This window comes from Paenibacillus litoralis (genome assembly GCF_046244365.1).
In the GTDB taxonomy this organism is placed as follows: domain Bacteria; phylum Bacillota; class Bacilli; order Paenibacillales; family NBRC-103111; genus Paenibacillus_V.
On the sequence record NZ_CP176395.1, the window covers coordinates 115,344 to 230,686 of the forward strand.

The window sequence follows — 115,343 nt, forward strand, 5'->3', positions numbered from 1 at the left end:
ACATACTTCTTTGTGTTAGTCATCATGGATACGTCAGGAAGGTGGGTCGAAAGTTACAGGAACTCCGCCAAGCATTGCGGCATATACTATCCGTAAGGGAGGGAACCGCGATGATCGTAGGGTTGCTGTTGATTTTCGGCTTGTACGGCCTGGGCGCCGCACTCGTGCACGTTTGTTACGCTTTGGAGCAAAACAAGAAGAGGAAACGCACCATCCGGTTTATTCTGGTTACCCGCAACAACGAACAGCATGTGGAGTGGTATCTGCGTTCGCTTCGTTTTTTTTCGAGATGGCGCGGTTGCCATGTGGCCATTGCGGTTTTTGATGACGGGTCGACCGACGATACGCTGCATATCGCTCGGCAGTATGGACGAACCAGGAATTATGTGGACATCTATGATCGTACAGACGATTTGGACCGATATATGGACGAGCGGCATGGCGAACGATTGATCGTTCTGCAGCTGCATTTGCTAACCCCGTTCAAGAGATTAGCCGTTTTGCAGTGGTAACCGCTTACAAGTGGTGTTCCGGCTTCAAGCAAACATGCGAATAAGCTGGCGAAGTTGCAAAATGGAGGCCGAATTTGGCGATGAGCAGGAACAACACGGCGAGACTTGGAATGACGGAAGAGGAGCCGATGAATGAAGGCAACTTTATACGCTATCAAGAGCGGTGGCGAGTGGAGCTGGCGGGCGACGCCGGATTTTCGCATCGATCTTGCGTACTGGCTTCGGCAATATGATGGACGGACGGACATCGTATCGCTAGAGCCTGCCTTATCGTGGGGACAAGCTGTATGGATACGGGATGATTTCAATAAGCGAAGTCTTCAGCTTCACCAGCATATGCATGTCAGGAGGGAATTGACGAAGAGGTTGCAGGAATCGGGTATCGATTCGAATAGGATTCATAACGTGACGTTTAAAGAGTGGTCGCGTTCCGTAGATAAGGGTAAGGGGACTCAGGCCGTTCTTGGAGACATTGCAGAGATCGATCGTATGCTGTTGTCAAAAGTGGTGAAGCTGCTGCAGGGACGTTCTCTGCTTCCGGAGGAGCTAGTTAGTTTACTGTCAGCGCATGGCCTTGGCCATATCGAGGAGCGCTGGCTTTCCTATGTCCAGTTAGCCTCCTTGGAAGGGCGCCTCACCTTGACGAACGGTATTTGCCGGAAGGAGAGCGGCTGGCTATGGCGCCGTGTCCGAACGTTCGCATGCCGTCGCTGCGGCAGCGGCGAGAAACGGATGTTTTGGAGCAAATGTTTGTTCTGCGGGACGGACTGCCCGTATTGCGAGGAATGTTTGACGATGGGACGATCGCGGTATTGCTCGCTTGTGATTAATGGGGAGGCGGGCTGCGGCGATGGGAAGCGTGCGAATATCGAGCGGGTGGAAATGGAGCATGCATCGGGGGCCGGCGAAGGCGGACTTGAGAAGCATTTGCAGCCATGGGGATTAAGCCCGGCACAGACTGAGGCGTCAGCGAAGGCGCTGCTCTTTTTGAGGGAAACTACCGCTGGTGCAGGCGGGGGGAGTAGGCCGGCGTTGGCAAATACGACAGCCGGAGAGGCTGCCGATAATCGGCCAAGCTTCCTGATCTGGGCGGTAACAGGCGCGGGGAAGACGGAGATGATCTATCCGCTGGTCTCGCACGAACTTGCGGCAGGCCGCAGCGTGCTGATTGCGACACCGAGACGGGACGTCGTGCTGGAGCTGATGCCGCGTATTGCCAAGGCGTTTCCGGGCGAGAAAATCGTAACGTTGTACGGCGGGAGCACCCAGCGCTGGGAGCAGGGGGGCATAACGCTTTCCACGACGCATCAGCTTTTGCGGTTTTGGCGTCGTTTCGACCTGGTCGTGATTGACGAGCTGGACGCTTTTCCGTTCCATGGCAATCCTGTTCTCGAATATGCGGCGATCAAAGCCTGCAAGACGGAGGGGCGCTATATTTTGCTTTCCGCTACGCCGCCTCTGCCTCTGCAGAATGCCGCGGCCAGCGGGAAGTTGCCGCATGTGAAGGTGCCTGTGCGTTACCACCGCCATCCGCTTCCCGTACCGGTTTTTATTATGTCTAAGCCGATCAAAAGCTGGATTAAGCTGAACGCGATTCCCAGGCGCGCGTTAATAGCGATGAGGGCGTCGGTTGCGCGAGGGGCTCAGCTGTTTATTTTCGTGCCAGCCATCGTACTAGTCGAGCCGCTTGTCGGACTGCTTCGCCGATCGTTTCCCGGACTGGAAGTACAGGGGACGTCGTCTAAAGACGAGAACAGAGCGGATAAAGTAACCGGCTTTCGCGAGAAGCAGACCGATATGCTTGTGACGACGACCATACTTGAGCGCGGCGTGACCGTGCCGAAGACGGACGTGTTGATATTGGATGCGGACTCTTCGCTGTTCAACGAGGCGGCCCTTGTCCAAATGGCCGGACGCGCCGGACGGTCGAAAGACGACCCGAAGGGTCGCGTGTATTTTATCGCGTACGAACGGACGCAGGCGCAGCGGGCGGCCATTCGGCAAATCAACCGGATGAACCGGCTGGCAAAGGCCAAAGGATATTTGCTGGCTAGCCAGGAGGTGCGACTTCATGATCGGTGAGCCTCGAAAGCCACTGTCGGGACTATGGAAGGGAATGAGTCAAAAAGTCGGCGGGCTGCTGGCGGGCTTTCACCGGGAGTGTCCGGTTTGCCGATCTTCCTCGAGCGGTGCTTCGAATCCGTTAGGCCTCTGTGCGTCCTGCTTCGGGAAAATACCCTGGATTACGGAGATTCACTGCGACACATGCGGCCGGTATGAGACGTGTCCGGACTGCCGGCGCCGACGCGACACTGCCTTTACCCGCAACCGAAGCGCCGTTCGCTACGATCCGGTCATGAAGCAGTGGCTGGCGCTATTCAAATATCGCGGCGACGAAAGGCTGCTACAGCTCTTTGCGGACATGTTGGTTTTGGCGTATCGGAAGCATGGCGAGCATGCCGAGCTGCAGGGCGGCGGCTTTGATCTGCTTACTTATGTTCCGCTTAGCGAGCAGCGCTTGCTGGAGCGGGGCTTTAATCAGGCGGAGCAGTTGGCGCTTCGGCTCGGACATAAAACGGGCGTCCGTGTCTTGCCCCTGCTGACCAGAACCCGCCACACGCCTAAGCAGAGCTTTCAGAAGCGCGCGGAGCGGCTGAGCAACCTGGAGGGGGCTTTTGACGTCGACTCCTCATTGCTGGAGAAGCTGACTTCTGCAGCCGGCAGCGGAAACCGCCTGCGAATTGCAATCGTCGATGACGTATACACGACAGGCACCACTTTGCAGCACTGCTCCTCGCTTCTTGCGCGGCATGTGCAGGCATCCTTTTACGGAATAACATGGGCCAGGTAGCGGGGATGTACAATGTTAGCGGATTATCTATACAAAAACGTCTCCCGTAATGTAAACTGTTTGGTATAAGAATGACCGTTTGATATAATCGGGGGGCTTTAATATATGGGTATGAACGTCGACAACTGTCCTCGCTGCGGCAAAATATATGTGAAGAACATTCGTGAGGCATGCCCGTCCTGCATAAAGGACTTGGAGCAGCAATACGAGAAATGCGTCAAATATTTACGGGACTCCCGTAAAGCGACCATTACGGAGCTAAGCGAAGCGACTGAGGTTTCCATTAAGCAAATTACGAAGTTCATTCGGGAAGGGCGCATTTCCATTGCAAGCATGCCGAATATGGGCTATCCTTGCGAAGTGTGCGGAACGTTGATCCGCGAAAATTCTCTGTGCTCTAGCTGCCGTCAGCGGCTGGTCAAAGACGTTTCGAACGCCAGGGAAGACGAGCTTCGGGCAGAGGAGCTGCGCAAGCAAGATGGGCATTTGACCTTCAATATTCAAGATCGATTGAAAAACAAAAGATGAAAATATAAAGTTTTAACGCCATTAGGCCGATAATAGGTATAACGATTATCGGTTTTTTTGTTTAATGTTTTGGGGCACCCCGCAAAGTAATCGGAATAAGCCTCGAAGGCCATACGTCACTTTGTGGGGATATTTGTTTAATGCAGCACAAAAGAGGTGAGTACATGAAGATCAACGAAACACAACGGATCAACGGGATTAACCCTTATAAGAACAACAACAATGCCAGCCACAACGTGTTGAACAAGAAGGGGAAGCGCAAGGACGAGGTACAGATATCTCCGGAGGCGAAGGAATTGCTCGGTACGCAGCGGGGCAATACGCAGGATCAGGAAGTGCGCAACAAGAAGATCAATGAGTTGAAGCAATCGATCGAGACGGGGACTTATCATCGGGATGCCCGCCAAATCGCCGAAAAAATGCTGCCTTATATCAAGTGACAGACTCTTATGAAGTGAAGGATGAGGTGATTTTGCGTGGTGATTGAGCCGATTCTGACGATCCTGTCTCAATTAACTGCCGTCCATGAGCAATTGCTTGAATTGGGCGAGCAGAAAACGGGCGTGATCGTTCGCAATGACGTGGTGGAACTGAATAGAATCGTTGGGAAAGAATCCAGGCTGACCGCGCAAATCACCGCACTCGATCAGCAGCGGGTATCTGCAGTAGGGCAATATTTATCCGCCAAAGGGTATCGCCCCCATCCGTATATTACGGTAAGCGATATTGTAAAGCTTGTCGTGAAGATGGAAGAGAAGCAGGCGATCTACGAAGCACAGCGGAAGCTGTTGGCGACGATCGAGCAATTGAAGGAAGTAAACAAACAAAATCAGCAGCTAATTGAGCAATCGCTTTCCTATATCGATTATTCTCTGGATCTACTAGTAGGCCCGCCCGACGATGAAGCTACCTATCAGCATCCTTCCAATCAGTATGCAGGGATGAAGAGAAGCGGCCTGTTCGATACGAGAGCTTAAGGAGGAACAAGCATGAGATCGACTTTTACCAATATCGAAATGTCCAAGCGAAGCCTCTTTACGCAGCAGGCCGCTCTGCAAACGACAGGACACAATATAGCGAATGCCAATACCCGCGGCTTTTCCCGTCAGGTGGTCAATATGGTGGCTGCCCGCCCTATTGAAGCGCCGGGTTTGATGAACAGCAATATCCCCGGACAAATGGGACAAAGCGTCGAATTCGACAAAATCGAACGGGTGCGCGAACAGTTTTTGGACAAGCAGTTTTACAACGAACAAAAAGGCTTTGGCGAATGGTCCGTTCGAAGAGATACGCTCGAGAAGCTGGAAGCGATCATCAACGAGCCGTCGGAAACCGGCATCCGGAAAGTCATGGACGGCTTCTGGAACGCGTGGCAGGAGCTTAGCAAGCAGCCTGACAATCTGGAAGCGCGCGCCGTTGTCAAAGAAAGCGCGTTGGCGCTTACGGATGCTTTCAACCATGCCGCCAGGCAGCTTAAGGATTTGTCCGCCGACCTTACGGACAACATCGATGTGAAAACCAGCGAGGTCAACTCGCTGCTGGGTCAAATCAAGAGCATGAATCATGAAATATTCCGGATCGAGACCTTGGGCAACAATGCGAATGATCTTCGCGACCAGCGGGACGTCTTGCTGGACGATTTGTCCAAAATCATCAACATTACGTCGACCGAAGAAGAACAAGGTTACACGATTAAAATGGGCAACGTAGAGTTGGTCAAAGGCGATACGGTAGTACCATTCAACCTCAACACGGTGAATACGAACTATGTAACGGACGGAACCGGCAATTTGAACAGCGGCGAGCTGTTTGGATTGATGTATTCCAAAAACAAGCTTGTTACGGAATATCAAAATCAATTGGATTCCCTCGTTTCTACTATGGCCGATGGCATTAACGGCGTCCATAAACAAGGCTACACACTCAAGGAGCCTACGGAGCTCGGACAGGACTTCTTCGTATTCCTGCCGCAAACGACACCGGCAACCAGTCTCTCCGAGAGAATGCGGGTCAATAGCGTCATTTCCAATAATGTGGAGAACATTGCCGCTTCCAAAGCGACCTATACCGATGCGAACGGTGTGTTGAAAGTCGTGAAGGGCAACAACGAACTGGCCTTGCAAATCGCAAATATTCGCAACCAGAAATTTAACTTCAATACGTCCGGTATCGAAAAAATCATTTTGAACGGCGGGACGTTCGACGAGTTCCTACGCGCAGTCGTAGGCGAGATCGGGGTTCAAACGCAAGAAGCGGAACGTCAGGCAAGCAACCAGCAGATCCTTGTAGAGCAGATTGACTCCAGAAGACAAGCGGTCAGCGGGGTATCGCTCGATGAAGAGATGGCCAACATGATCAAATTCCAGCATGCCTATAACGCAGCGGCGAGAGCTTTGACGGCGGCGGACGAGGTACTGGACAAGATCATCAACGGAATGGGCGTTGTAGGCAGATAAACGAGTATCGGGGTGAATAATAGATGGGCACACGCGTTACCCAAAGCATGTTAAACTCGCAGATGCTACGAAATATTAACTCCAACATGAATCGTATGCAGACGCTGCAGGATCAGCTCTCTACAGGACGAAAAATCAACAAGCCGTCCGATGATCCCGTGGGTATTAGCTTCTCGATGCGTTACCGCAGCGATCTTAATGTGAATGAACAATATGAGAGCAATGTAGCGGCTTCCCAGTCGTGGATGGATTATACCGACACGATGATGGATCAGGCGGGAAAAGTACTGCATCGCGTTCGTGAATTAGCTGTGTCAGGAGCCAATGGGACCAACTCCAAAGAGTCCCTGGAGGCCATGCGGATTGAAGTGGAACAAATGTACGGACAAATGGTTAATATCGGGAATAGCCAGTTTAACGGCAAATACGTATTCAATGGCCAACTGACCGACATCAAACCGTTTCCCGACGAGAACGACGCTATGAATGCGGTAACCGATACGAAAGAGATTCAGTTCGAGATCGGATTGGGTGTTCGTATGGCGGTTAATAAAACCGCGGAGCAAGTGTTTGGAGTGTCCGGTACGGAGAATAATGTATATAAAGTATTTAAAGATCTCTCAAAAGCGTTGGGCGATCAAGATTCTGCCGGCGTTTCTACAGCTTTAAGTAAACTTGACGAGCGGTTGGATGCTTTTCTAGGTGTACGAGCGGATGTTGGGGCGAAGTCGAATCGTATTCAGCTTGCCGCGGATCGATTGCAAGATATCGACGTTAACGTGACAAGTCTGCTTTCCAAGACGGAAGATGCCGACATTGCCAAAGTCATTACAAACTTGAAAATGGATGAAAATGTTTACCAAGCCTCGCTTTCGGCAGGATCCAGACTCATTCAGCCAAGTTTGCTCGACTTTTTAAGGTAAACTTTGAGTTTCTATTTATATGTAGTTAAGGAGGGTTGACCGTGGTCATCACGCCTCAAATTCAAATTAGACAACAGCCAGCTTTATTGGGGATTGACGCCGATTTGGGCAAGCAGGATATCGTCCAGCCTAGGGCGACATTTGAAATGACCACGGAACGGCCTCAGCAGGATATTCGTCAGCCTCGCGGCGATTTGGATATCGATCAGTCGCGGTCTTGGGATGCTCTTGGGGTAGGTGGTGTGCTGCAGACGATGAGCCGCATATACTCCAAAGCGCCGGAAATTGCGCTTCAAGCCATTGCCCGTATCGCCCAGGATGGAGATCGGATGGCTAAAATCCATATCAAATCGGATGCTTTTAAGGAGCTGGCTCAGAATATCCGTCTCGAATTCGGGAATTTTGATGTCGTGCCCCCTACGGAATATGATAATGTAGACATCACCTATACCGCCAATAAAGCGGATATCAATGTTACGGACGGAAGGGTTAACTTGAATACCCAGCCGAATCGTCCCGAAATCAGCTACAACCGGGGGAAACTGGATATTTACATGATGCAGTATCCCAAAGTGGAGATTACTCCGCCGAGTATTGACTATACCGTTTAGTGAGAGAGAGTGCTGCTGCTTCCAGAGCCTCTCTTTTGTTTTTGGAGGACTTGTATCTCATGACGGCGAATTAAGTAGTGAAGTCTTGTAAGAATGGAGCGTAATCGATGAACATAATAACAACCCTCTTTGGCAATATTGAAGTAGAAGAAGATCAACTGTACCAATTTTCAAGCGGACTGCCGGGATTCGAGGATATGGTAAGATTCGCGCTGATTCAACCCAATGCGGATGAACCTTTCGTTTATCTTCAATCTGTAGCAGAGGCGGGTTTGAATTTTATTCTAACCAACCCATTCTTTTACGTTCAGGAATATGATTTTGAAGTTCGAGAGCACATTACGGAAGAACTGCAAATTGCGGATACCTCCGACATCGCCGTTTGGTCGATCGTCACGGTGAATAGTTCCCTAACGGAGGCTAGCATCAACTTACTGGCTCCTATTCTTTTAAATGTTAAAACCAAGCTGGGCAAACAGATTATTCTCCATGACACCTCTTACCCAGTCAGATACCCGATATTGAACGATAACACGTCAAGCGGAGAGGAGGACTCCCATGCTAGTACTGTCGAGGAAAAAGGGTGAGTCCATCATCGTCGGGGGGAATATCGAGCTCGTAGTACTCGGTACGGAAGGCGAAAATGTGCGGATCGGGATCAAAGCGCCTAAAGATGTAGAGGTTTATCGGAAGGAACTGTTTCAATCCATCCAGGAGGAGAACCTGCAGGCAGCGAAAAATAAAATCGACCCGATACAGATCAGCAAACTTTTTCAAAAAAAATGAAAAGTTTTCGATTTTGCTCTAAACTAATTTTCGCTAAAATTCGATATACTTAGTAGCGGCAATTTATAGGGCGGCCGACCTATAAATCTGCTACATATGAATTCCACATGGATGTGGAATAAGAACCTTCAGGGAGGAAGAATACAATGAGAATTAATCACAACATCGCAGCTTTGAACACGCACCGTCAATTGACGGGCAACACGAATGGCGCAAGCAAATCTTTGGAAAAACTGTCCTCGGGTCTTCGCATTAACCGTGCGGGCGATGACGCTGCAGGTCTTGCTATTTCCGAAAAAATGCGCGCACAAATCCGCGGTCTGGATATGGCTGCTAAGAACTCGCAAGACGGCATTTCCTTGATTCAAACTACAGAGGGTGCGCTTAACGAAACGCATTCGATCTTGCAACGTATGCGCGAACTGGCTGCTCAATCTGCCAATGATACGAACGTAAATGTTGACCGTTCTGAAATTCAAAAGGAGATTAACCAACTGTCTTCCGAGATTAACAGAATCGGTAACACTACCGAGTTCAATACCCAAAAATTGCTGAACGGTAGCGGAGAAGAAATTAAATCTACGCTTTCGACGATCAACCGTGGTGGAGCAATTGGTGATACGGCACAATTTGCCCAAGTTACCGGTTCCATATCAGAGCAGAAAGGTGTCAATACAATCCAAGTAGCTGCTGCTATTACTGCAGGGTCTACAGTATTGGTTGGTGATCAAACCTTCACTGCGGTATCGGGTCCAGCTGACGCTTCATTGGGCCAATTTAGTATTGATACAGATGTGAACGCAACTGCTGCTAGTTTGGCAGCTGCGATCAATGCAAATGCTTCACTCAATAGCAGATTTGCAAATGCTGCGGTTGCTACGGATACAATAACGCTTACTGAAAGAGCTGGGCAGGCTACAGGGGCTGCTCTTACCGCTTCGGTGGTAGCTGGCGGTACAGGAACTCTTACTGCGAATGAAACCACAGCAAGTAGAAAAGAAGTTCAAGGTAAATATACCTTTAACTTGGACAAAGCATTTGAAGTCGCTGGTCAAACACTGACTATCAATAGTGTTGCATTAACTGCTGTTGCCTCAAATGCAGCTGCTGGCCAATTTAACATTAACGCTGATCGGGAGCAACAGGTAAAAGACATTGCAAAAGCGATCAACGCGGATACTAACGCAGGCTTGGGTGCTCGCTTTGAAGCAACAGTAAAAGGAACAACGATTACTCTGACTGAACGTGTAGGTAAGGCAGCCGGAGCAGCAGCAAACCTTACTGCAGCTGGTGCCACTGGTATCGTTGACTCTACTCCTGCAGCAAGCGCAGGTATCTACAACTCCGAATTCAAAACGCTGGTTGGAAACGGCGGGAAATTCACGATCGATGGCGTAGACATCAAAGTAACGAATGATGTTAACGATAAAGGATTGGCTGATGGAACAGCGATGTTGGCAGGCAACTCGCTTAAACAACAAGCTGACAATCTCGCTGGTGCTATCAATGCTAATGCTAAACTGAATGGAAGCTATACAGCCTCCACTACAGGCGATAAATTGACATTGACGCAAAAAGCAGGTAAAGAAGCATTGGTTGCTCCTGTGGTAACAGCTAACACAAGTGCAGAATCCAAATTCGAAGCCAATTTCCAAATCGGCGCTAACTCTGGTCAGTCCATGACAGTAGTTATCGAAGACATGCGTGCTAACGCACTCGCGATCACTGGCGATAAAACAGGTACAGTTACGGCTAAAAACGGCCAAGTGGCTTCTTATGCTAAAACTTCGACTGTTACCAACGGTTCTAACAACGAGAACGTTGAGTTTGCACTTGATGTAACGGATCACAAGAAAGCATCCGCTGCATTGAGCGTAATCAACGACGCAATCGAGAACGTTTCTAGCCAACGCGCTCAATTGGGTGCTGTTCAAAACCGTCTGGAGCACACGATCAACAACTTGCAAACCGCTTCCGAGAACTTGACTGCTGCTGAATCCCGTATCCGCGATGTGGACATGGCGAAAGAAATGATGGACTTCACGAAAAACAACATCCTTTCCCAAGCAGCTCAAGCCATGCTGGCTCAAGCCAACCAACAGCCGCAAGGCGTTCTTCAGCTCTTGCGTTAATCGATTTACAATCAGTACGAAGAGGATTGGGAGTTTCCCAATCCTCTTTTTTTATTTCTCTATTCGTGCGCTCTAACAAATTGCCAATAAATTGCCGATAAAAGAGTTAAATCTATATCGTGAATAGTGAGGGAAAAGTATGAGTTCAAATGACATGTCGATAGGCCAATCGGTAGCTCCAGTGTCAATTGAACGGATAGCAGCAGATAGTTCAGTCAAGTCAGATAACCAGGCACCGGCAACTGTGTTGCAAAACGTTCAGACTAGCAGGGATTTAAAGAAGGCCGAATTAAAAGGGGAGCACGTCTCGATAAGCGATGAGCAGTTGATAAAAGCTATTGAGCGTGCTGTCAAAGCTATGCAAGGAGCAAGCACGCAGCTGGAGTTTTCCATACACGAGAAGACGAAGCAGATTATGGTCAAGGTGATGGACAAGGATACGGGGCAAGTATTAAGAGAAATACCTCCGGAGAAAAATCTGGATTTTGTAGCAAAGCTATGGGAGATGGCTGGAATTCTCGTCGACGAGAAAAGGTGATTTCAAAGATTCGTAAGGACGGTGAATGAATGTGAGTGGCATGCGTATCAGCGGGTTGGCATCAGGTATGGACATTGATGAAATGGTAAGTAAATTGATGAAGGCTAATCGAGTGCCTTTGGATAAGTTGAGCCAAAAAAAGAAATATATGGAATGGCAACGCGATGATTACAGGACTTTGAATATGAAAGCTCTGGACATGAAGAACGCGGCGTTTAACTTAAAGCTTCAGTCCGCGTATAGCGCGCGTAAGGCATCCGTTTCCGACGAAAATACCGTATCTGTCACTCCGACACAAGGTACAAATGAAGGCCTTTATACGATTAAAGTCAATCAGTTAGCCAAGTCGGCTTCCATAGCAACAGGTCCATTGACCGGGGTTGCGAACGGTAAGGATCCGCTAAGCAAGCTTGGATTGACAGCAGAAACTTCCCTAACAGTAAGCGGGGAGAAGGGGACTGCTACGATTATGCTCAAACCGACGGATACGGTGTCGGGACTCGTTTCGGAAATAAATGCAAGGGCGAATGTAACCGGTGTGAAAGCTTCGTATGACGAAGCGATGAACCGTCTATTCTTCGTGTCCTCAAATACCGGATCAACCTCTAAAGTACAGTTAAGCATGAGAAGTACGACGGAAGGAACAGGTCAAAACCTGCTAAATACCGTTTTGAAACTGCCTGCCTCTGGAGCCCCAACAGATCCGGTGGCTACACCGATGGCCGACAAAGGACAGCTATTGACAGGTTCCGTCTCTTTCTCTCCAGACAAAGACTCTGCTTTAATTGACAGTAAATTAACTGCAGAGCAGATTTTAAAAATCAGCGTTAGCGATGTCGCTGCTCCATACGAATTTAAGGTCTCGAGTACGACAACTGTCGGCAAGCTAATTAATGATATCAACAGTTCGGAGCTCGGCAAAACCGGGGTATCCGCTTATTTGAATAGTGACGGAAAGATAGCATTTTTTAATCCCGATGACTCCAAGACGATAAGTTTTGCAAATGCGTCTACAGATGGCAGCGATTTGCTGGGGAAGCTGGGATTGGACGGGGTAGTATCGTCGACGAATGACATCGACTATTCCCAGTACACAGCAGGCGGCAAAGATGCCATTATTGAGTTTAACGGTATTACTGCCCAATATAAGTCAAACACGTTTACAGTCAACGGGATGTCGGTTACCGCCAAAAAGGAAGGCGGACCGGAGGTTAACGTATCCATAACCCAAGACATCGATAGCACTTTCAACACGATTAAAGCTTTTGTGGATAAATACAATGAGTTTATTGGAGCGGTTAATACCAAACTAACGGAGAAGAAGAACCGTGAATATACTCCGCTGACAGACGAGCAGAAGAAAGATATGAAAGAAGACGATATCAAACGCTGGGAAGAAAAGGCTAGAAGCGGCTCTCTACGAAATGACTCTTTATTCACAAATGGATTGCTTACCATTAGAAATGCTATCAATCAACAAGTTGATGGACTACCAACCGGCGATTTAAAGCAATTATCGGAGATTGGAATCGGGACTACTTTAGTTTCGGGCTCTGCTATCTCAGGCAACTATTTTGAGAATGGTAAGCTTTATATTGACGAGAAAAAGCTTCGTAAAGCACTTTCGGACAATCCCGATCAAGTCATGAATATTTTCACTAAAGACGATGGCAATAAAACAACCGATGGCGGGGATGGCATCGCTACGCGGCTTTATGAGAAGTTCGACGCCATGTTTAAGCAAATTTCCAATAAGGCAGGAACTTCCGATAGTATCGAAACGAACTTTACTATGGGAAAAGAAATGTTAGATATTAATAAGAAGATTAATGAGCTATCAACCAAAATGGAAACTCTTGAAACGCGGTACTACAAGCAATTTACGGCCATGGAGAAATACTTGAGTCAAATGAATACGCAGAGCAGCTGGCTTTCTCAGCAATTTGCTGCTAAGTAGTCAATTGACAATATAGGAACTGCCGACTAAGATTGTTTGCGAAGGCATCAGTACGGGGGAGGCACACAAACGATGATTTCAGCACAACGTAACAAGTATTTGGAGACGACGATCCAGACGGCAACGCCTGCTCAGCTGCTTATTATGCTGTACGATGGAGCCATTCGTAATTGCAGAGCGGGAATCGAAGCCTTGCGCAGCGGACGCGTAGGTGATGCGAACACCCATTTGATCAAGGCTCAGGACATCATTAGCGAGTTGGTCATCACGTTGGATCGCAGTGCCCCTGTTTCGGAAAACTTGTTGAAGCTTTATGAATATTTCGGCTATCTGCTCGTTCAGGCTAACGTTAAGAAGTCGGAAGTACCCGCAGAAGAAGTGCTGCAATATTTAATAGAGCTTAAAGAAACCTGGATACAAGCGGCTAAAGCATCCAATGCCACAGCAGCGAACTCCGGAGTCCAGCATGCATGATGCATTTCAACAGCTAGACGAGCTTACAGCAAGGCTTGTAAGACATTTGGATAAAGCTACATTTGACGATATCGAGCGGTTCATGCAGGAGCGCAGTGATCTGATCGATCATATCTCCAAGCTAGATCTCACAGGGGATCTGCATCGGGCAGCCGGACAAATGGTTCAAAACGTACTTGTCCATGATAAGGCGATTATGAACAGGATGATGCAGCTCCGTAACGAAGCTTCAGAGGGATTAAGTAAGCTATCTACTGCCCGTGTGCAGCGATCTGCTTATGATGGCGGAGATGCTTATAATGAGGGCCTCTTCTTTGACCGTAAAAAATAATAGGTTTTTGTCACGAACCCTTTCTGTGCACTAGCGCAGGAGGGTTTTTTTGATGCAGAAATTCCATCTTGTGCACAAACATCTATCCCCACCTGTGGATAATGTGCATAACTCTGTTGATAACCAATGAAAACAAGCTTTCATCGTTCTGCTAAGATGTTTAGATTTTGTTAATAGCGAAATTTTCAGAATAATGGATATTGATTGAATAAGGCGCTTTCATTTCAATTGACATCGCTTCCAACGGGTGTTATAGTCAAAATGTGGGCAAAGGCGCCCTCAGCTATCCAGCTATTTGAAGACGAAGGGAATGTGTCGCATGCAAGGTAAAGTGAAATGGTTTAACGCAGAAAAAGGCTACGGTTTCATCGAGCGTGAAGACGGTGGGGATGTATTCGTTCACTTCTCCGCAATTCAAACCGAAGGATTCAAAACGCTTGAAGAAGGCCAAGCTGTAGAATTCGACATCGTAGAAGGCGGACGTGGGCCGCAAGCGGCTAACGTTGTAAAACTGTAATTATCCGGCCAATCGGCCGATCGGAATAGTGCGCGTTCATGGGGCTTAGGCCTATTTGAGCAAACTCTATATAGATGGCTATTATCCGATATGCTAGCGTTACACCTCGGCAGATGCCGAGGTGTTTTTTCGCATTTGTGGCGGTTTTGGGAAGACGCAATGGATACTTGACGTTCTGTTATATTTTTCGTGTTAAGTTTTTTTGAAGCGGGCGGGCGAATATAGTATAATACAGATAGAAGGGAGGAGTTATACCATGAAATTCAACATCCGTGGCGAGAACATTGAAGTGACAGCGGCTTTGAGGGATTACGTTGAACGTAAGCTTAGCAGGCTGGAAAGGTATTTTGAAGCTCCCCTTACCTCTGAAGTAAACGTAACATTAAGCGTGGTTCGTGAAATGCAGAACATCGAGGTGACGATTCCCCTCACGGGTGTGCTGCTGCGTGCGGAAGAGCGCGCCGGCGACATGTATGCCTCCATCGATCTAGTGGTGGATAAGCTCGAACGACAAATTCGCAAACATAAAACAAAAGCCAATCGTAAGATTCGGCAGGAATCCGGACATAAGGCATTCTTTAAGGTAGAAGGCATTCCGGCGCATTTGCTGGATGACGAGGACGATCTCGAGCTGGTTCGTACGAAGCGCTTCACATTGAAACCGATGGATGTGGAAGAAGCGATTCTGCAAATGAACATGGTCGGGCATAACTTCTTCGTTTTTGCCAATTCGGATACCGAGCAGGTGAATGTCGTTTATAAACGCAATGACGGCAAGTACGGCCTGATCGAACCGTCTCATTAAGGCGGACGAGATGTTGACCTTGACAACCTAAACCAAGAAGCTGCATAAGCCTGATCCGATGGGATCGGGCTTTTCTATTTGAAACTTGACGTTTGGCGGGCCGTACTAATGGTATGCCCAGGGTGGACTGGCGGCATTAGCGCTTTGGGAGAACTGACGGATATTACCTGTGCGAAAGGCCGTCGTTTTCTTGCTACGGCTCTGTTAAACTGTTACAATTTAGGCAAACCGTCTTTGAAAGGGGCAAGCCCATGCTGGGACTCGTAAAGAAAATATTTGGCGATGCCAATGAACGGGAAATTAAACGAATCACGAAAGCCGTAGAATACATCAACTCGCTCGAGCCTTCGATGGAGACGCTGACGGACGAGCAGCTGGCTGCCAAAACGGTAGAGTTCAGAGAGCGCCTGGAGAAGGGCGAAACGCTCGACGACTTGCTGCCGGAAGCCTTCGCGACGGTGCGCGAAGCTTCGAAGCGTACGCTGGGCAAGCGTCATTTTGACGTCCAGATGGTCGGCGGTATCGTCCTGCATGAAGGCAAGATCGCTGAGATGAAAACGGGCGAAGGTAAAACGCTCACCGGTACGCTTTCGGTTTATTTGAACGCACTCGCGGGCAAAGGCGTCCATCTTGTAACCGTCAATGATTATTTGGCGACGGTCGGCCGGGATGAGATGGGCAGAATCTACAATTTCCTCGGGATGTCCGTAGGACTGAACTTGAACTCGCTTGATCATGGGGAGAAACAAGCCGCCTATGCCTGCGATATCACATACGGAACGAATAATGAATACGGCTTCGACTATTTGCGCGATAACATGGTGCTTTATAAGGAACAAATGGTTCAGCGCCCGCTGTATTACGCGATTGTGGATGAGGTTGACTCCATTCTGGTCGACGAAGCGCGGACACCGCTTATCATTTCCGGACAAGCTGCTAAATCGACGGAGCTCTACACGGTGGCGGATCGTTTTGTCAGCCGTTTGAAGCTGGAAGAGGATTATACGGTCGACGTGAAGCTGCGCTCGGTAACGATGACCGAAGCCGGTGTGGCGAAAGCGGAGCGGGCGTTCGGCATCGAAAATCTTTTTGATCATCAGAACGTTACGCTTAACCATCATATTACCCAAGCGCTGAAAGCGCATGTCATTATGAAGCGGGATGTCGACTACGTCGTGCAAGAGGACGAGGTCGTCATTGTCGATGAATTTACGGGCCGTCTGATGACCGGCCGCCGCTACAGCGACGGGCTGCACCAAGCGATCGAGGCGAAGGAAAACCTGCGCGTACAGAACGAGAGCATGACGCTCGCGACGATTACGTTCCAGAATTATTTCCGGATGTATAAGAAGCTGGCGGGTATGACGGGTACAGCCAAAACCGAGGAAGAAGAATTTAAGAAAATTTACGGTCTCGACGTTGTGGTCGTTCCGACCAACCGCCCGATGATCCGTAAAGATACGCCGGACGTCGTATATAAATCGGTCGGCAGCAAATTCCGCGCCGTTGTCGACGAGATCGTAACCCGCCATCAAAACAACCAGCCGGTGCTGGTCGGTACGGTGTCGATCGAGAACTCCGAGCGGCTTTCTGAAATGCTGAAAAAGAAAGGCATCAAGCATCAGGTATTGAACGCGAAATACCATGCCGAAGAAGCGGCTATCGTTTCGCGCGCCGGACAGTCGGGGGCCGTCACAATCGCAACGAACATGGCGGGCCGCGGTACCGACATTTTGCTTGGAGAAGGCGTCGCCGAGCTCGGCGGTTTGCATATTATAGGTACGGAACGGCACGAAAGCCGCCGGATCGATAATCAGCTGCGCGGCCGTGCCGGACGTCAAGGCGATCCGGGTTCCTCGCAATTCTACTTGTCGCTGGAAGACGAGCTGATGCGCCGGTTCGGTGCGGAGAATATCATGGGCATGATGGACCGCCTCGGGTTTGAAGAAGATCAGCCGATCGAAAGCCGGTTGATCACGAGAGCGATCGAATCCGCTCAGAAGCGCGTAGAAGGCAATAACTTCGACGTTCGGAAAGTCGTTCTTCAATATGACGACGTCATGAACCAACAGCGGAACATCATCTACAAGCAGCGGAAAGAAGTGCTCGAATCCGCAAATATTAAGGAAATCGTCCACGGCATGATCACGCCGGCGATCGAACGCATCGTGGCCGCTCACTGTCCGGATGAGCAGGTGCCGGAAGAATGGGATCTGCAGGCGGTAGTCGATTATGTTCACGGGAACTTGCTTCCCGATGAGACGCTCGAGAAGAATGACTTGTGGGGCAAAGAGAAGGAAGAGATCGTTGACTTCCTTAAAGACCGCATCTACAAGCTTTACGACGAGCGCGAGGAGCAGATCGGCGAAGAGAGCATGCGCGAGTTCGAGAAAGTTGTCGTGCTCCGTGCGGTAGACAGCAAATGGATGGACCATATCGACGCGATGGATCAGCTTCGCCAAGGTATTCACCTTCGTGCCTACGGCGGTACCGATCCGCTTCGCGAGTATCAATTCGAAGGCTTCGAAATGTTCCAGGAAATGATCGAGAACATCCAAGAGGAAGTCGCCATGTACGTCATGAAGGCGCATGTGGAGACGAACCTGGAGCGTCAGGCGGTAGCTCAAGGCCAGGCGGTCGATCCGAGCGGCGAGTCGGCGCCCAAGAAGCCGGTAACCCGTGACGAAGACCGAATCGGACGGAACGATCTATGTCCGTGCGGCAGCGGCAAAAAGTATAAGCAATGCCACGGCGCGTAAGCTTCGCTTCCCATATTAGCTAAGAGGTGTAAAAACGATGATCGATGCGCAAGTTAAACATGGTATGAAGGAAATGGCAGAACGACTCCAACAACTTAGGGGGTCACTTTGACTTCGATCTGAAGCAAGAACAGATTGCGGATTACGAAGAGAAGATGGCCGCTCCCGATTTTTGGGACGATAACGAACGTGCGCAAAAGATGATAGCCGAAATGAACGGCGTCAAATCCGTGATCGACCAGTATTTGGCGCTTGCCAACGAGTACGACGACCTGGAAGTGCTGATGCAACTGGCGGATGAAGAGCAGGATGAGGATATGACGGCCGAGCTGACGAAAGGCGTAGCCGATCTGAACCGGAAGTTCGAGGACTATGAACTGCAGCTGCTGCTCAACCAGCCTTACGACCGGCTCAATGCCATTCTCGAGCTGCATCCCGGGGCCGGCGGCACCGAGTCCCAGGACTGGGCGGAAATGCTGCTTCGCATGTACCGGCGTTGGGCGGAGAAGCGCGACTTCAAGGTTGAGGTTCTCGATTATTTGCCTGGCGACGAAGCGGGGGTTAAGAGCGTTACGCTGCTCATTAAGGGCTTTAACGCTTACGGCTACCTGAAAGCGGAGAAGGGTGTTCACCGGCTCGTCCGGATTTCGCCGTTCGACGCTTCGGGACGCCGGCATACCTCATTCGTTTCGTGCGACGTTGTGCCGGAGATCGACGATGATGTGGAGATCGATATTCGGACGGAGGATTTGAAGATCGATACGTACCGGGCGAGTGGGGCGGGCGGTCAGCATATCAATACAACCGATTCGGCGGTACGCATTACCCATATTCCGACCGGCGTTGTCGTAACGTGTCAGACGGAGAGATCGCAGATCAAGAACCGCGAGCGCGCGATGAAGGTTCTTCGCTCCAAGCTCTATGAGAAGAAGATCGAAGAACAGCAGAAGCAGCTGGCGGAAATTCGCGGCGAACAGTCGGACATTGCTTGGGGCAGCCAAATTCGCTCCTATGTGTTCCATCCGTACAGCATGGTGAAGGATCACCGGACGCAGGCGGAAACCGGCAATATCGGCGCGGTTATGGACGGCGACCTCGATTTCCTGATCGATGCGTATTTGCGGAAGCAAATCAATCAGCCGAAGGATGACGAGCGGTAAGCGAAGCGTGCATCCTGTTTAGCTCTAAACGAAACGGATAAGACAAACCTACGAAGTCATTCCTACCTGGTGGGGTGCGGTAGCCATTCAGGCTTACTCATCCGAACGGGTAGGTTTTTAATGTTTTTGGGGTCCGCAGCCAGACACATCGTACTGGAGTCTCGAGGCGAGGCTTGTCAAAACATGCGGCTTTCTGCAAGTATGAGGCAATAAAGATTTCTCTCAAGTCGAGTTAGTTTTCAAGAGGAGGCCCTATGCGCAGAAAAGAACCTCTCATCCGGCCGGGAACGCCGCTTCATCATACGATCGAGTATGCGATGCTGCTGGTCGGTTCCCTCATCATCGCGCTGAGCTTTAACCTTTTCTTGAATCCGAATCAGGTTGCATCCGGCGGCGTGTCGGGGATTTCCACCATTCTGGAGCATGCGTTTGGGCTGGAGCCGGCGGTCGGACAATGGCTGTTGAACATTCCGCTCTTTATAGCGGGCGTGCTGCTGCTCGGTAAATCGTACGGCTTGAAAACGGCGGTAGGATCGGTAGTGCTGCCGCTTTTTGTGCTGTTTACCCAGCACCTGCCGTCGCCGACCGATAATGTGCTGCTTGCCGCTATCTACGGCGGGATGGGCGTAGGGCTCGGTATCGGCATCGTGTTTCGCGGCCGCGGCTCCACCGGAGGCTTGTCGGTCGCAGCGCAGCTCATACATAAATATACGGGCTTGAGTCTGGCTCTGGCGATTGCGTCGATGGACGCACTGGTCATTTTGTCGGCGGGCTTCGTCTTCTCGGCGGAAAAAGCGCTGTATGCGCTGATCGGCCTATATGTGACGACCAAAACGATCGATATCGTGCAGATGGGGTTCGGCTATTCGAAGGTTGCCTTCATTATTAGCAACAAAACGGACGAGCTGTCGGACGCGATTCTTCATGTGCTGGACCGCGGCTTGACGAAGCTGAACGGTGCAGGCGGCTATACCGGCGACGAAAGGGTCGTGCTGATGGTGGTGGTCGGACAGACGGAAATCAGCAAGCTGAAAACGATCGTGCAGTCGGTCGACAGGTCGGCGTTCGTCATCATAAGCGATACGACGGAAGTTTTGGGCGAAGGCTTTAAACTGCAAGCATAAAAAGGTAAAATGAAAAAGGATTTGGACACGCGTTTCCGCAGACGTTGCAGTCGGGCGGAAAGCCTATAGCCCTTGGGCTGCGACGATTGGCGGACAGGATCGGCTATAGAAATTTTGGCATGCGGAATGTGCAAGAAACCGTTGAATTATTATGCATTGGAATGTATAATGATTCATATCGTTTGGGGACGGCTACGTATAGGGCGAGGAGGAATTGGCATGACACAAAAAACAATAAGAGCGGCGGTTGTCGGATCGACGGGCTATGGCGGGGTGGAATTGATCCGCTTTTTGCTCGGGCATCCGAACGTGCAGGTAACTTCGGTCATTTCGTCTTCGCATGCAGGGACGCTGCTGTCGGACGGATTTCCGCATTTGACGGAAATTATCGTGGATGAGCTGGATGCGGTCGATGTGGACCTGATTAAAAGCAAGGCGGATGTCGTATTTACCGCGACGCCGCATGGCGTCAGCTCGGCGCTGTGTCCGAAGCTGCTTGACGCGGGGCTTAAGGTAGTCGATTTGTCCGGGGATTTCCGGCTGCAGTCGGGAGAGCTTTACGAGAAATGGTATAAGCATAAACCGGCGGATCCTGCTTATTTGCAGAAGGCGGTTTACGGCATGGCGGAAGTGTTCGGCGACGAGAGCAAGGGCGCGGATTTTATATCGAACCCGGGCTGCTATCCGACGTGCACGGTGTTGGGGCTTGCTCCGGCGGTAGCGGCAGGATGGATCGATCCGTCTACGATTATCGTGGATGCCAAATCGGGCGTATCCGGCGCGGGCCGCGGGCTCAGCCAGCTCGTCCATTACTCCGAAATCAATGAAAATTTCCTTGCCTATAAAGTGAATAAACATCAGCATGTGCCGGAAATCGAGCAGACGTTGTCGCGCATTGCAGGGAAGCCCGTTGTGACTACGTTCACGACGCACTTGGTGCCGATGACGCGCGGGATTTTATGCACGACGTATGCGTCTTTGACGGAAAATCGGACGGAAGACGATTTTATCGCTATGTACCGCGAGTACTACAAAGGACGGCGGTTCGTGCGCGTCCGCAATAAAGGCAAATGGCCGGCAACCAAGGAAGTGTGGGGCTCCAATTACTGCGACATCGGCTTCTCCGTCGACGAGCGGACCGGACGGGTCACGATCATTTCCGTTATCGACAATCTGGTGAAGGGCGCGGCGGGTCAAGCGATCCAAAACCTGAACCTGATGATGGGCTGGGACGAGTGGGCCGGTCTTGAATTCACGCCGGTATACCCGTAAGAGGCAGAATTATAATAGGAGTTCAAGGAAAGGGAACGATGATGGGGATGAAGGAGCTATTTACGGTTGTGCCGGACGGCAGCGTCACGACGCCGAAAGGATTTCGCGCAGGCGGCTTGCACTGCGGACTGAAGAAGACAACGCGGTTTGACCTCGGGGCGATCGTATGCGACGTACCTGCTGCCGCTGCGGGCGTATATACGCTGAATGCGTTCCAAGCGGCGCCGCTCAAGGTGACGCAGGAGAGCATCGCGGTAGAAGGCAAGCTGCAGGCGATGTTGGTCAACAGCGGAAACGCCAATGCTTGTACGGGGAAGCAAGGCGAGGATGACGCGCGTACGATGCGTTCGGAGCTGGCCAAAGGACTGGGGCTTGCTGAGCATCTTGTCGGCGTGACGTCGACCGGCGTAATCGGCGAGCTGCTGCCGATGGGGAAAGTGTCCGCGGGAATCGAGCAGCTGCCCGGGCAGCTGAAAGCGGACGGCGGCGATGATTTTTGCCAGGCTATCTTGACGACGGATCTCGTGAAGAAAATGATTTGCGTTCGCGTCAAAGTCGGCGGGGAAACGATTCATATCGCCGGAGCGGCGAAGGGGTCGGGAATGATCCATCCGAATATGGCGACGATGCTCGGCTTCTTGACGACGGATGCGGATATCGCCGGCGAAGATCTGCAAAAGCTTCTGAACCAGTCGACGGACTCGACGTTCAATATGATTACGGTTGACGGCGATACGAGCACCAACGATATGGTGGTTGCCATGGCGAGCGGTCTCGGCGGTGGCGGCAAGCTGACTCCGCAGCATCCGGATTGGACGGCATTCGCGGCGGGCTTCCGCCACGTTGGCGAATACCTCGCCAAAATGATCGCCCGCGACGGCGAGGGTGCGACGAAGCTGATCGAAGTCAACGTAGTCGGTGCTGAATCGGAGAACGCGGCGCGCGCCATAGCGAAGACGGTAATCGGCTCCAGCCTGGTGAAATCGGCCTGCTTCGGCGCAGACGCGAACTGGGGACGTATTATAGCGGCTGTAGGCCGTGCGGGACAGCCGGTCAACACGGAAACGGTCGATATCCGCCTCGGCGACATTAGCGTGCTGGAGCAATCGCGTCCGGTGAAATTCGACGAAGAACGTGCGGCGGAATACTTAAAGGGCGAGCTTGTCGACATCTACGTGAACCTGAACATGGGGAACAGCCGGGCGACAGCTTGGGGATGCGATCTGACTTATGAATACGTGCGAATTAACGCGGCGTATCGGACATAGAAGGAATACGTAACGGTCATTCGGCGAACGGCAAGCTACCGGCGTCGGATGACCGAGGGCGAGTGCGGATTTTGGGCTCTTAACGGCCGTTTGGCGGAAGCTCGGAGCCTGCAAGGGAGAGACGAAGCGTGAACAAATGTTTTGTGATGAAATGCGGCGGCAGTACGCTGGCTGCACTGCCGGATTCGTTTTTTGCCGATTTGAGGCAGCTTCAGCAAGACGGTCTGATTCCGGTCATCGTTCATGGAGGCGGGCCGGCCATTAACGAGACTCTCGGAAAGCTCGGCATCGAGAGCGAGTTTGTCGGAGGCTTGCGTAAAACGAATGAAGCGGTGCTCGACGTGGTCGAAATGGTGCTGGCCGGGCAAATCAACAAGGAGATCGTGCGCAAAATCCAGAAATCCGGCGCCAAAGCGCTAGGCATGTGCGGCGTGGACGGACATTTGATGCTGGCGAAGCCTGTGGAGAACGCGCATGAGGTCGGCCTTGTCGGAGACGTGATCGGCGTAAACGCCGAGCTGGTCAACGGCGTTGTCGGCTTGGGCTATATGCCCGTTATTGCGCCGATCGGACTTGGCGAGGACGGCGGGCAGCGCTACAACATCAACGCGGACACGGCTGCGGGAGCGGTCGCTTCGCATTTGGGCGTGGAGCAAATGATCGTCGTTACCGACGTGCCTGGCATTATGCGGACGGTGAACGGGGAGAAGGTTGTGCTGCCATCGGTAACGAAGGCGGATATCGACGATATGATCGCTAGCGGAGAAATCTACGGCGGCATGATTCCGAAGGTGAAGGCTGCGCTTCAATGCATACAGGGCAACGTGCGCGAGGTCGTCATCGTTGACGGCTCGGTACCGGAAGTGCTCAGCAAAGTACTTAAAGAAGGAAATATCGGTACGCGCATTTTGCGATGAGGGTAACCTTGCCGGCAAGGAGGGAGCCGTTGGTGCGGATCCTGTTCAAGGCGTGACTTGAGCATAAAGGAGCCATCCCGGCTGCCGCCGATACCGGAACGCGCGTTACACGTAGGAGGTTGACATTTTACAAGAGGAGTGATTAGGCATGGGTGAGGAGAACAAAAGCTCGCTGTTTCCGACGTACGGAAGATTTCCGATTACGATCGTGAAAGGGGAAGGCAGCCGTCTGTGGGATGAAACGGGCAGAGAGTACTTGGACTTGATGACGGGCATCGCGGTAACGAATTTGGGTCATGCGCCGCAGAAGGTAAAGGAAAAGCTCGTAGAACAGCTCGATCAGCTGTGGCATGTCAGCAATCTGTTCACGATACCGAATCAAGAGAAGCTCGCGAAGCTGCTGACCGACAATAGCTGCGCGGACGCGGTCTTTTTCTGCAACAGCGGGGCGGAAGCGAACGAAGCGGCTATTAAGCTGGCGCGCAAGTACAACCAGAAGGTGCTCGGCAACGGACGATACGAGATCGTCACGTTCAAACAGTCCTTCCACGGACGTACGCTCGCTACGCTGACGGCCACAGGCCAAACGAAGGTGCAGGAAGGTTTCCTGCCGCTTCCGGAAGGCTTCGTATACGCGCCGTACAACGATGCGGAAGCGCTCAAAGGCTATATCAACGATAAAACATGTGCGATTATGCTGGAGCTTGTGCAAGCGGAGGGCGGCATCATCATAGCCGATCCGGCATTCTTGAACGAGGTCGTCCGTTTGTGCAAAGAGCATAACCTGCTGCTGATCGTCGACGAGATCCAAACGGGCATGGGGCGTACGGGCAAGCTGTTCGCTTACGAGCATTTCGGCATCGAGCCGGATATTTTCACGATTGCCAAAGGGATCGCCAGCGGCTTTCCGATGGGCGCCATGCTCGGCAAAGCGAATCTGCGCGAAGCGTTCGGACCGGGCAGCCACGGCTCTACGTTCGGCGGTACGCCTATTGCGACGGCTGCGGCCATCGCGACGCTGGAAACGATCGTCGGCGACGAGCTGCCGCAGCGTGCGGCGGAGCTGGGCGAATTCGCGGTTCGCAAGCTGAGCGAAGGTTTGAGCGGCAACCCGTTCGTGAAGGAGATTCGCGCCAAAGGACTTATTATCGGCATCGAGTGCGCGGAGCCGGTAGCCGGCGTCGTTTCGGACATTCACCAAGAGGGCGTGCTTGTCATTACGGCAGGACCGAACGTCATCCGTTTGCTGCCGAGCCTGCTCATATCGGAAGAAGAGCTGAAGCGCGGGCTGAACGTCATTTGTGCCGTGCTGGCAAAGCAGTCGGCTGCGGCCGTACAATAAATTCGGAATTTCCGTTCCACGGAAGGAGAGAGCGTTTTGGCAGAATTGAAGCTTGACGTAAATCTGAAGGGGCGGGACTTCCTCGGCTTGGCCGACTACACCCCGGAGGAAATTCAATATTTGATCGACCTGGCGATCGAACTGAAGCGCAAACAGAAGGCGGGAGAAGAATTCCAGCCGCTTAAGGGCAAAACGCTGGCGATGGTGTTCGAAAAATCGTCCACGCGCACGCGCGTTTCGTTCGAGGTCGGCATGTATCAGCTGGGGGGTCAGGCGCTGTTCCTGAGCCGCAACGATATCCAAATGGGGCGCGGAGAGCCGATCTCCGATACGGCGCAGGTGCTGTCGCGTTATGTCGACGGGATCATGATCCGTACGTTCGCGCACCGCAACGTGATCGAACTTGCCCGCGCGGCGACGATTCCCGTCATCAACGGGCTGACGGATTTCTCCCATCCGTGCCAGGCGCTGGCCGATTACCAGACGATCTACGAGCATAAGGGCGCGCTGAAGGGCCTGAAAATCGCGTATATCGGCGACGGCAACAATATGGCGCACTCGCTGATGATGGGCGCGGCCAAGCTCGGCATGCATATCGCGGTAGCGACGCCGGAAGGCTACGAGCCGGAGAACGAGATGACGCAAGCGGCAAAAGAAGTTGCGGCCGTTACCGGAGGAAGCGTCACCGTATGCCGCGATCCGAAGGAAGTTGCAGCGAACGCCGACGTTATTTATACGGACGTATGGGCGAGTATGGGCTTCGAGGAAGAGCAGAAGCAGCGGGAAATCGCCTTCGCGAACTACCAGGTGAACGAAGAGCTGGTGAAACTTGCGAAGAAAGATTACCTGTTCATGCACTGCCTGCCGGCGCATCGCGGCGAAGAAGTAAGCGAGGGCGTTACGGACGGCCCGAACTCGATCATTTTCGACCAGGCGGAAAACCGTTTGCACGCGCAGAAGGCGATCATGGCCTCGATCATGTAGGAGCAGGTCGGAATGGCCGCTTTGACGGCCCGAAAGAGCATATAAAGCAACGCGGATATATAAGCTAAAACGCAGTTCAGGCGCAAGGGGCGGCATAAAGCCGCCCCACACGCCTGTCAATGATAATAAGGAGAGTGTCACAGCACATGGCAAAGGAAAAAATCGTACTCGCCTATTCCGGCGGGCTGGATACATCGGTCATTCTGAAATGGCTGAAAGAAACGTACGACGCGGAAATTATCGCCTTCACGGCGGATATCGGACAAAAGGACGAGCTGGACGGCCTTGAAGCGAAGGCGCTGCAAACCGGCGCTTCGAAAGTATACATCGATGACCTTCGCGAAGAATTTGCCCGCGATTTCATCTACCCGATGTTCCAATCGGGCGCTTTGTATGAAGGACAGTACCTGCTCGGCACGTCCATCGCGCGTCCGCTGATCGCGAAGCGCATGGTCGAAATCGCCCGCGCGGAAGGCGCAACGGCGATCGCCCACGGCGCTACCGGCAAAGGAAACGACCAAGTTCGTTTCGAGCTGACCGCTGCAGCTTTGGCGCCGGAGCTTGGCGTTATCGCGCCTTGGCGTCTGGACGAGTTCCGCGAGCAATTCCCGGGACGCGCCGAAATGATCGCCTATGCCGAGAAGCATGGCATCCCGGTACAAGCCAGCGCTGCGAAGCCTTATTCGACGGACCGCAACCTGCTGCACATCAGCTTCGAGAGCGGTATGCTCGAGGATCCGTGGTTCGATCCGAGCGCGGAGTCGAACGAAGACATGTACGTGCTCAGCGTATCGCCGGAGCGCGCACCGGATCAAGCGGAATATGTCGAGCTCGCATTCGACAAAGGCGAGTGCGTAGCGATTAACGGCGAGCAACTCTCCCCGCTGGAAGTGATGGAGAAGCTGAACGACCTCGGCGGCAAGCACGGCATCGGCCGCGTAGACATGGTCGAGAACCGCTTCGTCGGCATGAAGAGCCGCGGTGTATACGAGACGCCGGGCGGCACGATCCTTTTCACGGCTCACCGCAAAATGGAGTCGCTGACGATGGACCGCGACGTCATGCACTTGCGTGATTCGCTCATCTCGAAATACAGCTCGCTCGTTTACAACGGTTTCTGGTTTGCGCCGGAGCGTTTGGCTCTGCAGGCGCTCGTGGACGAGAGCCAGAAGAACGTGACCGGTACGGTTCGCGTGAAGCTGTATAAAGGCAACGTAATCGGAGCCGGCGTGAAAAGCCCGGTCAGCCTGTACAATCCGGACATCGCGACGATGGAAGCCGACCCGACAAAAGCGTACAACCAGAACGATGCGACAGGCTTCATCCGCCTGAACGCGCTGCGTCTGAAAGTAAGCTCCGGCGTCGAACAGAACGCGAAAAAATAAGAAGCGATTGCCGCAGTCTGCCATTGCATGTTGGAGGCAAGCGGCAGTTGCTCTCAGCTAAGGAAAGTAACTGTCGAATTCGTCCGGCTGCTGCTGACGGAGCATTCCATTCGTTTCGAAAAGGAATCGACAGTCACGGGATAAGAGGAAAGCGCCGTACTCTTCGCGAGGCGGTGAAAGAGTCGTCGGGTGGCGGCGGGTCGCGTCAAGCGGCTCGCTTTACTCGCGTTAAGGAAGGGGAGTCATATACGTGTCCAAACTTTGGGGTGGGCGTTTCACGAAACAAACGGACCAGCTGGTAGAGGAGTATACCGCTTCTATCATGTTCGACAAAGAGCTTGCCGAGGAAGATATTCAAGGCAGCCTTGCGCATGTCACGATGCTGGGGAAATGCGGCATTTTGCCGGCCGACGATGTTGAGAAAATTAAAGACGGTCTCTTGAAGGTACAAGGCATGATCCGCCGCGGGGAAATCGAATTCACAGTCCGCGACGAAGATATTCATATGAACATCGAGAAAACGCTGATCGACGAAATCGGACCGGTCGGCGGCAAGCTCCATACGGGTCGCAGCCGGAACGACCAAGTTGCGACGGACATGCATTTGTTCCTGCGCAAACGGGTTGTCGAGTTCGTCGGCCTGCTCAATAAGCTGAACGAAGCGCTGATCGGGCAGGCGCTCGCCAACCTCGACACGATCGTGCCGGGCTACACGCATCTTCAACGGGCGCAGCCGATTCTGTTCGCGCATCATATGATGGCATACGTGTCCATGTTCCAGCGCGACATCGAGCGCATGCAGGACAGCTACAAGCGCATCAACGCGTTGCCGCTCGGCGCCGGGGCGCTGGCCGGTACGACGTTCGCGATCGACCGTCATTTCGTGGCGGAGCAGCTTAAATTCGACCGCGTATACGAAAACAGCCTTGATGCGGTAAGCGACCGCGACTTTATCGTCGAGTTCCTGGCGAATGCGGCGCTGGTCATGACGCACTTGTCGCGTCTGTGCGAAGAGCTTGTGCTCTGGTCGAGCACGGAATTTGCTTTCGTCGAGCTGGACGACGCGTTCTGTACGGGCAGCAGCATCATGCCGCAGAAGAAGAACCCGGACGTAGCCGAGCTCGTTCGTGGTAAAACAGGCCGTGTTTACGGCAACCTTTTCGGCCTCCTGACGGTGTTGAAAGCATTGCCGCTGGCATACAACAAAGATATGCAGGAAGACAAAGAAGGCATGTTCGATACGGTCAAAACGCTGCAGGGCGCCCTGCAATTGTTCGCGCCGATGATCGCTACGATGAAGGTCAACCGCGAGCGGATGCGCCAAGCGGTCAACCAGGACTTCTCGAACGCGACCGACATCGCCGACTATTTGGTAAACAAAGGATTGCCGTTCCGTCAGGCGCATGAAGTCATCGGGAAAATCGTTCTGTACTGCATTCAGAACAAGAAGTATTTGCTCGATCTGAAAATCGAGGAGTTCCACCAATTCTCCAAGCTGTTCGACGCGAACATTTATGAAGTACTGCAGCCGGAGAACGTCGTCAACGCGCGCAACGTATACGGCGGCACGGCGTCGAATCAAGTGTCGGGCGCCATCGAGCGCGCGCAGCAGCAGCTGGCGGAAACGAACGGCTGGGTGCAGACGTACGTGGAGAAAAGCAGATAACGCATAGCAGCAATATTAAAACCCCCTTCCCCGTGCTTGAAGGCATTGGTAAGGGGGTTTTGTGTTATTGAAAGGCGGGTCAGGGGTTGTACCCGCCTCCGTTTCGCAGAAGCGCTTCGATTACCGTACGCCTACCGCGATGCCTCCGATATCCGAACGGATTTTGAGCAGGGGACCGTTGCTGCCGATCGATCCTTGGATATCGTGATCCTCGTTACTCGTAAACGTCATATTCGGAAGATCAACCGTCGAGCTGCCGATGTCGCTCTTCAGATCCAGCCGCATAGCGGATGGGGCCGGGAGCTTGACGCCGATCGCCCCGACGTCGCTTTTGATCGAGACATTTCCGTTAAGCTCTTTCAGCCATAAATTGATGGCCCCGATCCCGCCTTCCAGCGCAACCGCGCCGGATACGTCCTTGATGTTCATCGCTCCCGTTTCGGTCGAAACTTTTAAGGATTCGCTTTTGAGGCCGTTGACGGAAACCGCGCCTACATCCGTAGTGATTTTGACGGTTTGTGCCTGCAGCGATTCGATGCGGACGCTTCCGACATTGCTTTTGACCTGAATCGTACGGTACAAGGTTTCCGGCACCGTAATTTCAAGCTTGGAGCGCAGTTCGCCGTTTATCAGATCGAACAGCTGGGGAATGTCGATTCCCGTATTGAATTTTTTATGGGTGAGCGCCTGGATGACCGCCGTATCCCCCGGCTCTTTTTTGGCCGTAAAGTTGACGTTGTTCTGCATAGACTTCAAAGCGCTGCCGTGAAACGAAACGTGAATGTCGCTGTCTTTGCCCGGAAGGATGATGATATCCGCATAATCGGCTTCGACCGACAGATGCTGGATGCCGTTCGCGCCGATCGTTTGCTCATGCTTGAATTCGCTTCTTTCTTCGACGAATCCGTCCGTTTTCTCGAAGAGGTAGGCGAGGCCTCCTATTCCGATGATCAGGAAGGCGAGACCGATGAAGGCGAATAATTTAAGTGGAAAGCGCATCGTTCTATTCTCCCTTAATGAGCCGTTTGTTGGCCCGAATATAGGTACGGGTGAGGCGGAAAAAGCGCGGTACGATAGCCATCATAGCCGTGCCGAAAAGCAAGCCGAGTCCTACCAGCACCAGGGAGCCGAACAGCTCGACGAGCAGAATCGTGTTCGATTGATCGAGGCCGGTTCCGAGCAGCATGAATAGCGGACTGGCGATCAGGAGAACCGACGTGAGCGAGAAAGCGAACAGCACGCCGCAAATCGCCAGAAACGGTGCCAGCACGAATATCAAATTGAAAAAACCGAGCGCAATGCTAACGAGCATGGCTTTGGCCGTATTGTCCTGCGGCGGTGTCGGATAGCTCTCATAGGAAGGAGGCGCTTGAACGCCCATCCATTCCGGGCCGCGGTTGGGCTGGCTGAGCCAAGCGATAATCTCTTGTTCGCTCTTGCCGTTCGCTTCGGCTTGACGGAACAGCTCCTCGTAGACATATTGAATGCGGCGCTGCTCGTCTTCCGGCAGCCCTCTTAGCCTCAGCTCGAGTCCTCGCAAGAAATCGTCTTTGTTCATGTGGAATTCCCTTCTTTTATCCTTGTTGCTATAACCATACATGAAAACAGTCATAGTGACCAAGTAACTGCGGTCATGTGACTGTTTTTTGGATTTGGCCGGGATAGCGTTTGTTGCAAAGGCTGATTGCTTTAAGGACGGGAGCTTGTCCTATAGAAGCGAATGGCGATGCCGCCCGATGTCCCTGCAGGGAGACCGGGCGGCATCATTTTTTTGAACGGGTCTGCGCAAGGGGATGCTGCGGCGGTTACCGGAAATTCGGTCCGCGTACGCCGTCTTCGATGACGGAAGGGGTCGGGGAGGCATCATCCGGCATGCTCGCCGCGTCGCCGTTCACTGCAATCAGGGCAGGCTGCGGCGAATAGGCGTCACGGGACACGAGATCCGTGGAGACGACGCTCCCGTTTTGCTTTTTGATCCGGTACGTTTCCACGATCACGCCGGGCTTCCCTTGCTGCAGCATCACCTGCTTGCCTTTGCGCAGCGAAGGATTTTGCACGTATTTGTTCGGAGCGGGCAGCTCGCGGATCGTTTTGGTGGCAACCTCGTACGTGATGTCGCTCGGCGTTTGGCCGAACAGCTTGACGGTGAGCTTTCCGTTCTCGACGGAAGTGCGAATAAGCAGATGATGGCCCGTATTGTTGCGGAATTTGAAGTTGATATACCCATCCGCATAGGTTGCATCGAGGCCCGGCGTGACGTAGCTGACAGGCAGCGAATGGTTGCGCCGCTCGACGATTTGGAGCCCGCCCAGCAGCACCGCGTTGTACAGCGTCGACGATACCTGGCAAATGCCGCCGCCGACCCCCGGCACAAGCTTACCGTTCAGAATGACGGGGGCTTCCTGAAAGCCGAACTTCTTCTCCGTCTCTTGAATCACCTTGCTGTAGTCGAAAATGCCGTCTGGCGGCAGCACCATGTCGTGAACCGTACGGGCTGCCGAGGAAACGTTATGGATGCGCCCCTCTCCACTTGCGGGAAACGCGGTGGAAAACTCCGCGATTTTACGCGTAATGCCTTGCGCCTTCAGCGTTTTTTCGGTTATCGCCGGCTCTACGACCGCAAGCGGAAGCGCGAGCGGGATCGGGGCCTGCAGCATCCCGAGCGACCATTGCTTTGGCGGAAAACGTTCGTTCAGCTGCTTAAGCAGCGCTTCCGTGTCGATGCGGTAGGCGTTTTTGCCCGGATCGATGCGCACCTGGTCGTCCGGCGTGACGGTACGCTGCCAGTTAACCGGTTCGGTCTTCTGCAGCGAAGCCCACGTCTTGTCTATCGTTTGCTGCAGCCTGTCTTTATCGAACGTAATTTGCAGCCCCCATTCACGGCCCGCAAGCTTTCTGCGCATTTGTGCGCGCTGTATAAGCGAGCCCGTCCGCACGGCCTCCAGCTCGGCGGCAATGTCGGCGGCATTGCTGCGCATCCCCAGCTCCTCCAGCGTCAGCGACGCGGTCGGCCCTCCGGCCGGATCGGCCGAAAAGCGGACTTGCTGCCGGGCGAGAAGCTGGACCGCGTCATCCAGCACGGTGCGAAAACGCGCGAGCGACAAGCCTTCCGCTTGCCAGCCCGACACGGTAACGCCGGATGGGACCGTCTGGCGGGTGGCATAGACCGCCAAGGACGCAGTGCCGCCGGCTGCCGTCAGCACACCCAGCACGATACCTCCGATAAGCAATCGTTTCAACGTCGCCATCCCCTTCCCTGATCGTCAGCCTGTACTACAAATGTATGACGGAGGAAGGCCGATTCATGCTCGTCTGCCGCGTAATTTGAAAGTTCCTTCGCAAAGCGGAAAATGTTTCGAATTTGTGGCAATTTGTCGGACTGTCGGAGGAATTTGGGCATACGTGTCGAAGTGTATTAGGTACGACCAAGGATAAACGCCATTCCGCTTCTTTGAAGCCGGACGTTTACCGGGAAACGGAACAATCAGCGGGGGACATACTCTCTTACATTTCAAACCATTCCTGTTTCGGGTTGTCGAACTTTCGGGACGAAAGCCGACGGAGATCGAAACGTAGGATAAACGTCCGGCAGCATTTCTAACGTTTTCCCGAATTCAGCCACGGAAGCGGGCTTTGAAGCCGAAGCCTGACAAGACACCTTATGATCGACACCGTATTCCTTTTCTGAATGCACAAAAATAGACGCATAACCGCTGCGGGCGGTGTGTCAATAAATTGGGATGTGATTGAATGATAGAAATGCAGGATGTATGGAAGACGTATGCCGATGGAACGCATGCGATCCGCGGAATGAATCTGAAAGTCGACCGCAATGAGTTTCTTTACGTGGTCGGACCGTCGGGCGCTGGCAAATCCACGTTCATGAAGATGATTTACCGGGAGGAACGGCCTACCAAAGGCCAAATTTTCGTCAATGGATTTAACCTCGGCAAGCTGAAGCAGCGGAAGATCCCCTACGTGCGCCGGAATATCGGCGTTATTTTTCAGGACTTTCGGCTGCTGCCCAAGCTGACCGTTTTTGAAAATATCGCATTCGCCATGGAAGTCATCGAATCCCCGAAAAAGCTGATCCGCAAACGGACCTTGGAAGTGCTCGAGCTGGTCAAGCTGTCCGGCAAAGCGGAATCGCTGCCAACTCAGCTGTCGGGCGGCGAACAGCAGCGGGTGGCGATCGCAAGGGCGATCGTCAATAATCCGGCCGTCATTATCGCGGACGAGCCGACAGGCAACCTTGACCCGGAAACGTCCTGGGGCATTATGAAGCTGCTCGAGGAGATCAACTACCGGGGGACGACGATCGTCATGGCAACGCACAACAAAGAAATCGTCAACACGATTCGCAAGCGGGTTCTGGCCATCGAGAAAGGGCAAATCGTTCGCGACGAGGCCAAAGGAGAGTACGGCTATGAAGATTAACACGCTAGGCCGTCACTTTCGCGAAGGCGGCAAAAATGTAATCCGCAACGGCTGGATGTCGTTCGCGTCGATCAGCGCTATTTCGATATCCCTGTTTATTCTCGGCGTGTTCCTGTTATTGGCCATCAACGTCAACTACTTGGCGCAGCAGATCGAAAAGCAGGTTGAAATCCGGGTTTTCCTCGATGTTAACATACCCCAGGAAACGATAACTGCGCTCAACAGCAGCATCGGCGGGATGACGGAAGTAAGCAAGGTGACGTTCGTATCCAAGGCGGAAGGGCTTAAGCTGATGCGCGAACGGATGGGTGAAACCGGTAAGGCTTATCTGGAAGGGCTCGACGGAGACAACAACCCGCTCAACGATTCGTTCACCGTGGAGGTTGACCAGCCTCGTACCGTAGCTCAGGTGGCCGCGGCCATATCGGAGCTGAACAACGGCAAATCGCCGAAGCCGATCGTCAAAGTGAGCTACGGTCAGGGAACGGTCGAAACGATGTTCAAGGTGACGTCGGCGATTCGCAACGTCGGACTCGTGCTTGTCGGATGCTTGGCTCTAACGGCGATGTTCCTCATTTCCAATACGATTAAGCTGACGATTATGGCGCGCAACCGTGAAATCCGCATCATGAAGCTCGTCGGGGCAACGAACAGCTTTATTCGCTGGCCGTTTTTCATCGAAGGGGTGTTGCTCGGCCTGATCGGCTCGATTATTCCGGCAGGCATTCTGGCTTACGGATATTGGGAGCTGCTGCACAACGGACAGTTTGAGATGAGCTCTTTCATGATGCAGCTTAAGCCGTTCGAAGAGATCAGTTACCCGATCAGCGGCCTGCTGCTCGGCATCGGCGTCGTGATCGGCGTCTGGGGCAGCACGATATCGGTTCGCAAATATTTGAAGGTATAGAGAGAAGAGATAGACAATGGGGGCACGTCCTAAAGCGTTTTCTACGGAAAACGCGCTTCGTAAGAATATCCAAAGCGTTTCTTGAAGGGAACGCGCTACGAAAGCTAATCCTTAGGAGGTTCCAATTTTGAATAAACGTGTACTGTCGCTGCTTGTTGGGGTTACCCTGCTCGGTGCGGCGCTGGCGCCGGTAATCGGTCATGCGGACAGGCTGCAGGACCTGTCGAACGAGCTGAAGGCGATCGAGAAGAAAACGGCCGAGGCCAAAAAGAAAATTCAAGAGGCGGAGCGCGCCGCCGAAAGTCTCAAGACGCAGAAGGCGCAGGAAACCAAAAACCTCGACCAGGTTCGCAAGGAGATCGAGGATCATGGCGCGAAGCTGAATGAAATCAAGATGCAGAAGATGACGGCCATAGAGGATCTCGACAAGACGGCGGTAGAGCTTCAGCAAGCGGATGAGCGGGTGGCGGAGCGGGATAAAATGCTCAAATCGCGCGTTCGTCTCATGTACATGAACGGATCGGTGTCCTATTTGGACGTCGTGTTTAGCGCTACAAGCTTTGCGGACTTCTTGGACCGCTTCTATGCTTTGCAGAACGTTGTGGGTCAAGATAAAACGATTCTCGATGCGAACAAAGCCGACCGGAAAATCATCGCCGCGAAAGAAGAGCAGCAGAAGGTCCAGCTGGCCCAAGTGACTGCGCTTGAAGCGGAGGAAGAAGCGGTCAAGCAGAAGCTGCTGACGCAGGAGAAGCAGAAGCAGGTCATGATCGCTTCTCTGGCGAAGCAGGAGCAGGCTGCCGAGGATATTAGCGAGGAGCAGGAAAAGGCGGTCATCGAGCTTGCCGCCCGCCAGCAGAAAATCAACGACGAGAAGCGCAAGGAGCAAGAGAAGCTTAACAAAAAACCGGCGACTTCGGCTCCCAAATATACCGGAGGCAAGCTGGGCTGGCCGATTCAGGGCGGCGGCGGCACCATTTCAGACAACTTCGGCTACCGGATCGACCCGATCAAAAAGATCCGCAAGCTCCACAAAGGCATCGATATCGCCTCTCCTAGAGGGACGTCGATTATTGCCGCCGAAGAAGGCGACGTGCTCATTGCGGGCTGGACGTCGGGATACGGCAACACGGTCGTGCTCAATCACGGAAACGGCATGTGGACGTGGTACGGGCATATCCGGGAAGACGGCATTTTCGTAAAAGAAGGCGATCACGTCAAGCGCGGGCAGAAAATTGCCGAAGTCGGCTCAACGGGGGATTCGACCGGCAACCACCTTCATTTCGAGGTCCGGATGAATCAGGAAGCGACCGACCCGATGCCTTATTTGAAATAATTCGGCATTTCGACAATAATAAACCATACGGGCTTGTCATATACTATTGCGTGGGCAAGCCGGTAAAGGTGGTGGAAGCGTTTTGACGTTTAAAGGACGAACGGTACTCGCATTTATTTTGCTTTCGATGTTCGCAAGCTGTATTTTGACGCTGACGATCGTGCAATCGCCAGTGTTCTCTCAGGAAAGCCAGGGGAATGCAGGGAAGTCGTCAGGCTCATCCGGGACGAAAGCGGCCGCCAACTTGACGGATGCCGATGTGAAGAAGCTTTCCAAGACGTTTGAGCTGATTCAGAAAAATTACGTATCCGAGGTCGAGCACGAGAAAGTGGTGAACGGCGCGATCAACGGGATGCTGGCCGTGCTGGACGATCCGTATACGACGTATATGGATCAGAAGGAAGCGAAGCAATTCGACGAATCGATATCCTCTTCCTTCGAGGGAGTCGGCGCCGAGGTGTCGATGGAAGACAACAGGGTGACGATCATGTCGCCGATCAAGGGATCGCCGGCCGAGAAAGCGGGCTTGCGGACGGGAGACGTTATCGTGACCGTCAACGGCGAGAAGCTGGACGGACTTACCCTTAATCAGGCGGTTATGAAAATCCGCGGACAGAAGGGTACCCAAGCGAAGCTCGGCATTGTGCGAGGCGGAGCGACGGAGCCGATCGAGGTCATCGTCGTGCGTGACGCGATATCCGTGGAAACCGTTTATGCGGAAATGATGAACGGCGGCATCGGCAAAATCGAAATCCGGCAGTTCTCGGTCAATACGGGCACACGGTTTAAAGAAGAGCTTGCCAAGCTGGAAAACCAAGGGATGAAGGGGCTTTTGATCGATGTACGGAACGATCCGGGCGGTTTGCTCGACGTCGTGCTCGATATCGTTCAGCCTTTTGTCGAGAAAGGCAAGCCGCTTATTCAAGTGGAAAATAAAATCGGCCAGAAGGATACGAAGTTGTCCGAGAACCCGAATCCGCCGAAGAAGTATCCGGTAGCCGTCCTTATTAATAACGGCAGCGCCAGCGCTTCGGAGATTTTGGCCGGTGTGTTCAAAGAAGCGGTCCCGGGCAGCAAAATTATCGGCGAAACTTCGTACGGGAAGGGAACCGTGCAGGTGACGTTCTCTCAAGAGATGGGCGACGGCAGCAATATCAAGATGACCGTCTACAAATGGCTGACGCCGAACGGCAACTGGATCAACAAGAAGGGCGTCGAGCCGGATATGAAGGTCGAGCAGCCTGCCGTGTACAAAGTGGTGCCTTTTACGAGAAAGGCGACATTGAAATTCGATATGACCGGGGAAGATATCAAGACGCTTCAGACGATGCTGGCGGCGCTCGACTTTCCGGCGGATCGGACGGACGGCTACTTTAGCGACAAGACGGTACGGGCGGTCAAATCGTTCCAGCAGAAATACGGCCTTGCCGTAAACGGCGAAGTGGATGAGAAGACGATGGACAGACTGGAACGGGAAACGCTGAACTTCATCAAGGAAGGCAAACATGACCTGCAGCTGAGCGCAGCCGTGAAATACATGCAGGATAAGCTGGCCGGCAAATAGCAAGGGATTTATATCCGCGGCGTTTGGAACAAAAAGTAAGGATAACGCTGGAAAGCCGGTTTTCCCGGCAGGAGATCGCGCTAAACGCGTCGAATTACAAGAAGAGGGCTATCGAAGTCGAGGCCTTCTTCTTTTTTGTTTGTAAACAAAGGAACGTATATCGTCGGCTGGCTGTTCCATTTCCCGGTAACGAAGACGGCTCGATCGTTTGTAGCGGAACGAATCTGCTCGAATGGGGAAGAACGGCAATCCTTGTGGTCAAATCCGGATAGGTGAGGAGCAGGACGAATGGATATAAGCTTGGATTGGCTTTGGCGGCTGGGCGAGGCGCTGCTTCAGCTGCTCTTGAACCCTCTGTACTATGTCGGCCTGCTGCTGATATTGCTTCAATACCGCAGGCAGATGGCGCTAGAGCGGAAATTGTTTCACGTGCGGCTTCATTCCATGGCCGGAGAGACGCTGCGCGCCGTGCTGTCGGGATGGCTGGCCGGTCTGGCCGCTTCCCTCGTTATGGCCGTAATCGGAGCGAGGCTGCAGCCGGAGACGGTACTGCTGCTTTGGGGCCTAACCGCTCTGTTTATGCTCGTGCGCGCGCGTCTTGTTTGTTTGGCGTATGCGGTTGGAGCGCTCGGCTTGCTTCAGACGTTGTACGATATGATTCCCTCGCTGGGCGGCATAGAGGGCGCGGGATGGCTGACAACGGCAATCGTCGAAGCGGACATGCCTTCCCTGCTTGCGCTCGTGGCCGTCTTGCATCTGATGGAAGGTCTGCTCGTGCGTTGGCAAGGACAACGGTTGTCCAGCCCGCTCTTCTTCGAGGGCAAGCGGGGCAGGCTGATCGGCGGCTACCATCTGCACGGCTTTTGGCCGGTACCGCTCTTCCTGCTCATTCCTTCGCCGGAGGGGCTGACGCTGCCGTGGACGCCATTCTTTTACGGCGATGCGGCTGCAGCGGGCTGGACAATTATGGCGATGCCTGCGTTAATCGGTTTTACGGAACGTACCGTCGCGTTCCTGCCTCATCATAAAACGGAGCGAACGAGCGGCCGGCTGTACGTGTACGGCGTCATCCTCTTAGCGCTTGCGATAGCGAGCCAATATGTGCCTCTGCTTGTGCCGGTCGCCGCGTTACTCGGTATCGTGCTGCATGAAGCGCTGCTATGGGTGAGCAGACGGGAGGAATCCAACCGCAGGCCGCTGTTCGTGCACGAACGGAACGGACTGAAAATTTTGGCCGTCCTCCCGGATAGTCCTGCTGCGGCGATGGGGCTTGAACCGGGCGAAACGATTTATAAGGTAAACGGCGAGAAGGTGCAGACGAAGGAGCAGCTGCATCAAGCGATGCGCTTGAGTTCGGCGTTCTGCCGGCTTGAGGTGGTCAACGGAGCGGGGCAGAACAAGTTTGTCAGCCGCGCTCTGTACGCCGGAGATCATCACCAGCTCGGGCTCATTCTGTGCCCGGATGCCGACGCCAGGTATTTCGTCAGTGAGAAGCAGCGGGAGCTGACGGTCGCCGCATTCTTTCTTTCACGCTGGAAAGGGCTTCGTAAAAACGATCAGTCCGAGACGTTGTAGCGCGTACCCGTAAATAAAGCCCCATGATTGCCTTCCGGCGGTCATGGGGCTTGCTGTTATGGATTTTCGCGCAGCACGATAATTTCGACGCGGCGGTTTTTTTGCCGGTTCTCGGCGGTATCGTTAGGAGCCACCGGTTTCGTATCCGCGTAAGCGGCGGAGATGAACATGTCGGCAGGCAGCTTGGACTTGTCCGTAAAATACCGGGAAACGGATGCCGACCGTTCGAAGGACAAGCCTAGATTATCCTTGAACGCGGAGCCGGTGGCCAGCGGCAGGTTGTCGGTATGTCCCTCAATGCTGATCTTGGCCTTCAGCGTCTGGAACAGGCTCGACAGCTTGTCGAGGACCGGAAAGGCGCCTTGCTTCAAGTCCGCTTTACCCAGATCGAACAGAAACAAATCATTCAGCGTTACGGCGACGCCCCGCTGCGTATCTGCAACGAAAACTTGGTTCTGCAGCTGGTTTTCGGTGACGTACTGATTGATTTTTTGCAGCAAGTCCTGGAGTTCCTTTTCCTTCTTCTCGCGTTCCTCGCGCATTTTCTTCTGCGCTTCGGTTTCCTCCGTCGTATCGCTCTTCCGAGGTTCCTCGCCGTCGGTACCCCGGCCGATGTCGGTGCTTCCGATAAAGCCGGAACCGCTCGGCACCATGGTATCGGATTTTTTGAATTGATAATGGAGCGTCTGGGCTAGAATATCGAATTTCGATTTATCCACTTTGCTCATGGCATACATAATGACGAAAAAGATAAGCAGAAGCGTAATCAAATCGGCATAGGTGATCAGCCAGCGTTCATGGTTTTCGTGTTCCTGGTGCTTGCCCTTATTTCTCCTCGCCATTGTCTCCACCTGCTTCCGGAGCTTTATTCCTCGTCTTGTCCTGATGGAGGAAGGAGGTAAGCTTTTTCTTGATCAGCTGCGGGTTCTCGCCTGCTTGCAGCGCCAAAATGCCTTCCAGCATCAGTTCCATTTCGGATATTTGTTCTTTGCTGCGGATTTTGATTTTGTTCGAGATCGGCAAATAAAGGACGTTGGCGCTGCTGACGCCGTATAACGTGGCCGTAAACGCGACCGCGATCGCAGGACCCAGCGCGTCCGGATCGGCTAAGTTGCCGAGAACGTGGATGAGGCCCATTACGGTACCGATAATCCCCATGGTCGGTGCAAAAGCGCCGGCCGCTTCGAATACTTTGGCATAGCCTTCATGATGGTGTTCGAGCGCATCCATTTCCAACTCCAGAATTTGACGGGTCAGCTCCGGATCAGTTCCGTCGACGACCATCATCAGCCCTTCCTTCAGAAAAGCGTTCGGGTGCTCCTGCGCCCGTTGTTCCAGGGCAAGAACGCCTTCGCGTCTGGCAATCGTAGCCATGTCGACGATTTCGTCGATGATGGCGTTCGGGTTACGCTTCGATTCCTTGAATGCCATGGAGAACGCCTTGGGAAGCTCCTTCAGTCGAGACATCGGGAAGGAAACGGCTATTGCGCCGAAGGTTCCGCCGAATACGATAAGCATTGCGCTGGGGATGAACAGGGCGCTCAGATGGCCGCCGTCCCACATATACCCGCCGATCAGCGCGGCAAGCCCTAAAATGATACCTAATAATGTTGTAATATCCACGTCGTCACCTCTGATTTATCTTAGAAATAATCGCCTCTGGAGAAGAAAGGAAGTTGTCTCCGTTTGCAAGAATGAAGGAAAAGCGGTATAATGAAACGGGAACAAACATTCCTATATGATGTTATTTACTGGGATTTGATACGGCTTGGCAGCCTCTTGCCGATTCGATAGATAGCGGCTTGCGGCAACGCATTTTCCAGTCGCGCTCCTGCCGCCGTTTTCATATAACTTTATATCGGAACGTGCGCTGGGAAAGTTTAGAGTGTTTCCGTGCGAACGATTGTTTGCACTCGAGGGGCGGCAGCCTCCCTGTAGGGCAAAAGCGCATAAATATATGGCCCGCGGCGTATGTGGGAAGGCTTGGAAGCGAACAATGATGGTCATACCGGATAAAGGCCCGAGGATCGAATCGGCGCTCTTGTTCTGCAGCCTTGTTCGATGCATAAGCCTTCCTCAGCGAGGATTCGGCGGAATCGTCCGCCACACCCTAAGTTGATTTCTGAAACAACGTTTAGGCGTTTCTATTACGGTTTACTATAATAATAACTTTACTAATAAACGGGTGGGGGATGCATGAGCGATATTGTGCTAAGCAGCAAAAAGTTTGAGCTGGTATCCGAATTTGCACCGCAGGGCGATCAGCCGAAGGCGATTCAGGATCTTGTCGACGGGGTGCAGAAAGGCAGCATACACCAAACGCTGCTCGGAGCGACCGGCACAGGGAAAACGTACACGATCGCAAATGTCATCGCACAATTGAACCGGCCGACTCTGGTCATGGCGCACAACAAAACGCTGGCCGCTCAACTGCACAGCGAATTCAAAGAATTTTTTCCGAACAATGCCGTCGAATACTTCGTCAGTTACTACGATTACTTCCAGCCGGAAGCTTACATCCCATCCACCGACACCTACATCGAGAAAGATTCCAGCATCAATGATGAGATCGACAAGCTGCGCCACTCGGCGACAAGCTCGCTTTTCGAGCGCCGTGACGTCATCATCGTGGCGAGCGTTTCATGCATTTACGGCCTCGGTTCTCCTAAAGAGTACGGCGAGCTCGTTCTGTCGCTGCGCGTCGGCATGGAGCGGTCGCGAAATGAGCTTTTGCACCGTCTCGTCGATATCCAATACCAGCGGAATGACATCAGCTTCACAAGGGGCACCTTCCGCGTGAGGGGCGACGTAGTCGAAATATTCCCCGCATCGGGGAACGAGCATGCCATTCGCGTCGAGCTGTTCGGAGACGAGATCGAACGCATCACTGAAATCAACGTGCTGACGGGCGAAATCATCGGGGAGCGCGAACATGTGGCGATATTTCCGGCTTCTCACTTCGTAACGCGAGAGGATACGATGAAACGGGCGATCGTCAATATTGAGCGGGAGCTTGAAGAACGTCTTGCCGAACTTCGCGAGGCGAATAAGCTTCTCGAGGCGCAGCGGCTGGAGCAGCGCACCCGTTACGACATCGAAATGATGCTGGAGATGGGCTTCTGTTCGGGCATCGAGAACTATTCGGGACCGTTAACGTTCCGCGAACGCGGAGCAACGCCGTATACGCTGCTTGATTTTTTCCCTGACGATATGCTGTTCGTCGTCGACGAGTCGCATGTGTCGCTTCCTCAAGTCCGAGCCATGTATAAGGGCGACCGGGCACGCAAGGAAATGCTCGTCGAACATGGTTTCCGCCTGCCGTCGGCGCTAGACAACCGTCCTCTGCGATTCGAGGAATTCGAAGAGAAGATGACCCAAGCGATTTACGTATCTGCAACGCCGGGGCCCTATGAGCTCGAACACTGCCCGAGCATGGTGGAGCAAATTATTCGTCCGACCGGTTTGCTCGATCCGATTATCGAGGTGCGTCCGTCGAAGGGGCAAATCGACGATATGCTCAGCGAGATCAACGATCGTATCGCGAAGGACGAAAGGGTTCTGGTTACCACGCTGACCAAGAAGATGGCCGAGGATTTAACCGATTATTTGAAGGAAGTCGGCATCAAAGTGCGTTATCTTCACTCCGACATAAAGACGCTTGAACGGCTGCAAATATTACGCGATTTGCGGTTGGGCACCTTTCATGTGCTTGTCGGGATCAACCTTCTCCGGGAAGGGCTCGACTTGCCGGAGGTATCGCTCGTGGCGATTTTGGATGCGGATAAGGAAGGCTTCTTGCGGGCGGAGCGCTCGCTGATCCAGACGATCGGCCGCGCGGCGCGGAATGCGGACGGGCGCGTCATTATGTACGCCGACAAAATAACCGACTCGATGGACAAGGCGATTACCGAAACGCGCCGGCGTCGTGCGATCCAGGAAGCTCACAACGAGCAGCTTGGCATTACGCCGATGACGATTAAGAAGAAGGTGCGCGACGTCATCGAAGCGACCAAGGTAGCCGAACAGAAGGCCGATTACTTGACCGATATCAAGCAGGGCAAGATGTCGAAGAAAGACAGGACCTCGCTGATCGAGCGTCTGCAGGTGGAGATGAAGGAAGCGGCCAAAAGTTTGCAGTTCGAGCGCGCCGCCGAGCTTCGTGACGCGATTATGGAGTTGAAAGCGCAGGAATAACCGGCGCCTAACATAAGATTCGAATGTGGGAAGACCGAAAGGATGGGGAAACGCAAGTGGCAAACGAAAGCATCGTCATCAAGGGCGCGCGGGCACACAATCTCAAAAATATCGACGTGACGATCCCGCGGGACCGTTTCGTCGTGCTGACCGGGCTGAGCGGATCGGGCAAGTCGTCGCTCGCGTTCGATACGATTTATGCGGAAGGACAACGCCGCTATGTCGAGTCGTTGTCGGCGTATGCGAGACAATTTCTAGGCCAAATGGATAAGCCGGATGTCGATTCGATTGACGGCTTGTCGCCGGCCATCTCGATCGATCAGAAGACGACGAGCCGCAACCCGCGTTCGACGGTCGGCACCGTAACGGAAATTTACGATTACTTGCGGCTGTTGTTCGCCCGCATCGGACGCCCGCATTGTCCCGAACACGGTATTGAAATTACGTCGCAGACCGTCGAGCAGATGGTCGACCGCATTATGGAATATCCGGAGCGCACGAAGCTGCAAATTCTCGCGCCGATCGTATCGGGCCGCAAGGGCGAGCACAGCAAGCTGTTTACCGACATTCAGAAGCAGGGCTTCGTACGGGTGCGCGTCAACGGCGAAATTCTCGATTTGTCCGAGAAAATCGAGCTCGAGAAAAACAAGAAGCATTCCATTGAAGTCGTAGTCGACCGGATCGTCGTTAAAGATGACGTGCACGCGAGGCTGGCGGATTCGCTTGAGACGGCGCTGAAGCTTGCCGACGGACGCGTTATCGTCGATGTCATGGAGCATGAGGAGTTGCTGTTCAGCCAAAATCTCGCTTGTCCGGAGTGCGGCTTCAGTATCGAAGAGCTGGCCCCGCGGATGTTCTCTTTCAACAGCCCGTTCGGGGCATGTCCGGATTGCGACGGGCTTGGCGTGAAGATGATCGTCGATCCCGAGCTGCTCGTGCCGAATGCCGATCAGACGATCGAGGAAGGGGCTTTTGAAGCTTGGGCAGGCAGCACGTCCAACTACTACCCGCAATTTCTTGCGTCGGTCTGCGCACATTACGGCATTTCGCGCGAGGTGCCGGTCAGGGAGCTGTCGGCCGAGCAAATGAAGGTGCTGATGTACGGTACAGGCGGAGAGAAAGTACGTTTCCGCTATGAGAACGACTTCGGCCAAACGAAAGAAGCGCTCGTGCCGTTCGAGGGTATTGTCAGGAACCTGGAGCGCCGTTACCGGGAAACCGGATCGGACGGCATCCGCGAATATATTGAAGCTTACATGAGCGCGAAGCCGTGCGGCCGCTGTAAAGGGCAGCGGTTGAAGCCCGAGAGCCTTGCCGTGACGATCAACAATAAAAATATCGCGTTTGCTACAGGTCTGTCGATCGGCGATGCCCAGGAGTTTTTTGAAGGCTTGAATCTGAACGAGAAGGAACTGGCAATCGGCCATTTGATTTTGAAGGAAGTCAAATCGCGTCTCGGCTTCCTCGTAAACGTCGGACTGGATTACTTGTCGCTCAGCCGTGCGGCTGGAACGTTATCCGGCGGAGAAGCGCAGCGGATTCGCCTCGCCACGCAGGTGGGCTCAAGTCTGATGGGCGTTCTGTACATTCTGGACGAGCCGAGCATCGGTCTGCACCAGCGTGACAACGACCGTCTGATTCGTACGCTCGAGCATATGCGCGATCTGGGCAATACACTCATCGTCGTCGAGCATGACGAGGATACGATGCTTGCGGCCGATTACGTTATCGACATCGGTCCCGGAGCGGGCATTCACGGCGGCCAGGTCATTGCTCAAGGAACGCCAAAGGAAATTATGGAGGATCCGAACTCCCTCACCGGCCAATATTTGAGCGGACGGAAGTTCATTCCCGTGGCTGCGGAGCGCCGCAAAACGAACGGCAAATGGCTGGAAGTCAAGGGAGCCAAGGAAAACAACCTGCGGAACGTCAATCTGAAGGTACCGCTCGGCGTGTTTTCTTGCGTGACAGGCGTATCCGGCTCCGGCAAGAGCACGTTGATTAACGATATTCTTTATAAGTCGCTGGCACGCGAGTTGAACGGCGCGAAGACACGTCCGGGCGAGCATAAGCAGATGCTTGGCCTGGAGCATGTCGAGAAGGTTATCGACATCGACCAGTCGCCGATCGGACGCACCCCGCGTTCCAATCCGGCTACGTATACCGGCGTGTTCGACGACATCCGCGATGTGTACTCGGCTACCACGGAAGCTAAGGTGCGCGGCTACAAGAAAGGCCGCTTCAGCTTTAATGTCAAAGGCGGAAGATGCGAAGCTTGCCGCGGCGACGGGATTATCCGGATCGAGATGCACTTCCTGCCGGATGTTTACGTACCGTGCGAGGTATGTAAGGGCAAGCGCTACAACCGCGAGACGCTGGAAGTGAAATACAAAGGCAAAAATATCGCGGAAGTGCTGGAACTGACGATTGAGGATGCTTGCGAGTTTTTCAAAAACATTCCGCGGGTTCACCGTAAAATGCAATCGTTATTCGATGTCGGACTCGGCTATATGAAGATCGGCCAGCCGGCAACGACTTTGTCGGGCGGCGAAGCGCAGCGCGTGAAGCTTGCGGCGGAGCTGTACCGGCGCAGCACCGGCAAGTCGATCTATATTCTCGACGAGCCGACGACGGGGCTGCACATCGACGATATCGACAGGCTGCTTCGCGTGCTTCACCGACTTGTCGACAACGGCGAAACGGTGCTGGTTATCGAGCATAACCTGGACGTCATTAAGACGGCTGACTATTTGATCGATCTTGGACCGGAAGGCGGCAGCCGCGGCGGGTCGATTATTGCGACCGGAACGCCGGAGCAGGTTGTTCGCGTGGAAGGCTCATACACAGGGAAATACCTGAAGCCCATCCTGGAGCGCGACCGCGCAAGGACCGAAGCGGTGGAGCAGCAGCAGCGCGAGCTGGAAAAAGCGGTTTTATAGTCGATATGCGGAAGAGAGGGAGCGATTGAGGCCCCCTCTTTTTTTGCGATTGCTGCTAAAAGCCATGCTCACCATTCCGCTAACCTGCAAACGTTTGGATCCAAGAATGCCCAAGGATTTCCGTACCCTTTATGTCCGGTCTAGTGATTGACAGAAGCGAAGAAAGCGAATAGACTAAAATCACAAAATTAAAGCCCTTAAACATTTGCTAAATGTAGCGCAAGCCTATGATTAGGTATTGAGTAATTGTAGTATTATTATTCAAAAAAATTATAAACATTATCGGGACTTGTATTCAGAAGTGATATTGGCGGTTTATAATTTTTTTGCTCAAAAATTAAACCGTTTTAACTTTCGTTGGAAAGTGTTATACGGCGCTATCAAAAGGCGGTTGTCGTGTTCCAGGACGAGAGCGGCGACGCGTATAAGCGATAAAGGAGAGGGCAAAGTGGCCTATTATCTGGGGTTGGACGCAGGGGGAAGCAAAACGGTCGCCGTCATTACGGACGAACAAGGACGGATAAGAGGCAGCGGCCGAAGCGGCTGCGGTAATCATCAGATCGATTTGGAAATAGCGAGACGAAGTCTGCATGATGCGGTCGAGCAAGCGCTCCGCCAAGCGGATGTTACGGCTTCGCAAATCGATTTCGCTTATTACGGACTTGCCGGTGCAGACCGTGAAGCCGATTTTCGCATCCTTCGCCCGATGGTGACGGAGCTGGGTATAGCCAATCACGATTTGGCTTGCGATACGATTATCGCGCTGCGGGCAGGGACGTACCGGCCCTATGGCATCGTGGCGATATGCGGCAGTGGCATTAATAGCGCCGGCATCAACCGCAGCGGTCAGACGTATCAATGCGGCGGCTTTGGCCACGATTACGGCGATTGGGGCGGAGGAAGCTTTCTTGCGACCGAGGCCTTTAGAGCCGTCATACGCTCGTGGGAAGGACGGGAAGAACCGACACTGCTAACGGATCTCCTGCTGAACGCATTCGGGTTTGACGGTGCGGAAAAGATGTTTCACGACTTTCTCGATCATCCGCGCAGAGTACCGCTTCAGGCTGTAAAGCTGTTGTTTGAGGCGGCAGAAGCAGGCGACGGAGCGGCGATAACCATATTGCGCCATCAAGGCGTCGAAATTGGTAAATCTGCAGCTGCCGTGATTAAGAAGCTTAGTATGCAGGAAGAAGTATTCGATCTTGTCCTCGCAGGGAGCGTGCTGACGAGAGGGGATGCCAAATTCGTTCACCCCTACATCGAAGCGTATGCGCATGCAGTCGCACCCGGCTGCAGCTTGCGGGTTCTAACCATGGAGCCGGTAGTCGGTGCCGTATTGCTTGCGATGGATAAAGCGGGAGCTGCCATCGAGTCGGATGTCTACGAACGGCTGAGCGCCATCAACAACTTGGAAGGAAGTGGACAAAGTGAGTAACGCAAACGGATTGAAGGTTGTCGTCATCGGCGGAGGCTCCTCCTACACGCCGGAACTGATCGAAGGCTTTATCCTGAATCATGAGAGGTTCCCGGTGACCGACATTTGGTTAGTCGACATTCCGAAAGGCGAGCATAAGCTGCGGATCGTCGGACAGCTGGCACAACGGATGGTCGAGAAATCGGGATTGCCGATTTCCCTTCGACTCACGCTTGATCGCCGCGAAGCGCTGCAGGGGGCGCATTTCGTTTCTACGCAAATGCGCGTGGGCCTCCTGCAGGCACGGATATGGGACGAAACGATTCCGCTCAAATACGGCGTTATCGGCCAAGAGACGACTGGCCCAGGCGGTATGATGAAGGCGCTTCGCACGATTCCCGCATTGCTGGACATCTGCCGCGATATGGAGGAGCTGTGTCCGGATGCATGGCTGCTTAACTTTACGAATCCCGCCGGGATGGTGACGGAAGCGATACAGAAATATTCATCCATCCGCTCGATCGGCTTGTGCAACGCGCCGATCGGCGTATATAAATGGCTGACGGGTCTATATGACGTCAAGGCCGATCGCATTTACGCCGAATTCGTTGGCTTGAACCATCTGCACTGGATCACGCAGGTGCGCATCGACGGGGAATCGAAGTTGGAGGAGCTGCTTGCCGAAGGCGAAGCGTACTCTGCCAAGAACGTGCCGGGCTTGAACTGGAACGCTGAGCTGATTCGTTCGCTGGGTGCCATTCCATCCTACTACTTGAAATATTACTATTTGCAAAAGGAAATGTTCGAGGAGCAGCAGACGTCTTCGGCTAAGGAAGGAACCCGCGCCGAGGTGGTGAAGCGGGTAGAGGACGAGCTTTTCGAGCTGTATAAGGATCCGAACCTGTCGGAAAAGCCGAAGCAGCTTGAAAAACGCGGCGGCGCCTACTATTCCGAAGCGGCGGTTAACCTGATGAAATCGCTGTACAACGATACGCGCGACATTCAAACGCTTAACGTAAGCAATCGCGGCATTCTCGATTTCCTACCGGCGGATGCTTGTATCGAGGTCAACTGTGTCGTAACGAAGCAGGGGCCGATTCCGCTTCCGGTATCGCACATTCCGCTTGCGGCCAAAGGCTTGATCCACGCAGTCAAATGCTACGAGCAGTTGGCCATCGAAGCGGCCGTTCACGGCGATCGCGGGCTTGCGCTGCAGGCGTTGACGCATCATCCGCTTGTGCCGTCGGCGAATGTTGCCGAGAAGATGCTGAACGAAATGCTCGAGCAGCATAAAGCATATTTGCCGAACTTTTTTCGCTCCTAGGGGGGCAATGAACGAACAGTCCGGGTTGTATCTTACAGCACCGGACTGTTTTCATACCTTGTGGTTAAAAGTAGGAGAGGTAGGCTGTCTGGGTATAATAAGGACGCCGAACTAATGTTACGCTTATCAAGCAGCATTCAATATTCCTTCCGCAGCGTTTTCACGAACGTGACCCTATCGAAGGCGGGGGCAAAGTAATCTTTTTCCCAGGCGGCCGTTTCAAAGCCCAGATCGCGATAAAAGCGAAGTGTAGGCCCGGTATCGGCATGGCCGAGCGTATAGAGCATTACTTTGGCGGCATCTTGCTCCCGAATGTCCCTGCAAACGTGGTCGATCAACGCTCTGCCGATTCCCTGACGCGCATGCTCCTTGGAAACGACGACGCCTACGATTTCATAAAGCCCGACCTCATCATTGTAAATAAAACCGGTATGTCCCGCGATTTCTCCATCGCCGGCAAGCGCCACATAGTAAGCGCTAGGCTTGCAGCCTTCAGCTTCCCAGAACGACCGCCACCGGTCCGGATACCTCATTCTGACAAAGCTCGGAAACTGCAGCGGATATTGCGCCATCAAGGCGTCGATAGCGGCTCCTTCGCCATTTTGAAGCGGTCTAATAAGTATCGTTCTCACTCCCGTTTCGATTAATCAAAAGGCATGTCTAGGTCCGTCATTCGGCCGGGGCGATAATAAGGATAATCCATGGCTGCCTGAACCTTCCTGACGAAATCGATGCCCGCTAGCGACTCTACGAAAAACAACCCCAGGTCGATAGAGGCGGAAACGCCGCCGCCGGTAAAAACGTTGCCGTCACGGACGATGCGGGTTTTGAGCACGGTGTCGCAATAGGGCGCGAGCAGATCGTAGGCGGACGGATTCGTCGTAGCCTGCTTGCCGTTCAGAAAGCCGGCGGCTCCCAGCAGCAACGCACCTGTGCATACGGACACCTTGTATTCGGCTTTGGCGGCCGTCTGCAGCCAGGCGATGAAATCGGCGTCGTGCCTCAGCTGCCTCGTGGGTATTCCGCCCGGAACGAATACGACATCGTAACCGGACAGATCGGGGCGAACATGCCCGATTTTGATCGTCATGCCGCGATCGTCGGTAATTTCCGCTTTGTCCGCGCATAGATCCCACGTTAAGTCTTCCTTTGCTTTCATGATTTTCAGCCACGATACGGCGTCATAAAAGCCGATAAAATCCAAGGACGTCATCCCGTCGAACAAAATGTACGCGATCCTCAAGCCGTTCACCCGCCTTTCCTTCATTCGGATTCGAATAACAAAAAGAAGCACTCGATCGCAAGATCAAGCACTTCGCCCAGGCGTACGGCCGTTATCGATGCGCTCCCTCATGGTTCTCCATGTTTACGCCAGTTACGCATCGTTCGATTTGATGACATTTATGTTACTCGAATATTCTGAAAATTACAAGAACAGTTTTCAAGATAGTTTTCTTTATTTTGTTAGATCGAGCTGTCCTTCCGCATAAAAAGGGCCTTCGAACAAATGTTCGAAGGTCTCTTTTCTCCTATTTCTTGTTGATTTTCGCGTAGGCTTCCTCATATTCTTTAATGATTTGGTCGCCGCCGGTTTTGCGCCATTGCTCGACCGCTTTGTTCCAGCCTGTCTCGTCGATTTCACCCATGATGAATTTCGTCGTGGCGTCGCTGATGATTTTGGACAGCTCGCTGCCCTTCTCGATATTGGTTTGCGAAATGAGCGCTTGCACCGGATTTTGGATAGCCGTCGGGAAGTTGTCGATCTGCATTTGCAGCGCTTTTTCCAAGATCGGCGAGTTATTGCCCTTCATCGCTTTGGACGAATCGTCAAACCGCATGAATTCGTAAGAGGCTATGTCCGTATTGAATTTCTGGGCGTCGGTACGAACCGGCTTGCCGTTCTCCATCTTGTAGGTCGAGCCCTCGAAGCCCCAAGTGAACAGGTTCTGCATGTCCGGATCGGCCAATTTGTCCATATAGCCCAAGATTTGTTTGAGCTGGACCTCGGTTTTGACGCTTGTTTTCGGGAACATGAACTGCGGCGGGAATGCGCCCCGGGTAACGACTCTGACGCCCTTCGGCCCTTCGATTCTGCTGATGACGTCCAGCTTCGCCTGCGGGAACGCTTTGTACAGATCGACGTAGCGGGACTCGACTTCTTCCAGTGCGGCGAATAGCATGCCGGATTTGCCTTTGTTAATCATGTCGAAATCGTTTTTGTTGACGGCAAAATCCTTGTTCATAATATTCTCGTCGTAGAACGATTTGTACAGCTTCAGCGCATCCATGTATTCCTTGGTCATAAAGGAGGGGGTGAGCTTGCCATCCTTCAGATCGAATTGGTTCGGCCCTCCGAACCAGGCTACGAACAGCTCGAAGCCGTTAGTGCCGGCTCCGCCGACGGCGATGGTGTCCTGTTTGCCGTTTTTGTCCGGATCGTTGAATGTGAACGCGCGCATCACCTTGATCAACTCGTCCAGCGTTTTGGGCTGCTGCATGCCTAAATTATCGAGCCAGTCCTGGCGAATGACGATGCCGTTGCGCGCTTGGGGGATATACTTGTAAATCCCGTAAATTTTGCCGTCGAAGGCGCTGTCCTTCAGCATTTGCTCGTTGATTTTGCTCAGGTTCGGATAATCCTTCAAGAGAGGCCCGATCTCCCAAAACATGCCCGAGCGGACCGCGTTGACCAAGCCGGCGTTTTTGTTGCCGTTCGCTAGTACGTACAAAATTTGCGGCAAATCCTGAGAGGCGATACTCGCGTTCATCTTGTCCTGATAGGCGGAGCCCGGCGTCCAGACGATATCGAGCTTCGTATTCGTATGCGTCTGTACCTTTTTCAGCGTTTCCCCGTCCTGTTTAGGCGGCTCGGCATTCCAATACGGCACCATCATTTTGATGGCAAGCGGTTCTTTCGACTTCGGGGATTCCGCTTTAGGCGAGCTGTCTGCCTGCTTCCCGCCATCAGTCGTTGCGCTGCCACCGCAGCCGGCGACAAGCGCTCCCGTCAAACCGATTGCAAGAACGGCAGCCGTCGTATGCTTCCATGTTTTCATGTACATCGCCCCTTCAATAATTGTTGTATGATACATCTTCAGTCCGCAAGATGCAATCACCGGTTCGGTTTGCTCTTACCCTTTGATCGAGCCGAGAAAAACGCCTTTGGCGAAATGCTTCTGCAGCAAAGGGTAGACGAGCAGGATCGGTACGGTCGCGACGACGATCGACGCCATTTTGACAGTCTGGCTGGGCGGGACGAAGGTCGCGTCGAACGTGCTGGAATCGCCGATGCCGCCTTCCGACAAGATGACGATCTGCCGCAGCAGCACCTGGATCGGCCATTTCGTATGGTCGTTCAAATACAGGATCGCGTTGAAAAAGGTGTTCCAATGACCGACCGCGTAAAACAGCGAGAACGTCGCGATCGCCGGCATGGAGAGCGGAAGCACGATCCGGATCAAAATACCGAGGTCGTTGCAGCCGTCGATTTTGGCCGATTCCTCAAGCCCGTCGGGCAACTGCTGGAAAAAGTTTTTCAGCACGATCAGATTGAAGGCGCTGATCGCGCCGGGGATAATGAGCGCCCAGTACGTGTTGATCATCCCAAGCGACTTCACGACCAAATACGTCGGAATCATGCCGCCGCTGAACAGCATCGAGAAGACGATCAGCAGCATGATCGGCTTGCGTCCTTTCAGATGGGAGCGGGCGAGCGGATACGCCATCAAAATGGTGAACACCAGATTCACTAGCGTTCCGGCGAGCGTGACCAAAATCGTTACGATCAGGCTTCGCGAAAGCGTTTCGGTGGAAAAAATGTATTTGTACGCGTCCAGCGAAAATTTCGTAGGCAGCAGGACGAACGTTTTCTGAACCAGCACCTCGGAGGCCGTGAACGAAGCGCTGATCACATACAGGAACGGCAGGAAGGTAGCCAGGGAGAACGCTAGCAGAATGCCGTAAATGCACGTGTCGATCAGGCGGTTGCCCCATGTTTTACCTTCGATCATCGGATTCACCTCGCTTTAGGGTAACGACGGCAGCGGAACGGAGAGACGGCTTATTCAATAGACGCCCTCCTCGCCGAATTTTTTGGCTAAATAATTGGCTCCTGCGACAAGTACGAAGCCGACCACCGATTTGAACACGCCGATGGCGGTGCTGTAGCTGAATTGCCCTTGCGTAATGCCGCTCGTATACACATACGTGTCAAACACCTCGCCGACTTCCCGGTTAAGCGGGTTGAGCATCAGGTAGATCTGCTCGAAGCCGTTGTCGAGGAACGTGCCCAGCCGCAGGATGAGCAGAATCACGATCACGTTCCGGATCGACGGCAGCGTAATATGCCACAGCTGACGCCAACGGCTGGCTCCGTCCATGCGGGCCGCCTCGTACATTTGCGGATCGACTCCAGCCAAGGCGGCGAGGAAAATGATCGTCCCCCAGCCGGTCTCCTTCCAGATCACCTCCGCCGTTATTAGCGTACGAAACCAATCCGCGCTTTCCAGCAAGTTGATTTGCTTACCCGTCGACGCCTTCATCCATTCGGTAAATAGGCCGCCCTCCGAGGTAAAGAAAATGTAGGCGATCCCGACCACGACAACCCAGGAGACGAAATGCGGAATATAGATGAGCGTCTGGACGAATCGTTTGTACGCTTCCTTCCTGACTTCGTTCAGGAGCAGGGCGATGACGATCGGCATCGGGAAGAAAAACACGATATTATAGATGGCCAAAACAAACGTGTTTTTGAGCAGCATGCCGAATACCGGATTCGTGAAAAACCGCTCGAAATGCTTGAACCCTACCCATTCGCTGCCCGTAAAGCCGAGGAAGGGCTGATAGTTTTTGAAGCCGATCAATACGCCCCACATCGGTACGTACTTAAAAAGAAGGAAGTAAGCGATACCGGGTATCAGCATGAAGTACAGCCAGCGATCCCGGATGAACGGCCGGACCCACCGTTTCCGCTCCATGCGTTCGTTCAGCATCCGGGTTGGCAATGGGTTAGACTGCAAATGGAAGCCCTCCTTGATTCTTAATTCGTCGCTTTCGTTGTACTTCGCAGCGGGTTGCCGCCAGCGTTTTCTCAAAATGTCAGAAAGGATATCCTCCGCCGATTGTTCCATTTCTCGGCAAACGTCAGGTATCAAAGACGCCGAATGCGTTTATCCTTGTGGGACTATCATCGCTTGGAGCCGGGTAACCGTCTATAATCACTAGAGCCCCTTTTGGCGATTAGGCTGGGGGGCGGCCGGTTTCGGGGGCAATAATCATCACGGACCCTATAATCATTAGGGCGCTGTAGGCAAAAAATCCCCGAGTAGCGCGCCATGCGGGCGTTTCCTCGGGGATTGCAGGTATGTCGATCATTTCTCTTGCCGTTTGCGGTAGTCGCCGGGCGTCATTCCCTCCACTTTGCGGAACTGGCGAATGAAATTTTGCGAGTTGTTGTACATGAGCCTCTCGGCGATTTCTGAAATTTTCATATCGGTTTCGGACAACCATTTTCGTGCAACCGTCATCCGGTGCATGGACAAATATTCACTGAAGCTGATGCCGGTTCCTTTGCGGAACACCCGCTTAATATAGGACGGATGGTAGTTCAGCAGAGAGGCGCACGCTTCCAGCGTCAAGTCCGTATCGTATTTCTCGTGAATGATCGCAACGATCTCGTCCGAGAGGCGCTTATACTGCGCATCGTTCCGGTTCTCGATCGATTCGATGACCGGTACGATCAGCGCTGCGGAGAGCCAGGCTTCGACTTCCTGAAGCGTCTTGATGGCGAACAGCTGTTTAAATAAGCTTTGCTCTTCCGCAAGCGCGGCAAGAGCTTGTCCCGAGTCCTCGGCGAACCGGACGATATCGGCAAGCAGCCTCGATAAGAATAGCTCGTAGTGCCGGGGCGTCAGCTCCATCGCGGCGATGTCAGCCATAAACTGCTTCAGGCACAGCTCCGCCTTTTCACGGTCGGCCATACGCATCGCGTCGTACAGCTCGCTTGCGCTTCTGGAGGGGTACGGAGGCTGCATGGCTTCGCCGTGCAGGACGTCTTCGATGTGCAAAATAATCCGGTGGCCGAGCTTGATCCGGTAATTGAGCGCCTCGATGCCTTCGCGGAACGCCTGCGGGGCCTTCGCGACCTCCCGGAACGGCCTGCTGATCCCGATGCTGACCTGCAGGTCCAGCAGCTCCTTGACGGTCTGCTGTATTTTCTCGGCGCACCCGAAAATAAAGCTTTTGAAATCCGCCTCACTCTCCTCAAACCCGCACAGCAACGTGACTTGAGACTGGTCTACCGGTACCGGCGTAAATTGAAGCTTTGCCGGAATGAGATCCCTGACGATATTGTTGATGGCGAACATAAGCAGGTCATGGTCTTGCTTCCGATAGCGCGTCCCTTCCAGCGTATCGATTTCCAGCGTTAAGACGCACAGCCATCTCCACTCGACCGGAAACGAGAATGGGGGCAGCTGCTCCTGGATATCCTGAGCCGTCAACTCGTTCCGGAACAGCTTTTGCATGAAAAACAGCTTCAATTGCTGGATTTGCGTCTCGATCTGCCCGGACATCTGAAGCTGCGTATCCTGCAGCGACCGAATGCGGTCCCCGATAAACGTAAATTCGTCGCTTCTCGCTTTGCCGGACGGCGGCTCCACCGGGCCGAGCACGGATTGGAACAGCTTGCGTACTGGGTTGTACATACGTTTGGAGCCAAAAAGCGCCGAAATCAGAATGATAAAGAAAAGGACGAAGCAAGTCAGCAGCGTGATCCAGCCGATGGAGCGGGAATCCTTCGTTATTTCGCCGATGGACACGACGGAGAAATAAGTCCAACCCGTATAGGACGACTTTCGGTAAATGACGCTGATATCGCCGTCAGCCGACGATGCGGACAGGACGCCGCTGTCTTTGTCCGACTGTTTGGCTCTCTGGATATAGGAAAGCCCCGAAACGTCGCTGGCGAGCTTGGACGAATCTTCATGCGCCAGGATACGGTCGCTGCTATCGACAATCATGATCGTATGGCCTTTTTGCTCGAGCGTCACCATCTTTTGCAGGTACTGGACAGGAATCTGCAGGACGACGATGCCCTCGGGCGGCGAGAAGGTGGTCGGAAGCTTTTTGATCAGACTGACGAACGTTCGCCCGTTTACGTTTTCCCGCAGCCAGTAGGAATGGTTGGGGAGTCTAAGATAAGCTTGCATGCGTTCCGCATAATCGCTTGAGCTGAATTTGGCCAGGCCGTCGTTGTTAAGGATCCAGTCTTGAGCGGAGCTGATCAAGGATACGTTCTCAATCCCGAACTCGAACGTCTTCATGTACCACAAGTTGCGTAAAATTTCTTCCACCTCGAGAAAGTCGCGCGGAGCGAGCGGTTTGCGGATGGCATTCTTAAAAAGCGTCGTATTGGCATATTGGATGACCATATTGTCCACCGTCTTCAGTTCCTGCTCGACGCGGAGCTGAATTTGCTGGAGAAGCTGCATGTTGCTTTCGGTGACCTTGGCCTGAATCATGTCGGACGATTTCATATAAGAGAACGCGCCGAGCAGCATGACTGGCAGAATCGAAAGAATGAAACTGAACAGAAACAGCCGGTTCAAATATCGGGAAGATTTGAAGATCATTGCGGCCCCTCTCGGCGCATGTGCGGCCTCTTTTTTTAGAAAGTATATCGAGTAAGGGACGGGAAGGGAATGGCAAAATGTTAGCCGTAGACGTAATTTCCAATTGAATGATACTCAAATTTGAATATAATAATTTGTATAATGGAAAGTAAAGGAGTGGAGTACATGGATGTCAAAAAATCGAACGTCAAGCTGACCGTTGTCGGCTTGATGCTCGGACTGCTGCTGGCCGCGCTCGATCAAACGATCGTTTCCACGGCGATGCCGACGATTCTGAAGGAATTCGGGGGGCTGGATAAGCTTGTATGGGTGTATTCCGCGTACCTGATAACGAGTGTGGCGGGCATGCCGATCTTCGGCAAGCTGTCCGATATGTACGGCAGGAAACGGTTCTATTTGCTCGGCCTGGTCGTGTTCATGATCGGCTCGGCGCTCTGCGGGACGGCGCAAAGCATGGAGCAGCTGATCACGTACCGCGCGATTCAAGGGATCGGCGGGGGCGCTTTGATGCCGATCGTGTTTACGATCATTTTCGATATTTTTCCGGCAGAGAAGCGGGGGAAGATGCAAGGACTGTTCGGCGCGATGTTCGGCATTTCCAGCGTATTGGGACCGCTCGCGGGCGCTTTTTTCACCGATTATGTGAATTGGCGCTGGTGCTTCTATATCAACTTGCCGCTTGGCGTCATCTCCTTCCTGGTGATTACGGCATGCTATCACGAGTCGAAAACGCATGTGAAGCAGCGGATCGACTGGGCCGGCACGGTGCTGATGGTCGGAGCGATCTTATGCTTGTTGTTCGGCCTCGAGCTGGGCGGCAAGGAATATGCCTGGGACTCTTGGCAAATTGTCGGGCTGCTCGGCGGTTTTGTCGTTCTGCTTATCGCCTTCTTGCTTACGGAAAGAGCGGTCGCGGATCCGCTGATTTCCATGGGGCTGTTCCGCAACCGGTTGTTTAGCTCCAGCATGGGCATCGCTTTTCTCTATGGCGCCATCATGATATCGGGTGCAACGTACATCCCGTTGTTTATTCAAGGCGTGTTCGGAGGCAGTGCGACGAGCGCGGGCCTCGTTCTTACCCCGATGATGCTGGGCGTCGTTGCGAGCAGCGCGATCGGAGGCCGTTTTATCGGCCGGTTATCTTATCGAAACATTATGCTAGGCTCCGTCGTACTAATCATTATAGCTCTGCTTCTGCTCGGCACGATCGGGATCGATACGCCTCGCTGGCAGGTCACGCTGTATATGATCGTCATGGGGTTAGGCGCCGGCACGTCGTTTCCGGTCATCTCGATTTCGGCTCTGCACAAAATCCCGATGAACAAGCGCGGCAGCGTCAATTCGATGAACCAATTTTTCCGGACGATCGGCTCGGCGATCGGCATTACGATATTCGGCACGATTCAGTCGCATCAGCTGAAGGCGGGGCTTACGGATATCGTTCCGCCTCAGTTTGCGGACCAGATCGGCGACGGACGCGGGCTTTTGCAGGATACGGTCAAGCAAATGTTTCCGGCGGACGCTTATCATAAGCTAATGAGCGTGCTGGCGGATTCGATTTCCTACGTGTACCAATGGTCGATCGTGATCGGCGTTCTTGCCTTCCTGTTCATTCTGTTTATGGGCAAGGCAAGAATGGAGATTCCCGCTAAGAGCCACGTAAACGAGAAGGCAGGCGAACAACCGATCGTTCAGCCGGGGCATTAAGGGCAGGCTAAACGCAATGAAGGAAAAGGCAGGTGAAGGGCTTGTCCATCAAACTGGCCATTCTCGGACTTCTTATGGAGGCGGACAGCCACCCCTACGAAATTAGGCAGAAAATGAAAGAACGCGCGATGGATCAGTATATGAAGATTCAGGACGGCTCGCTTTATTACGCAATCGACCAGTTGAAGAAAGAAGGCTCCGTAACCGTCGTAGACGTCATCCGCGAGGGCAGCCGTCCGGACAAAACGATCTACCGCATAACGGACAAGGGGAAAACGAAGTTCGAAAAGCTGCTGCTCGACCAATTCAAGGAAGGCGTCAAAGTGAACAATCCCCTGTATGCGGCTGTCGTATTTTCCCGTCATGCGGATTCGAAGCTGATCGCGCGCAAGCTGGAGGAGCATATCATCGAAGTGGAAGCTTATACGGTACGGATGAAGGGCGTGTACGAGGAGCATGTGGGGACCGTTCCCCGTTCCACGCTGCATCTGATGTGGGGGCTTTACGACCATGCCAGAACGGAATTGAAATGGCTGAAACGGCTCTATGAGGATACCAAAGCAGGACGTCTTGGCGAGTTTGGCAAAGGGCTTGACGTGGAGTAGGGCAAAACGAAGGGGCAGCCTCTCGAGGGAATTTAACGCTTGAGGGGCAGCTCCTTTTTGCTTGAATTTCCGGTTGCCGCAGTTATAAATGTTCGATGAAATGGACAATTTATACTTACGCGACAAATTGGAGAAATCTTTGTTTATCGAAAAGAAGTCGGCACCTCGTTGATCGATAGTGTAGTATCCTTCAAATCGTTCTTGCCAGATGAGCTTGGAAATAAATAAAAGGCGAATCGCCGGCCGAAAAAGGAAGCGAAACATAGTCAATGCCTGTCCGGACGGCAATCGTGACAATGTTGTTACAAATCGAGAAAGCACTTGCATCCATTGTCCGCACAGGCTAACATAGGATAAGATGCACTATTCATGTAAAGGGGGGCCCAATATGTTCTGGGCTGCAGAAGCAGCGAGTTCTTCGACAACTCACTTTGATCCATTCGATGCGTTCATAATAGTGTTCACCCTGATCATTGCTTTGGCTGTCGTGCGTACGATTACGGCAAAGCAAAAAAACCTGCTCGCGATCGCTTTCAGCGTCGTGAGTCTGCTCGTATTCCTTGTTATGGATTACGTTATGGTTCAGAACTGGATGAGCTGACACGAGGCCGTTTGGCCGGGACGAGCTTCCCGGAGACGGATATGCAGCGTGCAAAAGCAAGAGCGAGGGAACTTCCCTTGCTCTTTTTGTTTTTGCCCTCCTTCGAGGTCCGCTAAAATCAAAACGGCACCGTGCACTAAGCAAGGCGCCGCCAGGGTTGAAGAATGAACGCCGCAGGGTTGCGGGTATCCCTTGGAGGAGCGGAGCGGCCGCCTTTGTACTCGGGAAATAACCGCGGCTAAGCGGATTCGATCGAAATTTCCCGAGGACAAGAGTGGCTGGAAAGGGAACCCGTGAGCCCGGAAGGCCCATCATTCTTTTCCTTTTATTCCCGGGCCCGCAAAAATAAAAACGGCACCGTGCCATAAGGACGGTGCCATCGGATTGTAGGCAACGGAGGGCCGAAGAATGAACGCCGCAGGGCTGTGGGTATCCCTTGGAAGAGCGGAGCGGCCGCCTTTGTACTCGGGAAATAACCGCGGCTAAGCGGATTCGATCGAAATTTCCCGAGGACAAGAGTGGCTGGAAAGGGAAACCCGTGAGCCCGGAAGGCCCATCATTCTTTTCCTTTTATTCCCGGGCCCGCAAAAATAAAAACGGCACCGTGCCATAAGGACGGTGCCGCCAGGTTTGCTTGCTACGGTGGGTTGAAGAAATGAACGCCGCAGGGCTGCCCGTGAGCCCGGATGGCCTATCATTCTTTTCCTTCATCCCGGGCCCGCAAAAATAAAAACGGCACCGTGCCATAAGGACGGTGCCGCCAGGTTTGCTTGCTACGGTGGGTTGAAGAATGAACGCCGCAGGGCTGCGGGTATCCCTTGGAAGAGCGGAGCGGCCGCCTTTGTACTCGGGAAATAACCGCGGCTAGGCGGATTCAATCGAAATTTCCCGAGGACAAGAGTGGCTGGAAAGGGATACCCGTGAGCCCGGAAGGCCCATCATTCTTTTCCTTTTACCCCTGGCCCTGGAGGGAGATACCCGCCGCTGCGGAAGTTCCGATTCTTTTGTTTACGTCCTTTTTCTCAACGAGTGACGTTTTTATTTTCGCCGGGCCCCTACACCCACCACATTTCACCCAGAGGCTCCTTAATCAGCACCTGCTGCAGGTTTTGCACCGCTTTGCTGAAGCCTTCCTCGATGGACATAAGGCCGTCCTCATGCTCGATGCTGACGACATAGTCGTAGCCGACGAGACGAAGCGCGCTGATGATGTCCGCCCAAGTTTTCATGTCGTGGCCGTAGCCGACGGTCCGGAACTGCCAAGCGCGGTCCAGCATAAGCGTATAGGATTGCATGTCGGTCAAGCCGTGCTTATTGACGTTGATCGGATCGATCGACGTATCCTTCGCATGGAAGTGATGAATCGCGCCGGCGCGGCCGAGAATGTGAATCGCTTGCACCGGATCGATGCCTTGCCACCACATGTGGCTAGGGTCGAGGTTCGCGCCGATCGCTTCGCCAGCCGCTTCACGCAAGCGGAGCAGCGTAGCCGGCGTGTGCACCGAGAAGCCGCCGTGCAGCTCAAGTCCGATTTTGACGCCGCGGTCGCTAGCGAACTTTGCGGTTTCGGTCCAGTACGGAATGACTTTATTTTCCCACTGCCAAGTGAGAATTTCCTGAAAATCGTTCGGCCAAGGGGCAACCGGCCAGTTCGGATACTTCGCATCTTCGTGGTCGCCGGGGCAGCCGGAGAACGTATTGACGACCGGCACCTCAAGGCGCTGCGCGAGCTCGATCGTTTTGGCGATAATATCCTGTGCTTCTTTGGCGATCGCTTTTTGCGGGTGAAGCGGGTTGCTGTGGCAGCTCAGCGCGCTGATGATGAGGCCGCGGGACTCAACCGCTTTCTTGAACGCGTTCAGCTTGCCGCTATCTGCGAGCAGCTCGTCCGGTTTGCAGTGAGCGTCGCCCGGATACGCGCCGGTACCGATTTCAATGGCGCCAAGCCCTTTCGAGGCGATGTAATCGAGCGTTTCTTCAAAAGGCTTTTGCGAGAATAATACCGAAAATACTCCAAGTTTCATGAGGACACCTCCGCGAATGGTAGAAAATCATACAAAATGTACGCGTGTACATTTTGCCGAAAAAAGGACACGACGCTTGCATGGAAACCATTCGCCATCGCCGGTAGGGCCGTAGAGGCCGTTTGGCTAACGCGAAAATCCGCTGCAAAGCTCGTGCAGGTGTAGGACTCCTCAAATTATAACATCATGGGCGTTCAAAATGAAGGCAGCGTGAACAATCCGCGATAAATTTTTAGCACCGTTTCGTAACCGGTTGCCGGACTGTAGCTGTAGACGATAACCGCGAACACGACGATTGCCTGCGTCACGAAGCAGCGGAAATAGAAATACGAACGTGATACTTTCTTTTTATTGACGGTCGTCTGGCCGAGCAGGCTTTCGATCGCAATGACGATCCCGTGGTAGACGCCCCACAGCACGAACAGCCAGTTAAAGCCGTGCCACAGCCCGATGAGTACCATAATGCCGAACGACATGGCTGCGCCTGCCCATTTCGAAGGCGTTTTGCGTCCGAAAATGAGAAACACGTGATCGCGGAACCAATCCGCCATCGTAGCGTGCCAGTTGCGCCAATATTGAGTAAGCGTCGGGGCGGTAAACGGCTTTTTGAAGTTTTCCGGGATGTTGTAGCCCATCAGCCGGCCGAACCCGATCGCGATGTCGGAATAGCCGGAGAAGTCGAAGAAGATCCAGATGTAGAACCAGATCATCAGAAACAGCGATTCGTGCGTATGCAGCGTTCCGGCGCCGTCCATCATGTCGTTGAAAATCCGGCTCATCCAGGCGACGATGACGAACTTTTTGAACAGGCCCAGAATGATTCGTTTGATCGCCCACTCGAAGGTCGCCGCATCCACTTGATAAGGCTTGCGCGTATCGGCCATAAAATCGCGGAATTTAAGTATCGGCCCGGAGGTGAACGTCGGAACGAACAGGATGAAGTTGAAATAATCCAGCGCCCCGGCCCGTCCGTCCTTGCCCACGAAGTAGGCGAAATAATAGGCGTCGATGACCTTCAGCACGTTGTAAATCAAGCCGAGAAAAATGACCGCGTCGAACAGCGGACTCGACCAGACGTTCATTTCGAACAGCCGCAAGGAGGAGACGGCGGCCACGTTCGCGACGATTGCCGTCAAAAACCAGCCTTTGCGCCACCGCTCGGCCGTGCAAAGGAAGCGGAAGCCGATGAAGTTGAGCGCCGTCCATGCCATATAGAAGACGAACAGCTTCTGGCTGTATACGAGCAGGAAGGCGACGTTGAACAGCAGCAGCAGAACACGTTTGTTGCCCGTCCACCGCCGGCTCAGCATCAGCACCGCGATCATCCCGCACATCGCCAGAATGGACGTCATATTCGTATAAAACATGCGCTTAGAACCCCTCGTAAATAAAAATGCCCTTGCCGGTGTAATAGACGATCACTAGGACGAGCATGACCAAATACGCTAGGATTTCGATGGTTTTGCGAGCGATTCGAGCCATTCGTCCACCTCCTTCGTAAACAGCGGCGCCCCGTCTTCCCGGTTCAAATGGACCAGATCGTGAAAATATTGCGGCTCATAGCGGCCCATCGCGTCGAACACAGGCACGCGGTTCGCCTCCAGCAGCTTATTGACTTCGGCTTTCAGAGGCTTCATATAAGCAAACTCGGGATACGCCTTATTGTACGGCATCCAGACGACGCGAAGCGGAATCTGCTCGCGTGCGGCATACTGCATCACGTATTGGAGAGCGTCGAGATTTTGCCGGAAATCGTCCATCGTCATGGCGCCGAATTTCTCGTTGTAAAAGTTCCACCGTTCCTTCAGAAAATCGTCCGGCTTGCGGCCGAAATAAAGCTCCTTGTCGATCCAGCGGGGCGTATAGGCCAAAAGCTTGCTGCGATCGAGCTCGACCGTACCCGTATACAGGCTCCGAAGCGCTTCTTCGCCGGAGTCCTTCAAGTAGTCGCGGTAGGCGAACAGATAGGGCTGGTACCATTTTTTGAGCCATGGATAGGTGGAGTCGGTCGAAGGCTCCGTCGGCATCTTGTCCACCATCGTATGGATATCGATTCCGATGACGAGCTCGCCCTGCACCCGGTACAGCTTGTTCTGCAGGATCCCCTTCAGATCGTTGATACTGCCGTACGACAGCCCCATTTCGACGAGCGGATGCTTGGACTTGTCTTCCATGTAGGCGCCGGTCACCGCCGAATTACCGAAAAAAACCGGGCCGGCGTCAGCCCAGTTGTGGTGATAGAGCGTTTTGGTAAAATCGTTCTTGTAGAAACGGAGCGACGACTTGAGCGGGTCCCATTTGGCGACGGCCAAGTCGGTCGCGGCGAAAGCAAGCAGCAGCACCAGCACGAAGCTGTTGCGCCGCAGGAAAGAAGCGAATCGTTTCACGGTGCCAAACCCCGTTTATGTTGGAATATCGGACTACAGCGATTTTTGCTGCCATTCCGCATATTGCTTGCGGAACGCTTGCGGCCACTGCGCTTGATCCAGTCCGTATTGGGCGAGGAAGGCGAACGCCCAGCGTTCGATGCCGAAGCCGACGCAGCCGGTAACGGCGTTGCGCTTGCCCATTTTAATATTAAACGCATTGCCGAACGTGTTGCTATGGAAGTTGACGGAACTGCAGGCAATCGATTTGTCGATGTACGGGATGCGAAGACGCAGCTCGTATTTCATTTCCTGGTTGCGCTGGAACGAAGCCTTGACTTGAAAATCGTTCGTGAAGAACGGATCGTTGGCGATTTCCATAAAGCTGTCCACGTTCCATTCGGCGGCAAGCTCTTTCAAATATTCGATAGACTTCAGCCGGTTTTCTTTGACGAAGTCCGGTTTGCCGACAAAAATGATCTCGCGCATGCTGAAGTCGAGCAGACGGCCAAAATCGGTATGGTTTTTGGACTCGAACCGGTGGCACTTGGAGATCGCCGTTACGACGACGCCTTCGCCCTCCAGCGTCTCGTCCTGCAAGCCCTCGTAGCAATGATAGCAGGTGGACGGGTTCATCGCGAATTTCGGTCTCGGCATGTTCTCGTCCAGCGACATCGGCTCGTCCTGCTTCCAGCCTCCGGCTTCGCGAATCGATTGCGAGAACGTTTCGATTACGTCCAAATCCTCGCGCAGATGCGTCAGGAAGTGGATATGTTCCGGGAACGAAGTGAAATGGTTCGTTTTATTGAGCGTTTCGCAGTGGATGACGGCCGGATACGATTCTTCCTTGACGTCGAACCGGTTGGCGATCTTCGTCACGAAGGAGTAGTCGAGAAACCGCATCAGACTGGAAAACGGCTCGCGGAAAATGAACAGACCGGGCTCGAGCACCTTAATCACTTTGGATTCGACGAGCTCGGCGATAATGTCGCCCCGGTGAGGCGTGTCCACTTTATTTTCGAACAGAACGTTCTCCTTGAAGCCGAAATCCCCTTTGGAGAAACGGTCGATCAGCCGGTTGAGGCGGCTCTCGATAACGTCCGCTCCATGCGGAGAGTTGTGAGCGACCCGAAGCGTATCGCCGTCGATGACAATATCCGTAATCGTCTCGTCGACGAAGGCGGCGGCATATTTCAGTTGTCCGTGCTGGCCGGGCGCAAGGCGTTCCAGCGAAACTATACATTCCATGGGTTGCTACCTCTCAATCTGCGGAAAATAAGCCTGTCGGCCGTTATTTGCCGTTTTTTTGTGCGATAAACGTTGCGATTTCGTTGACCGTATTCATCGAATAGAGCATGAGGTCTTGATTCGTCACTTGAATGTCGTATGATTTCTCGACATGGGCGATAAGTGCGGTTGCCCCGATCGAGTCGATATAGCCATAGTCGAACAGGTGTACGTCCCGGTCGAAATCTTCGTCATCGGCTTCGATCTCGTATCGGTCGCGAATGTGGCGCTCCAATTGTTCGGCAATTTTTTCCATTAGGGTGAGCCTCCTCTGCATAGCTGGTGAAAATAGTAGGGGAAACGCGCCTTGCGGCGAACCTAAAATCGTGTAGTACCGCTTTCTTAAAGGACTGGCGGCCGGCATCGTCCTTAAACGGGCGAGAAACAGGCTGGCCGCTGTAAGAGACTATAAAAGCTCTTATTTTCACAGTCTGCTCATTTTTAAGAAGATAAGAGCCTCTATAGTCTCCTATTTATCCCTTTTATTGAAAAATGGCCACTTTCGGGTGAAATAGCGGTCTTTAGCGTCGCTTAAATACTCAAAAATGCGGGTAACTAGGCGATTAAGAGTCCTTAGGGACTCTTAATCGCCGGCTGCTTGCAGCAAGCGGGAGTCGGACACTGCTTACTATCTCAAGCGCACCTTGATCGTCGTCTTGTCGCCGAAATGAGTGACCGTATACGTATGCCGTTCTGCATTTTCCTCGATCTTCAAATCATCGCCTTCGATCGCAATCGGGCTGTCCGGCGGGCTGTACAGCTTGATTTGCTGCATCCCTTCGCCATTCAGCGCAATCGTCCAGCTGTCATCCTGCTTGTCGATCGCCATCGGCACGTTAACGCGAACGATGTGGAAAGGCTCCTTGCGCCAGCTGACGGTCAGCTTCGAAGGTCCGGCAAGACCGGCGTACAGCACCGGTTTTTCCGCCGGCAGCGGCTTCCCGTCTTCGGCGGCTTCGCGCTGGAACGCCTCGCGGCTCGTGAACACCGGCGAATCGACGACAAGCGGCTGCCCCGCGTACTTTTTACCCGGTTCGATCGCCACGCCAAGCGTGTTGCGGTAATCGCCCGCTTGCTGCGGAACGTCGCCGGTTTGGGGCGTCAGCGTGAGCGATAAGTGAACGCCTTTCCCTAAGGCATTCCTTAACTTGTCCCACAAATAAAGCCCCCAGCTTTGGCTGACCTTTACTTTGGACGTGAGCGCCGTCAGGTACGATTGAGCCATTTGCGGCTCGGTCATAAAGTTATAATCGTATTCGGTACGCAGCTTGTCGAGGTAGCGGACGAACGGCAGCAGTCCTTCCTTCGTGTCAATGGAGCTGGCGATCTTGTATTCGATATGCTCAAAATAGTCGATCGGCATGTCAAGCGCCGTATAAGCTTCAAAAACATCTTTTGTCGATCCGTTGCTCGGGTAATTAAAAGCGGGAGCGCCTACCAGCATCGGGTTTTGCAAAGACCCGTCAGTCAGCAGGAACGGCATCGCCCACATATAGTCCGACGAGTAAACCGGATCGGACCGGTTGTTTGATGGTCGGAAGCCGAAGTTGAACCAAATATCCTGCGCATTTTCATTGCGCAGCGTTTGAATGCGGTCAATATTGTTGATCCGCCACGTATGCTGGTTCGTACCCGGCATGTCCCACGGAATGCCTAGCTTCTTGAACGATTCGCGCTGCAGGGCAAGCTCGGCTTTCTCCTGTTCGTCGCTCACATATTGGTGCACGTAAACGTGCGGGTATAGCGGAATATGGTTCGTTTTGGCATAATCCAGAAACTCCTTAAGTTGAGCGGCGTAAGGGAACGCCGGATCGTCGATTGTTACCGGGTCGCTGAACCCGACCTGTCCGACGATCAGATCGGGCTTGCCGTCGTGATTGATATCGTAAACGACCGGTACCGCATTGTGGCCGCCCACCAGGGCGTTCGTGCCCATCATGTTTTTCGTTTCGCCGTTGATCGGGCCTTGATTGATCCAAGCGCCGTCTTTTTGCACGAAAAGCTGCACGTCTCCGTCATTGCTGCCGACAAGCAGGTCGAGCTTGCCGTTGTCGGTCATATCGGCGAGGGCTGGGGCTGCATGCAGTGAGGTCAACTGAACAATCGGACGGCCAGCCTCGAAGGCGAGAGGATGTCCCGGCACGCCGCGAAACAGTGTAACGCCGCCGTTCTCATCGCCGACGACGAGGTCGGGCGTGCCATTGCCGTCGATGTCGCCGACGGTCGGCGCCGCATTCGCGGAGACGGCAAGCGGCTTGCCGGCTGCAGTAAGCCGCACGGGCTTCGCAAAGATGGCGCTGGCGAAGCCGTTGCTTGTGCCGAGCGTGCGCGGGGCCGCTGCCGCTTCCTCGCTGCCAAGAGCAAGCGCCGCGTAAACCTCGCCTTTGGCGTTGCCGAGCACAAGGTCGATGCGCCCGTCGCCATTCAGATCGGCAGCCGCAATCGTCGCGTACTGGCCGACCGTGAGCGGCTGGCCGTCCGACTGGAGCAGCTTTTGCGGCGCTCCGAACGCGTCAGGCGTCGCCAAGCCCGCAGGCAGCGGTTGCGAGGCATAAGCCTCGTCGTTATGGCCGAGGTTGCGATACGCATAGATGTAGCCGTCTGCGCTGCCTGCAAGCAAGTCGGAGCGTCCGTCGCCGTCGAGGTCGACAAAGGCAGGATACATCCGGTAAGGCAAAGGCAACGGGGTTGCCAGCTCGTTATCGCGAGGATCATGCCGATCCGGATACCTCGCTAATTTCATCGGTCGGCTGCCGCTGACAAGCTTGGCTCCGCTGGAATAGAACGAGTTGGCGTACTCCCCGATAAATTTCGGGTTTTGCGCCGTCCCCACATTCAAATGGACGATCGTGTTCTCCCACCAGTTTCCCCAATCGAAGGAACCGCGAACGAGCGAGTACGACGGGATCTGATTATATTCCTTCAGCAGCTCCGCCCAGCGGATGCCCGAGCTGTCGCGGAATCCCGGTAGCGCCTCGAAGTGGTTCTGAAACGCCATCGCCGGCCGTCCGTAAGGACCGAGCGACTTCGTCACACTATAGCCGAGCGTTTCCTTCGAAACATAGGCCACATAAGCGTTGCGAAGCTGGTAGTTTGCCGCCGCAAAGGAAAATTGGAAGTAAGGCTGCAGCGGTAGCGGATTTTTGAAATCGAAATAAGTCGTGCCAGGGACCCGCGGATGTTGTTGCGCTTGACGGTCGGCCAGCTTGGCAAAGCCTTGCCCGGGATCCTGACCGCTCTGCATATCGAAGCCGGTTATGAAATAACGATTAGGCAAAAATGTTCCCGCGAGAAGCACCGAGCCTTCACCGAACCGATTAACGGTCATCGCAGCCACATCGTTCACTTTCACGATCGTTTCGGCGGTCGTCGGGACTAGTCCCTTACCCCAGCGGAATTTTGGCACTGATTGGAAGCCCCCGTGGGCGCTAAAATTGTCTGCAAACAGCTGAAACACCTGCTGTAGGCCTTGCAAATGGAGGTCCACACCGGGATAGTCGAACTTCACGCCCGAGTCCGTATCCGCCGGAATATCGGTAAGCGCCGAACCGCCGAGCACATCCAGCGGAAAATCGGCGGCAAAGCCGTTCTCCAAAAACAAATGACCCCCTCCGCGGACATAGTCGGCCAGCTTCGGCAAAGCCTGCTTCAAAGCATCCGTATGCTGCAGCGCGGGGTCGAGATAGATAGCGTCATAGCTGCGCAGCTTGCGGCCGGACAGCTTGTCCAGCGCACCGCGATTGACGTAGGCGTTAGCCGCCAGCGTTTGTTGAAGATTGTCGAAAGCGGAGGTGTCGAAAGCGTCCGCCGCGGTTGCATATAAAAGATCCAGCCGGTCTTCCTTTGGCACGAAAAAGAGAGCGGCGGCAAGCACAAGCAGCGCTCCGGCGGCTGCCAATAAGGACGATCGGATTCTATTCAAAGCAAAAACCCTCTAACGAATTGGATTGCAAAGCTTGTGAGTATTATACCATTTTCCGCGAATGATGTTAACTTAAGGCGAAAGTTGATAGGTTGGACGGTAAAATTCTCACAATATTTGACGTTAACGGTTGGCATATAGTTGCAGTTGCGGATTATTTTGTGGAATCGGCCGTTTCACGCGCAGACCGATGAAGAATAGAAGCGGAGTTAAAGGGAAAAACCTCCCTGTTCGCCTTCGCGAAGCGGCGTGGGAAGTTTCATTGTCGGAGAACGGGGATATTTACTCACGATATTTCCTCCTTTCGCTAACCTCCGGCTGGCGTTTTTATTTATCGAACCGCTTTTTACCGTACACGAAGTAACAAATTGCAAGCGAAAGCACGGTCCAGATTGCGATATTCGTGAAGTGGGCGTACAGGTCGGAAACCGTACCGCCCTGACTGAGCTTGACGACCGCATGGATAAAATGCTGCGTCGGCAAATAGTCGGCTGCGGCCGTGATTGCAGGCTGCTTGAACATCGGAGCGTACATCGGCGCCATGACGAAGATAAGCAGGACAGGCAGTCCGGTGATGCTCGTTTCGGATACGGTGCGCGACACGAGCCCGATGATCGTGCCGACCGAGCACGCTGGCGACGATGACGATGAACGTAATGAGCGTGGTCAGCGCGCTTTTACTGAGCAGCACCTCGGAGGTGGAAGCGGGCGACAGCATGAGTACGCGGAGCGTATGCTTTTCCTTTTCCTCCGAAATCATATTGGCTTGAACGAAGGAACCCGTCATCGACAGCGCCAGCAAAATCGGGAAGCTCATCACCGACAAGTCCTTCCCGTCGTCCATCTTGCTGAACAGGAAAGCGAACATGACCGGCATGGCCGCCATCAGCAAAATTTGCGGGTTTTTTAAAGTGTCCTTCCATTCCTTGGCTACGATGGCTTGGAAACGTTTCATGGAAAATGTCATTGCAGTTCCCTCCCTGTCAGTTGTACGAAAATATCCCCTAATGTCGGCTCGTTCGAGTGAATGGCAAGCAACCGTCCTCTTTCGTTCAACACCAAGCTTTTCTATAGATTAAGAAGTAAAAATGCCATTAGCCGGATGGCAGGAAACGATCCCAGATGAACCGCGGCCGCAAATCTGATACACTATAAGGAAGGAAGACGGCGGTGCATAAAACCGCCGCTTTAATTGGAGGCTAAAGGAATGAATGGAATAAGGAAAGAAGACGTCGAGCTGCTTGCCCCCGCCGGCGACTGGGATTGCTTGCGGGCGGCGGTCGCGAACGGAGCGGATGCGGTTTTTTTCGGCGTCGAGAAGTTTAACGCAAGAGCGCGGGCCAACAATTTTTTGATGGACGAGCTGCCGGATATTATGTCGTTCCTGCACCTGTACGGGGTGAAGGGATATTTGACTTTCAATATACTTGTGTTCGAAGAAGAGCTTCCGGAGGCGAAACGGCTGATCGAGGCTTGTATTGCGGCGGGCGTAGATGCGGTTATCGTGCAGGATCTGGGGCTTGTCAAAATGATCCGCGATTTGTCGCCGGATTTCCCGATCCACGGCTCGACGCAAATGACGATTACTTCCCCGGAGGCGGTCGAATTTACGAAGCCGTTCGATTTGGAGGTTGTCGTGCTTGGCCGCGAAAACAATCTGAAACAGATCAAGACGATCGGCGAGCAGGCGAAGCTGCCGATGGAGGTGTTCGTGCACGGCGCGCTCTGCGTGTCGTACTCCGGGCAGTGCCTGACGTCCGAAATGTGGGGAGGACGCTCCGCCAACCGCGGCGAATGCGCACAAGCGTGCCGCTTGCCGTACGATCTGATGGTCGACGGCGTGCAGAAGCCGATGGGCGACGTCGCCTACCTGCTGTCGCCTAAAGACTTGGCGGCTATCGAGCTGATGCCGGAGCTGATCGAAGCGGGCGTCAAGTCGTTCAAAATCGAAGGCCGGCTCAAAAGCCCCGAGTATGTAGCGAACGTAGTCAGCAAATACCGCCGGGCGATCGACCGGTATTTCGAGGGCAGCCGCGCCAAGCCGACCCGCGAGGAAATGCGCGAGCTGGAGCAAAGCTTCTCGCGCGGATTTACGTACGGGTTCTTACAGGGAACGAACAACAAGCTGCTCGTGGAAGGTACGTATCCCAAAAGCCGGGGCGTCTTTCTCGGCCGGGTCAAGCAGGTGCTTCGCGATGCGGTCATCTGCGAGCTGGAAGCGCCGCTGAAGCGGGGCGACGGCATCGTGTTCGACGCGGGCGATCCGACGAAGAAGGAAGAGGGCGGCCGGGTTTACGACTTGCGCCGCAAAGGAATCAAGCTCGAGGGCGAGGCACCCGGCGGATTGATCGAGATCGTGACGGGGCGCAACGATGTGAATCTGGGACGCGTGCATGTCGGCGACCGGATTTGGAAAACGAACGATCCGCATCTCGACAAGCGGATGCGGCAATCGTTCGAGACGGACAAGCCGTACCGGACGTTCCCGGTAACGGTCAAAATTACCGGCCGTGCCGGGGAGCCGCTACGGACGCTATGGACGGATGTGCCGACCGGACGGATCGTAGCGGTCGACTCCGAGCTGCCGCTCGCGCCGGCCGAGAAGCGGCCGATGGACGAGGCGCTTTTCGCGGAGCAGTTCGGCCGTCTTGGCGGCACGATTTACGAGCTCGGAGGGCTCGACGTGCAGCTGGACGGGGCGCTGATCGTGCCGATGCGCGAGCTGAATGCGATCCGCCGCCAAGCGGTGGAGCTGCTTACCGCCGAACGGCAAAAGCCGCGCGCGTATACGCATCGCAGTGTCGAGCCATTCGCGGATGCCGCGCAGCCGGCGCCGCAAGCGACCGACGCGCGGTTGATCGCGCTGTGCCGTACGCTCGAGCAGGTGAAGGCTGCCGTGGCTACGGAAGTCGAATTCATCTATGCCGACTTCGAGTTCATCAAGCAGTTTCCCGCTGCGGTTGAAGCGGTGCATGCGGCAGGCAAAAAGATCGCGCTTGCCACTCCCCGCATTCATATGCCGGGGGAGACGGGCTACTTCCGGAATATTCTTAACTTGAAGCCGGATGCGATACTCGTTCGCAACACGGGAGCGATGTATTACTTCATGAAGCAGCGCATGAGCGAGCCAAATGCCGTCCATCCGGAGCTGATCGGCGATTTCTCGCTGAACATCGCGAACCACAAGACGGCGGAGCTGTTCCTGGATGCGGGCTGCTCCCGCGTGACGCCGTCTTACGATTTGAACATTCAGCAGATGGTCGACATGCTGGGTCGTTCGAATACGGCCAAGCTGGAAATCGTCATTCACCAGCATATGCCGATGTTCCATACCGAGCATTGCGTGTATTGCACGTTCCTCAGCGAAGGCACCGACTATACGAATTGCGGCCGCCCTTGCGAGGAGCACCGGGCTTCCCTGCAGGATCGCGTAGGCATGAGCCATCCGGTCCGCGTAGACGAAGGCTGCCGGAATACGGTATATAACGCCATCGAGCAATCCGGCGCGGAATATTTGCGCAATTTCATGGAGCTGGGCGTATCCTCCTATCGGGTCGAGTTCCTGGAGGAATCGGCCGAGAAAGTGCAGGAGGTCATCGGGCTTTACAGCCAAGCGCTGCGCGGACAAATGAGTGGTACGCAGGTTTGGAAGACGCTCAAGGCGACCAACCAGCTCGGCGTAACGCGCGGACAGCTGATCAAATAAAAGCGGAACTAGGATAAGCATAGAAGAAGATATCCAGGCGAGGGACCGCTTGGATATCTTCTTCTTTTTTATAATGACTGAAAGTTTACCCTCCGCTGCATGTGCATTTCTCGCCAAACGTCAGGCATCAAGACGCCGAATGACGGTTATCTTTGGCGGCTGAATAGCCGGTTGTTTTCTATCAGTGAAATATTGAAGAATAACGGAGGTATTTGGACATTGACAGGGAAGTTGAGAATCGTTATCATAGAGATAACGATAATGAGAATGAATTTCATTTATAAGCATATAAACGTAGTATCAGAAGCGGAAGCGCGATGTGAAAGGAGTCGGTTGTCGACCATGAGCGTGCTCTATACGGAACAACTGCAAATCGGCTATGAGGAACGTGTAATCGTCCAAAATTTGAATCTCTCCGTACCGGAGGGGAAAATTACAGCCTTGATCGGTGCCAACGGATCGGGGAAATCTACGATTTTGAAAACGATGGCGCGGATGCTGAAGCCGAGTCAGGGGACCGTTTACCTCGATGGTCGCTCCATTCAGAAGCAATCGACGAAGGAAGTTGCCAAGCAGCTTGCCATTTTGCCGCAAAATCCTACGGCTCCGGAAGGACTGACCGTCAGCGAGCTCGTCGCTTACGGGCGGTTTCCGTATCAACGGGGATTCGGTACGCTGACGCGCGAGGATAAAGACATCATTAAATGGGCGGTCGATGTGACCGGCATGGTGGAATTCGCGGATCGCCCTGTCGACCACTTGTCGGGCGGTCAGCGGCAGCGGGCGTGGATCGCGCTTGCGCTGGCTCAGCAGACGGACATTTTGTTCCTAGACGAGCCGACTACATTCCTCGACATGGCTCACCAGCTCGAAGTATTGAAGCTTCTGGAGAAGCTGAATACGGAACAGAAGCGGACGATTCTGATGGTTGTGCACGATCTGAACCATGCTTCCCGTTACGCTCATCATATTGTCGCCATCAAAAAGGGCACGGTCGTCAGCGAAGGCAATCCCGAGACCGTCATGACGCCGGAGGTGCTGCGCGAGGTGTTCGGCATCGAAGCCGATATCGTCAGCGATCCGCGAACAGGTGCGCCGTTGTGTCTGCCTTTTGAGCTGGCCGTTGCAAGGTAAAGGTAACGCTGAAGCGGGGGGAGTCTCCCGCATGAACAAAGCCCCGGAGCTGCCGATGAGCAGTGTCCGGGGCTCTTTTGGCGTTTCTTATTTCGCGGCGACCTGACCCGCGGTTCCGGTATACGGCAGCGCCGTGTACGTGCGGGGATCCGTCCCGGCGATAAAGGGGCTGGGCTCGCCTAAGCAGTAGACGTCCAGCCGATGCATGGCCCTTGTGCAAGCCGTATAAAAGAGCTTTCGCTCATGCTCGCGCCCGTATGCATGTTTTGAACCGTCATAGATGATGACCGCATCGAACTCGATTCCTTTGGCGAGATAGGACGGAATGATGACGACGCCCGATTCGAAGGCCGCCGAATCTTTGGAAATGAGCCGCAGCGATATGTCCGTTAGCGCGGAAAGTGCCGCGAAAGCCTCGGCGCTCTCTTTGGCCGTTTTGCAAATGATCGCGGTCGTGCGAAATCCGTCCGTCTGCAAGGCTTTCAGACGATCTGCAATATGGGCATGCAGCCCGGCTTTATCCTCTGCGGCGGTGACTGTCGGCTTTTGGCCGTCCCGATTGAACGGCTCGATCCGTCCGCCGTCTGCCAGCATGCCCCGGGTAAACTCGACGATCGGCCGGGTGGAACGGTACGTGCGGGTGAGCGCGATCGTTTCCGTCGAAGCCTCGCCGTATAAATCTGTAAGCACCTCGAACGCTGGCAGGGCCGAATGGGCGTATATCGCCTGATTCAAGTCGCCCAACACGGTCATGCGGCTGCGGGGGAACAGCTTTTTGAGAAATTCGTATTGGAATGGCGTATAATCCTGAGCCTCGTCCACAAACACATGAAGGATGTTCATGTTGATTTGGAACCCTTCGACCAGCTCCTGCAAATACAAATAAGGCGTTGCATCTTCATACGCAAGCTCGCCCCGGTCCAGCCGTTCAACGGTGAGCTTGCAAATATCCCGGAGCAAGGGCGGAGCGGCCGTTTCGCCGACGATGCCAAGTAGCGTATCCGAATCGGCGAACAGTTGTCTGTACGTCGAGGGCAGGTCGATAAAGCGCAGCTTTTGGACACGAGAGGCGAGGCGTTTCGTATGCCGTCCGATTACGAGCTCCCGCAGCAGGTCGCTTTCCCTCTGTCCTTCGTTGAAGGCGCCTTCCCGCATCCGACGTTCTCTCCGCAGCTGCTTGAATGCTTTTTGGTAGTCTTCCGGCTCGAGCAGTTCGACCTCTTCCTGCACCCAAGGCTTATTGCGCTCCGCCTGCATGATCGATTCCAGCCGTTCCAGCAGCCATTCGACCACAACGTGAATACGCGGAGTCAGTTTGGTCGTCGATGTGATCGAATAAAATTTATTCGATATATCGGACGCCGGGATCAAGATGCGTCCCCGCAGCTTAATGTCCTTGAACACGAGCCCGCGGCTTTCCAGCTCGGTTCGGTACGAACGGATCATGTCCAGGAAGGCGGCCGACGATTTAAAGGCAATGCTTTGGATGCGCGCTTCGTAGCCGGGCTCGTTCTCGGCGGTCAGCACGTACTCCATTTGCGTAAAGGGATCCTCCACCTGGAACGCTTGGGACAGCCTATGCTCCAGGTAATCCTGAAACGTCGTTTGCTCCATGTTTTCTTCCCCGAGCTCCGGCAGCACGGTCGATACATAGCGGTTGAACATCGGATTCGGCGAAAACAGAACGATCTGATCGGCGGAAAGCATTTGCCGGTATTTATAGAGAAGGTACGCGACACGCTGCAGAGCGGCGGACGTTTTGCCGCTTCCCGCGGGTCCGGAAACGATAAGAAGCCTGTTCTGATCGTTGCGGATGATCCGGTTTTGCTCGCGCTGGATCGTCGCCACGATATTTTTCATTTGGGCGTCGGCGCCCTTGCCCAGCACCTGCTGCAAAATTTCGTCGCCTATCGTAATGCCGGTGTCGAACATCAGCTCGAGCTCGCCGCCCTTGATGACGAATTGTCTTTTCAGTTCCAGATTGCCCGCGATTTTCCCGGAAGGGGTTTCGTATTCGGCGGGACCCGGACCGTAATCGTAATACAGGCTGGATATGGGAGCCCGCCAGTCGTATACGAGAAAACGGTCTCCCGTTTCGTCCAGCAGCGAGGCGACGCCTAGATAGACGATATCGTCCTCATTCGAACCGTTTTCGCGGAAATCGATGCGTCCGAAATAGGGGGACTGCTGCAGCCGGCGAAGCTTCGCGATTTGCTGTGCGGCGTGGCGGTGGCTACGCTCGCGCTCGGAAAGCAGCTCGGCTTGCTGCTTCACGCTGATGTACGTCTCCACGATGTCGTCGGTGCTGCCTCTGTCGATCGTGACCTCATCCCAAAAATGTTTGCGGATATCGACCACTTGCTCTTTGATGTCGCCGGTCCGCAGGGAAAATTGATCGATGCTGGCACGGATGGTATCCATCACCTTATGGACGCGCTGCTGCTCGGCTTGGCGGTCTGCCCGATTTTCGCTCAACCTCATCACTCCTTGTGCAAATTTGCTTGACAACGGTTCGCTACAGTGATATCATCAGATATATAAAAATATGATCGGAACAAACAGACCCTTTTGTTTACAGAGGGTATTTTTCATTTTACCATGTAAATGCAATAATGTGCAAGCGATGATAAACCGGCATCTCCTAATGAGGAGGGAGCCGGTTTTTTTAGTTGCAAATTGGATTAATGATAGAAATAGGGATTATTTTCTTCTATTATGAAACATTTGGGATGAGTGCCTCGTCTAGAGAGGGGCTGTTTTTGCACAGCCGATCCGATCATGGGAGTGGAGGAGTTGTCGGCGATGAAAAAGAAAAAAAGTATGATTTTATCCGTTGTGCTGCTGATGCTTTTTGCAAGCGTTTCCGTTGCGCACGGAGAAAGCCGGAAAGCGGACGCCGTAACGGTGGACGGGAAAGCGGTCGTTTATCGGTACGGGGAGCCCTTCGTGCAGCAAAATGTCGATCTGGTGCCGATTCGGGACCTGCTGGTCGCACTGGGCGTTCCGAATGACGACGAGCATATCGTCTGGAATGGAGAGGAGCGTTCCGTAACCGCCGTTTCGGGTAAAGGCACTTTGAAAATGGCGCTCGATCAAGTCGAGCTGTATAAGAACGGCAGTAAAACAGCAACCTTCCTAACTGCTCCGCAGCTGGCGGATGGCCGCTTCTACATACCGGTAAGAGAGGTGGCGGAAGCGTACGGCTACAAGGTGACAAGGGATTTGAGCAAAGGTGTCATTTCAGTTGCTTCGGAAGCGTATATCGCTTCGCAGCAGCCTCCGGATCAAGAGGGACCGTCGCTCGTAACGGCCGTTGCGCTTACGGGAACCGTCGTGGAAGTTAAATTTAGCGAGAAGATGGATAAGGCTACCGCTGAAACAGCGGCTAGTTATACGATACAGAGCGACGCAGGCCGCCTTACCGTTTCAAGGGCCGAGCTGCAAAGCGATCAGATGACCGTAAAGCTGACCGTCGCTGAACAGATTGCCGGAACGATCTACAAGGTAAGCGTAACGGGTATCAAAGGGGCAAACGGAAATGTGAACGGGCCTTCCGCCGTTTACTTCGGTGGTATTATGACCTTGCTGGAGCGTGAGAGTTCCCTAAAGCTGGCCTTATTATCTGCCGTTTCTGCCGCCCCGACAACCGTTATTGCCACGTTCAACAAGGATTTGGATCGGACGACGGCCGAGCAGGTCCAGAATTATGTATTTGAGGATAACAAACAAGGATATGGACCAACTGTTTTGAAAGCCAAGTTAATGGATAACAAGAGAGCGGTTGTGTTGACGACGACCACTCAACCGACAGGAGTCGGTTATAAGCTGACCGTGTCGAATGTCAAATCGGCACCCGAAGGACAGGTAGTTGCGGATACGTTCAATACTTATCAATTTGGAGGATTGCCGCAGGATTCGCTGGGACTGAGAGCTATTTCAGCAATCGCCGTTAGTAATTCGACGGTAGAGATTCTTTTCAACCAGACTTTAAATAAGGTAACCGCCGAAACGGCTGCAAACTATAAGGCGGCAATCGAGAATGGAAATGGAGAAGCTGTGCTTACCGTAGCCAATGCCGAACTGATTGAGGGCGGTAGGAAAGTGCGACTGCTCTTATCTTGGGGGATGCAAAAAGGAAGCGTCTATAAGATCACTATGAGCAATATCAAGGATACGAACGGTTTCGTAATAAAGCCGGAGAATCAGTATACGCGGTTTTTCGGTGTTTCTGCTGAGTAGGAAGTGTTGGCGGCGGTAAAAACGCGAACAATACAAAAAAAAGAAAAAAAGTAAAATTTATTAAAATAATTGAAACATTTGGGATATATTGGGCGTCTATATCAATGGAACTGTCCAATAAGCTATGGAGGTGAAGAGAGAAACGGACGGACAAGACCAATAGACTACATAAATATGGAGGGAAACGTACAATGAAAAAAACCAAAGGACTGCTTTTCTTCGCTTTATTTCTGCTTATCTTCTCGGTGTCTTCGGTAGTGCAAGCAAGCGGCGATACAGAGGGGCCGAAAGTCTACGCTGCTGTAGGAACCTCTAATACGACAATCGAAGTTCTTTTTAACGAAGAGCTGGATCAAGCAACGGCTGAAGCAGCGACCAATTATACAATTGCCAAAATTACCGGCACAGCAACGCCGATCACCGTTTTTGATGCGGAATTGCTTAGCGATAATAAAACGGTTAAGCTGACGATTTCGAGCATGGAAATCGGCAACGTTTATCAATTGAACGTTCAGAATGTAGAGGATACAAGCGGTAACCCGGTTAACCCCGGAAATGCGACTGTTATGTTCGCAGGCCATCAATAAATGTTAAGTCCGTGAAAACGTCGCAAGGGCCGGCATACATGCCGGTCCTTTTTGCGTCTAAATTCTCCGATTTCTCTAAGACAGGAGAAAAATCTGGCGATACAAGAATGATCGAAATCCCGAGTCAGCCGGTCCCTATCCCTCCACCCCCACCTTCTTCTCCAGCACGTACAAGCTGCCGAGATAGAAGGCAAGGCATAGCAAAGCGAATACGAGGGTCGGCGGCGCGACCGTTTGGACCGCACTTGCGAGAATTGAGACGAACGAACCGGCGACAAAGGTAAGGAATGTGACGAGTGCCGATAAAGGGCCGAAGCATTTGCCCAATAACGTGCTGAAGAAGCACAGCAGGATCAGAGCGGAAACGGCGAGTATAAGCTTGACGATATAAGCGATTTTGGGCCAATCGAAGGTAAGCAGCGGCTCCGAACGGAACAGCGTTCCGTCGTGCAGCCCGTTTTGCAAGCTCATGCCGATCGCCATGACACCCATAAAGAGAAGGGTTTCGCAAACGATAGCCGTATATTTCGAAGCGATCAGCTGCCTTCTCCGCACAGGCAGAGCGAGTAAATACGAAACGGTACGATGTCTCCACTCCTCGTTCCAAGTAGAGAAGCAGTGAAGGAATGGAATGAAAAGCATACAGCCGATCCCGACGATATCCAGCGTCATGATGAGGCCTTTAGCGGACGAAGGGAGGCTCAGAACAGCGGGAAGTACCGCAAACAAAATGTTCCATACGACGACGGAGCCTAACGTGACCAGTATCGTCGTTCTGCGGTTTCGCAGGTCCGTTTGGATAAGACGGCTAAACGTGCGCAACGGGATACGCCTCCTTCATCAAAGCCAATAAGGATTTGCCGTGCTCGCGGCGCAGCGTTTCCGCATGTCCCTGAAGCAGCAGCTTGCCTTCGTGCATAAACAGAACGCGGTCGAGCAGCTTTTCGACGTCCGTTACCTCATGCGTGGACATGACGATCGTTTGCCCTTCCTCCATAAAGTCGTCCAGAATGGCTTCGATAATTTGCTGTCTGGCCAGTGGATCGATACCGGAGAACGGTTCGTCCAGCAGCACATATTTGGCGTGGCGGCTTAAGGCGAGCACCAGCTTGATTTTGGCCCGGGTGCCTTTGGAAGCTTTGGCGATAACCGTATTTTCCTTCAGTCCGAAAAAATCGAGCATGATGCGCGACTTTTCCCCGTTCCAATCCAAATACATATCTTTCATGTACCGAATGGCATCGCTGATCTTCATCCAAGGATACCACGCGTCGTTCTCGGGCAAATAAGCGAGCATCGCTCTAGTCGCAAGGGAAGGCGGCTCCCCTTCAAGCTTAACGATGCCCCGGTCGAGCGGTAGGAGCCCGGCTATCGCTTTGAGCAGCGTCGATTTCCCGGCGCCGTTCGTGCCGAGCAGACCGACGATCTGGCCTTCTTCCAAAGACAAGGATACCCCGTTCAACGCCGCATGTTTTCCGAACGACTTATACGCCTGCTCGACTTGAATCATGATGATTTGCTCCCCTCCAAATAGGCTTTCAAGCTATCCAAAATGTCCACATCCGAGCTGCCTAAAGACCGCAGAGCCGCGACGCAGTCCCGAATGGCCGTATCCATGGCTTCCTGCCGCAAAGCTTGAAGCATGCCCGCATCGCCGGTCATCAGGCTTCCTTGTCCTCTTACCGTAACGATCAAGTTCATGTCCTCCATTTCTTTGTAAGCGCGCTGAATCGTATTGGGGTTGACGCCGAGTGTCTTGGCAAGCTCGCGCCGCGAAGGGATTTCCTGTCCGAGGCGGTACGTGCCGGTAATGAACTTTGTTTTGATGTCGTCGATAATCTGGCTGTAGATCGGTTCTTTCTGATTAAATTCCATCGTATCCTCCGATGAAAAACTTGTATTACTGTATTAGTTGATTAATACACTAACACAAAATTTCCGGTTAAGTCAACGGACATTAAGGGGAAATACAAAAAAACAGGAGCCTGAAGGTCCTGTTTCATCGCGGCGGCGTGCAAAGCAAATCATTATATCTGAGCCTTGGCGGAAGGCAGCGTTACGATAAAAGTAGCTCCTTCCAGAGGCTTGCTCCGGACGCGAATATCGCCGTTGTGCATGCCTACGATTTTATGCGCGATCGAGAGGCCGAGACCGCTGCCGCCGCCGGCTCGCGTCCGTGCTTTATCGGCTTTGTAAAATCGTTCGAAAACATGCGGCAAATCGTCCTCCGCGATGCCGATACCGGAATCGGATATGCGGACGGTCGATTCCAAGCCGTCGCCGGTCTGGTTTTGCAGCAGCTCGATGCCGATCGAGCCTCCTTCGGGAGTAAACTTGATGCTGTTGTGAATCAGGTTGACCCATACTTGGCTGAGCATCTCTTCGTCGGCCACAATCCATGCTTCCCCGAGCGATACGTCCATGTCGATCTTCTTTTCGAGCCATTGCGGCTCGCAAGCGAGAACGATGTGGCGAAGCTGCTTGTCAAGGCGGTAACGCTTCGGTTCGAAAGGGTGATGCTTCGATTCCAGAGAGGTCAGCCTGAGCAGGTTGTCGCTGAGCTTGGACAGACGCCTGCTTTCCGCCTCGATAATGGTTAAATAATGATGGCGATCCTCCTCGTTCAATCGGTCTGTCCGCAAAATCCGCGCAAATCCGCTCATCGAGGTAAGCGGGGATTGAATCTCGTGGGAGACGTTGGAGATAAACTCCTGACGCATTTGTTCCATTTGGTTAAGCTGCTCGGCCATATGGTTAATGCCTTCGGCCAGCTTGCCGAACCCTTCGTTGGGATTGTCCCGGACGGCCAGGTTGACGTTAAAATCGCCCTTCGAAATACGCCGGAGGGCGTCAAGCATCGAATGGAAAAACTCGATATGCCTCTTGCGGTTGAAGAGCGCAAAGCTGAACGCGGTAGCTGCCAATAGAAGAAAAGATAAGAGCGCGGTAATCAACTGCTTGAATAGATCGTGCGGGTGCTTGCCCGTCATTTCGTACAAGTAGTCGGTTAAATAATAGGCCGCCGTGAAGCAAAGGAGATTGTAGGCGAGCACCGAGAGAACGGCCATTAAGCCTCGCGCGATTCGCTGCCGTTTCTTCATGGCCGAACCTCCAGCCGGTAGCCGAGCCCGCGGATCGTGCTTATTTTAAACCCGTACGCTTCTTCGGGAAACCGTTCCCTAAGCCTGTTGATGTGGACGTCCACCGTCCGTTCGTTGCCCTCGAAGTCGTAGCCCCAAATATCCTCGATCAGCTGCTCGCGGGAAATCGTTTTGCCGGTGTAGCTCGCCAGCTTGAACAGGAGCTCGAATTCCTTGAGCGGCAGCGTCAGGCTTTGTTTACCGGCGGACGCTTCATAGGTTTGCCGGTTCAGCAGCAGCTCGCCGGCTTGAACCGTTTGGGAAATGGCGATCCGGTAGCGCTTCAGCAAGGCCTTTACGCGGACGACCAGCTCCGCCGGCTCGAACGGCTTGACCAGGTAATCGTCCGTGCCGAGCTCGAAGCCTTTCACCTTCTGGGCCGTTTCGCCTTTGGCGGTCAGCATGAGCAGCGGAAAGTCGTAATGCGCGCGCAGCTCGCGGCACAGCTGCCAACCGTCCATGTTCGGCATCATGATATCGAGAATGACCATATCCGCTTTCACCGTCTCCAGGACGCGAAGCGCATCCACGCCGTCGGACGCCTCGTAGACGTCGAAGCCTTCGTTCTGAAGGACATGCTTCAGCAGCTCGCGGATGTACGGATCGTCGTCGACAATCAATAGTTTGGTCATGTTAGCTCCCGTCCTTTACTTGAGCGTATAGCGAATGCTGCGGCTCGGCGTCGCCCGTCTACACCGTTTCTTTAATGCGCAGCTGCTGTGTGGCGAATTCGCGGTACAGGTTGTGGCTCTGCAGCAGTTGTTCGTGCGTGCCGCTGCCGGTAACCGTCCCTTTTTCGATGAAAATGATCTGATGGGCATCCACTACGGTCGATAGACGATGGGCGATGACGAGTGTCGTCCGGCCCTTCATCAGATTCTCAAGCGCCTTCTGTACGACGATTTCCGACTTGCTGTCCAAACTGGAGGTCGCTTCGTCGAGCATCAGAATTTGCGGATCCCGGAGAAGCGCCCGGGCAATACCGATTCGCTGGCGTTGACCGCCGGACAGCTTGACGCCTCTTTCCCCGACCTCGGTATCGTAGCGATCGGGCAAATCATTGATGAATTGATCGGCATAGGCCATTGCCGCCGCGCGATCCAGCTCCTCCGCTCCGATCTCGCGTTCCAGCCCGTAACAAATATTATCACGAATCGTTCCCGCTATGAGCGGACTTTCTTGCGACACGTACCCGATTCGGCTTCGCCAAGATCGCAGCGTAAAAGCGTCTATCGGATCCTCGCCAAGCTTAACCGTTCCGCTTTGCGGCACGTAGAACCGTTCCAGGATCGAGAAGAGGGTCGTCTTGCCGCCGCCGCTCGGACCCACAATGGCGGTAACCTTGCCGGGCGGAATCGTAAAGCCGACTTCATACAGAACCTGCTCCCCGGTCTCGTAGGCAAACGAAACGTCTTCCAGCACGATAGGCCGATTCGCGTTTTGCAGCTCCCTGCCGGACGTATGGTCCTCTTCGCTCGCTTCCAGCGTCTCGATGATCCGCTCGGTAGCGCCGCGCGCCTTTTGCAGCTGAGTGAAAAACTGGGCGAATTGCCCCATCGGCATCATGATCTGAACGAGGTATAGGATGAACGCGACGAGCTCTCCGGCCGTCAGCGCTCCCGACGACACGCGCATGCCCCCGTACCCGATCAGAATGACGAGCAGCATCATCATGGTAAAGCCCATGAGCGGCGCAATCATCGCCTGCACTTTTGCTTCCTTCAAGCCGAAGCGCAGCAAATTCGTAATGCCGGCTTTGCCGTTCCGGTATTCCCCGGTCTCCGCGTTCGAGGATTTGACGAGGCGTATTTCCGACAGCACCTGGTTCAGCACCGTCGTAAAGCCTGCGGTTTCGTCCTGCAGTCCTTTGGATATTTTGAACATTTGACGGCCTAGCGGTCCCATGATGAGTACGGCAAACGGAACGGCGACGAGCATGGTCAGCGTCATTTGCCAATCGAGGTAGAACAAAGTCGCAAGCGAACCGATGATCGAGATAAGCCCGGTAAAGAAGTTGGCCAGGTGCTCGGTAATGAGTCCTTTGACTACTGCCGTATCGTTGGTCATCCGGCTGATCGTTTCGCCGGTCCGATGATTGTCGTAGTAGGAAACGGGCAGGGCGAGAAACTTTTTCCACAGCCGGTCACGGAGGGCCGCGACGACGCCCTGTCCGACTCGGTTAAGCAAATAGATGGAAAGCCCGCTGGCAATCGCCTGCGCAATAAAAGCGGCTGCCATTAGAACGATTTGCGTAGTCGTAATCGAAGATACGGAGAAACTGTCGACGAGATTTTTGGTGAAGAGCGGAATGACGAGTCCGACAAGCGTGGTCGCCACGCTCAAAAACAACGCCACGACGAGCAGCGGCTTGGACGGATTCGTTTGCCGGATCATCCGGACGAAGGGCCGCCATGTGCCCGGTTTTGGCCGGTTCGGCTTGTTTGCCTGGGTCATTGTTAGCTTGCTCCTTTCTTCGGGACGGTCGGGAAAGGCGATGCCGGGCATCGTCCTTTCCTTTGGTATCATGTGATGCATGCATCGATTTTAAGCAAGCCGTTAGATAGTTAGACGACATCAGCAGCCAACATGGAGACGCCGGTTAAGAGTAGCATAACGCTTGATTTCTCATTCGTCATCGGTTCGTTCTTAAGAAGAGGATACGATAGTTTTATAAACCCAATGTAAACGGGAGGGCAGGCGGGGACGGCCGCATCAGGACACGGTATGTTGGCATCTGTTGGCTAGGGCATGGCGCAGAATGGTTAGGTTAGGAGTCAAGCTGCCTATGAAACGGATGCACGGATGAACGGATGCTGCACAAAATGCAACATTATCTGCTGTTTTCGGATTTCAACAGGCTGACGCTGCATAAAATGCAACATTTTAACCGATTGATTAGTTAAAACTGGCCTTCCATACAAAAAATGTTGTATAAAGTGCAGCATCATATAGCCGAACGTCGTTTTGGAGCCTGAAATGCTGCAAAAAGTACAGCATGACTGACGCAGTTGGGCGAGCGACTGGGTTGGGATAGGGGACTGATGCAATGGAAACGGCGATTTTGTTCCGGCGTATGCTTGTGAACCATAGGGCAATTGTGAAAAAAAACGAGTAAAACCGTCTGCCGAAGGCGGGTTCTTTATGCTTTCGTTCGAAAATGGTCGATTAAGTTCACAATTTAGACACATTTTATTAATCTGTTTTTCAGTTTTGTTTAATGTTGGGTTAGGCTTGCCTGCGTATAGTAATAGCGTTCAAGCAGCAAGACGGAATTGCGGAGCGCCGCGGCACTAGGAAGCGGCAGGAGTGGACATGATGGTTAGTAAGCAATGGAAATGGAGGGTGTCGCAGTGCTCGAAGTAAAGCAAGTAAGCAAGCTTTATGAAAACCGGCGCGGAGTCGAGCAAATGGACTTCTCGATGAGCCGCGGGGAAATCGTCGGCTTTCTCGGACCGAACGGGGCGGGGAAAACGACAACGATGCGGATGATCACCGGTTACCTGAATCCGACGCGGGGTTCGATCCTTGTCGACGGCTTGTCGATGGCCGAGCATCCGAAGAAAGCGAGAAGCAAAATCGGCTACCTGCCGGAAACGCCGCCTTTGTATCCGGAAATGACCGTGCAGGCGTATTTGCGTTTTATCGCCGATCTGCGGGACATTCCGGTACGGGAACAAAAAAACCGGATCGGCGAAGTCGTGGAAAAGCTGGGGCTGCAGGGCAGAGAGAAACAGATTATCCGCAGTCTGTCGAAAGGGTACAAGCAGCGCATCGGTTTAGCGCAAGCTATTTTGCACCAGCCGGACCTGCTCATTCTCGATGAGCCGACGTCGGGTCTCGATCCGAAGCAAATCATCGAAATTCGCGAGCTGATCCGCGAGCTGGGCGAAAACCATACGGTGCTGCTGTCCACGCACATTTTGCCGGAAGTGAACGCGATCTGCAACCGCGTCTTAATCATTAACCAAGGCCGGATCGTCCTCGACGACAAGCCGGAGCAGATCGGCCAGTCGATGGGCGAGACGTTCGAGATGTCCCTGGAAGTCAAGGGGCCGCGCGAAGATGTCGTCCGGGAGCTGGGGACGATGCAAGAAGTATCCTTCGTCAAGGAGACCGAGGAATCACCGCTCGATACGGATGCCGGCACCGTGAAGCTGCGCTTGACTTCGGCGGATCGCACGGACATTCGCGAAGCGGTCTTTTATAAGCTGGCGTCGCTTGGTTACCCGATTCTCGAGATGAAACGCGAGAGCCTCAGTCTCGAGGACGTGTTCCTGAAGCTGACTACGACCGAAGAGAAGCATACGGAAACGGCGGCAGACGACGCGGAGGAGGTGGAGGAGCATGCGTAGAATGTTTGCCATCTGCCGCAAGGAGCTGCAGATGTACTTCTATTCGCCGACGGCTTACGTCGCGTTCGCTTTTTATTTTCTGATCAGCGGCTACTTCTTCAGCGCTTCGTTCATTGGCTCGATGACGACCGACGTCAGGCTCCTGTTCGGAAATATTATGGTCGTATATTTGTTCGTCATTCCGCTGCTTACCATGCGGCTGGTGTCGGACGAGCTGCGCCAAGGCACCGACGAGCTGCTGCTCACGTCTCCAGCCAGCATAACGGAAATTATCGGCGGGAAATTTTTGGCGGCGCTTACGGTTCAAATTACGCTTGTCGTCGTCAGCCTGATCTATCCGTGGATCATGTCCGCATACGGCCCGATCGATCAGCCGGTGCTGTGGCTTTCTTACTTGAGCCTGTTCCTGCTTGGCGCCACGATGATGGCGGTCGGGCTGTTCGCCTCCACGCTGTCCGCCCACCAGATGGTATCGGGCATCGTCGCTTTTGCCATGCTGCTCCTGCTCTGGATGATCGACTGGCTGGGCGACAGCATGCTCACGTCCGCTAAAGACGTGCTGCAGCAGTTTTCGATCGTGGGAAGGACGGCCAATCTGCAGAAAGGCGTTTTCGACCTGCCGGACGTGCTGTTCTATGTCACGCTGATCGTCGTATTCCTTGTGCTCAGCGTCCAGGTGCTCGAGCGGAAGCGGTGGAGGTAATGCGGATGAGAACAGATTGGTCGGGTTGCAGCGGAGTGTGCGGATTCGGCAGCTTGCCGGTTACCACGCCGCGTTTCTTGCAGAAACGATATAGGAGGGGGACGCTGTGAAAAATTGGCTCAAAGGCACAAATGCAGTAGTCCTGTCGCTTGCGGTTATCGGCATTTTTATCGTGCTGACGGTCTTCCTGCATTCGATGAAGGGCGTTCAGTGGGATTTGACCAAATCCAAAAAATTTACGCTTGCCGATAAAACGATCGAAACGCTTAAAGCGCTTGACAAAGACGTGCACGTCACGATGTTCTCGAATCCGGGCGACAGCTACGTGAACCGCCAAGTTACGGACTTGCTGGAGCAGTACCACAAGCGTAACGGGAAGTTCACGTATGAGGAAGTCGATCCGAAGAAGCAGCCGACGATTGCCCAGAAATACAAAATCGAGCAATACGGCACGATCGTGTTCGAAAGCGAAGGCAAGACGAAGAACGTATACAGTTACGAGCTCTTCGGACAAGGCTCGACGGAGAACTCCTACGCGTTCAGCGGGGAGGAGAAGTTCACGCAGGCGATTCTCGGACTGGCGGAAGGGGAGAAGAAACACGCTTACCTGGTAACCGGCCATGGCGAGCTGACGAACGCCAACGTGAGCGACCTGACGAACAATTTGACCAACGAAGGCTTCGAGGTTAAGGACCTGAACCTGTTGAAAGAAGCGCAAATTCCGGAAGATGCCGATATGCTGGCCGTGCTTGCGCCGCAGAACGATCTGAGCGCTAAAGAAGCGGATCTGCTGAAGGAATACGTGAAGGGCAAAGGAAAGCTCTGGTTCGCCCTCGGCATCGCGAAGGATATGGAGAAATGGACGAACTGGACGGGCGTGCTCGACACGATCGGCGTGAAAAACCGCCAAGCGCTCGTCGTGGAGAACCGGAAATCGCTCTCTACCGATCCGCTTACGATTATTCCGGATTACGGCGTTCACGACATTACAAGCAAGCTGAGCGAACAGGATCGCATTACGGTGCTGTACGGCGCGCTGGCGCTCGAAACGAACAAGGACGTTGCGGACTATAGCTCCACGCCGCTGCTTCAGACGACCAAGGATGCATACGGCAAAACGAATTTGTCGTTCTTTACCTCGGCGAAAAGCATCACGCAAAACGATCTGAAGAAGACGGATGCAGATCTCGCAGGGCCGCTCGATCTCGCCTATGCCGTTCAAGACAAGGACGGCAAGCCGAAAGCGATCGTCGTCGGCAGCGGCGCGTTCGCGACGAACGATCTGATTAACGAGCAGGGCAACAAAGATTTTATCCTGAACAGCATCGGCTGGCTGCAGGAGCAGAAAAACATGGTGACGATCCGGCCGCAGGAGGAAGAGAAACTGCAGCAGGTATTCTTCACGCAAGCGCAGGCTAATGTTATCCAATACAGCACGATGATCGTCATACCGTTGTTGATTTTGGCTTTGGGCGGCGTCATCTGGTGGAGGAGGAGACGCGGATGAAACGGTATTTGCCTACCGTCCTGCTCGTCATCGCTTGTCTCGCGGGTTTTTGGTACGCCAATAGCGAATCGTTGTTTCAAAATAAAGATGCCGCCGAGGTTAAGCAGCTCGTTGCGGTTAAGGGCGAGGACATCCAGTCGGTTGCTTTTGCCGCAGCCGATTCGAACGTGCAGCTATCCCGCAAGGGAGACGGCTGGGAGATGGTCAAGCCGGAGGCCTACCCGGTGGAAACGTATGAAGCGGACAACTGGGTCAACGGCTATATGACGCTGACGTACGAGAGCAAAATCGACGAGAATGCGCAGGATTTGGCGGGTTTCGGGCTCGATAAACCGGCTCAGCAATACGATGTGACGCTGAAGGACGGCACCGTCCAGAAGCTGCTCGTCGGCTCTCCGCTGCCGGTTGCCGGAACGACGTACGTCAAGCTTGGCGATTCGCCGGTCGTTTACGAGGTGGGCGATCAGCAATTGCAGGCTCTGGTGAAGCAGCCGTTCGACTTCGTGAGCAAGAAAGCGGTCGACTTCGACTACAACAAAACGACAACCGTTTCGATTGATTGGAAAGGCCAGAAGTGGCAGCTCGACAAGGTCGATAAGGACAAAAACGCCTACGAGGCCAACTGGAAGCTCGGCGATAAAGAATTGAAGCCGGAGGAAGGCTCGGCGGTGCTCGACAAACTGGTCGGCCTGCAGACCGAGCAAATGCCTAAGAAGGCCACCGATGTAAAGTCGGACGCGCCCGAGCTGAAGCTGGACATTAAGGAAACGAAGGACGGCAAGGAAACGGTCCGGTCGTATACCGGGAAGCTGGACAACAATGCCGTTTGGCTTGTGTCGCAGGACGGCGCTTGGGCTTATGCGGTGAGGGCCGAGATGATTCAGCAAATATACGATCAAGCAACAGCCAAGAAGGAATAGACAGAGAGAAGAAAAAGGTAGAGAGCCAAGTACAAGGAAGCCCCCGTTGCGATGCGCCAGGCATCGTAACGGGGGCTTTGTCGGTTTTCGCTTGCGAAGCGGCACGCCCGGAGGCAAGTTCGGTAGCGTGCAGGAACGATCACTCGTCGGCCGCTCCGTCAAACGCATGGCAATATCGGGTCATTCCGGGTGATTGTTCGTTTCGCGCCCCACCGCAAACGGGGTCGTCACACCTTCATACATAAGGTGCATCGTCATGCCGGCTGCCGCATGCACCAGGTTATGGCAGTGGTCCATCCATATCCCCGGGTTATTGGCCAGGAAAGCGACTTCGTACGTATCGCCGGGAACTAGATCAAGCGTATCGGACCACCACGGACTGCCTGTCGACGGTTCGCCGTTGCGGGACAAGACCAGCATATGATGGCCGTGCAGATGCATAGGGTGATCGACCATGCCGCGATTCACGATGGTCGTCTTGATCAGCTCGCCCTCGCGGACCATAAAGACGGGCGTGTTCGGGAACACGGCACCGTTAATCGTGTAAAGCGAGTCGAAACGGCCGTCGAAAAATCCGAGCTTGTTGTCCAGAATCATCGTAAAGGAGCGGTCGAACTTGCTGTCCGAGCCGAACGGAGTTGCGGCGGGAGTTCCGTAATGAAGCGGGTCGAATACGGCTCCCTCAGGAGCTGCAGGAATGTCTCCTTTTCCGTCGGGGCTCATTAGAATGCCGAGCTTGCTTCCCTCTCCGACACCTAAATAGACGGGTCTGTCGGGCATTGCGAACGTAATGTCGTACCGGCCGCCGGTCGTCAGCACGAGCTTTTGATTTTCGATGGTGCCCGGCTCATGCAGTTCGGCGCCGTCAATGGCGGCGACCTGGAAGCTAGCGCCTGTCAGCGTGTACGTTTGGCGGACCCAGTCGTCCGTATTGATCAGACGAAGTCGCACTTGCGTACCCGGAGCAATGCTCATCCGTTCGATTCCGTCGGATGCTCCGATTGCGAACGTTCCTTTCCATAAGTGGCTCATCACCGTAATATCTTTGCCCGGAGCGGGCTGGGCGCCGTCCTCCACGACCAGCGCTCCGAAGAGGCCTTTCTGCACGGCTTCCTTGGAATCCTGGTGGGAATGATACCAGAACGTGCCGACCTGCTCCGCGCGGATGCGGTACGTATGCGATTCGCCGGGTATGACGGCGTCCTGGGTGGCGCCGGCAACGCCATCCTCGGCGTTCGGAACGTCGAGACCGTGCCAGTGCACCGTAACGCCCTTCTCGATATCTTTATTGACGAGCGTCACTTCCGTCAGCTCGCCTTTTTTCAGGCGCAGCTCCGGGCCGGGAATTTGTCCGTTGTAGGTCCATGCCTCGATCTGCTTGCCTGAGCTAAGCGTAACGGTCTTCTTCTCTGCGGTCAGCGTAATTTTGCGGTCAGGCTCTTCCATCCGGGGTCCAGACAAGGCCGTAACGGGCACTGTCTTGGCGGAGGGCTGGACCGAAGCGTGTTCGGCGTGCCCGTTTCCATGATTGCGGGACAAAGCGGTCCCTCCGCCGTAATCGGCGGCGCCTGCCATCATGTCGATCCGGTCCGGCAGACGGCTGCTTTGAGAAGCGTCATGCAGGAGGAAGTAAGCCGGAACGGCGGCAAGGCACAGGATACTCGCGTCTCGCATCGCGCGCAACGCGAAGTGGCGGCGAGCGGGCGCTTGCTGCAATCGGAGGATAGTCAGGCAGCGGTGCTGCTGGTTCATCCCGAGGAGGACGGAAACGAAAAGCATAAGAAGGACCGGAACCGCCGCTTCAAGCCAGTTGAAGGGCACCGGAGCGGCGAAGCAATAATAGAAAGCCGTCATTGCTCCGAGTGCCGTCGTTTGATAAGGCAGGATCAGACCGGCGCGGGCCGCCTCCGCCAGCATGCCGGGCTCGGTGACGGCTCCCGATTTGCCGAACGTTTGCTTGCGCAGCCTCCATAGCTTCGGAAAGGCGGATATCCAGATGGATACGACCGGTATGGCGATAAGAGGGGCATGGAGAAATAAGCGATCTTGCCAGAAAATCGGAGCGTACGATCTTACCATCATGCCTATGGACGACCAAACCGTGAGAGCGAATACGGACAGGATGGCCGACCAGAGCATTTGCCTGCCCGCCTTTCGGCGCAGCTGCTCGTAAGTGCCGCTGTATGCGAGACCCGATGCTTTTGCGCCCGCAATCCATGCCAAAACGAATAGTATCAATAAAGGACCCATTTCTAGGCCAACCGTTAATTCGTACACTTTGTATTCCCCCGTCTTCCATTTTCGGTATCACTTGTGATTGTAGCGCCGCCGCGTCGGCAGCCAAACCGCCGCAGGTTGCGTTTTCGCTCAAGACCTCGGGTGGGGAGTTATACTGGACCTTCGGAGGACGGAATAGTCGGGAATAAGCAATTGTGCATGGTTATCCGCGATCTTCAATAGGCTAAGGGTAAGAGAATTTCTTTCATTTGTTGACGCTTTCAAAAGGGTGAATTTATAATTAATGGAAATGAATCGCAAAGCTCCATAAGGAGGATGTACGGAATGAAAAAAAGCCTAGCCAACTCGCCGTTCATGTTTGCTTTCGGGATGCTTGCCATGATGATTCCTTCCCAGGCGTTCAGTTCGTTTTATAGCTATTACTATGTCGAAAAGCTGGGGCTTGGCATTGGGCTGGCCACGATCGCCCGAACGATTTTCCTGATCTGGGATGCGGCGAACAATCCGCTGCTCGGCCATTTGTCGGACAGCACGAGAACGCGCTGGGGAAGGCGCAAGCCCTGGATTTACGGGGCAATGCCGTTCTTCATGCTCACGTTTATTATGGTATTTGCGGTGCCCGGCGGGCTTCAGCAAGGCGGCCTCTTTACCTGGTTTCTGATCGCCCTAATTTTGTACGAAGGCGCAGCCTCCGTTCTATGGGTCAATTATGGCGCTTTATTTCCGGAGCTGTTCCGGGGAGACCGGCTAAGGGCGAAGGCGTCGGCGGTCCAGCAAGCTTTCCAGATCGTGGCTCTGCTTATTGCTACGGCGCTCACGCCGATCATTTACACCGCGCTGGGATTCCCGCAAATGGCGATGATGTACGCCGCCGCCTTCGCCGTTTTTATGCTGCTTTGCATGTCCTCCGTGAAGGAAAACCCGGAGGCTTCGAAGTCGGAGCCGCTCAAGCTGCTCGATGCGTTTAAGGAGACGCTGAAGAACAAACAATTTTGGATATTCAACATCGCGAACTCTTTTGCTCAGACGGTTAACGGCTTGCTTAGCTCGATGATTCCTTTCTATGCGAAATATTCTCTTCAAATTCCGGAAGCGCAGGTGTCGATTCTGCTTGGTTCCATCTTCATTTCGATTATTCCGTTAGTCGCCGTATGGTATTGGATCGTCCGGAAGCTGGGAGGCCTGAAGAGCTGGCGGATAGGGATGGTCGCGTACGGGCTGTGCGTCATCCCGCTCTGGTTCGCGCAAGGGCTTGGCGGGGGCATTGCCGCGGGTATCGTCTTCGGTTTTGGCATGGCGGGCTTTCTCGTCACCCCGGCAGTGCTCAGCGGGCAAATTATCGACCGCGACGCCGAGCTGACGGGACGCAGGAGAGAGGGCATCTACAACGCGGTGGGCGGATTTATTACGCGCTCCAGCGGTCTGATCTCTGCGCTCGCTTTTTGGATCGTCGGCATGCTGTTCGGCTATGTGAGCGGCGACAACCCCGGCTCCAATCCGGATACCACGTTCCGGGTGCTGATCAGCATCGTTCCCTTTCTTTTGCTGACCGCCGCATTTGTGACCTCCTTGTTTGTAAAGAATAACGAAGGAGAAGCGAAGGAGACGTATTTCATATGACGAAACGGTATCTAATCATTAACTGCGACGATTTCGGGCAGTGCAGGGCGGCTAACGAAGCGATTTTTCATTTGCTGGAAGCGGGCAAAGTGTCCTCGGCGACGATCATGCCGCCGGCTCCGGCATTCACGGAAGCGGCGGCTTGGGCCCGCAGCCGAAAAGACCCGCAGGTAGGGCTTCATCTTACTTTCACCAGCGAATATGACGGCCATAGGTGGAAGAGCCTGACCGGCGATCCTTCCTTGCACGACGAGAGCGGTTATATGCATATGACGATCAAGGAGTTCGAGGAAAGGGCGAATCCGCAGGCGGTTCGGGCCGAAATGCAGGCGCAGTTCCGAGCGGTGGCGGAGTCTGGACTGAACGTCACTCATGTCGACAATCATATGGGGAGTCTGTACGGACTCGCCACCGGACGAAGCTATTTGCCGCAGGTGTTCAGGGAGTGCGGGAAGCGGGGGCTGCCCTTCCGGATTTTTCGCAATATTTACGAAAAGGATGCGCTTCTCGCCTCGATTCCGAATGCGGCAGGCATTCTCGCGAAAGTGGTTGCGCTGGCCGATGTGCTCGGAGTCGCTATGCCCGACTATTTGCTGACGCACACGTATCCTCTCGAAGAGGGAGAGACGTACGATAGCTTTAAGCAGATGTTGATCCGGAAGGTATACGATTTGCCGGAGGGGGTATCCGAAACGTATATCCACCCCGCCGTGGAGGATGAGGAGCTCAAATCGTTCCTGCCCTCTTGGCAGAAGAGGGTTTGGGAGTTCGAGCTGATGCAGGACGACGATTTCGCCTACGCCATTAAAGACGCGAGCGTTGTCCTGACCGATTACCGGTATGTCCGGGACCATCTGGGGCGTTCCCGGCTCAAAGCGGCGCTGCAGCTGCTGAAGACGATGCTCCGTAAATAGAAACGGGCATGCCAATAGAGCCGCTGCCTGATATAGGAGGGCAAAGGGGAAGAGGACGTCCGAAACGGATGTCCTCTTCTATTTATATATTGTCGGCGCTTACGCTCCCCACACCCTTGGCATCGGCATCGGCTCGATGCCAAGGCCGGCCCAAGCGTATTTGAGCAGCATTTCCGTTTTGATTTCGCGATAAGCGGGGTCGTCCCACTTATTGTCGAGTTCGCCCGGATCTTCCTCCAGATCGAACAGCTCGCCGTACGTTTGATTGTAATATACGGTCAGCTTATAGCGTGCATTCACGTACGTTTTTTGATGAATGGTCGTCGGCTCGTGGCGGAATTCGACCAACGCGTGGTCTCGAGCCTCCGATTGCTTGCCGAGCCATACGCCGCTTTGGTCGACGCCGGTCATCGTACGCGGAACCGGTAGACCGGCGAAGCTTAGGAAGGTCGGCGCCAGATCGACGAGCGATTGGATAGCGCTGCTCGTTTCCCCGGCAGGTACTTGGCCCGGGTAGCGGACCAGGAAGGGCAGCCGGATGAGATCCTCGTAGTGGAAGCCGCCTTTGTGCTGCAAGCCGTGCTGGCCGAAGAAATGGCCGTGATCGGTCGTAAACACGACGATCGTGTTGTCCGCCAGCCCCAGCTCGTCGAGCTTATCGAGAATTTTGCCGATATATTTGTCCATCAGGCTGATCATGCCGTAGTACACGGCGACCAGCTTTTTCGCATCGTCCCCGGGGTACTGGGTGATATGCGAGTGATAACCGTGAATCGAGTTGCCGCTTTCCTTCCAGGCGCTAAAATCCGGATTCTCGAGCTGCGTCATGCCAAAATGCGGCGGGTTCTTGTCATGCTCCCCCGGCGTAACCGACGGAATCGTCAGCTTGTCCGGATCGTACATCGTGTCCCATGGCGCCGAAGCCAAATACGGCGGATGCGGGTCGAAGAAGCTCGACCATAGGAAGAACGGCTCGTCGCTGCTCTTGAACTGTTCCAGCAAGGCGTTCGTCCGCTCGGCAATCCATGTATCGTAATGGTATTCTTCGGGGATATCCCACGAAAATTTGTGATTCGGATCCATCGTCCCGGTAGGGGCGGTAAAGTAGTCACGCCAGTTGGCGCAGCCTTTGTCCTCCAGCCAGTTCACATAATGCTGGCCGACCAGAAACTCGTTCGTATGGTTGCGCGTCAGCTCGATATGCTCGAAGCCGTAGAACGGCCCGTTGAACGTCCGCCAAAACTCGTGATCCTTCAAGTAGGGATACGATTCAAGAGACGGATATTCTTCCGTTCCTTGCAGCTGCTGAAAATGCGCTTTTCCGATCAACGCCGTCCGGTAGCCGCCGGCCTGAAGATCTTCGCCGACCGTATGCCTGTCCTCGAGCAGCTTCGTGCCTAGCGTCCATGCGCCGTGCTGGCTGGGATACTGGCCCGTAATGATGGAAGAGCGCGACGGCGTGCACGTCGGGTTCGGGCAATACGCTCTCGTAAACGTCGTTCCTTCGCGGACGAGCCGATCTAGGTTGGGCGTGGAGAGCTCGGGCTGGAACGCGCCGATCGTATTCCAATGCTGCTGGTCGCTTGTAATGAGCAGTATGTTCGGTTTTTTCAACGGAAGGGCCTCCTTGGGCGGTCATTCGCCGTATCGATGTTTTCCGCAAAAGTGGAATGGATTAATTGTAAAGGATGCGGCTTTTAACCGGAATGCCATGGTGTTATCTGATTTGTCATTTTGTCAGGTGTGGGCTAAGCTATAAGAAATGGCGCGGTCGACCGGAGGATGCCGGACACGCCTGATGGCGGGAATGCCGATAAGCGGTGCGATAGCCGGGAACGGGACGAGGAGGAGCTTTCATGCGGCAGCGGATGAAGGAATACGATAGCGAGTACGCGGAATTGATCTATTGCACCCCTTCCGCTCTCGAGAAGGAGGGGGCCCTTTGGCTGCTGCGCGCGGGAAGGTGCGAAGCGAAGCCGAACTACAAGGCGGGACCGAAATGGAATGAATATTTCAGTATTCATTTTGTCCGGGAAGGGCAGGTGCTGCTTACCTATAAGGACAGACGGGTCGCGCTTCGCAAAGGGGATCTGTTTACCATGTTTCCCCACGACGTTTACGAATATAAGATCGATCCGGCCGTTTCTCGGTTGGAAATGGCGTGGATCAATTTCGAAGGCCGGCATGCGGACCGGCTGCTGCGTGCGATCGGCATGAGCGAAGAGGTTCCTTTTCTGCAAGGAGTGTTGAACAAGGAGACCGAAGATTTGGTAAGGCAGCTGCTGCAGGCGATTCGTTCCTCGTATAGCGAAGGGAGCTGCTTACAGGCGATCGGCTTGCTGTACGGATTATTTGCGAGATTAACGCCTGCGCCGGCAGGGCCGTCCGTTAAGCAAACGCGAACGGCTTGGCTGGATAAAAGCGTGGAATTCATTCATACGCATGTGTTCGAAGGCGTTTCGGTCGAGGACGCGGCGCATTACGTCGGCGTGCACCGGTCGTATTTCTCGGGCGTCTTCGCCGAACGGATGGGCGTCTCCCCTATTCAGTACATGCAGCGGCTCAAAATGGACAAAAGCGCCCTATTGCTTCATGAGACGGACAAGCCTGTCACGGAAATCGCTCTGTCTGTCGGCTACCCCGATTTGTATGCGTTTACGAGGGCGTTTACCGCCTACTTCGGCATGTCCCCGACAAAGTACAGGAGAAGAGCCCAGGGGTAAAAGACCTGTGTATGAAGAGGGAATCTGTGCGCAGCCCGTGCTGCTTTGCTTTCGGGTTGCCCTTATTATACGATAGAGGGAAAAAGCTTTACGGAAAGGAAGGCGTTCAGAATGGCGGATCCTGTAATTGTATACTCCGGTCCGGGCTGTGCCGACTGCCAGCGGGTCAAAGAGCTGCTTACGAACAAAGGCGTAGATTTCGAGACGAGGGACGTATTTGCAAATAAAGCGTACCGGGAAGATGTGGAAAAACTCGGTTTTATGGGAATTCCGGTAACGGTCGTAGGCGGCCGAGCGATCAAGGGCTTCGATAAAGAAGCGCTGCTCGAGCTGCTGGCGGGACGTTAAGGCTGTTGAGAGCCGCTCTGCGAAATTTCGCGGGGGCGGCTTTTTTTTAAGTCTCAGAATGATATCCTCCGCTGATTGTTCGACTTCTCGGTAAACGCGCCATCTAAAGACGGCGAAGTCGTTTATCCTTGTTTCTCCAAGCTGTGAATCCGGGCGGGAATGGGAATAGTAGTCGGTGGTTGCCAGAAGCAGCTTCTCCCTATATATTAAATACATAATTAACTATGAATTTATGTATAAGGGGGATTCATATGCAAAGCACATCTTTTTTTGCCAAAATGAAAGGCGGCGGCCGCAGTCCGCTCAAAGCGGTGCCGCGAACGGCTATCTTGGGGTTTGCGGGCGGCTTTGCAGCTATTGCGCTGCTCGGTTTGCTGACCGACTGGACGTCCGCCGCGTGGATCATGGCGCCGTTCGGGGCGAGCTGCGTTCTCGTTTTCGTCGCTTGGGACGCGCCTTTGTCGCAGCCGCGCAACGTAGTCGGGGGCCATCTCGTATCGACCGTTGTCGGACTGACGGTGTTCCACTCGGGCGGCAGCGGAATATGGGCCGTAGCGCTTGCCGTAGGTCTTGCGATCGGCGCCATGGTGCTGACCCGGACGACGCATCCTCCGGCAGGCGCCAATCCGATCGTCGTCATGATGGCGGGGAGCGGGTGGACGTTCCTTATCGCGCCTGTTCTCGTCGGTTCGCTCATGATTGTCTTTGCGGGGCTGGTCATTAACAATCTCGACGAAAAAAGGAAATACCCGCAGTTTTGGCTGTGAGGCCGCTGCGGGTATTCTCAAGGAAATATTATTTGAAGCTGCTCGGCCATAACACGAACGACGCTCCGTCCTTTTCTGCTCCCAGTTGTTCGAAAAAGCTCGCAGCCGCGGTAAGCTGGATGCGCTCGCCATTCCAGCTATCAATGACGATCTTGCGCATGCCGGGGAGCTGGAGCAGCGATTTGGCGATCGGCCGCAGGGCCGCGTACCGTTCGGTAAGCCGCGCTTCGTCTCCGGAATCGGTCCGGGAGTCATCGGCACGGCCGGCAGCTATTGTTTCCGGCCGTAATGCCGTGTCGTCTATCGTATAGAAACGGCGGCCGTTATTTTCGATCCAGTACAGCCAGCGACCTCCCTGCAGAACCAGGTAATTGCCGCTTTTGCGGGCGAAGGCGATGCCGTCGCGTTCCGGCCATTTGACCGTAAGTCCGAATGGATTGGCGGGATCGAGCGAAGAGAGAAGCGTCATCCCCTCGTCTTTGGCCCAATCCGGCTGCCGCAGTCTTTCTACCAGCTCTTTGGTTGAAAATTGAAGAGCGGGAATATCGCGCACCCAGAGCCCCCGGGTCAGCATGCCCCATTCCTCCAGCTGACGCAGCGCTCCTTGCAGCCTTTCCCAAGGATAAGGAAGCCGCTCGGTCATCATGTCCTTCGTAATAAGGCCGTTAGCCGCAAGCAGATGATGCATCCAGCTCGTCACGGCCGATTCCGGGGAGACCGTGCCGTCCCGTAAAGATTCAATCGTATACCACCGGCCAAGGCCGGACTGGAACTTATTGCCCGCTTTGGGCGATTTGCTGCCGGAGCCCCCATGCATGCGCAGCGGGGCGAACTGGTCGTTCGAAACAAGACCCTCCCATACAAGCTTCAGCAGCTCCGGCATTAGCTCGGAAGGAGGCCGCCCGGTTTCCCGGCTGATCGCCGAAAGGAAGGAGGCGCCTTTATGCCGCAGCAGCGCATACAGCTCCGAAGGGGCGCTCGCATCTCCCGAAGCGGCTTCCACCGGCTTTAGGAAAGGAGCTATCAGCTCCTTGGATTCGACAAGGAAGAAGGCGATTTTGCCTTCCTTTTCGCCGTCTTCTTTGCGTCCGATCCAGACGATTTCTCCGCTCGCGCACAGCAGATCAAGCGTTTCTTTGCGGTAATCCGTCAATCGCGAAGGAAAGATGGCCGATTCCCAGAAAGGCAGCGGCAGAAACAACCCTTGCAGCCGGGCGATTACGGACCTCAAGCCGTCTTGGCCGCTTAACCGGCAGTCGGAGCGGACGTACTGGAGTTTCAACAGCTCTTCGCAGTACCGAATCGGGTCGGCCGGTTCGGCCTGACCGCGGAAATGGCGCAAGGACAAACGAATGAGTCTCGAGAGGATGCTCTGGCTCGTCCAATGGCTGCTCTCTCCCGGCTCCGAGAACGGGGAGGGGGCTATCATGCGTTGCTCCGCCCATTCGTTGACGATATGCTCCGCTTGCTCCTTCGGCAGGCCGTATTGAACGGCAAGCTGCTCCGGGGTTATGTAAAGCTGTCCGTCGACGTAACGCTTCAGAACGAAGGTGAGCGCGTGCGGATCTTCGGGGAAACGCGCATACGTCTCGCTCTCGTCGGCGGCGATCAACCGCTCTTCTCCGCCGACCCGCGTAACGGCGATTTTGCGCCGGCGCTGCAGCTCTTCGACGAATGCGGCTGCCGTCTCCCCGGAAATAGCGTGCGTTTCTTTTTGGTTTCTATCCGTCGTCGAGAAAGAGGCGGGCTGCCCGTCGTTCGTCGTCTGGCCGGAGCTTTCGGATGTCAGCCTGAGCATCAGCTCCTCGCGTGTCATGTCCCCGCGCTGCTTCAACAGCCGTAAGACGTCGTCAGGCCGCTGCGCAAGGCGCCGTTCGGGCCAAATGCCGCCATCCTCGGACATGGCGGAGACGACCGGTTCCAGCATGCCCCGCAAAGCGTCGTTACCGAACCACTCGCCGGCCAACTCTTTGTTCAAGCTAAGCAGTTGCAGCTGCAAATCTTTGCCGATCGCATCCGATTCATACAGCTGCGTATTCACATAGTCGGCGACAAATTGGACGGCGAACGGGGAAGGAAACGAAACATGGCGGATGTCGGCCTCGATATGGCCGTTCTGCAACCCGTTCAGCACGTCTTGCAGCCCTGGGAGATCGAGGTGCTCGTCCAGGCAGATGCGGATCGCTTCGCCGATGAACGGGAACTGCTCCGCGAAGGGCATTGCGTCTCGCAGCAGCCTCTCGCTGAGCAGTCTTTTGCGGGCGGCAGGCATTCTGGTGTAGGAACGCGGCAGCAGAAGGGACGTGTCCGCCAGCCTGCGGAACGCGGCTCCGAACAAAGGCGAGGAGGGGATCGCTTCGCGCAGCAGCTGCTCTGCGTTATGCGCCCCGACGTTCATCAGACCGGGTATCCGTTCGGCATCCCATTCGGGGAAGACGAATTCGATTCCGTTGTCTTTAGAGTGCGTATAGAAACGGAACGGCAGCCGCTCCTCCCAATACCGCTGCAAAGCCAGCTGCCATGTCCGGTTGAGCCGCCGTCCGAACCAGCTGTGGACGATCAGGTGATGCTGCTCCGTTTCGTCTTGGAAATGCTCGAATACGATGCGCCGGTCCGTAGGAAGCGCTCCGGCGGCCCGTTGCGAGCGAATGAGCGCGATTAGCTGCTCGGCCGAAGGGCCGTCCATGAAATAGCCGGACGTTAGCCAGTCGGCTGCGTCGGCATCCCCTTTTCGCGCGGTCGAGGTGCCGGCGTTCGCCGTTTCGGCTCCTCCTGCTTCGAGGCGCCGCTCGATGTCAGCCATAAATTGTCCTACCCGGGTAGACAGCGTGAAGCTGCGTCCCGGCGCTTCCGCCAGCCAGAACGGGATTTCGCTGAACGTGTTGGCCGTTTCCTTCACATAGATGCGGTCCGCCTGAATCGATTGGATCATCCAGGATGACGTGCCAAGCTGGAATACGTCGCCGACCCGGCTTTCATGGACGTACGTTTCGTCGAGCTCGCCCAGATGCAGCCTGCTGTCGGCATGATGAACCGGATAGGCGGAGCTCTGCGGAATCGTGCCGCTGCCCATGATCGCAGCCATGGGGGTTACGCTGCGGCGGTGCAGCAGGCCGGTTTCGCGGTCCCAGTCGAGCAGGGGACGCGCGAACGGGTAGAAGCCCGCCAATGCCTGCACCGCAGCGGCCAGCCTTTCGCGCGTAAGCCCGCGGTAGCCGTAGGCGCGCGCCAGCACGCGGTGCACGCGGCCGAGCTGCCAGTCGTCGGTGGCGACCATCGCCACCGTCTGCTGGCAGAGCACGCCGAGGTCATCCTGCGGAATGCGGATGTCCTCGAGCGTGCGCTCGGCCACGTGCCGCGCGAGCAGCGCGCATTCCGGCAGCACTCCGCGGCTGCGCGCCACGATGACGCCGCGGCTGGCGTCGCCGACGGCGTGACCGGCCCGGCCGATGCGTTGGATGCCTGCGGCCGCGCTTTGCGGCGAGTCGATCTGGATGACCAGATCGACATGGCCGACGTCGATGCCGAGCTCCATCGACGCGGTTGCCACGAGGCAGCGCAGCTCGCCGGCTTTGAGCGCGCGCTCGACCTCGAGCCGCTTCTCGCGGGCGACGCTGCCGTGATGGGCGCGGGCCAGTTCATAGCCCGCGTGGTCGTTCAAGCGCTGCGTCAGCCGTTCGCTGAGCCGCCTCGTGTTGACGAACACGATGACCGTTCGGCTGCCTTCCATTAGCTGCATAAGGCGGCTGATGAGCGGCGTCCAGGCCGCTTCTTTGGTTTGGGCGATCACCGTTTGGTCGGGCATCGTGACGAACAGCTCGAACGTTTTGCGCATCGCGCTTTCAATGATGCGGACGGGGCGGGGGCGGCAGTCCTGCGGTACGCTGACCGTTGCTGTAACCGCTGGGGCGAGACTGTCTTGGTCACGGTCGCTCGTCTCTCTTTCTTCGCCGCTATCCGCTGCGCTTTCCGAACCGACTTCCCATCCGCCGAGATAGCGGGCGACGGTTTCCAGCGGACGGATCGTCGCGGATACGCCGATCCGCTGGGGCGAGCGCCAGCACCATTCCACGAGCCGTTCCAGCGTTACCGAAAGATGCAAGCCGCGCTTGTCGGCGGCTAGGTCGTGAATTTCATCGATGACGATTTGCTCGACGGTGCGCAGGATGTCGCGTCCCTTTGGCGAGGTCAGCATGATATAGAACGATTCCGGCGTGGTTATCAGCACGTCGGGCGGCTGCCGCAGCATCGACGCCCGCGTGCTCTGCGGGGTGTCGCCGGTGCGGACGCCGATGCGCAAGCCCGGCCAGACGCGGCCAGACGCCGCGGCCGTCTCCGCCATCTCTTCCGCAAAGCCGATGACATGGTGGTGAATGTCATTGTTGAGCGCCTTGAGTGGCGTAATGTACAGCAGTCTGACGCCGGGCGTGCGGCTTTCCGAACCGGAGCCGCCGGTCCCGCTTGTCCGGTCGGCAAGCGGAGACGTCGCATCTGCGACGGCAGCTTCGCGCTCTTTGTCCGTCACAATGCGGTTTACGCAAGGCAGCAAAGCGGCCAGCGTTTTGCCCGAGCCCGTCGGGGCGGCAATCAACGTATGCTCTCCCGCCGCAAGAGAAGCCCAAGCCTGGCGCTGCACATCCGTCGGTTGCCCGAATTTATGCGTAAACCATTCGTCGATTACCGGATGGAACGCCGTGATATCGAAGTCGCTCATTCCCCCACCTCATTTCCAAACATTTTCCATACCTGCAGTATACAAGAAACGAATGGGCGAATGAAATGCCGCCTTGACGGGTTCTGTTATTTATAAGCAGCTACGCGCTAAATCCGCTTTCTACAAGTCGGCCTCGCGAATCGCTTGACCGGGCGTCAGCCGCAAGCTCTTGGCGGCGGGCGCGGCGTTCAGGAGAAGCGTAACGATGAGCAAGCCTACAAACAACAGCGCAACGGGGAGGTAAGGATATTGGAACGCGAGATGCGGCTCCATCGGCTTTTTTTGCCCCTCCATAAAGCTGTAAATCAAATAGGAACCCGTGGATCCGAACAGCAGACCATTCCCTAAACCGATCCAGCCGATGGTCGACCCCTCGATCATAAAAAGCTGCGCAATAAGGGTGCGTCCGAAGCCGATGCATCGCAGCATCGCCATTTGTTTCGCTCTTTCGTGCACGGCCCGGTATTGGGCGATCATCAGGCCGCATAACCCGATCACGACGGACAACAGCATAAACGCTACGAAGATGAGCACCGTCTGGCGCATCATCAGCAGCTCGCCCATCTTTTGGCGGAATGGGATTTGCAAGCCGTCCTGCCGGTTAAGGGCGAACGTTTCCAGGATCGTCTCCGTCGCCTCCGCATCCCGTTCGTCGATGTCGAAGAACACGTAGCCTTTCTCGGGATGGTTCGGCCATTTGAAGCCTTCCCTCTCGAACGTTTCGTAGAAAACCGGACTTGCGACCAGCAAATTGTAGAACTCGTTTCCGATCTCTCCTTTTACGAAACCGGCAATTTCCACTTCCCTCTGCGCAATCGCTTGAGAGGGGGTTCCGAAACCCGGCGTATTCGGCGCCGCAGGCTTCCCGAAAACGGTGAGCATGATTTTATCCCCGGCTTGAAGCGGTCGCTGAGGCAGAAATCTTTTAGCGTAAACATCCGACCAGAGATCCGCCTCATACCGGAATTTTTCATCTAAAATAACGGCATTTTCTTGTGTCAACAGCGTGTTCCACGCTTCTTCGTCGCTGGAGAAGCGCGGGGAACGTTCGATCAACTGGAGGCGGCCGTTCAGAAAAAAGGTCGGATCGTAGGCGGTCACGCTAAAGGTGCTGACTTCCTTCCATACGCCTTCCGCGAGTACGTTAAGCCGGTAAGGCGAAACGGAGTTCACACGGTGAATCAACCCGCTCACTTCCGGTTCGGTTTCAGCGGTTCGTATAAGCGCATCGCGCTCCGCATCGTCCGAATAGGCAGCGTAAGCGGGATAGCCCATAAGCGAATCCTCTACCTTGCCGCCCTCCTCCGTATACAGCCATTGATAGCTGATCGCAACAGTCGTCGTCAGCATCATGAAGACGATGCTGAATATCGCGGAGATGACGAAAGCGCGGCTTTTCTTTCTTAGCGGGTAACGGAAAGCGAGCATGACGGATGCCCGGTTGCCGCCGATCTTTCTGTACAGGGGCGCAAAGGCATGCTCCAGGAGCGGGAGCGACTGGATAACGGCGTAAACGGCGGCGACGGAGCCTAGCAGCCAGACGCCAATAACCGATAATCCTTTGGCCAAAAAGCCGACTCCCATCGAGTCCAGCCACTCGCCTCCAAGCGGAGTCAAGGTCTGTACCAAATGAAAAAGGGGCAGAGCCGCGCAGATGGCGATCAGAAGCAAGCGTCCTGCCGTAAGCTTATGCGGCTTGGCCGTCTGCATGCCCCCGCCGCGCAGCGTCTGAACGATCGGCTGCTTCGTCAGCGCGCGCGAAGCGACCGCCGTCACGGCTAACTGGAACGCCACGACCGCTGCGGCGGTCACGACGATCGCCTGAACCGGCAAATGCGGAACGAGCGGAATGGATAGCCCCTCGTAGCGCTGGACGGTTTCGGCGAACTGCTGACGGAAAAAGGCGATGAGCCCGTAGCCGAGAGCGCAGCCGAGCAGCGTGCCTGCCGTTACGCTCAGGACGTTAAGCAAGGCGGCCTCCGCTCCGAAAATAACGCGAACCTGCCGATTGCGGAGGCCCAGCGCACGAAGAACGCCCAATTGTTCATTGCGAGCATCGGCCAGCATGAGCAGCACTTGAAGAAGCAGCAGCGCACCGGCGCAGGAAGCGGCAACACTGGCGATCAGGAAGGTCAAGCCGTACCTCGCTTGCAGCGCATTCACTTTGGCGATTGCCGTTTCCTTCTGCTCCGTAACCTCGAACAGCGGCATAGGCACCGGAAAATGAGGCGGCTCCGCCGATACGCGGCCCGTCGAGACGAACATCGAATGAAAACGTCCTTCTTCCAGCTGAGCCAGACGACGCGCGGTTTCGGGCCTGACAAGCAGCGTGCCTGACGCGTTTGCACTCCCTCGGTAGCCCGTTATCCCGCTTTCGGGCGCTACCTGCTTAACCTTGAGAAGCCGCAGCCCGCCGGACGGCTCGTAGACGCCGATCAATTCGCCTTGCCCGATGCCGAGCTTGGAGGCGACGGGAGCGGAAACGACCGCTTCGTCTTCGGTCGGCGCCGAGCCGAGAACGGCCTGTTCGCCAGGGGCGAAGACGGAAGCCGCGGCAAAATCGATGCCCAGCACGAGCGTATCCGCAGCGGCCTGTACCGGCTGCCGGTCTTTGTCCAGCTTGACGACAGTGCCTGTCGTCCGCACGACGGGAAGCGTCTGCAAGCCGGATCCGGCGAGCTTCCCGGTAATTTCGGCGGTTTCCTGCGATGCAAAGGATGCGTTCGGGCGTACGGGGGTGATTTCCCAATCGACGGCACCGAAATGAGCCTCCATCCACCGCTTTCCGCTCTGTTCAAAAGAATGATGAAACACGATCGCGGCAACGATCAGCATGGCGCCGATGCAGCCTCCCGCAATCGACAAAAGGGTTTGCTTCGGCGAACCCTTCACGTGCTGCCAAGCCATTTTCCATACAAGCGGGGATTTAAGCACGGTCGTATCCGCCTCCTCCCGGTTGCTCGGAGACGATCCGGCCGTTCTCCATCCGCAGGATCCGGTCCGTCTGCTCCGCGATTTGGGGGTCGTGGGTGACGATGACGATCGTCGTGCGCCGGTGCTCGTTCATTTTGCGCAAAAGCCCGAGCACCTGCTCGGCCGTCTTGCTGTCAAGCGCCCCGGTCGGCTCGTCCGCCCAAACGACCTTGGGATCGCCGACAAGCGCCCGTGCGATCGCAACGCGTTGGTTCTGGCCGCCGGACAGCTCGGCTGGGAATCGTTTGGCCTTGTCGCCCAAGCCTACTTGCTCGAGCGCTTCATAGGCTCGCGACTTCGCTTCTTTTTCGGAAAGACCTCTGCCGATGAGCGGCAGAGCGACATTATCCAGCGCGTGAAGAACCGGAATGAGATGATACGTCTGAAAAACGAAGCCCATATGCGCCAGCCGGAAAGCGGCCAGCTTATCGTCGTTCATGCCGTGGAGCGGGGTGCCGTCGATCCGAATCTCGCCTTCGTCGGCCCTTTCGATACCGGCCAGCAAGTGCAGAAGCGTCGTTTTGCCGCAGCCCGACGGGCCCATGATGCTGATCATTTCTCCGTCCCGGACGTTCAAGCTTACTTGCTTGAGGGCGCGTGTCTCCGACTCGCCTCTGCCGAACGTTTTGCTGATTTGCTTTGCTTCGATTAAGGGCAATTCGCCGGGATGCTTTCGAGGGTTGCTCACGTTTGTTTGAGGATACGATCCGATCATTCGGTATACTCCGCCTTTCGCCATTCGTTATCGTACATTCGCAGAGTAGCACGGCGATTTGCAGCCGGAATGGAGAAGTTGTGCAGATTTGATGCAGAAACGGGATGGAGAGAATACCGCATAAGGCGGCTATAAGATGCGGCTCTTTCCGGCTTCATTAAGTTTCGGGGAACACCGGAAGCACAACGGCGAATGTCGTATGCTTCCCCCAGTCGCTGCTGACGGAAACGGTCCCTTTATGCGCCTCGACGAACTCCTTCACGATCGCGAGCCCAAGACCGAGACCGGTCATAGCGTCTGCTTTCCCGGTTTTGCGGGAGCCCCGGTAAAAACGCTCGAAGACGTGCGGGAGCTCCTCTTCCTCAATGCCCATTCCGTCGTCCGTTATGCGGATGACGGTTTGCCGTTCGCTGCCGGCCACCGCGATATGTACGCTCGTCCGCGAATGCCGGACGGCGTTCCCGATTATGTTGACCAGCACTTGCTGGATCCGCGATTCGTCTCCGTACGTTCGCGTCTCGCCGGGACAGTCGACGCTGATGCGGCAGCCGTTTTCCTCGGCTGCGGCCATGACCGCGTCAATGACCGAAGCCGTTAGCGCCCGCAGCGAGAACCAGCGCTTCTCGAGCGGCAGATGTCCGGATTCCGCCAGCGCCAGCTGCTGCAGGTCATGAACGAGCTTGGTCATACGGTACACTTCGTCGTGCAGCAAGACCAAACTTTCGGGCGCGAGAGGGGTTTGACGGACAAGCGCGTTCTCGAGCTGCGCCCGCATGACGGCAAGCGGCGTTCGAAGCTCGTGCGCAATATCCGCAATCATCGTCTTCCGTACCTTCTCGAGCTTGCGGATACGCGTTTCCAGCTGCTTCAGCAAGCTCTCGATATCCCGGTCAAGCTCGCTGCCGGACGGGCCGGCGGTAAGCTCTTCCCCACGACTGTTTCCGGCTTCGGACGAGTCGTTCGCCAAGCGCCGAAGCCTGCCGAGGACATGGAGGCGCGTTTCCGTTTCGCCTCTTCTCGTGAGCCTGGATAGGGCAAGAAAGAAACAGACGCCGGCCGCTCCGGCGGCTGCAATCAAGGCAAAGGTCCTCCAGTTGGACAGGCTGGGCTTGAGGACCGGCGCCGCGTCGAAGTAGCCGACAACCTCGCCTTGGTACAAAATCGGCGTATAGCTGCGGATGGCATCCGGCGCGGCCTTCTCGCTACCCGGGCCGAATACCGGCTTCAGCGAGGCGTCCCACAGCCGTAGCCCGCCGAGAGAACGGTCCGCGGCTTTGTCGGCCAGCGTTCGGCCGGCTATCCCGGACCATGAGCCTTGCATGCCGAACATCGCCGTTAGATAAGAATCCCAAAACAGATCGTTCCGTAGCTGTTCCTGTTCCCTGTGCGAGGCCGTCTGCCACCCGACGATGGCGGCCGATACGAGCGTGATCAGCAGAATGGCCCCGATTCCCCGTAACAAGACGGCTTCAGTCAATGCCATTTGGCGGATCGGCCGCGGCGGATTGCCGGCGGTCCCGTTTTCGGACGGCCTCATAAGCCGCCTCCGAACTTATAGCCGATTCCGAATACCGTCAGCACGTATTGCGGCTCGACCGGATTGTCCTCGATCTTCTTGCGCAAATTGCGGATATGCGAATCGATGGTCCGTTCGAAGCCGATATAGGCGTCGCCCAGCGCTTCATCCATAAGCTGCAAGCGGCTGTATACGCGGCCGGGGTGCTTGGCGAGCTGAAGAAGCAGCGCGAACTCGGTACGAGTAAGAGGGAGCTCCTCGCCTTTTTTGCGAACGGTATGCTTCCCCTCGTCGATGAGCAGTTCCCCTCTTACCCATTCGTGAGAGGAGGGGGCTGCGGCAGGCTCGTTCCCTTTGTTCGTTCGCCGGAGTACCGCTTTGATGCGCGCCTGCAGCTCGCGCATGCCGAACGGCTTGGTCAGATAGTCGTCAGCGCCGATTTCCAGCGCGAGCACCTTGTCGAATTCGTCGGACTTGGCGGTCAACATCATCACAGGGGTTTTCCACTTCGCTTGGATTTGCTTGCACAAGTCGATTCCGGAGCCGTCCGGCAGCATCCAGTCCAGCAAAATAAAATCGAATGCTTGTCCGTTCAGCGTCGCTTCAGCCTCCCGGACTGTTCGGGCACAGGCGACCGAAAAGCCTTCGGCTTGCAAAAAGGCTTGTCCTTCCTCGAGCAATCGCCGCTCATCTTCGATCCAAAGCAGACGGATCATACCACTCAACCCCCGATTCGGATTAGTAAAAATAAATAGGTGCCGTCACCGGAGATTTTAGCATGCCGGAGCCTTGTATCCAACCATAATTAGGCAACTAGAATTGACCGTTTCCCGGACTTTTGGTAATATAAGGATAACGTACATATGTTCGCTTGTCTACCTATTTGACAGGCCGAACTCCCCTCGCATAGACTAAAATTGGACTGCGGCAGTCGGGCTCGTTCTGAGCGCGGATTGCATGCGAAGCGGAGGGAAAAAGAATTGCCTATCGATATATCCGGCTGGAAGCATATATTTAAAATCGACCCCGACCGATACGTATCGGACGAGCACCTCGACTTGCTGTGCGAATCGGGGACGGATGCCATTATGGTAGGGGGTTCGAGCGGCGTTACTTTCGACAATACGGTGGATCTGCTGTCGCGCGTGCGGCGGTACGAGGTACCTTGCTTGCTGGAAATTTCTACGAGCGAAGCGATCGTGCCCGGCTTCGACGCCTACTTCGTTCCGGTGGTGATGAACACGGACGACGGGCAGTGGATAACGGGCCAGCAGCAGCAGGCGGTGCGCGATTTCGGCGCGACGATGGATTGGGATCTGATCGTCCCGGAAGCCTACGTCATATTGAATCGACATTCGACTGTGGCGAAGGTAACCGGAGCGACGGAGATCCGAGAAGACAAAGATTTGATCGCTTACGCCAGGCTGGCGGACAGATTATTCCGTTTTCCGGTATTGTATGTGGAATACAGCGGCACGTTCGGAGACATGGAACTGGTAAGGAAGGCCGCAGGGGTTCTTCGGCAAGCCAGGGTTTTCTATGGCGGCGGCATCGACGGGCCGGATAAGGCTCGTCTAGCTGCGGAAGCGGCGCATACGGTCGTCGTGGGCAATGTCATTTATGACGATATCGAGCGGGCGATATCGACGGTTCGAGCCGTTAAGGGGTAGCTATTTACCCGGCGCGCCGACTACAAGATTATCTCGGGAAGGACAATTACCTATATGAATGCAATGATCGACATCAATCAGGCCGTGGCCAAATTGAATCCGCAGCAACGACAGGCGGTCGAATCGGTTAACGGACCTCTTCTTATTATGGCAGGCGCAGGCAGCGGCAAAACGCGGGTGCTCACGCACCGGATCGCTTACTTGATCGCATCCCGCAGAGTAGCGCCGTGGAGCATTCTGGCGATCACGTTTACGAACAAAGCGTCGCGGGAAATGCAAGAACGCGTCGAGAAGCTCGTGGGCGGCTCGGCGCGCGACATTTGGGTATCGACGTTCCACTCCATGTGCGTGCGGATTTTGCGCAGAGACATTTCACGGATCGGATTTACCTCGAATTTCACGATATTGGATTCCGCCGACCAGTTGTCGGTTATTAAGACTTGTATGAAGGAACTGAACGTCGACACGAAGAAGTTCGAGCCGAAGGGCGTGCAAGCCGCCATGTCGAGCGCCAAGAACGAACTGATATCGCCGGAGCGCTACGCGGCCAAAATCGGCGATTATTTTACCGGACTGGTGGCGAAGGTCTACGAGCTCTATCAGAAGAAGCTGAGAAGCAACAACTCGCTCGACTTCGACGATCTGATCATGACGACGATCCAGCTGTTTCAAGAAGTGCCCGAAGTGCTCGAGCACTATCAAAATAAATTTCAATACATTCACGTGGACGAGTATCAGGATACGAACCGCGCGCAATATATGCTCTGTCAGATGCTCGCCGACAAGCACCACCGCATTTGCGTCGTGGGGGACAGCGATCAGTCGATTTACCGCTGGCGGGGAGCCGACATCTCGAATATTTTGAGCTTTGAGGAAGATTACCCGGAAGCGACAACGATTTTGCTGGAGCAGAACTACCGGTCGACCGGCAATATTCTGAACGCGGCCAACAAGGTCATTTCCAACAACACCGGCCGCAAGCCCAAAAACCTGTGGACCAGCAAGGAGGACGGGGCCAAAATTCGCCTGTTCGAGGCGGACACGGAGCATGAGGAAGGCTATTTTATCGCTTCGGAAATCAACAAAGGCGTTCAGCAAGGGAAATCGTTTTCGGATCATGCCATTTTGTATCGTACGAACGCCCAGTCCCGGGTTATCGAGGAAATTTTGATCAAATCCGAAATCCCTTATCAAATCGTAGGCGGCATCAAGTTCTACGACCGTAAGGAAATCAAGGATATTCTCGCTTACCTGCGGCTGATTTCCAACCCGGACGACGATATCAGCCTCATGCGGGTCGTCAACGTGCCGAAGCGGGGAATCGGCGATACGACCGTCGATAAGCTTTCGGAAAGAGCCGGTCAGCTCGGCGTCTCGCTTTTTGCGCTGCTCCGGAATTTAGACGACCTGGACATCAATAGCCGCACGAGAAATGCGCTTTACGATTTCCGCGATCTGGTCGACGACCTATCTCGCATGGTCGAATATTTATCGGTCACGGAGCTGACCGAAGCGATGCTGGAGAAGACCGAGTACAAGCTCGAGCTGCAGCGGGAACGCACGCTTGAAGCAACCTCGCGGCTGGAGAACATCGACGAGTTTCTGTCCGTTACGATCGACTTCGAGAAGCGGAACGAAGACAAGTCGCTTGTTTCTTTCCTGACGGACCTCGCTTTGATCGCCGATATCGATTCGATGGACAAAGACGCGGACGAGTCCGCGAAGAGCGCAATCGTGCTCATGACGATGCACAGCGCCAAGGGGCTGGAATTCCCGACCGTCTTTATTATCGGGCTGGAGGAGGGTGTGTTTCCGCACAGCCGGGCCTTCCAGGACAATGAAGAGCTGGAGGAAGAACGCCGCCTGGCATACGTCGGCATCACACGCGCGGAGAAGGAATTGTTCATGACAAGCGCACGTACGCGTACGCTGTTCGGACGGACGAACTCGAACATGCCTTCCCGGTTCCTGAAGGAAATCCCGGATGAGCTGAAAGAGTCGCTTTCCCCTGTTCGCGGCCGGGGACGCATGGGGGCGGCCGGGGGCGGCTGGAGCAGTTCCGGCGGCGGAGTAAGCTGGAGTGCTTCGCGCAGCGGGCAATCGGGCGGCGCCGTATCTGCAGGAGGCGCGCAGCCACCCGCGCGGATGCAGCCTGCCGCTCAAGCTGCAGGCGCAGGCAAATCGATCGATTTTACGACAGGCGACAAGGTGGCCCATGGCAAATGGGGGACCGGAACGGTCGTCGCCGTAAAAGGCAGCGGAGACGATACGGAGCTGCAAATCGCATTTCCCGCGCCGGTCGGCGTGAAGCGGCTGCTGGCCAAATTCGCCCCTATCACCAAAGTGTAGATGGGTTTCAGGTCCGTAAACACGGACGTAGTTTATAACTTAAGAGAGGATGATTTCCAGTGGCGGATCAAACGGCCCTTTTGCAGGAGCTGATCGACGAAATCAACCGGCATAACCATCTATACTACACTCTCGATACCCCGGAGCTCAGCGACAAAGACTACGACGTTCTTTATGACCGGCTGGTGGCGCTTGAGAAGGAAACGGGCGTCGTTTTGCCGAATTCGCCCACGCAGCGGGTCGGCGGCGACATTCTCAAGGGCTTCGACGAGCATAAGCATGCGGCCAGGCTATGGAGCCTCGATAAAGCGCAGAACCGCGAAGACCTTATGGCATGGCATACCCGCGCCCAAAAGCTTGTCGATCAGTATAATGCGGCACATGAGGAAGATCCGCTGCCTCCGCTCTCGTTTGTCGTGGAGCTGAAGTTCGACGGACTGACGCTTAATCTTACTTATGAAGGCGGCCAGCTTGTTCAAGCGGCCACTAGAGGCAACGGCGCGGTTGGCGAGGGCATTTTGGCGCAGGTTCGCACGATTCGCTCCATTCCTTTGCAAATTCCGTACAATGAAGGCGTTATCGAAGTGCAGGGGGAAGGCATGATGTTTCTGTCCGTGCTGGAAGCCTACAATAGAGCTGCGGAAACGAGCGGGAAAGAGGCTCTCAAAAATGCACGCAATGCCGCTGCCGGCGCGCTTCGTAACTTGAATCCGAAAGTAACGTCGGAGCGGAAGCTGAACGCGTTCATTTACAACGTTGGCTATGCGGACAGCCTGCAATTTGCCGATCACAAGGAAATGGTCGAGTTTTTGCGCGGCAACGGGTTCAAGGTGAATCCGTATGTCAAATTTCTCGATTCGATCGAGGAGGTTGCCGAAGAGCTCGAGAAGATCGCGGAGCAGCGCAGCAGCTTCGATTATTTAATCGATGGCGGCGTCGTCAAAATCAACGATATGCGTACCCGCGAGGCGCTCGGCTACACGGAGAAGTTCCCGCGATGGGCGGTTGCCTTCAAGTTTGAGGCGGAAGAGGCGACAACGACGCTCTTGTCCGTTTCGTGGGAAGTGGGACGCACAGGCAAGCTTACTCCCGTCGCCAAGGTGGAGCCGGTTGACCTGGCGGGCGTAACCGTGCAGAACTGTACCCTGAACAACATAGGAGACATCGAGCGCAAAAACTTGAAGCATGCACTCGGCAGCCTTGTTTATATTCGCCGCTCGAATGACGTCATTCCCGAAATACTCGGGAAAGTCACCGAGGAGAACGACGGAGCCGAAATAACCGCTCCGGAGTCCTGCCCCTCCTGCGGATCGGCGTTGGAGCAGCGCGGCGCGCATATTTTTTGTCCGAATAAGCTCGGCTGCCGGCCTCAGCTGATCGGGCGCATCACGCATTTCGCTTCGCGCGACGCCATGGACATCGATACGTTCAGCATTGCGACGGCTGAGCAATTGTACGATGAGCTAGGCGTACGAGACCCTGCGGATCTGTATTTTTTGAAATTCGACCAGTTGATCGGACTGGAACGATTCGGAGAAAAGAAGGCTACCAAGCTGCTAGACGCATTCGAGAAGAGCAAGAGCTGCGACCTGTCTTCCTTCTTGTTTGCGCTCGGCATTTCGAACACGGGCAAAACGACGACTAAAGTGCTGGCCGATTATTATCGAAGCCTCGATCTTATCATGCAGGCGACCAAAGAAGAGCTTGTCGGTCTTCCGGACATCGGAGATATCGTAGCGGACAGCATCGTATCTTTCTTTGCCGATCCGCTCATGCGCGATAGCATATCCCGTATGCTGGCGGCAGGCGTGACGCCGTTCGCCGAAGAGAAGACGGCTGTAGTCAATGAGGACAATCCGTTCAACGGCAAAACGGTCGTGCTTACCGGGACGCTGCAAACGATGGGGCGTGACGAGGCAGCCAAGAAGCTGGAGGCGCTCGGCGCAAAGGTGACCGGCAGCGTTTCGAAGAAGACCGACATCGTTATAGCCGGCGAGAGTGCCGGAAGCAAGCTGGCTAAAGCGCAGGAGCTCGGGATTCAGATCATCGACGACGAGCAAGAACTGAGACGCCTGTTAGGCGAGTAGGCATGGAATGAGCGAAGCGTCCGGAAACGGACGCTTTTCGCTTCACAGCTCTCATTATGCAGGCCATTTTCTTCCTCCTAAAAAAACGTAAGTTTATGCTTGCATTCCATTAAACATCTATGTTATATTGTTTCTCGCCGCTTCAAACCGGCTAGAAACGAAAAGCCAGCTCAAAAAGAAATTCAAAAAAAAGCTTGCAAAACGTTTTGAAATCTGATAACATACATTCTTGTCACGACGGCGACGCGAAAATAATCGCATCATGTCGAAAGGACAAAAAAGTTCCTTGAAAACTGAACAATGAGCGAATAAAGCCAGCAAAACAAAGCAACAAATCGCATGAGCAAGTCAATATCGAAATAAAACGAAGCCTCGGCTTCAACTTTTATGGAGAGTTTGATCCTGGCTCAGGACGAACGCTGGCGGCGTGCCTAATACATGCAAGTCGAGCGGATCTTTCCTTCGGGAAAGGTTAGCGGCGGACGGGTGAGTAACACGTAGGCAACCTGCCTGTAAGACCGGGATAACTCACGGAAACGTGTGCTAAGACCGGATAGTTGGTTTCTCCACCTGGAGAGATCAGGAAAGACGGTGCAAGCTGTCACTTACAGATGGGCCTGCGGCGCATTAGCTAGTTGGTGAGGTAACGGCTCACCAAGGCGACGATGCGTAGCCGACCTGAGAGGGTGAACGGCCACACTGGGACTGAGACACGGCCCAGACTCCTACGGGAGGCAGCAGTAGGGAATCTTCGGCAATGGACGAAAGTCTGACCGAGCAACGCCGCGTGAGTGATGAAGGTTTTCGGATCGTAAAACTCTGTTGCCAGGGAAGAAGGGTGAGGAGAGTAACTGCTCTTCATTTGACGGTACCTGAGAAGAAAGCCCCGGCTAACTACGTGCCAGCAGCCGCGGTAATACGTAGGGGGCAAGCGTTGTCCGGAATTATTGGGCGTAAAGCGCGCGCAGGCGGTTGTTTAAGTCTGATGTTTAAACCCAGGGCTCAACCTTGGGTCGCATTGGAAACTGGGCAACTGGAGTGTAGGAGAGGAAAGTGGAATTCCACGTGTAGCGGTGAAATGCGTAGAGATGTGGAGGAACACCAGTGGCGAAGGCGACTTTCTGGCCTATAACTGACGCTGAGGCGCGAAAGCGTGGGGAGCAAACAGGATTAGATACCCTGGTAGTCCACGCCGTAAACGATGCATGCTAGGTGTTAGGGGTTTCGATACCCTTGGTGCCGAAGTAAACACATTAAGCATGCCGCCTGGGGAGTACGCTCGCAAGAGTG

At 54.4% G+C, this 115,343-nt stretch carries 88 protein-coding genes, 1 rRNA gene and 1 riboswitch (1 of these 90 only partly in view); of the genes, 57 read left to right on the forward strand and 32 right to left on the reverse strand.

Annotation, left to right across the window (positions count from 1 at the left end; genetic code table 11):
* Positions 1-110 precede the first annotated feature (110 nt).
* The 28 genes from ACKGJP_RS00500 (at position 111) to argH (ending at position 29,298) form a co-directional block, all read left to right on the forward strand.
* Positions 111-512, forward strand: coding sequence for a hypothetical protein (locus ACKGJP_RS00500; RefSeq protein WP_409343768.1), 402 nt, complete (start codon positions 111-113; stop codon positions 510-512).
* Positions 513-644: 132 nt separating this feature from the next.
* Positions 645-2,594, forward strand: a complete 1,950-nt coding sequence (locus ACKGJP_RS00505) for a DEAD/DEAH box helicase (protein ID WP_409343769.1) — start codon at positions 645-647, stop codon at positions 2,592-2,594.
* Entirely contained in the window at positions 2,584-3,363 is a 780-nt protein-coding gene (locus ACKGJP_RS00510) for a ComF family protein (RefSeq protein WP_409343770.1), read from the forward strand. The genes ACKGJP_RS00505 and ACKGJP_RS00510 overlap by 11 nt, the downstream gene beginning before the upstream one ends.
* 111 nt (positions 3,364-3,474) lie before the next feature.
* Positions 3,475-3,891 (forward strand): TIGR03826 family flagellar region protein, encoded by a 417-nt coding sequence (locus tag ACKGJP_RS00515; protein ID WP_409347037.1) that lies wholly within the window; start codon positions 3,475-3,477, stop codon positions 3,889-3,891.
* Between the two features lie 164 nt (positions 3,892-4,055).
* Positions 4,056-4,331, forward strand: a complete 276-nt coding sequence (gene flgM / locus ACKGJP_RS00520) for a flagellar biosynthesis anti-sigma factor FlgM (RefSeq protein ID WP_409343771.1) — start codon at positions 4,056-4,058, stop codon at positions 4,329-4,331.
* A gap of 39 nt (positions 4,332-4,370) precedes the next feature.
* The gene (locus ACKGJP_RS00525; protein WP_409343772.1) at positions 4,371-4,868 is read left to right on the forward strand and encodes a flagellar protein FlgN; all 498 of its coding nucleotides are present in this window, start codon (positions 4,371-4,373) and stop codon (positions 4,866-4,868) included.
* A 12-nt stretch (positions 4,869-4,880) separates the two neighbouring features.
* Entirely contained in the window at positions 4,881-6,347 is a 1,467-nt protein-coding gene (flgK, locus tag ACKGJP_RS00530) for a flagellar hook-associated protein FlgK (protein ID WP_409343773.1), read from the forward strand.
* Positions 6,348-6,370: 23 nt separating this feature from the next.
* Positions 6,371-7,270 carry a flagellar hook-associated protein FlgL gene (gene flgL / locus ACKGJP_RS00535; RefSeq protein WP_409343774.1) on the forward strand — a complete coding sequence of 300 codons (900 nt, stop codon included), beginning with the start codon at positions 6,371-6,373 and terminating at the stop codon, positions 7,268-7,270.
* 41 nt (positions 7,271-7,311) lie between these two features.
* Positions 7,312-7,881, forward strand: coding sequence for a DUF6470 family protein (locus tag ACKGJP_RS00540; RefSeq protein WP_409343775.1), 570 nt, complete (start codon positions 7,312-7,314; stop codon positions 7,879-7,881).
* A gap of 107 nt (positions 7,882-7,988) precedes the next feature.
* Entirely contained in the window at positions 7,989-8,468 is a 480-nt protein-coding gene (gene fliW, locus ACKGJP_RS00545) for a flagellar assembly protein FliW (RefSeq protein ID WP_409343776.1), read from the forward strand.
* Positions 8,440-8,667, forward strand: coding sequence for a carbon storage regulator CsrA (csrA, locus tag ACKGJP_RS00550; RefSeq protein WP_409343777.1), 228 nt, complete (start codon positions 8,440-8,442; stop codon positions 8,665-8,667). Before fliW ends, csrA begins: the two co-directional genes overlap by 29 nt.
* Positions 8,668-8,813: 146 nt before the next feature.
* Positions 8,814-10,799, forward strand: coding sequence for a flagellin (locus ACKGJP_RS00555; RefSeq protein WP_409343778.1), 1,986 nt, complete (start codon positions 8,814-8,816; stop codon positions 10,797-10,799).
* Positions 10,800-10,938: 139 nt separating this feature from the next.
* Complete coding sequence (locus tag ACKGJP_RS00560; protein WP_409343779.1) at positions 10,939-11,337, forward strand: flagellar protein FlaG; 399 nt, start codon at positions 10,939-10,941, stop codon at positions 11,335-11,337.
* A gap of 40 nt (positions 11,338-11,377) precedes the next feature.
* Positions 11,378-13,294, forward strand: coding sequence for a flagellar filament capping protein FliD (gene fliD / locus ACKGJP_RS00565; protein WP_409347038.1), 1,917 nt, complete (start codon positions 11,378-11,380; stop codon positions 13,292-13,294).
* 72 nt (positions 13,295-13,366) lie between these two features.
* Positions 13,367-13,768: a flagellar export chaperone FliS gene (gene fliS / locus ACKGJP_RS00570; protein WP_409343780.1), complete on the forward strand. Its 402-nt coding sequence runs from the start codon at positions 13,367-13,369 to the stop codon at positions 13,766-13,768.
* Positions 13,761-14,099 carry a flagellar protein FliT gene (locus ACKGJP_RS00575; RefSeq protein WP_409343781.1) on the forward strand — a complete coding sequence of 113 codons (339 nt, stop codon included), beginning with the start codon at positions 13,761-13,763 and terminating at the stop codon, positions 14,097-14,099. Before fliS ends, ACKGJP_RS00575 begins: the two co-directional genes overlap by 8 nt.
* 319 nt (positions 14,100-14,418) lie before the next feature.
* Positions 14,419-14,616, forward strand: coding sequence for a cold shock domain-containing protein (locus ACKGJP_RS00580; RefSeq protein WP_409343782.1), 198 nt, complete (start codon positions 14,419-14,421; stop codon positions 14,614-14,616).
* Between the two features lie 256 nt (positions 14,617-14,872).
* Positions 14,873-15,421 (forward strand): ribosome hibernation-promoting factor, HPF/YfiA family, encoded by a 549-nt coding sequence (hpf, locus tag ACKGJP_RS00585; RefSeq protein WP_409343783.1) that lies wholly within the window; start codon positions 14,873-14,875, stop codon positions 15,419-15,421.
* 251 nt (positions 15,422-15,672) lie between these two features.
* The gene (secA, locus tag ACKGJP_RS00590; RefSeq protein WP_409343784.1) at positions 15,673-18,180 is read left to right on the forward strand and encodes a preprotein translocase subunit SecA; all 2,508 of its coding nucleotides are present in this window, start codon (positions 15,673-15,675) and stop codon (positions 18,178-18,180) included.
* Positions 18,181-18,217: 37 nt separating this feature from the next.
* Positions 18,218-19,340, forward strand: a protein-coding gene (gene prfB, locus ACKGJP_RS00595) for a peptide chain release factor 2 (protein ID WP_409343785.1) whose coding sequence is annotated in 2 segments (ribosomal slippage) — positions 18,218-18,289 and positions 18,291-19,340 — 1,122 coding nt in all. Because the reading frame shifts where the segments join, the coding sequence is not laid out codon by codon here.
* 254 nt (positions 19,341-19,594) lie between these two features.
* Positions 19,595-20,464: a YitT family protein gene (locus ACKGJP_RS00600; protein WP_409343786.1), complete on the forward strand. Its 870-nt coding sequence runs from the start codon at positions 19,595-19,597 to the stop codon at positions 20,462-20,464.
* Between the two features lie 219 nt (positions 20,465-20,683).
* Positions 20,684-21,736: an N-acetyl-gamma-glutamyl-phosphate reductase gene (argC, locus tag ACKGJP_RS00605; protein WP_409343787.1), complete on the forward strand. Its 1,053-nt coding sequence runs from the start codon at positions 20,684-20,686 to the stop codon at positions 21,734-21,736.
* 41 nt (positions 21,737-21,777) lie between these two features.
* Positions 21,778-23,004 carry a bifunctional glutamate N-acetyltransferase/amino-acid acetyltransferase ArgJ gene (argJ, locus tag ACKGJP_RS00610; RefSeq protein ID WP_409347039.1) on the forward strand — a complete coding sequence of 409 codons (1,227 nt, stop codon included), beginning with the start codon at positions 21,778-21,780 and terminating at the stop codon, positions 23,002-23,004.
* Between the two features lie 128 nt (positions 23,005-23,132).
* Entirely contained in the window at positions 23,133-23,921 is a 789-nt protein-coding gene (argB, locus tag ACKGJP_RS00615; RefSeq protein ID WP_409343788.1) for an acetylglutamate kinase, read from the forward strand.
* A 148-nt stretch (positions 23,922-24,069) separates the two neighbouring features.
* Positions 24,070-25,263, forward strand: a complete 1,194-nt coding sequence (locus ACKGJP_RS00620; protein WP_409343789.1) for an acetylornithine transaminase — start codon at positions 24,070-24,072, stop codon at positions 25,261-25,263.
* Between the two features lie 36 nt (positions 25,264-25,299).
* The gene (gene argF / locus ACKGJP_RS00625) at positions 25,300-26,247 is read left to right on the forward strand and encodes an ornithine carbamoyltransferase (RefSeq protein WP_409343790.1); all 948 of its coding nucleotides are present in this window, start codon (positions 25,300-25,302) and stop codon (positions 26,245-26,247) included.
* 146 nt (positions 26,248-26,393) lie between these two features.
* Entirely contained in the window at positions 26,394-27,632 is a 1,239-nt protein-coding gene (locus tag ACKGJP_RS00630; protein ID WP_409343791.1) for an argininosuccinate synthase, read from the forward strand.
* Between the two features lie 250 nt (positions 27,633-27,882).
* Complete coding sequence (gene argH, locus ACKGJP_RS00635; protein ID WP_409343792.1) at positions 27,883-29,298, forward strand: argininosuccinate lyase; 1,416 nt, start codon at positions 27,883-27,885, stop codon at positions 29,296-29,298.
* A 120-nt stretch (positions 29,299-29,418) separates the two neighbouring features.
* On the opposite strand, the gene ACKGJP_RS00640 is transcribed toward argH, so the two are convergent.
* The 3 genes from ACKGJP_RS00640 to ACKGJP_RS00650 form a co-directional block, all read right to left on the reverse strand.
* Positions 29,419-30,297, reverse strand: a complete 879-nt coding sequence (locus tag ACKGJP_RS00640) for a DUF4097 family beta strand repeat-containing protein (protein WP_409343793.1) — start codon at positions 30,295-30,297, stop codon at positions 29,419-29,421.
* Positions 30,298-30,301: 4 nt separating this feature from the next.
* On the reverse strand, positions 30,302-30,856 hold the full coding sequence (locus tag ACKGJP_RS00645) for an HAAS signaling domain-containing protein (RefSeq protein WP_409343794.1): 555 nt from the start codon (positions 30,854-30,856) through the stop codon (positions 30,302-30,304).
* A gap of 247 nt (positions 30,857-31,103) precedes the next feature.
* On the reverse strand, positions 31,104-32,537 hold the full coding sequence (locus ACKGJP_RS00650; protein WP_409343795.1) for a VanW family protein: 1,434 nt from the start codon (positions 32,535-32,537) through the stop codon (positions 31,104-31,106).
* 511 nt (positions 32,538-33,048) lie between these two features.
* Here ACKGJP_RS00650 and ftsE point away from each other — a divergent pair.
* The 5 genes from ftsE to ACKGJP_RS00675 all read left to right on the forward strand — a co-directional run bounded on the left by ftsE (position 33,049) and on the right by ACKGJP_RS00675 (position 39,117).
* Positions 33,049-33,735 (forward strand): cell division ATP-binding protein FtsE, encoded by a 687-nt coding sequence (gene ftsE, locus ACKGJP_RS00655; RefSeq protein ID WP_409343796.1) that lies wholly within the window; start codon positions 33,049-33,051, stop codon positions 33,733-33,735.
* Complete coding sequence (gene ftsX / locus ACKGJP_RS00660) at positions 33,725-34,642, forward strand: permease-like cell division protein FtsX (protein ID WP_409343797.1); 918 nt, start codon at positions 33,725-33,727, stop codon at positions 34,640-34,642. Before ftsE ends, ftsX begins: the two co-directional genes overlap by 11 nt.
* Positions 34,643-34,769: 127 nt before the next feature.
* Positions 34,770-35,978, forward strand: a complete 1,209-nt coding sequence (locus tag ACKGJP_RS00665) for a murein hydrolase activator EnvC family protein (protein ID WP_409343798.1) — start codon at positions 34,770-34,772, stop codon at positions 35,976-35,978.
* 82 nt (positions 35,979-36,060) lie between these two features.
* Positions 36,061-37,542, forward strand: coding sequence for a S41 family peptidase (locus tag ACKGJP_RS00670; RefSeq protein ID WP_409343799.1), 1,482 nt, complete (start codon positions 36,061-36,063; stop codon positions 37,540-37,542).
* Positions 37,543-37,830: 288 nt separating this feature from the next.
* The gene (locus tag ACKGJP_RS00675) at positions 37,831-39,117 is read left to right on the forward strand and encodes a PDZ domain-containing protein (protein ID WP_409343800.1); all 1,287 of its coding nucleotides are present in this window, start codon (positions 37,831-37,833) and stop codon (positions 39,115-39,117) included.
* 56 nt (positions 39,118-39,173) lie between these two features.
* Here ACKGJP_RS00675 and ACKGJP_RS00680 read toward each other — a convergent pair whose 3' ends face one another.
* Together ACKGJP_RS00680 and ACKGJP_RS00685 are read right to left on the reverse strand one after the other, a co-directional pair.
* The gene (locus ACKGJP_RS00680) at positions 39,174-39,959 is read right to left on the reverse strand and encodes a flagellar motor protein MotB (protein WP_409343801.1); all 786 of its coding nucleotides are present in this window, start codon (positions 39,957-39,959) and stop codon (positions 39,174-39,176) included.
* Positions 39,943-40,740, reverse strand: a complete 798-nt coding sequence (locus tag ACKGJP_RS00685) for a flagellar motor protein (RefSeq protein ID WP_409343802.1) — start codon at positions 40,738-40,740, stop codon at positions 39,943-39,945. The genes ACKGJP_RS00680 and ACKGJP_RS00685 overlap by 17 nt, the downstream gene beginning before the upstream one ends.
* Positions 40,741-41,313: 573 nt before the next feature.
* Between ACKGJP_RS00685 and uvrB the strand changes: the two genes are divergently transcribed.
* From uvrB to ACKGJP_RS00705, 4 genes are all read left to right on the forward strand, one after another.
* Positions 41,314-43,311 carry an excinuclease ABC subunit UvrB gene (uvrB, locus tag ACKGJP_RS00690; RefSeq protein WP_409343803.1) on the forward strand — a complete coding sequence of 666 codons (1,998 nt, stop codon included), beginning with the start codon at positions 41,314-41,316 and terminating at the stop codon, positions 43,309-43,311.
* A 56-nt stretch (positions 43,312-43,367) separates the two neighbouring features.
* Positions 43,368-46,250, forward strand: a complete 2,883-nt coding sequence (gene uvrA, locus ACKGJP_RS00695; protein ID WP_409343804.1) for an excinuclease ABC subunit UvrA — start codon at positions 43,368-43,370, stop codon at positions 46,248-46,250.
* 448 nt (positions 46,251-46,698) lie between these two features.
* Entirely contained in the window at positions 46,699-47,685 is a 987-nt protein-coding gene (locus ACKGJP_RS00700; protein ID WP_409343805.1) for an N-acetylglucosamine kinase, read from the forward strand.
* On the forward strand, positions 47,678-48,988 hold the full coding sequence (locus tag ACKGJP_RS00705; protein ID WP_409343806.1) for a 6-phospho-beta-glucosidase: 1,311 nt from the start codon (positions 47,678-47,680) through the stop codon (positions 48,986-48,988). Before ACKGJP_RS00700 ends, ACKGJP_RS00705 begins: the two co-directional genes overlap by 8 nt.
* Positions 48,989-49,125: 137 nt before the next feature.
* Here ACKGJP_RS00705 and ACKGJP_RS00710 read toward each other — a convergent pair whose 3' ends face one another.
* The 6 genes from ACKGJP_RS00710 to ACKGJP_RS00735 all read right to left on the reverse strand — a co-directional run bounded on the left by ACKGJP_RS00710 (position 49,126) and on the right by ACKGJP_RS00735 (position 56,619).
* On the reverse strand, positions 49,126-49,560 hold the full coding sequence (locus ACKGJP_RS00710; RefSeq protein WP_409347040.1) for a GNAT family N-acetyltransferase: 435 nt from the start codon (positions 49,558-49,560) through the stop codon (positions 49,126-49,128).
* A 71-nt stretch (positions 49,561-49,631) separates the two neighbouring features.
* Positions 49,632-50,231 carry a DJ-1/PfpI family protein gene (locus ACKGJP_RS00715; protein ID WP_409343807.1) on the reverse strand — a complete coding sequence of 200 codons (600 nt, stop codon included), beginning with the start codon at positions 50,229-50,231 and terminating at the stop codon, positions 49,632-49,634.
* 67 nt (positions 50,232-50,298) lie between these two features.
* Positions 50,299-50,377, reverse strand: a riboswitch (ZMP/ZTP riboswitch).
* 140 nt (positions 50,378-50,517) lie between these two features.
* Positions 50,518-52,044 (reverse strand): extracellular solute-binding protein, encoded by a 1,527-nt coding sequence (locus ACKGJP_RS00720; RefSeq protein WP_409343808.1) that lies wholly within the window; start codon positions 52,042-52,044, stop codon positions 50,518-50,520.
* Between the two features lie 75 nt (positions 52,045-52,119).
* Positions 52,120-52,998: a carbohydrate ABC transporter permease gene (locus tag ACKGJP_RS00725; protein WP_409343809.1), complete on the reverse strand. Its 879-nt coding sequence runs from the start codon at positions 52,996-52,998 to the stop codon at positions 52,120-52,122.
* Positions 52,999-53,052: 54 nt separating this feature from the next.
* Positions 53,053-53,979, reverse strand: coding sequence for an ABC transporter permease (locus ACKGJP_RS00730; protein WP_409347041.1), 927 nt, complete (start codon positions 53,977-53,979; stop codon positions 53,053-53,055).
* A 378-nt stretch (positions 53,980-54,357) separates the two neighbouring features.
* On the reverse strand, positions 54,358-56,619 hold the full coding sequence (locus ACKGJP_RS00735; protein WP_409343810.1) for a helix-turn-helix domain-containing protein: 2,262 nt from the start codon (positions 56,617-56,619) through the stop codon (positions 54,358-54,360).
* A 165-nt stretch (positions 56,620-56,784) separates the two neighbouring features.
* Here ACKGJP_RS00735 and ACKGJP_RS00740 point away from each other — a divergent pair, with 165 nt between their 5' ends.
* From ACKGJP_RS00740 to ACKGJP_RS00750, 3 genes are all read left to right on the forward strand, one after another.
* Positions 56,785-58,326 carry an MDR family MFS transporter gene (locus tag ACKGJP_RS00740; protein WP_409343811.1) on the forward strand — a complete coding sequence of 514 codons (1,542 nt, stop codon included), beginning with the start codon at positions 56,785-56,787 and terminating at the stop codon, positions 58,324-58,326.
* 32 nt (positions 58,327-58,358) lie between these two features.
* A complete protein-coding gene (locus ACKGJP_RS00745) occupies positions 58,359-58,931 on the forward strand; it encodes a PadR family transcriptional regulator (protein ID WP_409343812.1) in 573 nt (190 codons plus the stop codon).
* Positions 58,932-59,319: 388 nt separating this feature from the next.
* Positions 59,320-59,532: a DUF2759 family protein gene (locus ACKGJP_RS00750; RefSeq protein WP_409343813.1), complete on the forward strand. Its 213-nt coding sequence runs from the start codon at positions 59,320-59,322 to the stop codon at positions 59,530-59,532.
* A 1,055-nt stretch (positions 59,533-60,587) separates the two neighbouring features.
* On the opposite strand, the gene ACKGJP_RS00755 is transcribed toward ACKGJP_RS00750, so the two are convergent.
* The 7 genes from ACKGJP_RS00755 to ACKGJP_RS00785 all read right to left on the reverse strand — a co-directional run bounded on the left by ACKGJP_RS00755 (position 60,588) and on the right by ACKGJP_RS00785 (position 70,098).
* Positions 60,588-61,556 carry a sugar phosphate isomerase/epimerase family protein gene (locus ACKGJP_RS00755; protein ID WP_409343814.1) on the reverse strand — a complete coding sequence of 323 codons (969 nt, stop codon included), beginning with the start codon at positions 61,554-61,556 and terminating at the stop codon, positions 60,588-60,590.
* 194 nt (positions 61,557-61,750) lie between these two features.
* Positions 61,751-62,923, reverse strand: coding sequence for an MBOAT family O-acyltransferase (locus tag ACKGJP_RS00760; RefSeq protein ID WP_409343815.1), 1,173 nt, complete (start codon positions 62,921-62,923; stop codon positions 61,751-61,753).
* 78 nt (positions 62,924-63,001) lie between these two features.
* On the reverse strand, positions 63,002-63,943 hold the full coding sequence (locus ACKGJP_RS00765) for a hypothetical protein (RefSeq protein WP_409343816.1): 942 nt from the start codon (positions 63,941-63,943) through the stop codon (positions 63,002-63,004).
* A gap of 33 nt (positions 63,944-63,976) precedes the next feature.
* A complete protein-coding gene (locus ACKGJP_RS00770) occupies positions 63,977-65,170 on the reverse strand; it encodes a hypothetical protein (RefSeq protein WP_409343817.1) in 1,194 nt (397 codons plus the stop codon).
* 43 nt (positions 65,171-65,213) lie between these two features.
* Positions 65,214-65,465, reverse strand: a complete 252-nt coding sequence (locus ACKGJP_RS00775; protein ID WP_409343818.1) for an acyl carrier protein — start codon at positions 65,463-65,465, stop codon at positions 65,214-65,216.
* 372 nt (positions 65,466-65,837) lie between these two features.
* Positions 65,838-69,131 carry an FG-GAP repeat domain-containing protein gene (locus ACKGJP_RS00780; protein WP_409343819.1) on the reverse strand — a complete coding sequence of 1,098 codons (3,294 nt, stop codon included), beginning with the start codon at positions 69,129-69,131 and terminating at the stop codon, positions 65,838-65,840.
* Between the two features lie 346 nt (positions 69,132-69,477).
* Positions 69,478-70,098: an ABC transporter permease gene (locus tag ACKGJP_RS00785; protein ID WP_409343820.1), complete on the reverse strand. Its 621-nt coding sequence runs from the start codon at positions 70,096-70,098 to the stop codon at positions 69,478-69,480.
* Between the two features lie 240 nt (positions 70,099-70,338).
* Between ACKGJP_RS00785 and ACKGJP_RS00790 the strand changes: the two genes are divergently transcribed.
* Together ACKGJP_RS00790 and ACKGJP_RS00795 are read left to right on the forward strand one after the other, a co-directional pair.
* Positions 70,339-72,837, forward strand: coding sequence for a DUF3656 domain-containing protein (locus ACKGJP_RS00790; protein ID WP_409343821.1), 2,499 nt, complete (start codon positions 70,339-70,341; stop codon positions 72,835-72,837).
* A 342-nt stretch (positions 72,838-73,179) separates the two neighbouring features.
* Positions 73,180-73,971 (forward strand): ABC transporter ATP-binding protein, encoded by a 792-nt coding sequence (locus ACKGJP_RS00795; protein WP_409343822.1) that lies wholly within the window; start codon positions 73,180-73,182, stop codon positions 73,969-73,971.
* An 87-nt stretch (positions 73,972-74,058) separates the two neighbouring features.
* On the opposite strand, the gene helD is transcribed toward ACKGJP_RS00795, so the two are convergent.
* Positions 74,059-76,446: an RNA polymerase recycling motor HelD gene (gene helD, locus ACKGJP_RS00800; protein ID WP_409343823.1), complete on the reverse strand. Its 2,388-nt coding sequence runs from the start codon at positions 76,444-76,446 to the stop codon at positions 74,059-74,061.
* A 327-nt stretch (positions 76,447-76,773) separates the two neighbouring features.
* Here helD and ACKGJP_RS00805 point away from each other — a divergent pair, with 327 nt between their 5' ends.
* Positions 76,774-78,210 carry a copper amine oxidase N-terminal domain-containing protein gene (locus tag ACKGJP_RS00805; RefSeq protein WP_409343824.1) on the forward strand — a complete coding sequence of 479 codons (1,437 nt, stop codon included), beginning with the start codon at positions 76,774-76,776 and terminating at the stop codon, positions 78,208-78,210.
* A gap of 191 nt (positions 78,211-78,401) precedes the next feature.
* Entirely contained in the window at positions 78,402-78,797 is a 396-nt protein-coding gene (locus ACKGJP_RS00810) for an Ig-like domain-containing protein (protein ID WP_409343825.1), read from the forward strand.
* 135 nt (positions 78,798-78,932) lie between these two features.
* Here the strand turns inward: ACKGJP_RS00810 and ACKGJP_RS00815 are convergent, their stop codons facing one another.
* From ACKGJP_RS00815 to ACKGJP_RS00840, 6 genes are all read right to left on the reverse strand, one after another.
* Positions 78,933-79,619, reverse strand: coding sequence for an ABC transporter permease (locus ACKGJP_RS00815; RefSeq protein ID WP_409343826.1), 687 nt, complete (start codon positions 79,617-79,619; stop codon positions 78,933-78,935).
* Positions 79,606-80,307: an ABC transporter ATP-binding protein gene (locus ACKGJP_RS00820; RefSeq protein ID WP_409343827.1), complete on the reverse strand. Its 702-nt coding sequence runs from the start codon at positions 80,305-80,307 to the stop codon at positions 79,606-79,608. The genes ACKGJP_RS00815 and ACKGJP_RS00820 overlap by 14 nt, the downstream gene beginning before the upstream one ends.
* Positions 80,304-80,672, reverse strand: a complete 369-nt coding sequence (locus tag ACKGJP_RS00825) for a GntR family transcriptional regulator (RefSeq protein WP_409343828.1) — start codon at positions 80,670-80,672, stop codon at positions 80,304-80,306. The genes ACKGJP_RS00820 and ACKGJP_RS00825 overlap by 4 nt, the downstream gene beginning before the upstream one ends.
* A 152-nt stretch (positions 80,673-80,824) precedes the next feature.
* Positions 80,825-81,898 carry an ATP-binding protein gene (locus ACKGJP_RS00830; RefSeq protein WP_409343829.1) on the reverse strand — a complete coding sequence of 358 codons (1,074 nt, stop codon included), beginning with the start codon at positions 81,896-81,898 and terminating at the stop codon, positions 80,825-80,827.
* Positions 81,895-82,569 carry a response regulator transcription factor gene (locus ACKGJP_RS00835; RefSeq protein WP_409343830.1) on the reverse strand — a complete coding sequence of 225 codons (675 nt, stop codon included), beginning with the start codon at positions 82,567-82,569 and terminating at the stop codon, positions 81,895-81,897. Before ACKGJP_RS00835 ends, ACKGJP_RS00830 begins: the two co-directional genes overlap by 4 nt.
* A 58-nt stretch (positions 82,570-82,627) precedes the next feature.
* On the reverse strand, positions 82,628-84,391 hold the full coding sequence (locus ACKGJP_RS00840) for an ABC transporter ATP-binding protein (protein WP_409343831.1): 1,764 nt from the start codon (positions 84,389-84,391) through the stop codon (positions 82,628-82,630).
* Positions 84,392-85,287: 896 nt separating this feature from the next.
* Here ACKGJP_RS00840 and ACKGJP_RS00845 point away from each other — a divergent pair.
* From ACKGJP_RS00845 to ACKGJP_RS00860, 4 genes are all read left to right on the forward strand, one after another.
* Complete coding sequence (locus ACKGJP_RS00845; protein WP_409343832.1) at positions 85,288-86,289, forward strand: ABC transporter ATP-binding protein; 1,002 nt, start codon at positions 85,288-85,290, stop codon at positions 86,287-86,289.
* Positions 86,282-86,992: an ABC transporter permease gene (locus ACKGJP_RS00850; RefSeq protein WP_409343833.1), complete on the forward strand. Its 711-nt coding sequence runs from the start codon at positions 86,282-86,284 to the stop codon at positions 86,990-86,992. Before ACKGJP_RS00845 ends, ACKGJP_RS00850 begins: the two co-directional genes overlap by 8 nt.
* A 106-nt stretch (positions 86,993-87,098) precedes the next feature.
* On the forward strand, positions 87,099-88,499 hold the full coding sequence (locus tag ACKGJP_RS00855; protein ID WP_409343834.1) for a GldG family protein: 1,401 nt from the start codon (positions 87,099-87,101) through the stop codon (positions 88,497-88,499).
* Positions 88,496-89,419 carry a DUF4340 domain-containing protein gene (locus ACKGJP_RS00860; protein WP_409343835.1) on the forward strand — a complete coding sequence of 308 codons (924 nt, stop codon included), beginning with the start codon at positions 88,496-88,498 and terminating at the stop codon, positions 89,417-89,419. Before ACKGJP_RS00855 ends, ACKGJP_RS00860 begins: the two co-directional genes overlap by 4 nt.
* Before the next feature lie 180 nt (positions 89,420-89,599).
* Here ACKGJP_RS00860 and ACKGJP_RS00865 read toward each other — a convergent pair whose 3' ends face one another.
* Positions 89,600-91,696: a multicopper oxidase family protein gene (locus ACKGJP_RS00865; protein WP_409343836.1), complete on the reverse strand. Its 2,097-nt coding sequence runs from the start codon at positions 91,694-91,696 to the stop codon at positions 89,600-89,602.
* Between the two features lie 285 nt (positions 91,697-91,981).
* Between ACKGJP_RS00865 and ACKGJP_RS00870 the strand changes: the two genes are divergently transcribed.
* Both ACKGJP_RS00870 and ACKGJP_RS00875 read left to right on the forward strand, forming a co-directional pair.
* Positions 91,982-93,277, forward strand: a complete 1,296-nt coding sequence (locus ACKGJP_RS00870; RefSeq protein ID WP_409343837.1) for an MFS transporter — start codon at positions 91,982-91,984, stop codon at positions 93,275-93,277.
* Complete coding sequence (locus ACKGJP_RS00875) at positions 93,274-94,191, forward strand: polysaccharide deacetylase family protein (RefSeq protein ID WP_409343838.1); 918 nt, start codon at positions 93,274-93,276, stop codon at positions 94,189-94,191. Before ACKGJP_RS00870 ends, ACKGJP_RS00875 begins: the two co-directional genes overlap by 4 nt.
* Positions 94,192-94,290: 99 nt before the next feature.
* Here ACKGJP_RS00875 and ACKGJP_RS00880 read toward each other — a convergent pair whose 3' ends face one another.
* The gene (locus ACKGJP_RS00880; protein ID WP_409343839.1) at positions 94,291-95,805 is read right to left on the reverse strand and encodes a sulfatase; all 1,515 of its coding nucleotides are present in this window, start codon (positions 95,803-95,805) and stop codon (positions 94,291-94,293) included.
* A 242-nt stretch (positions 95,806-96,047) separates the two neighbouring features.
* Here ACKGJP_RS00880 and ACKGJP_RS00885 point away from each other — a divergent pair, with 242 nt between their 5' ends.
* From ACKGJP_RS00885 to ACKGJP_RS00895, 3 genes are all read left to right on the forward strand, one after another.
* Positions 96,048-96,914: an AraC family transcriptional regulator gene (locus tag ACKGJP_RS00885; protein ID WP_409343840.1), complete on the forward strand. Its 867-nt coding sequence runs from the start codon at positions 96,048-96,050 to the stop codon at positions 96,912-96,914.
* A gap of 111 nt (positions 96,915-97,025) precedes the next feature.
* Positions 97,026-97,262: a glutaredoxin family protein gene (locus tag ACKGJP_RS00890; protein WP_409343841.1), complete on the forward strand. Its 237-nt coding sequence runs from the start codon at positions 97,026-97,028 to the stop codon at positions 97,260-97,262.
* Positions 97,263-97,513: 251 nt separating this feature from the next.
* Entirely contained in the window at positions 97,514-98,029 is a 516-nt protein-coding gene (locus tag ACKGJP_RS00895) for an HPP family protein (RefSeq protein WP_409343842.1), read from the forward strand.
* Positions 98,030-98,057: 28 nt separating this feature from the next.
* Here the strand turns inward: ACKGJP_RS00895 and ACKGJP_RS00900 are convergent, their stop codons facing one another.
* From ACKGJP_RS00900 to ACKGJP_RS00920, 5 genes are all read right to left on the reverse strand, one after another.
* Positions 98,058-102,743, reverse strand: a complete 4,686-nt coding sequence (locus ACKGJP_RS00900) for a DEAD/DEAH box helicase (protein ID WP_409343843.1) — start codon at positions 102,741-102,743, stop codon at positions 98,058-98,060.
* 120 nt (positions 102,744-102,863) lie between these two features.
* Positions 102,864-105,677 (reverse strand): ABC transporter permease, encoded by a 2,814-nt coding sequence (locus ACKGJP_RS00905; RefSeq protein WP_409343844.1) that lies wholly within the window; start codon positions 105,675-105,677, stop codon positions 102,864-102,866.
* Complete coding sequence (locus ACKGJP_RS00910) at positions 105,670-106,431, reverse strand: ABC transporter ATP-binding protein (protein ID WP_409343845.1); 762 nt, start codon at positions 106,429-106,431, stop codon at positions 105,670-105,672. Before ACKGJP_RS00910 ends, ACKGJP_RS00905 begins: the two co-directional genes overlap by 8 nt.
* A gap of 157 nt (positions 106,432-106,588) precedes the next feature.
* Positions 106,589-107,968 (reverse strand): sensor histidine kinase, encoded by a 1,380-nt coding sequence (locus tag ACKGJP_RS00915; protein WP_409343846.1) that lies wholly within the window; start codon positions 107,966-107,968, stop codon positions 106,589-106,591.
* Positions 107,965-108,663 carry a response regulator transcription factor gene (locus tag ACKGJP_RS00920; protein WP_409343847.1) on the reverse strand — a complete coding sequence of 233 codons (699 nt, stop codon included), beginning with the start codon at positions 108,661-108,663 and terminating at the stop codon, positions 107,965-107,967. Before ACKGJP_RS00920 ends, ACKGJP_RS00915 begins: the two co-directional genes overlap by 4 nt.
* A gap of 264 nt (positions 108,664-108,927) precedes the next feature.
* On the opposite strand from ACKGJP_RS00920, the gene ACKGJP_RS00925 reads away from it, so the two are divergent.
* The 4 genes from ACKGJP_RS00925 to ACKGJP_RS00940 all read left to right on the forward strand — a co-directional run.
* Complete coding sequence (locus tag ACKGJP_RS00925) at positions 108,928-109,617, forward strand: heptaprenylglyceryl phosphate synthase (protein ID WP_409343848.1); 690 nt, start codon at positions 108,928-108,930, stop codon at positions 109,615-109,617.
* Positions 109,618-109,671: 54 nt separating this feature from the next.
* On the forward strand, positions 109,672-111,966 hold the full coding sequence (pcrA, locus tag ACKGJP_RS00930) for a DNA helicase PcrA (protein ID WP_409343849.1): 2,295 nt from the start codon (positions 109,672-109,674) through the stop codon (positions 111,964-111,966).
* A 59-nt stretch (positions 111,967-112,025) separates the two neighbouring features.
* Positions 112,026-114,053 carry an NAD-dependent DNA ligase LigA gene (gene ligA / locus ACKGJP_RS00935; protein WP_409343850.1) on the forward strand — a complete coding sequence of 676 codons (2,028 nt, stop codon included), beginning with the start codon at positions 112,026-112,028 and terminating at the stop codon, positions 114,051-114,053.
* A gap of 384 nt (positions 114,054-114,437) precedes the next feature.
* Positions 114,438-115,343 (forward strand): 16S ribosomal RNA (locus tag ACKGJP_RS00940); it runs 635 nt beyond the window's last position.

Coding starts and splice junctions, on each gene's coding strand:
- ACKGJP_RS00500 (WP_409343768.1), top strand. CDS start 111: ATGATCGTAGGGTTGCTGTTGATTTTCGGCTTGTACGGCCTGGGCGCC.
- ACKGJP_RS00505 (WP_409343769.1), top strand. CDS start 645: ATGAAGGCAACTTTATACGCTATCAAGAGCGGTGGCGAGTGGAGCTGG.
- ACKGJP_RS00510 (WP_409343770.1), top strand. CDS start 2,584: ATGATCGGTGAGCCTCGAAAGCCACTGTCGGGACTATGGAAGGGAATG.
- ACKGJP_RS00515 (WP_409347037.1), top strand. CDS start 3,475: ATGAACGTCGACAACTGTCCTCGCTGCGGCAAAATATATGTGAAGAAC.
- flgM (WP_409343771.1), top strand. CDS start 4,056: ATGAAGATCAACGAAACACAACGGATCAACGGGATTAACCCTTATAAG.
- flgK (WP_409343773.1), top strand. CDS start 4,881: ATGAGATCGACTTTTACCAATATCGAAATGTCCAAGCGAAGCCTCTTT.
- flgL (WP_409343774.1), top strand. CDS start 6,371: ATGGGCACACGCGTTACCCAAAGCATGTTAAACTCGCAGATGCTACGA.
- fliW (WP_409343776.1), top strand. CDS start 7,989: ATGAACATAATAACAACCCTCTTTGGCAATATTGAAGTAGAAGAAGAT.
- csrA (WP_409343777.1), top strand. CDS start 8,440: ATGCTAGTACTGTCGAGGAAAAAGGGTGAGTCCATCATCGTCGGGGGG.
- ACKGJP_RS00555 (WP_409343778.1), top strand. CDS start 8,814: ATGAGAATTAATCACAACATCGCAGCTTTGAACACGCACCGTCAATTG.
- ACKGJP_RS00560 (WP_409343779.1), top strand. CDS start 10,939: ATGAGTTCAAATGACATGTCGATAGGCCAATCGGTAGCTCCAGTGTCA.
- fliD (WP_409347038.1), top strand. CDS start 11,378: ATGCGTATCAGCGGGTTGGCATCAGGTATGGACATTGATGAAATGGTA.
- fliS (WP_409343780.1), top strand. CDS start 13,367: ATGATTTCAGCACAACGTAACAAGTATTTGGAGACGACGATCCAGACG.
- ACKGJP_RS00575 (WP_409343781.1), top strand. CDS start 13,761: ATGCATGATGCATTTCAACAGCTAGACGAGCTTACAGCAAGGCTTGTA.
- ACKGJP_RS00580 (WP_409343782.1), top strand. CDS start 14,419: ATGCAAGGTAAAGTGAAATGGTTTAACGCAGAAAAAGGCTACGGTTTC.
- hpf (WP_409343783.1), top strand. CDS start 14,873: ATGAAATTCAACATCCGTGGCGAGAACATTGAAGTGACAGCGGCTTTG.
- secA (WP_409343784.1), top strand. CDS start 15,673: ATGCTGGGACTCGTAAAGAAAATATTTGGCGATGCCAATGAACGGGAA.
- ACKGJP_RS00600 (WP_409343786.1), top strand. CDS start 19,595: ATGCGCAGAAAAGAACCTCTCATCCGGCCGGGAACGCCGCTTCATCAT.
- argC (WP_409343787.1), top strand. CDS start 20,684: ATGACACAAAAAACAATAAGAGCGGCGGTTGTCGGATCGACGGGCTAT.
- argJ (WP_409347039.1), top strand. CDS start 21,778: ATGGGGATGAAGGAGCTATTTACGGTTGTGCCGGACGGCAGCGTCACG.
- ACKGJP_RS00620 (WP_409343789.1), top strand. CDS start 24,070: ATGGGTGAGGAGAACAAAAGCTCGCTGTTTCCGACGTACGGAAGATTT.
- ACKGJP_RS00630 (WP_409343791.1), top strand. CDS start 26,394: ATGGCAAAGGAAAAAATCGTACTCGCCTATTCCGGCGGGCTGGATACA.
- ACKGJP_RS00640 (WP_409343793.1), bottom strand. CDS start 30,297: ATGCGCTTTCCACTTAAATTATTCGCCTTCATCGGTCTCGCCTTCCTG.
- ACKGJP_RS00645 (WP_409343794.1), bottom strand. CDS start 30,856: ATGAACAAAGACGATTTCTTGCGAGGACTCGAGCTGAGGCTAAGAGGG.
- ftsE (WP_409343796.1), top strand. CDS start 33,049: ATGATAGAAATGCAGGATGTATGGAAGACGTATGCCGATGGAACGCAT.
- ftsX (WP_409343797.1), top strand. CDS start 33,725: ATGAAGATTAACACGCTAGGCCGTCACTTTCGCGAAGGCGGCAAAAAT.
- ACKGJP_RS00675 (WP_409343800.1), top strand. CDS start 37,831: ATGGATATAAGCTTGGATTGGCTTTGGCGGCTGGGCGAGGCGCTGCTT.
- ACKGJP_RS00680 (WP_409343801.1), bottom strand. CDS start 39,959: ATGGCGAGGAGAAATAAGGGCAAGCACCAGGAACACGAAAACCATGAA.
- uvrB (WP_409343803.1), top strand. CDS start 41,314: ATGAGCGATATTGTGCTAAGCAGCAAAAAGTTTGAGCTGGTATCCGAA.
- ACKGJP_RS00710 (WP_409347040.1), bottom strand. CDS start 49,560: ATGGCGCAATATCCGCTGCAGTTTCCGAGCTTTGTCAGAATGAGGTAT.
- ACKGJP_RS00720 (WP_409343808.1), bottom strand. CDS start 52,044: ATGAAAACATGGAAGCATACGACGGCTGCCGTTCTTGCAATCGGTTTG.
- ACKGJP_RS00725 (WP_409343809.1), bottom strand. CDS start 52,998: ATGATCGAAGGTAAAACATGGGGCAACCGCCTGATCGACACGTGCATT.
- ACKGJP_RS00730 (WP_409347041.1), bottom strand. CDS start 53,979: ATGCTGAACGAACGCATGGAGCGGAAACGGTGGGTCCGGCCGTTCATC.
- ACKGJP_RS00735 (WP_409343810.1), bottom strand. CDS start 56,619: ATGATCTTCAAATCTTCCCGATATTTGAACCGGCTGTTTCTGTTCAGT.
- ACKGJP_RS00740 (WP_409343811.1), top strand. CDS start 56,785: ATGGATGTCAAAAAATCGAACGTCAAGCTGACCGTTGTCGGCTTGATG.
- ACKGJP_RS00750 (WP_409343813.1), top strand. CDS start 59,320: ATGTTCTGGGCTGCAGAAGCAGCGAGTTCTTCGACAACTCACTTTGAT.
- ACKGJP_RS00755 (WP_409343814.1), bottom strand. CDS start 61,556: ATGAAACTTGGAGTATTTTCGGTATTATTCTCGCAAAAGCCTTTTGAA.
- ACKGJP_RS00760 (WP_409343815.1), bottom strand. CDS start 62,923: ATGTTTTATACGAATATGACGTCCATTCTGGCGATGTGCGGGATGATC.
- ACKGJP_RS00770 (WP_409343817.1), bottom strand. CDS start 65,170: ATGGAATGTATAGTTTCGCTGGAACGCCTTGCGCCCGGCCAGCACGGA.
- ACKGJP_RS00775 (WP_409343818.1), bottom strand. CDS start 65,465: ATGGAAAAAATTGCCGAACAATTGGAGCGCCACATTCGCGACCGATAC.
- ACKGJP_RS00785 (WP_409343820.1), bottom strand. CDS start 70,098: ATGACATTTTCCATGAAACGTTTCCAAGCCATCGTAGCCAAGGAATGG.
- ACKGJP_RS00790 (WP_409343821.1), top strand. CDS start 70,339: ATGAATGGAATAAGGAAAGAAGACGTCGAGCTGCTTGCCCCCGCCGGC.
- ACKGJP_RS00795 (WP_409343822.1), top strand. CDS start 73,180: ATGAGCGTGCTCTATACGGAACAACTGCAAATCGGCTATGAGGAACGT.
- ACKGJP_RS00805 (WP_409343824.1), top strand. CDS start 76,774: ATGAAAAAGAAAAAAAGTATGATTTTATCCGTTGTGCTGCTGATGCTT.
- ACKGJP_RS00810 (WP_409343825.1), top strand. CDS start 78,402: ATGAAAAAAACCAAAGGACTGCTTTTCTTCGCTTTATTTCTGCTTATC.
- ACKGJP_RS00820 (WP_409343827.1), bottom strand. CDS start 80,307: ATGATTCAAGTCGAGCAGGCGTATAAGTCGTTCGGAAAACATGCGGCG.
- ACKGJP_RS00825 (WP_409343828.1), bottom strand. CDS start 80,672: ATGGAATTTAATCAGAAAGAACCGATCTACAGCCAGATTATCGACGAC.
- ACKGJP_RS00830 (WP_409343829.1), bottom strand. CDS start 81,898: ATGAAGAAACGGCAGCGAATCGCGCGAGGCTTAATGGCCGTTCTCTCG.
- ACKGJP_RS00835 (WP_409343830.1), bottom strand. CDS start 82,569: ATGACCAAACTATTGATTGTCGACGACGATCCGTACATCCGCGAGCTG.
- ACKGJP_RS00840 (WP_409343831.1), bottom strand. CDS start 84,391: ATGACCCAGGCAAACAAGCCGAACCGGCCAAAACCGGGCACATGGCGG.
- ACKGJP_RS00850 (WP_409343833.1), top strand. CDS start 86,282: ATGCGTAGAATGTTTGCCATCTGCCGCAAGGAGCTGCAGATGTACTTC.
- ACKGJP_RS00860 (WP_409343835.1), top strand. CDS start 88,496: ATGAAACGGTATTTGCCTACCGTCCTGCTCGTCATCGCTTGTCTCGCG.
- ACKGJP_RS00870 (WP_409343837.1), top strand. CDS start 91,982: ATGAAAAAAAGCCTAGCCAACTCGCCGTTCATGTTTGCTTTCGGGATG.
- ACKGJP_RS00875 (WP_409343838.1), top strand. CDS start 93,274: ATGACGAAACGGTATCTAATCATTAACTGCGACGATTTCGGGCAGTGC.
- ACKGJP_RS00885 (WP_409343840.1), top strand. CDS start 96,048: ATGCGGCAGCGGATGAAGGAATACGATAGCGAGTACGCGGAATTGATC.
- ACKGJP_RS00890 (WP_409343841.1), top strand. CDS start 97,026: ATGGCGGATCCTGTAATTGTATACTCCGGTCCGGGCTGTGCCGACTGC.
- ACKGJP_RS00895 (WP_409343842.1), top strand. CDS start 97,514: ATGCAAAGCACATCTTTTTTTGCCAAAATGAAAGGCGGCGGCCGCAGT.
- ACKGJP_RS00900 (WP_409343843.1), bottom strand. CDS start 102,743: ATGAGCGACTTCGATATCACGGCGTTCCATCCGGTAATCGACGAATGG.
- ACKGJP_RS00910 (WP_409343845.1), bottom strand. CDS start 106,431: ATGATCGGATCGTATCCTCAAACAAACGTGAGCAACCCTCGAAAGCAT.
- ACKGJP_RS00915 (WP_409343846.1), bottom strand. CDS start 107,968: ATGAGGCCGTCCGAAAACGGGACCGCCGGCAATCCGCCGCGGCCGATC.
- ACKGJP_RS00920 (WP_409343847.1), bottom strand. CDS start 108,663: ATGATCCGTCTGCTTTGGATCGAAGATGAGCGGCGATTGCTCGAGGAA.
- pcrA (WP_409343849.1), top strand. CDS start 109,672: ATGAATGCAATGATCGACATCAATCAGGCCGTGGCCAAATTGAATCCG.